Source organism: Photobacterium panuliri (assembly GCF_059920555.1).
In genome coordinates, this window is record NZ_CP197192.1 from 2128065 (window position 1) to 2243407 (window position 115343).

The following is a 115343-nucleotide window of genomic DNA, read 5'->3' on the forward strand; positions in this document are numbered from 1 at the left end:
TGACAGCGTCACACTCGGCATGGCCGTGACTTCGACCTCGCGCCCATCGGACGGCGGCACATAGCGACCATAACCGCAGACAATCATCACGTTGCCCGCCTCGCCCATGTTCTCGACCGTCACCCGGCCGGACAAACGCGGGTCGATGATCTGCGCGCCCTGCTTCAATCGGTATTCGCCGCGCTCGGTGGTGATCTGCACCGACCCGTCGCAAGCTTCGACAAACAAAAATTCCCCGACCGCCTGAAACTGGCAACGCTGTCGCGGCTGCATGTACTGTTGAAAACTCATCGCTTCCCCTTAACAAAAAAGATGCCGACCAGTCCCAACATCACCATGCCGACAATAATGGTCATCTGGCGGCTGGTCGCGACCTGCCCGCCGTCCACTTTCATTTCGGCCAATTCCTTGAGGGCTTTCAGGTTCTTGCTGTTCTGCGAGGCTTGATTGCCAGCCAAGCCTGCAACCATCTGCAAATTTTCATGGTGGGCATCACTGACTGAATCAATCGCGTTGGCGGATACCTTGCTGTTGAGTTCAAGGGCACTTTCCCCAAACGCCATCGCATCGCTGACGGTATCGCGGCCAAAGTCCATCGCCTCGCGAATAGATCGCTCGCCCATGTCGAGCGCGGCCTTTGATACACCCTCGTTACTGTCCAATGCGGCCTTGGCAACATCTTCCATCCCGTCGAGTGCCTTGGTGCTAACTTTGGTATTGCTGGACAATGCCAACTCACCCAACCCGGCGGCCATTTCCATTGCGCCGTGGTCTGTCATGCTGACATTGAATGTCGAATCGGCCACGCCCGACACCATCAATCCGTTGTTGTCACCGCTCGCGGCCGCCGAACCGCTGACATTCTTGGTATTGTTGGTGGTATTGGTAGTCGTGGTGGTTTTGTTTGAACTGCTACTTTTCCCGCCCATACTCTGCCTTAATCATCAAATATCCGTCTTCGTCCCACCCATCCGGGTACACGGGCAAGCCAATCATCTTCAGGAATCGCAGTTGTGCCGGGCGTTGGGTGTGGCAACGGATAAAGCGGCAACCCAATTGCTGCCCGTAGTCAAACAGCACCTTCGCGCCTTGGCGCAAATCACCGACAAAGCCGACCGCCACCAATTCGAGATCACCGTTCGGGTACTGCTCTACCCGCAAGAGCGTGACCGATTCGCCAATAGTAAAAACGGCCTCCCTGCCAGCCAGCACTTCGCGGTGTACCTCGGCGGCATAGTCCCCGAGGATTGGGGACAATACCGCTTTGGCTTCCTGCCACTTACACGGTTCAAGCCTCATTTTTTCAGCACCATGTAAGCAATGGCGATCCCGCCGAGCAGTAACGCCCATGTCGGAATGCCGTTGTTGCTGCCCATGTTGATAGACCCGCCGCGAAAACCGGATTCGTTTTTGGAGTCCGTTTTGTTGTCGTTCTTGCCGTGGGCGGCCGAGGGACCGGCACTGCCGCCCTGCAAACCGCCGCCACCCGTGAGTGAAGTCATTGCGCCAAGCATTACTTGATCACCCCCGTGATTTTCATCAGCCAGAACCCCATGCCGACCGCGATACCAATCCGCACCGTGTTGCCCAGCTTCTCACTGGTAAACACCCCCATGAAGTAGCTAATGGTGCCGATAAGCAACGGCCAAAATAATGCTGCAACTGGCATCACTTACCCCGCATCAATAACACCATTGCCAGCATCAGGACGGCGAACCCGCCGCCCATCAAAAGCAAGGTTTGGTTATCCATCATGCCGCCGTTGTAAATCGGCTGCCCCGTTGGCTGCTGGGCGGGCTCCTGCTGCTGCGGAACGCGGTTTTCTTCTGGGGCGGCCGAGCTGACTTTGTCGGCCTCATGGTCAAACCATGAATCAACCCACTGCTCGCCGCCTTCCAACGTAGAATCCCAAATACCGCCCAGCGTTTCGCCGATGTTGTCGAAGATGGTGCCGAAGTTTTCCATCGCGCCCCCTTATGCCTGCTTGGTAGGCAACGCCGTGACTTGCTCCACTGCTTCGACGATAACCGGCACACTGCCCACGCTTTCCTTGTCCAGCTCGAACGCCAACTGGCTGCGGGCGGCAGTGTTCAACATGCCGTCAGCACCAAAGCCATAGCGGATAAAGTCGAGGCTGAACCAACCGTCATTCTGCTCTTTCTTGGATTGCGCCAAGTCGAAGGCGTTGTCGGTCTTGGTGACGTTCAATTCTTCGTAGTTGTCACGTAGGACACGAACGCGGCCGATGGAATCGTCAAGGAAGTGAATGCGCTTGAGGTTGAGTGCCGGGCTACGCTCGGCAAAGTCAAATGGTGTGCGGCCTGTTGCCGAAGCAAACCAAGTCAGCTCATAAAGGCGCGGCATGTAATAGCGCGTGGCCTGTGACGGCAGCACATGGGCACGGGCGCGAATGGTTGGCATCGCGGTGCCCGCTGGTTTGGATTTCAGGGTGATATACACAAACCAAATTTCACCGCCCAAGGTAACAAGGTCGGTTTGACGTACGCCAATTTTGGTGCGCAGCGTGGCATCACCAAACGAGATCACATAGCGACCCGGCTGGGCGTAGTTCTTGCGGTGGGCTTGCAGTTTGACCAGTGTTTCACCCGACACGTTGAACTTGGCCGAACCGTTTAGCGATACTTCGACGCGCTCAATATCACTTGGATCGGTAATGTCGGTGACCAGCTCGATGCTGTGATAAGTGGGACCCGCAACAAGGCGAAGCGAGGCACGCTGGCCCCAGCCAACACCCTCTACCGGATCAAGTTCTTTCGGACGCGGCGCGAACGGGGTTTGAATCAGTTCCATTTCGCCCCCTTACCCGATTGCGTCTTCAACGGCATCAACGTTGTTCGATGCCCAGACCACAGCACCCGCAACCAGCAAGGCAATGACGCCCGTGATCACATAGCCTTTCGTTTTTGCACTCATAGTGTTTGCTCTCTGTTGGTTTACTAAAAGACCCCAACAGGAAACCAAGGGATTTGGTTACAAGGCAAACGAAAAAAAGCCCGCTAAACCTATAGGCTTGCGGGCTTTTGGAAATGTGATTTGGATTAAATATTATTCCGTAAGTATTTGTCTAATACTCTCAGCTAAATCATTACAATATTCTTCATTATTTCTCATCCACAAAGAAATAAATGCTCCTCGAACAATATCCTCACTAACGAAGCCAATATCAATACCAACTTGGTTAAATAACAAATGAGGGTCCCTGTTTGTTTTGATTACCGTTTCTACCGTCTGTCGAACTTTATCTTGAGACTCAGGTGAACGTTGACAAGATACTGTTAGCAAAGCAATTAAATCATCCAATCGCTCAAGAATATCTTCATAAATTGTCAATTCGGGTTGTTCACCAGGCAATCGATAAATACCATGTTCACGGCTATCATGCTGAGATGAATCACCATCAATAATACAAAGTGATTTGAATGAAATTGATGGATTAGAATTGTGTGATGTATGTGTATTTACAGCATTTCCATCACCGGCAACAGAATAAACTTCGACCTGATTAAATTGTTCCCCTAACTTTTCTCTTAGTATTGCATCAACCCAATGTTTGGCAAATAAATCTTCAACAAATATTGCTAACTCTTTATCAACGCGGCCAGAAACAGCTCGGAGTGCTTCAACACTGAGCCTGCCCTGTTTCAATTTCCCGTTAATACACGCCCAAATAGCTTCATTTGGTAATGGGCTTAGAGCATAATCACTATGTGTGGTGAATATTGCTTGAATGCTTTTTCTTCTAGCAACATCAATTAAATATTCAACCATCCTTCTTGTTGCTACTGGATGCAGACCATTTTCAATTTCTTCAATAAAAATTAATGAATTATTTGGTGCGGATTCAATTTCTTTAATCATTCTGATAATTGATGATTCACCTGCTCCAAAGTGGAATTCAGAATAATTTACGCCAGCACTATTACCAACTAGAAAGTTGTCATTATTTCCAATATCAGCAATACGGAAATCACTTACATTTTTGCCAAGGACATGTTCAACTTGAGTCGAGACATTTGTATCTATTCCTGAGATTGAACCACGATGAGAATATGTTGACCTCATCAGCTTTTTATATTTACTTTTTTCACCTGCTGGAACCGTACGCTCAATTCCAAAGTAAATCGTTGAACGTTCTAAAACATCCGATCTGACCCATTTAGCACTTCTAAAATTACTATTTCGGCGAACTGTTTGACGTGGATTCATTGCCTTATCAATGGCTTCATATTCTGCCCGCCATCCCGCCATACTATCATCACCAATAGCACTTTTTGGGAAGAAAACACTCGGTTTGATAGATTTATAAGCACAAGCAGCAGCACCTAAAATAGATGATTTACCACTACCATTTGGACCGATTAATGCTGTTACAGGGAAATCAAAATTAATAGTCTCGCCTGAAAAACCTCGAATCTTATTTACATCGACTCGAAGTAGATACTTGCCGTAGTCTTGAGTTCTAACTTTTTCCTGCAAGGCAGCTTTTACTGAATCCCTAATTTCACTTCTGTTCATAAATCGACTCAACAATCAGATATGCAATTGATGGATATTAGCATATATGAAATGCTATAAGTAAGTGATTTAAATCAGTAAAAAAATAAAAATCCGTTCTGAAAGCATTGAAGTCAAACTGTATTACCAATGAATTAGTCCTTGTCTATAAATTTTCCCATCCTGCAATATGTATTCAAGCTTCTGCAGTGGGATGATCTCACTGGCGGGTATGCCTGTTTTCCGTTGTAGGTAGTGGGCACTGTCATCGGCCTTTTGCATCATCACGCAAGCGAATTGGCAGTTATCAATGATGGTTTTCGACACCTCCTGCCCACGCTGAAACATGTTGATGCAGTGCAAACCGAACTTGCGCCCTAGCCTCAAGATTTTACCGTGATACCCGGTGGCCTTTCCGGCTGTACTGGTATGCTCGGCCACTTCCTCGCACACCACTTTTAGCGGTTTGGGGTGTTTACCGTTACCGCATCCCCAAACGACCATACAGAATTTATCGAAATCGGCTTCGGTGGTTTCGTGTTGTGGCGCATAGGCAATCTTGAAGCCCTGCTTAGTTTTTCGCCCGGCAATCAAGGCTTGGGCAAAGTCTTTCAGTTTGGCATAGCTGCGAACCTTGCGCCCGGCCAGCTCGCCCTCATAATCCCCAAGCGGATCAAAAATGGCGACTTGGTCGGTCGGTTTGATAAACAGCTTTTTGGCTGCGGAGGTTTTCCCGCAGCCAGACATACCAACCACATAGACATGATGATTACTCAGGGCATTGTTTTGGTTGATAGGTTGGAGTTTCACGCGGCCACCTCGGTATTCTCGCGGTTGGTGGTTTCGCGCTCTTTGGCTTGCTGGGCAATGTCTTCGGCCTTGAGCTGTTTCACCTGCATGAAACTCGATAGCCCCAACATCCCGATGGCGAACACGGCCATGATTTCATCCATATACTTGGCCAACCACGGCGGCGGGTTCGCTCCGTATTTGACGATCAGCGGTGCGACTTTGGTGGCAACGGCTTCGCACTGCTCCGGGTCAAACTTGAAACGCGGGTGCAGCATGGTTTTCATGGTCTGTTCAATAGTCATCAGGCCAACACAAACAATCCCTGCGGCGGCTTCGGTTTCGAGTGCCTGCTCTTTGACTTCGGTTTGGCTTAATTCCGGGTCAAAATCATCATCCAGACTATTGATGAATGCCCGTTCGTCCTGCTCGTTATGGTTTTCGACCATATCTACAGGTGTGGTTTCGGTTTGAATTTCGCCTTGTTGTTCGGTATTCATTCGCTTTCCTTGTCTATAGGTTTAAATTCGGGTGACGACACCGCCAGTCAGTGCCCCAAGTACCAGCCCGCCAAGCACAAACCGCCAGAATCCGACTGGTTTTTCGCCTTCCGGCTCGGTTTGCTGTGGTTTTTGGTTCGCCTTGGACTCTTGTTGTGACACCGTCACAGTAAGGTCGCAGCGAGAAATGCTGCCTCTTGGTTTACATCGATGATGCCACCGGCCGCCTGATGAACCTGCGCTTCAGTGAAACTGAATCGGCTTTCGATTACATGGTCGCAACTCGCGAGTACCTTGAACAACACGGCAAGCCAACTGCCTTCAACAGTGATCGCCATGCCGTTTTTCATGTCAGCAAGCGTGATGCGCAAACCGACCGACTCACCCAATTTGGTCGTGTTCTTCAAGACCTTAATATCGAGCTTATTTGTGCCAACAGTTCACAAGCTAAAGGCCGTGTCGAGCGAGCCAACAAAACCTTACAAGATCGCTTAGTTAAAGAAATGCGATTACAAGGAATCGATACTATCGAGCAAGCGAATGCATGGCTCCCCGACCTCATCGCTGATTTCAACCAGCGCTTTGCCAAACCGGCGCATTATCCCAAGGACATGCACCGGGCAGTACATGAGTCGCCCGGCGAAATCGATGATATCTTTTAATGAAAAGATCTGACTTCCCTACTCTATGGTTATGTTTTGCTATGCTGTTACATCAAATTCATTAGACTTTTTGTATAAACGGTCAATCGCTGTGTGGTTATTTTGAGCTATATGTATGCATATTACCCTAAGCTACAGCGTAATATGGTAAATCGTAACTTGAATATCGTTAGATATGCTAAATCTGACGTTATTTGTTAAAAAATAGGCTTTGTGTTGCCATTATCAAGTTAAATTAAGTACATTAAGTGACGCTGTCACAGTTTTATCTTGTTGTTTTGATGTGGGTGAATAATGGCATGTGGCTATTAAAATACTTGATAACGTAAAGACAAGTATAATTGATAGGATGCTGACTAATAGATCAATCCATGGCGTATTTCTTCCGCATTACTTTTGATATATTCAATATCGCTTAAATAAGCAAGATGGTGACCCTGTTCGATATTATCAGCAAATTGCCTATTTCCTTTCATGGCTTCCTTCTTCATAAAGTTCACCAATGACTGTATCCGTAAAAACATAAACTCTGGAAGTTGACTCTTTTGCTCTGATGTTAGCCCATAACTGTCGCAAAATAATTCTGCACGTTGCGTTTGTTCAGTGAAAGTTCCTAGTCTATCCACATTATCGGTTTTAAATGGTGCCCAGCAATATAAAGCATACGCAATATCCCATAACCTAGGGGCTGGATGTGCGGCATCAAAATCGAACACTCCTACAACATTATTTCCAATTAAAGCAGCATTGTACGGAGCAAAATCACCATGACAGATAACCTCGTAAGGTTCACGAGGCTCAAGCATCCAATTAAGTGATGTTGTATTCTTTTGGTGGAGGAATGAAACAGATGCATCATGAATCCTTCTAAGTAGTTTAGCTGCCGTGATTAATGCTTCTGATGTTGCGATATTTCCAATTAATGGATAATCAAAAGTTAAGCCTTCTACCAGGCTTAATTTTTCTTGATTTCCCTCAATACCTATAAATCTTGGTGATTCAGTTATACCTTCTTGCTCTAGGTGATGCAGAAAACGATGGACGCTTTTGCTCCATGTATTGAGTGGACGATAGACAACACTCCCCTTTTTATGGATATTTGACTTCCTGCTGTCTTCTAATTTAGCCATATACTGATCCCTACAATATCGATACCTACTCTTACTTCAATTGGTAATGTCACGACTCATTTTAAGTTGTCAAAGTATGGCTTGAATTCATCACTTGGTTCGCGTGATGAGTAAATATAAACGGAGTTTCCTATCGGATCTAAAACAGAAAAACCGCGATCACCCCATGGATGATCGTTTAGTGGCATAATGACCTGAAGTCCTGCATTTATTAAACGTGAATGTTCTGAATCTACATCATCGACGAGGAAATTTAGCATTACCCCATTTCCACCAAAAACAGGCATATTTTCTTGTGGTTGAATAAAACAAAGCTCTGTGCCAATACCGTCTATTTTCAAAATAATGTACCAACCGCAATCAAAAACTGTTTTTGCTGATAAATACGTTCGATAAAATTCTCGGCAAGCAGCGACTTCTGATGTGCAAAAGCATGTGGATAGTTTTTTTATTTTCATACGACATCCTCATCCTTATTGTCATTAATTGGATAGTTAACCTAAGAATCGCAAGATCTGCCTATAGTGTCTATGGGTAAAATCCTTGACGCTATAAATAACAAAAATTATTTAAGAAAGATGTGATGCAAAGCTAGCAAAAATTGTACGTTCCGGCACTTTCATAGCTTTATTTATTAGCTAATAAATACCTTATATGAGAGTAAAAACGAGTCTTAACTCAGCCGCAGCGTACAAATAATGACCGAGATGATGGTTTAATGATATAAGAAACGAAATCACAGGTCAGATATCGGGCGAATCGATCGATATGTCAGCGTAAATGCATGATTTGTGACACTGTCACATTGATGTTGTTGGTTTATTCTGCCAATGTTCCCCATCCCCATCCCCATCCATCAAGACAAAAAAAGCCCCAAAGGGGCTTTATTTGATTAACTCTCAATGATTTCAACAGGTCCATGGTCATCACAGTGATCACCATGTTGATGATGCAATCTACCATTAACAATATAATCGATATGATCACCATGTTGGATGGCTTCATGACCACAGTCAGGACCATGAACATGCTCTCCACATAAATGTTCTGCATTACATTCATCTGGATGCTTCTCATTAATAGCAATGACATGTTCATCACAGTGATCACCATGCGGATGATGCAATACACCATCGACAACGTAATCAATATGGCCATTATGGCGAATAGCAGTATGCCCGCAACCAGGGCCGTGAACATGATTAGAATGAGAATGAATTTTTGAACATGACATCCTTGTATCTCCTATTGGTAAATTAACAGTAACCAACTAAATTATAGTTGGCTCTAAAATTAATAGTTATCTTACCGTTCAAAATGTGAGTCTACTCAAATTGAAAAAGCCCACTCGCAGATCGTTTGTGGGCTTTTGAATGGTCAACCTAATCTATCAACTAATTAATATACGTGTATTTCATCCAATCTTGCTTGGTAATTAATACCATCATCGGTATTAAAGTTAATAGGAATTTTCATTTTATGGAAACGCTCATTCTCTTCCCATCTGAAATCCTAATAAATGAACCTAAGATGTTATCGTTATATTGATTCATTTTCCATTCTGCAGTATATACCCACTTCTGCATCATATTGTCATAACGGCCTTCTTTGAAACATTGAGCTATTGCGTCAATACAGTCAACTTTGTGTAATTCAATTGGTGTTTGATATTTATCATACCAATATGACCACCCGCCATGTTTAATATTTACGACTGTAATAGGATATTTATCTGCAATTTTTCCTCGGAAAACTCTATAAGGCGTTTGTATGTTGGAGAGCGAGTGTGTTTGGTTCGATAAATACTGAATACCATCATTACTTAAATATGGTTTAAGCTCTTCATATGAAAGTGTATTTTCAAACTTTCCGATTTCATCAAGTGCCCTCGATGCATGGTTTGAACATCGACCAAACGTTATAGTCAGCTGGTTATCAGACAAATGAAAATTAGTATCTTCGTCAATTTTGTCATAGTTATCTCTGAATCTATTTTGATAACAATCATTATATAAGTAATACTCGCCCATGACATATTCATCAGAATTATCATCCGGTTTATTTATGATATATTTTTTGACCCTATTTAGGTTGTCACTTCTTAATCTTATTTCAAGTGATTTTGTACCTTCTGGTGATAATAGATCTACTAAAGTGATTGGTCGGCCAGAATATTTATCAAAGAGAAATGTATTTTCTCCCCATTCACAATAAGCACCACAAGCATCCCCTGAAATGGTTACTTCTATATAATTTTTCTTTTCTGTCACTATCGGTTCGTAAAAAGAGAAAACTCTTCGATAGCTATCGGTTGTTCTAAATGGGCTCGATGATTTACTAGCAAAATCTTCTTCTTGTAATGTTTTATCGAAGTAATAATATTGAAGGAAAATATTAATACGAGAAGCACTTTCTGGATATTTTTCAGATACAAAAAAAGGAAAATCTGACTCAGAAAAATGAGGATTCTTCACATTTTTCATTGTGAATTCATTTGCAGATGCGAGACTTGGCAACAGGAGAACCAAGCCAGAAAGAAGCGTTATTGGTATAATCGATTTCATATAACTTTAGTGATCTACTCCAAATGTGAAGATTGACCATCCTATACAAAAAGCAAATAAAATCAATAAATTAAGGTTAATAAGTTTTTCTTAAAAGCCCCTTTAGGGGCTTTATGACTTTAAGAAAATACGTTACGTTGTCGCATTTCCTACTATCTAAAGTTGAGGCTTAGCGCCTAAATAACTCTACCCTTAGGTGGCTTTCATCTTCATAAGCGACAACAGATTGAAAGTAATAAGCTTTATCTATAACAGATGAAAATATATCTTTATATTCAGGGCTACCAATGAACAGGATTTGAGTCGATTTGCACATCAATCCATCATCATCAAAGCTAGCTTTTAAATTTTCATCAACAACACAGACTAATACTTGGCCAAATCGAGCTGAAAGATCTATCTTATGCGCACTTGAGTACTGCACTTTTGTTTTCAGTTCAGATTCAATCTCTTCAATCAGAACAACAAAGCGATAGAGATCAGTTGAGCTGTTGTTTAGCAAGCGGTCGTGCTCAATATCTAAAATGTTTTCCAAATTAGCATCAGCTTGCCGCCCCAGTAAGATCCAATGTTTGACAGATTTCCTGATTTTTCTGTAACGCTCAATCTTAGCGATTCGTTTTAAGTATTTCAAAAGCAGGTTGTTGCTTTCAGATTTCGTCAGTGGTTTTTCCAGTTTTTTGAATTCGACAAGCAATAGAGCATTGGTACTAACATCAAGTAGCATCTGAGATTGGGTCATTGGCGTAACAATTTGTAGCGGGTGTTACTGCTATCATACTCTTATTGCTGACAGAAAGTAGTCTATGCTCCATTCTTCTTCATAAAAAAAGGCGCTTGATGGTTTTTTGTCCGCATTTTGGGCCGCAAATCATGAGATCACTAAGAAAAAGTGTGTAGTTAGTTAATTTTAAAGATTTCTTTAACGCTGGGGAGCTATCGCCACTCGGCATTGTGTGACAGTGTCACTATCACGGATCACGAAATCGTCGTACCACAATGTGATATAGACTGGGGAAAAACTGGGCTTGTATTACAACAAGCTGATTTGTGGGCTTTTTCCCTAAAAATTACCTATTCTGCCTGCGCTTCGCTAACTAATAAGTTACGCTTTATCACATCTAGCTCTTAGGTGTTGTTACGGCGGTTTGGAAGGCATTTATCTTTCACCAAACAATGTATTGGCCGCCTTTTCTTTTCATCTTAATGCCACTATGCCAGGTCAACGCCTGCTTTTACTTCATCGAAACTGTACTGGTAACCAACTTCCATTCTTGCCATAGATTGAATGATACGAGTAATCGTTTTTGAATCATTAAAATCTAGTTTTTGTGTCAAGCCATAGCCACTCCACTGTGCGACCATCCTGGCGTAATGCTCACTGTTATTTTCGTGGTTAGGTGCAAACACATGTACAATTCCTGAAATGGTATCGATTCCTCTACGTTGATAGCTTCTTAATACGCGCGCTCCTGCGCGAAAGCCATACTTTTGTTCTGAAAAAATGACAAAACGACCATCACTACCAAGCTGGCCGATCCAATCATTATTCTTATTGAACTCGATATTCAATGGATTGTTGTTTCGAATACCGCGGATGTTACGGTTAGCGGGTGAAGATGCAGCTCTCGGCTTACCCTTTTGAAAGATAGCGTTCTTACCCACCAGCTTAACAAGGAATTTGTACATTTTGTTTGTTATGTGTTTTTTAATATTCATTATCGTCTTCAATCTTTATTGCCCTTATTTTTTATAGCTTATGAAAAGATATGTCCACCAGCGATATTGCCCTCTTCCATTTTGTACTAGCAAGGCTTTGGTTTTTTTATGAGATGTTTATGTATTTAATTACCACGACAAAGTTATAGTGCATTAGGCGTATTCCTGAGAGAATTAAAAGCATCGGGCATGTGAAAACAAGTGCCTAATAAACAATCCTTCGCTGTTGGATTATCTACTCAGTAGATTAAAACCAAACGGCCCACCATACACATGGCATCATACTCTCAAAAGTAACATCTGAATGAATAATACTGCCCTTCACAAGCTTATTACCTTCATTTCAGCATTCTACCCTTTCACGATTTCTATCTACATCTGCAAGCTCTTCATTGGAATCAGGTGCTGCACAATAGCACCAAGTAGATCAGGAAAAACGAGGGTCCCCTCGCCAAATTAATGTTGCGGATCTTGCTTTGGCTAAGCGGGTGCCCCTGTTAGGCTCAACCTTCATAAGGTGCCTGCATCAGGCCAATTAACCCAATGTGTGTTTTCATCTTTAGTCTGTTTATAACTCTTTGCACTACCTACTTCTATAGCTTTGACAACTTGCTTGAAGGTGTTTGATGAACTTGGTAAATCCCCTCTTGAAATATCAGGATGACTCCAAGCATCAAGCTGAAGTAATAGCTTCAATTCCGGAGAAACACTTACTCGCCTCTCATCTTCTGTACATAGAACTAGGTCTCTATACTTATGAGCTAGAAATCGACAGAACTCAAAAGTAAGAGGACTTTCTTCCTCAAGCTCGATGCCGTACTTTTGGTATTCTGGTAATTCAGGAACCAATACCTTATTACCACGAAGTACGCACACCCCCTTCGTTTTTGTATACTCCAAGTCTTTTTCATCTAGCCAATCATCATTTTCAATTGGATAAATTAATCTGGATTCATTATATGGATTGGACTTTAGATAACCGTTATAAGCATCTTCAGTCGCATAATTTGAAGAAAGATTTCGGTTATGTAATTTACTTGAGAACGTGTAAATCTGAACATCAGGATCACCAGATCTTGGGGAAAAACCAAAGACTTCAATAACTATTGCCCAGTCTTCATTAGAGCGATAAACAGACATTCTTGTTGCGGCTAAGTAAACATAACCATTATCTAAAACAGGGAACGTAGACTCTTCCGCACATGTATCCAAAATCTTTAATATTTGTTCTGATGTCCAATTCATATCATTTTTGTCTCTATACATAGCAAATGCCTAACAAGGCCAGTGATCAACGAGCAGGCTATGGGCTTATGGGTCGCTCTAGCGATGATCTCGATTGCAATCATTTTCAAAAAACAGTCGAGATACCGCCGCGAGAGAATGCAATCATTATAATTGACAACAAACTCAATCTAACGATAATGCAATCTAGTCTGATTTTATGGCACTTTTTTATGGCAATTACTATTCGCAATATCGAAGAACACTACTACATGATTGAATCATTAAAAGAGCTCACCAATAGTAGTGTCACAACCAAAGCCTTAATTAAAGGTGGATACCTTGCTGTAGAACTAGGGCAAGCATTGGAAGATGAAAAAGCCAAAAGACAAAAAGCGGAAGATGAACTCAACGCACTTAAAGAAACAATCAAATCTTATATCAATAGTAAAAATGCCCTACAACATGCATTAACAGCTGACTTATCCAAAACGAAATCATCATAGAAAAGTTTATTAAGGCCACCAGCATAATGTGTGGTGGCTTCTTAATCTATCACAATAAGGTTAGATACCCTTCCCTTCGATTATCGACGCTTATCAATCACCAGTTCCGTAAACCCGGTAGCTAAATCAACTTCTCGAGAAAACACCATATTACCATATTCAACAAGACATATTTCAGCCGTATACGACACGATACAACCATCCATTAAATGGCCACCAGTCACCTTACCTTCTGCATCAGCAACAGAAATATGCAGGTGAACATGTTCGGGCGTCAACGTACCTGATAGGGTCAGAATTTCCAAAGGCCCTGACAATGTTATTTCATTCTTCTCATTGGCTAAACGAATCTCAGCTGCCGACAAACATCCTACACCACTGATTAACGAACCGGCCAGGATATGATGACCTTGTATATACGCAAGGACTGCTTGTTTTAAATCGTCACCCTGAGTCAGGCGAAATGCATGGGGAGTTAACATATCAGGTGTTTCCTTATCCTCTTTAGGGACGTAAGTCAGCGTGTTAAAGTCATCGGCAGCAAAAGCCGAATACGCTTACATAAAAAAAGAGCCTCACGAAGAGACTCTTTTATTATCCTTTAGCCGAAATGCTTATCAAGCTCTCAGGCCCGTTTACCGCGTTTTTTGGTATTCCCATTATAGGGGAACACATTATGAATACGTTGCTTGATCTTAGAAGGCACTGACTTGGAAAAGACCAGCTTAGTTGTAAAGCGGTTCTTATAGACTTTCACCTTGCCACTAAATGGCTCTTTATGGGCAATATCTTTACAGCCACGAAGAAAACCAACCGGAATATTCCCGGATTGCTTAACCAGCTTACCGTCTTCAAACACCAGTACCATGACAGGCCGGTCCCAGAACACCAGCAGGCACACCGCTACAGTCAGAAGAATCACGTATTCCATAGTACTATCCTTAGTCGAGATCGAAATCTAACAGTTCATGCAGGTCATTCTTAATATCCAGAACCTGCTTACTTGCTTGCTCGGTCTTATTCGATTCAGACAGCAAGTATTCAATGGTATCGGACAAGGTTGAATCAAGCTCTTTCGACTTCTCTGCCAGTTTTTCCCAAACACGAAAATCCAAATCAATAGACTTTTTGCGTGTATGAACCTGCTCGGCATTAAAATGACGCTTGCGTTTAGCGCGAATAGCTTGCTTGAGCTTATTCTCCAGATCCGGCGACATATGCTTACTGATCCACTTCAGCACCTTGGTTGGCTCATGCTCGATAGCAAGCAGCTCCTGAAGCGCTGCTTCTGCCTCACTGGTGTCAATGTAAGCGGTAATGGCTTCACCTTCTTTCCATTTCTTTACCAGGTAATTCCACTTCCAGCCGGCTTCCAAGTTTTCAAGTTGCTGATATTTCATTGTAGGCAGTGATTCTCGATAAGACTAAACTTAATAGTGACAGTGTAACTGCGTACTTGTAAAAGCTCAATTCTCTTTTGATATTTAAGCGTTTGTTTTTAAGTCGATCCCAACCAAATGGCAATTGATGAAAATTACCTTATCCATTCGCTATTATGCAGCTTTCGATTCCTTTATACTGCTGTCCTTTTCACACTAACAACTTAAATACAACGCTTATGCATGAAGAAACCTGGCGTACGATGACTCCGGACTACTCCGCTTATCAAGCCATCTTAGAACAGTATGGCGATCTCCAGCCTGCAATTACAGGCACCTTGCAAGATCGCCTTACCGATGCCGTACGCCGGTTTACCGCTGTAGAGCTTCAACCCCGAGTCCTCCGTATCACCGCACCTGAAAATAAAGTGTACCGTGACTACGTGATTGAACTATTGAACATACATGGTCAGCGTAACAACGAAGCGCCGGTGATTGTCTTTGGTGAGAATGTCACAGAGCAAAGCCTATTTGGAGCCGTATACCCGCCGGTTGAAGGTAGCATTACCAAGTCTCAGATCAAGCATGGCCTTGTTCACCAAGCCAATAATGGCTACTTGGTTCTTGCCGTAAGCTCTATCTTGGCAAACCCAAGCCTCTGGCCTCGCCTCAAAAGCGTGCTGATGAACGGTGAGTTAGAATGGCAAGCCGCTTGTAACAAGAAGCTCTACCCGCTTCCCCAGTCTGAACAACTTAATATCAAACTGGTTATTATCGGTGACCGGTATCTAATGGGTGAACTCGAAAACGCCGAACCAGATATCTCATCAGGGTTTACCATGTATGGTGAATTCGAGCAGGATTTGATCATCAACGATACAAACTTGCCGAAATATCTCACCTATGTAAAGGCCATTATCAACAAAGCCAAGCTACCCGACCTTGCCGACCGGCAGGCGATCGAAATGGTGCTGAAGACGGGGGCCCGTTATGCCGAAGACCAAACGCGAGTACCGCTGTGTCCTATCTGGCATCAGAGCCTCCTATGCGAAGCGGCCATTGAGTCACAGGGTAACGCCATTAGCGCCCAACATATCCAAGACTCCCTAGATGCGCGTGAGTACCGCGAGTCTTACCTGCCAGAGCGAGCAATTGAAGATATTCATCATGGCCAAGTCATTATCGACTGTCAGGGCGAAGAGATTGGCCAGGTCAACGGCCTTACGGTTGTCGAAGTGCCGGGACACCCTCGTGCCTATGGCGAGCCCGCGCGTATCTCTTGCGTGGTGCATTTTGGCGACGGTGATATTTCCGATGTCGAGCGCAAAGCCGAGCTAGCCGGTAATATCCATGCCAAAGGTATGATGATCATGCAGGCATTCGTGAGTACCGCCCTCGATCTCAACCAGCCATTGCCCTATTCGGCCTCTATCGTTTTCGAACAATCCTATTCGGAAGTTGATGGTGACAGCGCCTCACTTGCCGAGCTGTGCTCGCTAGTATCAGCCCTGTCTATGCAGCCTATCAATCAACAGATTGCCGTTACCGGTGCAGTAGACCAATTTGGCCGTGTACAGGCCGTGGGCGGCATCAACGAAAAGATCGAAGGTTTCTACAAGGTTTGTGCCTATCGCGGCCTGACAGGTAACCAAGGCGTTATCCTGCCCCAGACAAACCTAACCAACCTGTGTCTGTGTGATGAGGTTGTCGAGGCGATAAAAGCGGGTCAGTTCCATATCTGGACGGTTTCAAGCGTTGACGATGCCCTGCCGCGCCTGACCGGCAAGGTATTCCGAAGCGACGATGAAAACGACGATGATACGCTGCTGGCAAAAATTGCCGAACGTATTGATGACGTGCACCACGCGCTGGATGATCACCACGGTGGTTTGCTTTCTCGTCTTCGTCACTGGTTTGTCCAGAACTGATCCGAGTTGTTTAGCGTACATGTGTAAGCTAATTTAGCTCCATACTTTTCAAGGAGCTAAAAAGTCTGATGAAACGCCAGCAATCTTATAACTATGATGAACTTGTTGCCTGTGGTAAAGGTGAGCTTCACGGCCCTGACTTTCCGTCGCTGCCTTCTGACAACATGTTGATGATCGACCGTATTCTGACCATTACTGACGAAGGTGGCGAGCACGGTAAAGGCTTTATCCATGCCGAACTCGACATCAAACCTGATCTGTGGTTTTTCGATTGCCACTTCAAAGGTGACCCTGTCATGCCTGGTTGCCTTGGCCTTGATGCAATGTGGCAGCTTGTCGGCTTCTTCCTTGGTTGGGCCGGCGGTGAAGGTAAAGGTCGCGCTCTAGGCGTTGGCGAAGTGAAATTCACCGGCCAAATCCTACCTGAAGCGAAAAAGGTAACTTATGAAATTCAGTTCAAACGTGTCATCAACCGCAAGCTGATCATGGGTGTCGCCGATGGCCGAGTTCTGGTAGACGGCAAAGAAATCTACACAGCGAAAGACCTGAAAGTGGGTCTGTTCAAGGATACATCTGCTTTCTAACCCATAGATGTTCCTTCCCCCACTAATATCTATTGGTAACACTATAAAGGCCGCACCTGATGCGGCCTTTTCTTTATCGGTCGCCTATAGCCTACTCAGTAGCAGAACCTAGAAATTTGAGGCATAAAAAAGCCCCTGTTCCTAATAGGGGCTCAATAAGGGTGATATGAAGGGAGGTTTAATTATTTAAACAGGCCAGATTGCAGATCTTCTCTTGCTTCTCGCCAGCCACCTAGCCAGTTTGTACGGGCATCCGTAGAATGATACGGACAGTCTTCACTGGAACGACCATTGATACCGGCTTTATAGCCCTGAGATTGTGCGCGCTCCAGACGATCCCGCTTTTGTCTCTTCATAGTTCGATCCTCATCCTTATTTGTTTCATTCATTACTATTGCATAATGATGGAGCTTTTGTGACTCCACTTATAAGAATTAGCCAAATGGACTTGGATATCAACCCTTATAAAAAAACAGGCCCACGATATGTGAGCCTGTTAGTACTTCAAACAATGTTGACAGAAAACTTACTTACGGCGACGGAAACCCAGCAAACCTAGCACGGATAATGCAAGGAAGCCCAGAGAACCACCCTCACGCTCAATGCTTTCTTCTCGCTGTGGACGTGTCTGCACCGATGGAGACTGTCCCGCATCGATTGGGATCAGCTTAACCGCAACAATACGCTCTGAACCCGGCTGACCACCTTTACAGAACGAGTCTTTCGACAAATCGTCATAACCGCCATCACACTTGTAGGCCGTTGCTGAGATCACACCCGCATCGTTAATGTCAGACGCATCAAAGATACGGAATTGGTTAGCCACACCACCCTTGTTGCCATCATTGACCAGATCATCAAGGAAGTAGACATCACCACGCTTCAATGCCGCAGATTCAGGGATTTCGCCCATTGCATAGGTGAAAGCACGCTGACGACGGAAACGACCGTCTACCTGGTTAACAGATTCCGCATCCACACGGCCAACAATCTGGTTATTGTTGTTGATTGCCGCAGGGAAACCATTGGCGCCTTCAAAGAACAACGGGGATACACCGTTATTCAAGAACGTCGGTGACGATGCATTGGCAGCGTTATCATAAACAAACATGCGCTCGGTATAAGAGCGGTTCTCGGAAAGGTTGTTCTTCGCAACACCGATAACCATGTTCTTATCGTTAATATCTGTCGCCATACTGAAAACTAGCTTGCGCTCATCGTCAGACTTAATCGACAGGCCTGGAATGATCTTGCGTGTCCATTTCTCGTTGCCGCTAGCGAAATCAGCTGATGGCTCATACACAGCAGCGCGTACTGCGTAGTAATCACCCTCTACGGTATTACCCACACCATTATTCACTGAGTCAGTCGTAAAACCTGCTACCACAGGCTTACCCTGCACCAAACTTACGGCACGAGCAGACGCTTGGAACGAACGCTTGTTTTCGTCAGGATCCTGCGCCGGGTATTCGCGACCACGCCCGTCAACACGGTCAGCCAAGGCCTTCGCCGTTACAGCACCTGTTGTACCATCGACACTCCAGAACACAGCATCATTGGCAAATACCGATAGCTGACACTCCTTGGTACCGAAAAACTCGGCCAAGTTATCGCCTTTCTTAACACAGCTCTTGAAGGCATCAAAACTAAAGCCAGGATCGGTATCGTTGTTCTTGTCTGGTACCTTGTCTTCATCATCGAACTTACTTGGCGAGAACGAAGCACTACCAACCACCAAGCGACTGCCATCTGACAACGTAACCGAATCCCAAGCCAAGCTCTGACCCGCATTTTGCGTCATCGCATTGCCTTGCACCGGATCCAGGCGCACTTCATTGCCACCGAGGTTTACAAATCCACGCTTATCAAACTGGCGGGCATTACGGTCACCATTAGAGAAATAGGCCCCCGTCGTTACCCCTAGGAAATCAGAACCTGTATCATCAATGATCTGGTTGATAACGGAATCATTAGATTGTGTTGAACTAATAGTACCCAACACACCCGTTACCGCAGGATCATAACCTTCACTCTTGTCGGCAAACGTCTCGATTGGCTGCATGGTATTACCACTTTGCTCAATCATTGCGGTTGTATTGGCAAAATAACCGTTATTCCACGATTCTTGCTCACGCACCATACCGCCGATACCAGTACGATCGGTAGCATCATCGGTATTGTAACCTTTACCGTAATAACGCGTCAGCGCCCAGTCACCACAGGTATTCGGCCCCAAACGGGTTTCACAGTAACGCTGCAGACTTGGCCTATCAACGATATGCTGTAAGTTGTCACTGATATAAGCCACTTCATCACGAATCGGCACACCTTCAGAACCCAAACGGCTCTCACCTGCCAACGGGAAGCTGGTTTCATTACAGCTTTGAGCAAAACAGTTTTGTGCCGAGCTTGGCGCAATCGCTTCACCGTAAAACTCAACATTCTGTCTTAGACGGTCATTTGAGACTTCAGGGTAATACTGCTGATCAGCAACAGAGCTATCACCGGTTACCTCAACAACACGGTAAACTGCAGCATTGGCGCTTGTCGCACCGGCTACCATAAGAGCCAGTGCTGATAGTTTTAACATTTTATGTTGCATTAAGATTCCTTCTGCATTGCTTCTAGTTCTTCCCAACGTTCGAATGCCTGTTCAAACTCCGCCTCTGCCTCACTCAAACGAGACAGCACAGCCTGAGTGTCATTCTTCACATCTTGGAAGAACGCAGGATCATTAATTTTTTCCTGCAACTCAGCAATTTCATTTTCCAGTTTTTCAATAAGTTGCGGCAGCTCTTCCAGCTCTTTCTGTAACTTGTAAGAGAGTTTCTTAACCGTACGCTGGCGAGCTTCTTGGCGCTGTTGCTTGTTCTCTTCTTTCTTCTTTGCCTGTTCAATTTGCTCGGCTTGCGCCTTCGCCCTTTGACTCAGCGAGTTCGCACGCTGCTCCTGCGCGTCATGATAGCCGCCGACGTATTCGTCGATCACGCCATCACCTTCAAAAATCCAGCTTGTCATCACTGTATTATCGACAAATTGACGATCGTGGCTCACAAGCAGCAAAGTACCCTGATAATTGGCAAGAATTTCTTCCAAAAGTTCCAAGGTTTCGATATCCAAATCGTTGGTTGGTTCATCGAGTACCAACAAGTTATTTGGCTTAAGGAACAATTTTGCGAGTAGAAGACGGTTTTTCTCACCACCAGACAACGCTTTTACCGGAGTACGGGCACGGCGAGGATGGAACAAGAAATCTTGCAAATAACCTAGCGCATGGCGAGTACGGCCATTAACGGTTACTTCCTGCTTGCCGTCAGCAAGGTTGTCCATCACCGTTTTCTCAGGGTCTAGCACTTCGCGGTACTGGTCAAAATACGCCACTTCCAGCTTGGTACCACAATGGAAGTAACCCTGTGCCTCCAAGTTGCCCAGCATGATCTTCAACAGCGTACTCTTACCACAGCCGTTAGGACCGATAAGCGCAATACGATCGCCGCGCATCACATTAAAGCTAAAGTCTTTGATGATTGGTTTATCATCGTAGCTATAACTGATGTTCTTCGCTTCGAAGACAATCTTGCCCGACGTGCTGGCTTCTTGCAGCTGCATGTCTGCCTTGCCTACTACATCGCGGCGCTCGCTGCGTTCACGACGAAGCTGCTTAAGGGCTCGAACACGGCCTTCATTACGGGTACGACGGGCTTTGATACCCTGACGGATCCACGCTTCTTCCTGAGCAAGTTTCTTGTCAAACTCAGCATTTTGCTCCGCTTCTACGCGCAGCATCTCTTCCTTGGCATCAAGATACTGTTCGTAATCCCCAGGGAAAGATGCCAGCTGACCACGATCCAAATCGACAATACGTGTCGACATAGACTGAATGAATGCACGGTCGTGAGAAATGAAAACAATCGAGCCCTTGAACTCTTTCAAGAAGCCTTCAAGCCATTCAATGGTTGTTACATCAAGGTGGTTGGTCGGTTCGTCAAGCAGCAGAATATCGGGATCACAAACCAGCGCACGGGCCAAAGCAGCCTTACGCTGCCAACCGCCTGATAGATCCTTGAGCAGTACACTCGGCTCAAGCTGCAAATGCTGCAACACCGAGGTGATTTTGTTATCAAACTGCCAAGCATCCGCATGTTCAATCTGCTCTTGGGCACGAGTCAGCTTAGCGAAATTCGCATCGCTTGGCTCACGAGTGATCAAATCCAGCAGGTGGTGGTACTCTTTAAGCACCTTACCAATCTCGGCAAGGCCCTCAGAGACAAAATCAAATACCGTACCTTCAGCATCACGAGGTGGATCCTGTTCAAGACGCGATACACGCAGTTCCGACTGACGCTGGATGCTGCCGTCATCAAGCAGTACATCGCCCGAAATTACCTTCATCAAGGTTGATTTTCCGGCGCCATTGCGCCCTACCAAACATACTCGTTCGTTAGGTTGAAGGATAAACTCTGCTTTATCTAGCAGTGCATGATCACCGTACGCCAACTGGGCGTTACTGATATGAATTAAAGCCATTGTTTTTTAACCATGATGCCAGCAACTCGGCGTCAAAAGGCCAGCCGAGCTCCGGGCTATGTTGTTCAGAATTGGAAGATTGGAGAGAAAGTACTGGGATTGTAGTGCCGTAACGTGAAAACAACGCATCATCAAAGGCGATATCGACCACCTTGATATTCTCAGCCACACCAGCACGAACGAGCAGGCTATAAGCCTGCTCGCAAAGGTGACATCCTGTTGTGCTATATAGCGTGATTAGCACTTACCCTTCCTTGTGAGTAACAATCCAGCAGTTATGGATATGCTTGTTGCGACCGAAGTCCAATGGCAACGTTTTATCAGAAATGTTCTTCGCTTGTAAGCCAAGTTCTTCAAGTTTCTCGAAATCCATCTTGAATAGACGCTTATTATTCGAGAAAACAATCTGGCCATTCGGACGTAGCATACGCTTGAGGTTTTCCATCAACATGATGTGGTCACGCTGGATATCAAAACTTTGGGTCATACGCTTCGAGTTCGAGAACGTTGGCGGATCAATGAAAATCAGATCAAACGTTTCGTCCACCTGCTGCAACCACTGCAAGCAGTCCGCTTGGATAAACTGGTGCTGGCGGCCGACCTGACCGTTCAGTTCCATGTTCTCCTGTGCCCAACGAAGGTAGGTATTAGACATATCAACCGTTGTCGTTGACTTCGCCCCACCGACTGCGGCATGACAAGTTGCAGAACCGGTATAAGCAAACAAGTTCAGGAAGTCTTTGCCAGCTGACATCTCACCCAACATACGACGAGTGATGCGGTGATCAAGGAACAAGCCTGTATCCAAGTAATCAAACAAGTTCACTTTCAAGTCAACACCGTACTCGTTCACCACCATGTGACGCTCAGCACTTGATAGCTTCTGATACTGGCTCTTGCCTTTCTGGCGTTCGCGCACTTTCAGTACCACTTTGCTGCTATCAACACCGGTTACCTGAATCGTGGCACGCATGATATCCATCAAACGGCGACGCGCCATTTCTTCTGGTACCGTTTTCGGCGCAGCATATTCCTGAATAACGATATAGTCTTGGTACTGGTCAATCGCCGCATTGTAGTTTGGCAAATCGGCATCATACAGGCGGAAGCAATCCAAACCTTCTTTCTTGGCCCATTTACCCAACTTACCAATATTCTTCTTCAGACGGTTGGCAAAATCCGGTGCAACTTCGGTTTCTTCAAGACGACCTTCGGCCTCACCTTCAACATGCTTTACGCCACCAGCAGTGATCAGGTAGGTTTTCAGGACACAATCAAGCGCACCGTTGCGCAATTTGAACTGCTTGTCAGCACGCATGCGCAGACAGCTCAACAATTCATTGGACGACGAGTAAATAGCTGCCGTACAACCTGCAAACGCCAGTTTCAAGCGATTGCCAAACAAAGTGTACAAAGAAATCAACTCTGGTGTCGTACCCAAACGCTCACCGTAAGGAGGGTTACAAAGGATCACCCCCTCACTGAAGCCTTCAGGGCAAACCAACTGCGTTGCATCACCATGCTGGAAATCAATCAGATCTTTCACACCAGCACGACCTGCGTTGTCGCGGGCAATACTCAGTACGCGCTGATCTTTTTCGATACCGAAGAATTTAGTTGTAACAGTCGCAGGACCACGGCGGGCTTTCACCGTCGCCTCGGCATGGATTTCCATCCAGGCTTCTTTATCGAAATCTTTGAATGACTCAAAGCCCCAACGCTTACGCTTAAGCCCCGGTGCGATGCCTGCCGCAATCATTGCTGCTTCAATCAGCAACGTGCCCGAACCACACATAGGATCGAGCAGCGGTTTATCAACCGTCCAGCCTGATTTCAGTACCAGTGCCGCCGCGTGGGTCTCGCGCAATGGCGCTTTACCCGCTTCGCTACGGTAACCGCGCTGATGAAGACCACTACCTGCCATATCCAGGCCCAATACACCCTTTTCACCTGATAGACGCATGTGTACACGCAGATCAGGACGTTCGCGGTCAATATTAGGGCGTGGAAGATCGGCCTTGGTAAAACGGTCAACGATGGCGTCTTTCACTTTCATCGCGCCATATTGGCTATTGCGAATTTCACGGTTAGTACCGTTAAAATCAACAACAAACCGTGTGGTATGGCTAAATTGCTCCATCCAATTTACGGCTGTTGCGCCTAGGTACAGATCCATATCGTCACGAACGTCAAATTCGCTTAGCACCAAAATGATACGGGAAGCCAGACGCGTCCACAGACAGCAGCGATACGCTTCTGCCTTCTCTGCTTTAAAACGTACACCAGCATGAACAACTTTGATGCTCTGGGCACCCAGTTGCTCAAGCTCTTGAGCCAAGAGGTTCTCAAGACCTCGAGATGTAATAGCTAGATATTGATTCATGGGGTTCTTTTCGCGCTTATGTTGCGAAGAATTATAACTGAAAACAGACCAAATACCTTGCACCAGAAAGAACTTAAATGCCTATTTAGCTAAAAAAACAGCAATCGCCTGTTTTACCCCTATTCTCAACTGAGCCCTTCGAAAGTAAACACACTACAGATTGTAGCTATCAGGCAACAATCTAGTGCGCACCTTCGCCAAACAGAGGTAGCAACAATATCCTCCCTTCCTCTTAGGCGGCACACCCAACATAGTTTCCACAGATAAACAATAGATTTTTATTGTTTATTTTCAACTGCTTATCCGATTTATTTTGACTTTATTTGTCGAGAAAAACCTTTAAATAGATGCTCATTAATCACTTCCTATGCCATTGTTATCCTACCAATCACCATTGGTTTCCTTTTGGGAAAGATTGAGGATTGGCACACCAGTGGATAAAAAATCCATAATGAAAATAAATTACAGATAACAACTAAATGAGGAAATAAGGTAATTGGTGTTGTCTTTTTGTGGGTAAAATATGGGTGTTTTTTTGTCCTGATCTCTAAAATTAAGACAAAAAAATTATTCAACAATAATAAAAAAATACGAGCAAGATCACTTTAGGCACGGTTATTTTGTGTAAGGAAAGAGGTTAAATATCCTAATAGTGGCTAAGATATAGGCACCAAATTGCCAAATAATTGACATCTAACGATGACCAGCCCCTCCTCGCATAAGAGAGAACGACCCGCAGACTATGTCTTCATAAAGCACATAGATCTACATATCGTAAGGTTGTCCAGAAGAAGGTATTAGCATGGTCTTGTTGTGACAGCGTCACGAATATATCCGGCAAGCAGAGAGAATGGTATATAAGGTATCAGTCAAGATAGCGAAATACGGACGTGTCTGCATAACTGTATGGCGTCATTAACGGCATGACTATCATGATGGAAACAGGCCGCATAGATACAATTGACTAACGACAAAGAAGATATGAGATAGGAAGAGAAAGAAGATGGCCGAGAGGAAAGATTAAGAAAACAAAAAAAAGAAGCCTAGCTTCTCAATGTATAAGATGGAAATGGATAGCGACTCTTTACTCCAACGGGGAAATCACTACCCCACCAGCGCAAAGCTAACCACAGGCTGTTCGATATAAACTTCGTATTCAGACATACGGTCATTCATCACCTTAATCAGCTCACAAAACGCCATTTCCTTGCTTGTTGTAAGGGTCAAGCCCTCAACCGAGGCCAGCATACACAAACTAGCACAACCGCTATTCTCAATAATCAAGAAATTACCCTTCCCATCTTTGGTTGTTAGGGTCACAACATCCCCGGTTTGAGGGACACAATTTGCGTTGCTCGACTCAAAGAACCAGCTCTTAGGCATCATTGGTTTATGGAAACGGCTTGCGGCAACAGCAGTCAGGGCCAATTCGGCCTTTCTCGGAGGAGAAAGATCTAACTGGTTGATGCCTTCAAGGTAGGTTTGATAAGTAGTTGCATCATCAACCGTGAATACGCTTTTCGCGAACGCACACGGGATAAGATGCTTGGTCGGAATTGAAACACGGAAAACCATTTCATCGCCAAGATCTAGCATCAAAGCGTCAACTTTCTGGTCGTAATACCACATCCATGAATTGTTAGGTTTCAACATGTTATCGCTCCAAACCTTCTCCGTAACATCAAATTGTCCAACACTTGAAACAACTCTAGGAGAATTTTACTTTGCTCAACTCAAATAAAAAGAGGAAAAATATTCGTGAAAACGAATGCAACTTTATGAAAGTTTGACAATTTACACTAAAAATCTCTTTTGTCATAAGCATTTAATAAAAAAAAGTGCTTGTGATTAAATCACAAGCACATCTTTATTCTACCAATTTAAGTGACAAGGTCACGTGAATCTGAGTATTTACTCTAAGCCCATCACAATATCTTTCACCAATTTAGGCCCGTGGTAGATAAAACCGGAGTAAACCTGAACGAGGCTAGCCCCTGCCTGGATCTTCTCACGAGCGGCAATGGCCGAATCAATGCCACCTACCCCGATAATTGGCAACGCACCATCCAGAGCTTCAGCAAGCAAGCGAATGACCTCTGTACTGCGATTTTGTAGCGGACGGCCACTCAAGCCCCCCATCTCATCACAATGCGGCATTCCCTGAACCAAAGTACGATCCAGTGTCGTATTGGTTGCAATCACCCCATCAATCTTATTCTTGATCAATGACTCTGCAATCTGACGAATTTCATGATCCTCAAGATCTGGCGCGATCTTAAGCGCCAACGGGACATATTTACCATGCTTTTCCGCTAGTTCGCTTTGCTTTTCTTTTAGCTGGGCCAGTAACTCATCCAGCATCTCGCCATATTGCAGTGTACGCAACCCAGGCGTATTCGGTGACGAGATGTTTACCGCAATATACCCCGCGTGCTCATACACCTTCTCCATGCAGATCAGGTAATCTTCCGCGCCTTTTTCCAATGGTGTATCTTTGTTTTTACCGATATTAATCCCAATAACGCCGTCATATTTGGCTTTCTTGACATTTTCAATCAGATTATCAACACCTAGGTTATTAAAGCCGAAACGGTTAATAATCCCTTCCGCAGGAATAACGCGGAACAAACGAGGCTTATCATTACCCGCCTGTGGACGAGGCGTTACCGTCCCCACTTCCACAAAACCAAAGCCCATAGCACCAAATGCTTCAATACATTCGCCGTTTTTATCAAGGCCTGCAGCCAAACCAACTGGATTTTTGAAGGTAATGCCCATTACTTCAACTGGGCGATCAGGAACGTGTTGACGATAGAAGAGATCGAGAGGAGTGCCGGTGAAGCGAGAAAAATTCTGAATAGCAAGATCATGTGCTTTTTCAGCGTCCAGCTTAAAAATTGCAGATCGTGCGAGGCGGTAAATCATTGTACCTCCTATAAAAGCCCCGTATAAACGGGAGGACATTATTCCTACTTTACCCTCTTAGTTCAACGTTTATTTTCTGCATTCAACGCGAATTTTCGTTATATAGTTATCAAATATCAAAATTACTGTCTTGTTTCACATTAAAAAAGCAAACGTTTAACCTAACTCCCCCATTTGAACAAAAGGCCACATGACATTGCCATGTGGCCTTCTCCTATAATCGGCTACATCCAGACTACGGGGTTAAGTTTAGCCTGCGGGTCGGCAATTCAAATTAAGCAACATCAGCTCACGCAACGCCACCGAGAACTTAGCAAACTCATGCGTCGTTCCTACTTTGAATTCTGCCAATACGGTATTCCAACGCTGTATAGCCGGACGATGGACTTCCAGCCAGTTTTCAATCAAAGCTTCAACATTATCCCCATTCACACCACTCGTGATCACCGCCAATGTTAGCTGCCGCTGCTGCCAATCAAGATCCTCCCGGAACGAAGCTCTGGCCAACGCTTGCCAGTGGTTCTCAACCGGCTGGTTATGAACCTGCTTCAAGAACCAATGCAATGACAAGTCAGCCCCAATCACAAAATAAACATGCGCAATAAAGTCGATGTCCTTATCTAGCTGACTGGCAATCTGTGCTATGTCCATTGCCGAGTACAAACTGCTCAGACGCGCAATGTTATGCGCCAATTGGTCGGGGATGCCCTGATCAAGCATCAACTGTGCCTGCTCGTTATGCTCTTGCACCTCTTCAGTGACAAGGTAACGCTCTAAATTCTCCCTTAACCGATTGATGACCGGTTGATAGAAAGCGATCTGCTGCTCGATTCCCAACGAACGGTCACGATTACGCAATATCCATCGAGTCGCCCGGCGCAACATTCTACGGCAGCGATACAACACCTCGTATTGCACGTTTGCCGGGATAATGTTGTCTAGCGCTCTTACTTGTTCAAAATACAACTCAAAGTTAAACAACGCACGCCCGACAGAATAAGCAGAAGATATCTCTGCCACTGTTGCCCCTGTCTCTTCCTGAAGCCGCGTTACGAAGTTGCAGCCCATTTCATTAGACATTTGATTGGCCAGCGAGGTTGCAATTAACTCCCTACGCAGTGGATGCTGCTCCATTTGCAGCTGATACTTCTGCCTGAGCTCTTTAGGGAAATAGGCCGGTAACAAACGGGCATGATACGGATCACTTGCTACCTCGTCGGTAACCAGTTGCTCCTTCAAAACCATTTTTCCATAGGCCACCAGCACAGCTAGCTCTGGTCTGGTCAGGCCCATTCCCGATTTTTCTCGCTCCGCGAGGGTATCGTCATCAGGCAAGTATTCTAATACCCGATCCAACTTACCTTCTTTTTCCAGATGGTGGATAAAGCGGATCTGCTCTTTGAGCAGCAAGACCTGCTGCTGCTGAGTCACCGATATGGATTCGCTCTGGAAGTAGGCATCATCTAAGACAATCTCACCGACCTCATCTTCCATGCGCTCCAGCAACTCATTACGCTGCTTGTAGGTAAGATCCCCAGCGACAACAAGGCTGTTTAGCAAAATTTTGATATTAACCTCGTTATCCGAGCAATCAACGCCCCCCACGTTATCAATAAAATCGGTATTAACCCGGCCGCCATGCTTGGCATATTCAACCCGACCTAGCTGGGTCAGACCCAGATTCCCCCCTTCACCAACAATTTTTGCCCTAAGTTCGCTGCCATTGATCCGCAAAGCATCATTAGCCCGATCACCAACCTCGCTATGGCTTTCTGCCGATGCCTTGACATAGGTGCCAATCCCGCCGTTCCACAATAAATCAACATCCATTTGTAATATCAGCCGGATCAGCTCATTGGGCGGCATAACCTGTTTACGTGTCCCCAATAACTTCTGAACCTGTGGCGATAGCTTTATCGATTTGCTACGACGAGAGAACACGCCACCACCTTCCGAGATTAATGCCGAATCATAATCTTCCCAGCTTGAACGAGGCTGGTTAAACAAGCGTTCCCGCTCTTGCCAACTCGATGCGGCATCAGGATTGGGATCGAGGAAGATATGCATGTGGTTAAACGCCGCCACCAACTGTATATGCTTAGACAGAAGCATTCCGTTACCAAACACATCACCGGCCATGTCACCAATACCCGCACAGGTAAAATCCGTATTCTGGCAATCAATACCCAGTTCGCGGAAATGCCGCTTTACAGATTCCCAGCCACCTTTGGCAGTGATCCCCATCTTTTTGTGGTCGTAGCCATTAGAGCCGCCTGATGCGAATGCATCCCCCAGCCAGAACCGATAATCCTCAGAGACAGAGTTAGCCAGATCCGAGAATGTTGCCGTACCCTTGTCGGCGGCCACAACCAAATATGGATCATCCTCATCGTGGCGCACTACATTGGCTGGTGGCACAAGCTCGCCATCAATAATATTGTCCGTCACATCCAACAGAGCTCGGATAAAGCGTTTGTAACAACGCTGCCCTTCCGCCCAAATCTCCTCCCGGGTGATCAACTGTGGCTGCTTCTTGCAGACAAACCCGCCTTTGGCGCCAACGGGGACAATCACGGTGTTCTTAACCTGCTGGGCCTTAACCAAACCAAGGATCTCAGTACGGAAGTCCTCCTGCCGATCCGACCAGCGCAATCCGCCCCGGGCTACCTTACCGCCACGAAGGTGAACCCCCTCGATATCCGGCGCATAAACAAAAATCTCAAAGAACGGTACAGGTGCTGGGATCTCCGGGATGTCCGAAGGACGGAGCTTCAATGACAGCCAAGGCTTACAGTGTCCCTGCTCGTCGACCTGATAATAATTGGTACGCTGAGTGGCCAAGATCATATCCATATAACGGCGAATGATCCTGTCATCATCCAGACTCTCTACATGATCCAGCTTGCCATTGATCTTGGCGATATGATCATTAGCCGCCTTGTCACTATATTTACCCTTTGGCCTGAACCGCAACGCAAACAAACGGACGAGATCTCGGGCCAAGTCATGATGACCCGAAAGCGTTTCTTCAATATAGTGCTGGCTAAATGGAAAGCCCACTTGGCGCATGTAACGTGCGTAACTACGTAAGATCGTAATCTCTCTGCCCGTTAGCCCCGCACACAGTACCAGCCGATTGAAACCATCATTTTCCAGCTCCCCGTGCCAAATCGCCGAGAAGGCCTCTTGGAAGCGATCCCTCGCCTCTGACAAATCGATACCGGTACAAGCATTGTGGAGCATGGCGAAATCCAGTATCCAATACACCGTCCCCTTGGCGGTAACGACTTGGTACGGTGATTCACCAATCACCCTCAGCCCCAAGTTTTCCAGCATAGGCATCACATCAGACAAGTGGATGGGCTCTTCACGATGGAACAATTTGAGTTTCACAAAACGCGAGTCTGTAGCCTCTTCCTGCGGGCGATAAAACAGCATTCCGAGCTTGTTGGTTTCACTGAGGTTCTCCAGTCGCTCGATATCCGCAACCGCCGAACCGGGCAGCATTGCCTCCTTATAGGAACGAGGAAATGCCCGGGCATAATTTTTGGCCAGTAAGGTTCCGTTGCTCTCGCCAAAATTAGCGATTAAAGAACTACTCAACCGATCTTCCCATGAAGATGCCGCTTCAACGAGATTGTGCTCTATTGCTTTAACATCGACATCGAAATTATTGTTTTCAACCCGGACAATATAATGCGTACGCGCCAATGGGCTTTCAGAGAAAAAGGTCGTGAACTCAACATCTTGGGTTGAGCCAAAATAATCGCGCAACACTTCCTGCGTCTTACGCCTTAGCTCGGTGTTATAACGCTCTTTCGTCACATAAACCATGCACGAAAAAAATCGGCCGAATGGATCTCGGCGGATAAAAAGCCTCAGTAAGTCTCGGTCCTGCATCCGCACGACCCCCCAACCCACGTCGAGCATCTCTTTTTCTGTCGCTTGGATCAGCTCGTCACGCGGGTATGTCTCCAGCAAGTTGTTCAATGCCTTCCAAGAGTGCGAACCCGCTGGATAGCGGCTTTCCTCGAGGATCCGTGCGACCTTGTTGCTAATCAGGGGAATATTAGTTGTAGACTGATGGTAGGCTGTTGATGCGTAGAGGCCGGTGAAGCGATGCTCGCCGATGACATTGCCATCCTCATCAAAACGCTTGATCCCGATATAGTCGGTATAGGCGGGCCGATGAATCTTCGACTTGGCATTGCTTTTGGTCAAGATGAGCAATTCAGGCTTGCGGGCCTCGAAGCGAGCGGATTCCGGCAAAGACGAAAGCCGCAGCGATCGCACTTTATTGGGCTTACTTAACAGCCCCAATCCGGTGTTATGGCAGGGTCTTAATTCATAATCCCCTTCAATCGCCACCAGATCATAATTGTGATACCCCATAAAGGTAAAATTATGGTGTGTTACCCAATCCAGGTAAGCGATAGCCTCATCACGTTTATCAGTAGTAACGGGCAAAGAGGATGACTTGAGTTGCTCGACAATGCTTTTCATTTTGTCTTGCATCGACTGCCAATCATTCACGACAATATTAACATCAAGCAAAACCTGCTCGAGCTCCTGCTTTAGGGTCTTCAGCTCCTGCTTGTCATTGAGACGATCGACTTCAATATGGAAAAGGGTCTGGAGATCGCCGTCTTTACCACACGCTTCTTGAATATTGCCTTCGCTATCACGGCGGAAATAATAAGGCCCATTTAGCATCAAATGACTGGTTATTCCCAAACGAATCAATGTCATCCGTACTGAATCAACCAAAAATGGCCTATCCGGTGTAATAATTTCAACCACTGTATGAGTCGATTGCCAGCCATAGCGGCTAAGGGTGGGATTGTAGACCCGAACCGAAATATCCTTCGGATCATTTTGTACCAAATGATGCCATAAGCTCAGAACGGCACCGTACAAGTCAGATTCATTCCGCTGAAGCAGATCGTCTTCGGCAAGTTGCCCCAACAATCGCTGAGCAAACACTTCGACTAAAGGCTGCTGAGGGCTTTCAATCTTATCCTGAATCAAGCCATACACTTTCTCAAGCAACACCGGCACTATAGGGTCAGGTGCGGTCATAGCAATGCTCCATCTTTATAATTAATAATCAGTATAGAGTTTGGAACGCACTACCCGCACACATTGCCTGATGCTCAAATGATCTTGGGTAGGCGCGACATCGCCATTGTATGCATTTTGTTTAGTTTTAGTTACTGGAGACTGTTATTTTGAAAGGGAAATACTCTGTTATGTGACTAAGGTGGGAATTTTACATCTGCCAATATACCAATAGCAGCAAAAAATACCGGATCAAAAAATCTAATCTATAAACATATAAACCATTATTTTTAATGACAAAGCATAAAAAACATCGGCTTTTACGATCTAAGACCCAGTACAAATAAATACCTTTTACAAATTAAACCCTAACATTCATCGATAGTCATACGAAATAACATGTTAAACAAAAGATAAAATAAAGGTAGAAAGAGAATAGATTTGTTTGTCGATCACGATCCAGAATTTCGATCGATCCTGATCGAATGGAAACAGAATGATCAAGCCGACCTTGGCGCTACGCTAATTTCTCCAATTGCTGGAACTTGTTGTCAGCATTAACCGTCAGGCGGAAACGTCCTTTAATACCCAGCTGGGTCAAATACGGACGAAGCCGTGATGCCGGCAGCTGTAGCTTAAGGCCGTTATCAGTAACAACCAATACCGTACTCGCCGCACCGGAGTAATAATTCAGGTAGTCATTGTAGGTAACGTGAATTGAAAATGTATAGGCATTCATCTCTTGTATCCCAAAACATCCATATAGAGATCGCCCGATAGTATTTTTCGTTGCAACCCCCTTAGCCAATAAAGAAAAAGGCGCAGTTTCACACTGCGCCCCTAGTCTACCTAAAGCTCTAGCCTATAGACAACTTACAGATCCAGTGCCTTCTGTACTTTTTCATACAGATCTTTCGCCAGATTATCCAACTGCGACAAGCTCTCAAGTTCAGTTCGCATCAATGCCTGACGCTGCTCATCATATTGACGATATTTGAGGAATGGCTCAATCAAACGCGATGCCACCTGCGGATTGCTGGTATTCAGTGCCTTCAGGATTTCCGTCAGGAACTGGTAGCCAGAACCATCTTTGGCATGGAAACGAACTGGGTTGTTTGCACAGAAGCTTGCCACCAAACTACGGGTTCGGTTCGGGTTCTTCAAATCAAATGCCGTATGCTTCATGGTTTCACGTACATTGGCAAGTGCATTTTCGCCTGGGTTCTTACCTTGCAGAACAAACCACTTGTCCATAACCAAGCCATCATGCGTCCACTTTTCACTGAAGTCAGCCATCTGAACTGCACGACATGGTAATTGGGCATCGTTGGCTGCAGCCATTGCCGCAATAGTATCTGTCATGTTGTCAGACTCAGCATACTGCTTAGCTACCAGTGCATCACCCTGTTCGGTATAAGCTAAGTACGCCAAGCAAGTATTGCGTAAAGCGCGCTTGGCCATTGCCTCATGATCAATACTGTACTCGCCCTGATTCAGCGAATGGTACATTGCCGAAAACTCATCGGTCATCGCATTCGACAACGAGGTTGTCACATTGGACAATACCTTGTTGATCGCATCCACATCAACGATATCATACCAACCAGCAACTTCGTTTTCGCTTGGCAGAGTGAGCATTTCAGCAATAAAGGCTGGATCCAATGTCTCATCAAGCAATACGCCGCGGAACGCATCGATTACAGATTCAGGCAATTCGAATTGCTCACCCTGCTGGCTACGTGCAACATTCGCCTTAATGTATTTAGCCAGCAAAATCTGGCCGGCATCCCAACGGGCAAACTCATTGCGGGCATGCACCATCAAGAAGATCAGCTCTTCATCGGTATAGTCGTACTTCAGTACAACAGGCGCCGAAAACTCACGAAGCATAGAGATAACGGGTGCTTCGCCGACATTTTCAAACTCAAACACTTGCTCGGCTTCAGTCACATCCAATACGCTATGTACTGGCTTACCGTCCATTTCCAGTGCAATCACCCCACCTTTCGAATCGTAAAGCTCGATATCGAATGGAATATGAAGTGGTTGTTTCTCAGCCTGATCAGGCGTTGCCGGTGTATGCTGCTTAACAGTGACACGGTAACGTTTCTGTTCTGCGAGGTATTGCGTCGCGACTTCCACAACCGGCGTGCCTGATTGGCTATACCAGCGACGGAATGTCTCAAGGCTAATACCCGAGGCATCTTCCATTGCCGCGACAAAGTCATCACAGGTCGCTGCGGTGCCATCATGACGCTCAAAGTACAATTTCATACCGGCCTGGAAGTTTTTCTCACCCAGCAAGGTATGCATCATACGGATCACTTCGCTACCCTTCTCATACACAGTCAGTGTATAGAAGTTATTCATCTCAATTACTTTTTCTGGACGAATAGGATGCGCCATCGGACCACGGTCCTCAGCAAACTGAGGGCCGCGCATAATGCGAACATTGTTGATTCGGTTTACCGGGCGAGAGCCAAGATCTGACGAAAATTCCTGATCACGGAATACCGTCAAACCCTCTTTCAGGCTTAGCTGGAACCAATCTCGACAAGTAACACGGTTACCGGTCCAGTTATGGAAGTATTCGTGGCCAATTACCGCTTCGATTCCCTGGTAGTCAGTGTCTGTCGCTGTCTTTGAGTTTGCCAATACGAACTTAGAGTTAAAGACATTCAGTCCTTTGTTCTCCATTGCGCCCATATTGAAAAAATCAACCGCGACAATCATGTAGATATCAAGATCATATTCAAGGCCGAAACGCTCTTCGTCCCACTTCATAGAATTGATCAGAGATGTCATCGCGTACTCGGCACGATCCAAGTTGCCCTTATCGACAAAAATCTCCAAAGCTACATCACGGCCACTTACCGTCTTGTAGCTGTCACGCAATACATCAAAATCACCCGCAACCAGCGCAAATAGGTAGCTTGGTTTCGGGAATGGGTCTTGCCATTGCACCCAGTGGCGGCCACCTTCCAACTCACCGCCATCAATACGGTTACCATTACTTAGCAGGAATGGGTATTGAGCTTTATCAGCAATAACCTTGGTCGTAAAACGTGCCAATACGTCTGGACGATCCTGATAATAGGTAATACGACGGAAACCTTCAGCTTCACACTGGGTACAGAATGCCCCACCCGATTTGTAAAGCCCTTCCAGTGCGGTGTTTGCCTCTGGGTTGATTTCAGTTTCAATCAACAGGTCAAACTGTGCAGGCAGGTTGTTAATTAGCAATTTTCCGTCTTGCTCAAGATAGTCCTGCCAGTCATTGCCGTTGATTTGCAAGCGAACCAAGGTGAGCGAATCGCCATCAAGTTCCAGAGAGGTTGCCGCTTCATTCAAGCGAATCACCTTACTATTCGCAACAACACGCGTTGCGGTATCGTAAAGGTCAAACACTAAATCTAGATCGGTAATGGTAAAATCCGGAGACTGGTAATCAGAGCGGTATTTCGCTGTTGGCTGGATAAAAGCTTGGTCGGCCATAATAATTCCTTCTATGTTCCGCGATGCCATCATAATGGCTGAAAAATTCAAGATGCGGTTATATGTCCATTATTCTGCGTTTGACGCCATCAAACAAGCTGATTCCCCATCATTGGCGATATGTTTCTCATTCACACTTACGAATGCTGAAAGTTTGCACGCTTATGCAGTTCTTTTCGCCAACTCCAAGTCCACTTATGGCGCATTCTATTGTCTATACTTATATGACGAACAGTAATGTTTACCTAAATCAAACCTAACAGCAAGATCGATTTAAAAACATCCCATTAACACAAAGTATTATATAACTACAAAAAACACCCGTTAGGCTTGTTGTTAGTGCCATTTCGGCGTATCGTACTGTCCCTAAAAAATGCAACTATCTGAAACATTTTGAGGCAACTCAAGCTCAAAATAAGGTAAAATCTCCGGATTGGAAAATACAACCACATACGTTATGAATCATTTTGGACACATTGGGATTATCGATTCCCTGCTTGATACTGATGCATATAAATTGCATATGCAGCAAGCAATTTTTCACCAATATCCGACTGTTGAAGCAGTGGCCGAGTTCCATTGCAGAAGCAAGGAAGACCTACGTCCATACAGCCAAGAGATTCAAGAGCAAATTGATCGTCTATCCGGTTTGTCTTTCACTGAAGACGAGATCGCCTATCTCTCGACCTTATCTTTCTTCAAAGCGGATTACCTTGAGTTTCTTAAAACTTTCAAACTAGACAGTAAACAAGTTCACATTGACCGCGACGGTGAACAACTAGCCATCACGATTCGTGGCACTTGGTTAGATATCATTTTATGGGAAGTACCGTTACTTGCCATCATCTGTGAAGTTCGCTGCAAGCACTTCTACCCTGAATTGACTGCTGATGACGCCATCGAGCAGTTAAAATCAAAATTAGCAGACTTCTACCAAAAAGCTGATGCAGAAGGCATTAACCTTGATGCTTTCTCGCTGGTGGATTTCGGTACACGCCGTCGATTCTCCAAGGCCGTGCACCATCGTGTTGTCGAATACCTTCATAATCATGTTCCTGAATTCAAAGGCACATCGAACTACCATCTGGCGCGCACCCGTAACCTGACCCCTGTGGGAACGCAAGCTCATGAATGGTTCCAAGCGCACCAACAGCTTTCTGGTGAACTTGCTGATTCACAACAGCTGGCTCTTAACCGCTGGCTTCAAGAATATCCAGACAGCCTAGGTATTGCCCTAACCGACTGCATCAACATGGATGCATTCCTGCGTGACTTCGACCTTCGCCTGTCAGAGCGATTTGTCGGCCTACGCCATGACAGCGGTGATCCTATTGCCTGGGGCGAAAAAGCCATAGCACATTATGAAGAACTGGAGATTGATCCTAAGACAAAGTCACTGGTCTTTTCTGATAGCCTGACCCTTAATAAGGCGTTGGCCATCTATAAACATTTTGCTCATCGTATTAATACCAGCTTTGGTATCGGTACACAGCTAACCTGTGATCTTCCAGGGGTCAAAACCCTGAATGTCGTTCTCAAACTTACTGAGTGCGAAGGACGACCAGTTGCCAAAATTTCAGATGAACCGGGCAAGAGTATTTGTCGTGACGAAGGCTACCTAAGCCAATTACGACAGGCATTCCAAATTGTTAGCTAAACATCATCTGTTAACGGATCAATAAAAAACCTCCCAATGGGAGGTTTTTTATTGATAAGAGGCCCGCATTTAACCCTGCTACTCTCTTCGCATAACAGCTTCCATACCAAATTGCTTGTTGGTTAATGTTAGGGTGTCACTCCCAAGGCTAAACTGACTATCTTGCTGACCGTCTTCATAAATCAAAACAATGCGATCATCCTCGATGTAGTAAATCCCTCTGTGCTCTTTTTTCTTGCCATCTTTACCTGAAACTTCAGCTGAGAATAAAAAGTCTGGCCGTAAAGAGATAGAAAGCTCAGAGACCGCATCACCGACATCTTGCCCTGAAATCTGCGCCGAACGCCAATTACCTGGTAAATTCTCTGGAGCCAACTTAGTAAAACGTGCGCCATCAAGTAAGAACTGATTGTAGCTTAGCATATAGCTATGCTGTTGCTCCGGCTGGCCACGAGATCGAAAGGTTACCGTTGTTTCATCAATATCATAGATGCCACTCCACTCATCAACGCTACCATCCACCTGCAGCAAGCGAATAACAAAACGGTAATCAGATTTGAATTTCACATTCATCGCACGATAACTTGCCCCTTCACTCTCAACGCCTTCATCTGTATTGCTAAACCAATACCAGTCACCAAGCAGCAAGGGATAATCGAACTCTGTTAGATCAGAGGCTTTAGCGTTAAATGTTGCAAATATCAGTAAAATGGCAACCAGTAACGACTTATTCATAAGCACTCCCTCTTCCAGACAGATTCATTACCTATCTTTAACCCTAGCCTTCATTTTCAAGGAGTGATGAGAAATTCGATGAATATCACAGATATGATCACATTCGTCTCGCAAATGAGACATGAGCTATCAAAACCAACAAGCCCTTATTCTAATTAAAAAAAACGGCACCCGAAGGTACCGTTTTTAATAAGGTTGCTAGATGGAATTAACCTTGTGCTTTAGCTAAATCAGCCGAAATAACTAATGCTTCATCAAGATAAGCATCAGGGGCTTCATAGTCTTTCGGCACATCATCCAACGTCGCAAATGTCTTCTTGCCTTGTTGCTTCTGACGTTCATTCAGACGAGCCAATCGAGCCGCATCTTCTTTGTCACGCTCGGCAATTCGCACTTTCTCGCTAAGCGAAATCGTGTTGATGTCTTTTTCAACTTTATACTTGGCAATATCCTGATTGATAAAACCAAATTCCATATCTTTACCTACTCGGGCATCATGTTTCTGCTCAAGTGATGGCAAGACAGTCGAAAAATTATAAAGCTTCTGGTAATCGGCAGCTTTAATGCTATCCCACGGCAGTGCATTATCTTCAACACTCTCGCCTGTTTCCGATGGATCAACGGCTGTAGGGAAAGCGATGTCAGGCACGACACCCAAATTCTGGGTACTACCACCGTTGATGCGGTAGAATTTCTGAATCGTGTACTGAACATGACCCAGCGGCTTATCGAACAAATCATAAATATGATTTAAAGAACGATGCTGCTGTACCGTACCCTTACCAAATGACTGCTCGCCCAGAATAACAGCTCGGCCATAATCCTGCATCGCTGCCGCGAAGATTTCAGATGCCGATGCACTATAACGGTTTATCAATACCGTCAGCGGACCATCAAAGTAAACACGATCATCTGAATCGCCATTCACTTTCACTCGACCGTAACTGTCACGCACCTGTACCACCGGACCGCTGTTAATAAACAGCCCCGTTAATGCTGTCGCTTCAGTAAGTGCACCACCACCATTGTTACGTAAATCAATAACAACAGCGTCGACCTGACTATTGTTTAATTTAGCCAGTTCTTTTTTCACATCTTCAGATAGACCAACATAGAAACTTGGAATTTCAATAACCCCAATTTTCTTGCCGTCAGCGGTCTCAACCTCTGACTTGGCTGCACGATCTTCTAGACGAATTTTGTCACGAACAATCGTGACATCGTAACTTTTTGCGTTATTACCCTCTGGCAGGATTTCCAGCTTCACCTTACTCCCTTTCGGGCCTTTGATTAACTGAACAACATCATCCAAGCGCCAGCCGATAACATCAACCATCTGCTTGCCATCTTGAGCTACGCCAATAATGCGATCGCCTGCGGTAAGTTTCTTCGTTGATGATGCCGGTCCACCAGCAACAAGTGAACGAATAACGGTATAGTCATCGACAACTTGTAACACAGCACCGATCCCTTCTAGAGACAGATTCATCTCAGACTGGAATTGTTCTGCATTACGCGGGGAAAGATAACTTGTGTGAGGGTCAACTTCACGCGCAAAAGCGTTCATGTAAAGTTGGAACACATCTTCGCTGTGGGTCTGGGTCAAACGCTTAAGCGCATTATTATAACGCTTGCTTAAGGTCTCTTTTATTTCATCCCAGTTTTTACCCGCAAGCTTTAAATTCAACGCATCGTATTTCACACGCTTGCGCCAAATTTCATTGAGCTCATTGCGATCCTTGGCCCAAGGCAACTCAGAACGATCCAGCACCATCTCTTCGTCAATGTCGAAGTTGATTTCACGATCTAACAAGGTAAGCGCATATTGATAGCGGTCATAACGACGCTTCAAGGCGGTATTGTAAATATCAAACGCCGCTGATGTATCCCCGCGTTTAAGCTGGTCATCAAGCTGGTTTTGCCATTTATCAAACTGCTGAATATCAGATGCCGTTAAAAAGCTTTTGTTGTAATCCAGCATTTCAATGTAACGATCGAACATACTGGCTGAGAATTGATCATTAAGAGAAAACTGCTTGTAGTGAGAACGCGTAAAGCGAGAAGCAACACGTTTACTTGCAGTGGCATGCTGCTTTTCGGGGGCAAGCTGCGGGATATCACTTAATGTATATTTGGCCTCTAGGGCCTGTGCCGATGCTGCCAGCATCATGCCGGCAGCGATCAGTGAGAAACGGAATCGACATTTCATGCGTCGAGCATTCTCCATCTACGAACGTAGGTGCTCCGCTTTAACTACCATGGTCAAACCATTCGCTAAACGAACACGCACATCGTCCTTATTGATTTCAACGATAGTCGCCGGCATGTTTCCAGAGCCCATGTTCACACTAACGTCTTTGCCAACAACAACTTCATCAGCTGTTAGTGCACGGGTGGTTTCTGCAGGCTTTTTATTTAGCTTAGTCGTTTTTTGTTTAGTGTTCTTTGGTTTAGCCGATTTTGCACGAATTTTTTTCGCTGTCGCCTCACCCTGTTTGTCGGCAGATACCTTTGCGTCGGCCTGCTCTTTACGGCGTGCACGCACTTTGGCTTTGCTTTCCTCTAGCGCTTGCTTCGCATGCTCAACGTGTTCTTGCTCCAGTACACCACACTCGTTGCCATCTAGATCAACGCGGTTTGCACCAGCTTTCACGCCGTGAAGGTAACGCCAGGAAGAAGTGTACTGACGTAGTGCTGTACGTAGCTGAGTCTTACTTACTTTCGGGTCATCGCCAAGGCGTTCTGCCAAATCTTGGAAGATACCGATTTTAAGTGGCTTCGCTTCACCTTCAACTGTAAAACATTTTGGGAAACGCTCAGCAATATAAGCAATCACTTCTTTACTGTTCGTTAGCTTTTCAGAGTTTTCCATGGACTTTCCTGACAAAGGCGAGCATCCCCGCCGTTGGTACTTAAATCAAAAAGAAATTTGTTCCGCTATTATAGTTACCTAACGCTGAAAAACCACCGAAAGCATACAATTAGAGCCTTTTTTGTATTTCTTCTAACAAAGTTGCCAACCCATCCTCGTCAGATTGGTTAAATCTTGATAGTTTTGGGCTGTCAATATCCAATACGCCGATCAGTTCGCCCTTAACAAACAGTGGCAGTACGATCTCTGAATTACTCTCTGCATCACAGGCAATATGTCCGGCGAACTGATGAACATCTTCAACGCGTTGAATACGCTGTTCGGAGACAGCCGTTCCGCACACACCCCGCCCTACGGGAATACGTACACAAGCCGGCTTCCCCTGGAACGGGCCGAGCACCAACTCCCCATCTTTGAGAAGATAAAAGCCAACCCAATTAATCTCTTCTAACTCCATCGCCAGCAACGCACTAATATTACTCATATTGGCGATAAGATCTGACTCCCCTTCAATCAGGGCTACGGCTTGCTTAGTGAGTGTTTTATAAAAATCAGACAGATTTGTCATGGCTTACTCCACAGATTGCCGATAGAATGGCGCCAACACACGTAATAGGAATCATTATCATTGTGAAAGGCGATACAAACCAAATGATTAACTGGTCTTGGCTAATAACGCAAGCAAAACATCATAAGCCTCGGCTCATCTCTGCAAATCTTATTGCCATCGTTGCAACACTCATCAGCGTGCCCATTCCTCTTCTTATGCCGTTAATGGTTGATGAGATCCTACTTAACAAACCCGGCGACGGCATCGCCTTTATGAACCAGATCTTACCTCAGGCATGGCACCAGCATACGGCCTATATCCTACTGGTGCTGCTGATGGTCGTGATCATGCGTATCGCAAGCCAAGCACTCAACATTCTGCAAAGTCGCCAATTTACGCTTGTTGCCAAAGACATTACCTTCAAGATGCGCCAGCACTTGATAGACAAGCTCGGCCGGATTAGCATGCGTCAATACGAAGAGCGCGGCAGCGGCGGAATTACTTCCCACCTTATTACCGACGTTGAGACCATCGACAAGTTTGTCGGCGATACCCTCAGCCGTTTTCTGATCGGCCTGCTTACCGTGGTTGGCACCGCCATTATCCTGCTATGGCTTAACTGGCAGCTTGGCCTCTTTATCTTGTTGGTGAACCCGTTGGTTGTCTATGCATCCAAACTGATGGGCAACCGGGTCAAAACCCTGAAGAAGCTTGAAAACCAGTCATTCGAACGCTTTCAGCAACGGCTGGTCGAAACTTTAGACGGGATCTACCAGCTGCGTGCAGCCAACCGCGAGCGCGACTTTCTCGATCAACTCAAAGGCAGCGCGAACGATATCCGCCACGACGCAGACAAGTATGCATGGCAGTCTGAGGCGGCTGGACGTATTTCCTTCCTTTTATTCCTCGTCGGGTTCGAGCTATTCCGAGCCATGGCTATGATCATGGTGCTATTTACCGATCTGAGCGTCGGCCAAATGTTTGCCGTATTTGGTTACCTGTGGTTTATGCTTGGCCCGGTACAAGAGCTCCTCGGTATTCAATTTGCCTGGTACAGTGCATCCGCTGCGATGCAGCGCCTCAACACGCTGCTCTCCCTCGATGAAGAAGTACGCCCGGTACAGACCGTCAACCCATTCCGCGACGGCGAGACTATCGACATCCAAATTAACAACCTGCAATTTGCCTATGATGAAGACAAAGATGTCCTCCGTGGACTCCACCTTCATATACCTGCAGGCAAGCGGGTCGCTCTGGTCGGCTCTTCTGGGGGCGGTAAATCTACCCTCATCCAATTATTGCTTGGTATCTACCAAAAAGATGCAGGCGATATATTGATCAACGGCGAAAGAATAGAAGACGTTAGCTACGAGGCGCTGCGCAACAAGATGGCGGTGGTCTTACAACATCCAGTATTATTTAATGATACACTCCGCCACAACCTGAGCTTGGGTAACGACTTTAGTGATGAGCAGTTATGGCAGGCACTCGATATTGCCCAGATGGCCGATGTCACCCAGCGTCTGACCGATGGGCTGGACACCGAAATCGGCAGGCAAGGGATTAAACTATCAGGGGGCCAACGACAACGCCTTGCTATTGCCCGTATGGTGCTTGCCAACCCTGAGTTTGTCATTCTTGACGAAGCTACATCGGCGCTAGATACCGCCACTGAAGCCGCTCTGCACCGTGCCCTCAATGAGTTTCTGGCAGGCAGAACCACCTTGATTGTGGCCCATCGTTTATCTGCGGTTAAACAAGCAGATGTAATCTATGTACTCGAGGATGGCCAAGTAAGCCAAAGTGGCACTCACCATGAACTGGTGAATATGACAGGACTGTACCAGACCCTTTACGGCAACGTACAATCTGCTGAGTCAGCAAATGCGGAAACAGGCCAGCAAGTTTCTGTAGCCAGACTCAATATAAAATAATAATATTCTGTTCATTTAGATAACATGCTGATCTTCTTGGTTGTCATCCATGCCCAGATGATTCAAGTGTGACCAAGCCGAGCGCAGCAATGCGCTTGGTTTCGTTTAGGGGATAAGATTCATGAGCACCACATCCACAGCCAGACTCTGCCCGGGTTGTGATCTGCCAGTGTTGCCAAAGGTAGCCCAACACGGCCAGAGCGCATATTGCCCGCGTTGCAAAACTCGGTTGTACCGTGGTGGATCGCGGCTGTTCTCGGCAGAATTGGCCATTGCCCTTGCCTGCCTTATCCTGTTTATTCCTGCCCACATCTTCCCGATGATCACTATCCGCCTGTTCGGCGTGATGATCCCCGCTACCATCGTATCGGGTACATTCACATTAGCGCCTGAATTCCCGCTGGTTGCAGGACTGATCCTATTCTGTAGTTCCATCGCTCCCCTGCTGGTATGCCTGTCAGTACTCGGAGCCCAATATGGGTTACAGCGCCGACAGTTTAGGCTGTTCAAATCATCACTATGGATCATTGAGCACTTCAAATACTGGGCAATGTTCGATGTATTTCTCGTCAGTCTTGCGATTTCCTGTTTCAAAGTTCAGGACTACGCCGATATATTCGTTGGCCCGGGGCTCTATTCGCTGGTAATCCTGCAAATTCTGCTCTCTTTGCTACTGACACGTATCAGTATCAATCACTATTGGGAAGCATGGCAGCCAGAAACCGATCATAAGCGCGAAAGCATTACTCACCACTGCCATACTTGCCATATGTCTCAAAGCAAGCATGACCATTGCGTACGGTGCCATACTCCGCTGCACAAGCGTATGCCACATTCTATCCAGAAAACATGGGCGTACCTGATTGCCGCAAGTATCTTTATCTTTCCGGCCAACCTATATCCGATTTCAATCTTTCTCAACAACGGCAAACGCGCAGAAGACACCATTTTTTCCGGGGTCGCCTCGCTTATCAAACAAGATATGCATGGCATCGCGATCATTATTTTCGTTGCCAGTATTGTTGTTCCGTTAGCCAAAATTCTTGGTTTGGCCTTAATCCTGCTAATGATTCAATTCAAGCGTAAGGTCAATCATTTATTACGAATGCGGGTATACCGCTTCATTCAATGGATCGGTAAATGGTCAATGATGGACTTGTTTGTTATCTCCATCATGGTTGCATTGATCGACCGCGAGCAATTACTGGATTTCACCCCCGGCCCAGGCGCCATCGCCTTCGGTGTTGTGGTGGTTCTCACCATGCTAGCTGCAGAGAGTCTAGATTCACGTCTGATATGGGACAACTATGAGCACAGGACAAAATAACCCACTGCCAGAATCGGTAGATATAAAGCGAGACCGTGGGCTTTCGCCATTATGGATACTGCCTTTACTTTCATTGATACTGGCCGGTTGGCTGGTATTCAATGCCGTAAACGAGGCCGGGGAACGGATTAAAATACACTTCAATGATGCAGCTGGCTTGGTGGCCGGGCGTACGACTATCCGCTATCAAGGGCTTGAAGTGGGCATCGTTCGTGACGTTAACCTGTCCACCGATCTCAAAAGTATCTATGTCACCGCCGATATCTACCCAGAAGCGGTGAAAACCCTGCGTGAAGATACCCGCTTCTGGCTGGTAAAACCCAAAGCATCAATCACCGGTATTTCTGGTCTAGATGCTTTGGTGTCAGGCAACTATATCGCCTTGCAACCGGGCACCGGCGCAGCCGCCAAAGAATTCACCGCCCTAGATAGCCAGCCAGCTGATACCCCGGTAGGTGATGGTTTGAAGATTCAACTTCAAGCCCCAAACCTAGGCTCGATCAATATCGGCTCTCAGGTGCTGTACAAGAAGATCCCCGTTGGCGAGGTATTTAATTACACCTTGAGCCACAGCAAGCGCCGGGTGCTGATCGACGTACTGATCAAACCGCAGTACGCGAATCTTGTTACCAATAAAAGCCGCTTCTGGAATGTCAGTGGCATGAGTGCCAATATCGGCTTCAACGGTGTCGATGTACAATTCGAAAGCCTGTCAGCGATGATCAGCGGAGCCATCGCCTTTGATTCTCCAGACGAAGGCCGCCCGCTGACCGAGCCGAGCCATCTTTTCCGCCTGTACCCTGATCTCAATACCGCTGGCCGTGGTATAGCCATTACCATTGAGCTGCCTGAAGGCAACAATGTCAACGCAAGCGGAGCTCCCATCGTCTACCGTGGATTGCCAATTGGTCAAATCACCGATTTGAAACTCAGCGATGACCGCCAGAAGATCATTGCCCATGCAGCCATCGAACCAAGCATGAGTGACTTGCTGACCACTGGTTCAAAAATGCTGCTCGAAGAAGCCGAGCTATCACTCAACGGCGTTAAAAATATCGGCAACCTGATTCGCGGTAATTTTCTAACCGTTGTGCCAGGACCCGGCGAGTCGACCCGTACTTTTGTTGCTATCGACCAAGACCAGCTCCAAGAGCAACAACACGGCATTGCAACCTTCGACCTTTATGCCAATGAAAGTTATGGCATCAAGCGCGGCACCAAAATCAAGCATCGCGGCATTGTGGTTGGCCGAGTCACCCACGTTAAGCTTGAAAACAGTAAAGTGCATTTCAAGGTATTTATCTTACCGGAATACACCCAGCTGGTTCGCTCTGCCAGCCGCTTCTATATTGATGGGGGTATTCAGGCCAATGTCAGCAGCCAAGGACTGGATGTTACGATCCCCCCTGCCGAGCAGCTCATTAGCCAAAGCATCAGCTTTACCAGTAACGGCAGCAAGCAAGTTATGAAGCAGTACCCGCTCTATAAGAGCCGTCAGCTTGCAACACTCGCCGAAGAAAAAGCCCACGGTTATACCACCCTGACCCTATTTGCCGACGAATTGCCGCCGGTATCGGAAGGTAGCCCGCTGCTTTATCGCAATATGCCCGTTGGTGAAGTCCGCAGTTACGCACTAACAAGTGACGGTGTCACAATCAAATTGCAACTTGAGAACCAGTACCGTCATCTGCTAACACCAAACTCCGTCTTCTGGAACCGTTCAGGGGTTGAAGTTGAAGCCGGCTTATCGGGCGTCAAGGTGAAAGCGGCCCCTGTCGCGACCCTGCTCAAGGGAGGCATTGCCTTTGACGATATCGAAGGCGTCACCAACCGAGTCGGTAAACAATATAAGCTCTATTCAGATCTGCAAGAAGCGAAGAACTTCGGTACACTGGTTACCTTTACTGCCGCAGACGCCAAAGGGCTAAGCATTAATACGGACATTCGCTATCAAGGCGTCAATGTAGGTAAAGTCGTTGATATATCGCCAGATTTCCAGCACAACAGCGTACTAATCCAAGCTCGCCTGTTCCCTAAATATGCTAAAACCCTAGCTAAAGCCGAGAGCTATTTCTGGGTGGTAACACCGCAGATAAGCCTCACCGGAGCCAAGGATCTTGATACCCTGCTCGGGAGCTATATTGCCGTCGAGCCGGGTGAAGGCCACTACAACCAGACATTCAAACTTGGTACCAGCGAACTCTTCAGCAAAGGGCTGACAATTATCCTCGAGAGTGAAAATCGCCAATCGATCTCTCAAGGCACCCCTCTGCTGTACCGTGATATTCAGGTCGGCCAAGTCGTCGACGTCAGCCTGGGCGAGTTGGCCGACAGGGTTATCATCAAAGCGCAGGTAGAACAAGAATACAGCCACCTTGTGCGCAAGAACACGGTGTTCTGGAACGTATCTGGCATTGATGTCACGATTGGCCTTACCGGCGCCTCGCTGCAAAGCGGCACGGTAGATAGCCTTATCCGCGGGGGAATTGCCTTTGCAACGCCTGAAACCCAGCCACTGCAAATAAAGGCCAAACCAGATGCCCACTATTTGCTTCATCAAGCCCCGGAGCCTGATTGGAAACAATGGCGTACGGCTATTCCAACCCACTAGGTGCACTGTATGCCGCGATTCGCCTCTAATCATCAACGAATCAACGGCATCCAGATGACGATAAGTTAGACAAAGGAGTGCCTTGCACTCCTTTCTTTTTTCTGCTTGCTTTTTCCAAGCCGTGACAGGTGGTAAACTTCCGCCCTACAGCTTGAGTAACGAGACATTCCCTTGCATCCAAACATCCATATCCCTGACGCTTTTATCGAGCAGATCCGCCAAATCATTCCCGCTCATCTTGATCTTGATGAATTTGTTGCGATCTGCAAAACCCCTCTTCGCCGCAGCATTCGCGTGAACACCCTGAAAATCAGTGTTGACGATTTTCTTGACCGCGTTGCCGACAAAGGCTGGACCCTGACACCTGTACCATGGTGTGAAACCGGCTTTTGGATCGAGCGTAAAGATGAAGAAAGTGTCTCGCTAGGGAATACTGCCGAGCATATGGCTGGCCTTTTCTACATTCAAGAAGCCAGCTCGATGATGCCCGTCACGGCACTTCTTAATGACAATGACCGCCTCGACTGCGTATTGGACATGGCCTCTGCTCCGGGATCGAAAACAACCCAGATTGCGGCCGCAATGCAGAACAAAGGCGCACTGGTTGCCAATGAACTCGCGGCAAGCCGAATTAAGGTTCTCCACTCCAACCTTCAGCGTTGTGGTGTCTACAATGCCGCCCTAACCCATTTCGATGGTTGTGTCTTCGGCGGTTGGGCACCGGAATCGTTTGACTCCATCCTGCTCGACGCTCCTTGTTCTGGCGAGGGTGCTATCCGTAAGGATGAAGATGCGATGGCAAACTGGAGCCTTGCCTCGGTTGAAGATATTGCAGCCGTCCAACGCGATCTGATCATCAGTGGTTTCCAAGCACTCAAGCCTGGTGGGGTCATGGTCTATTCAACCTGCACCCTTAACCTGAGCGAAAACCAGCAGGTTTGTCATTACCTGAAAGAGACATTCGGCGACGCCGTGGAATTCGAACCTCTTGGTGATTTGTTCGACGGTGCTGAAAAAGCCCTGACCGAAGAAGGCTTCCTTCACGTTTACCCGCAAATTTACGACAGCGAAGGCTTCTTTGTGGCCCGTATTCGTAAACTGGCTTCCGTAGAATCACCAGCAGTGAAAAAGCGCAAAGGCAAATTCCCATTCACTCAGGCAAGTGCGAAAGAACAACAGGATATTGCACAGAGCTTCAATAAAGATCTTGGGCTATCCATTCCTGCTGGTGGTGATATTTGGCTCCGCGACAAAGAAGTTTGGCTATTCCCAAGCCAACTCCGTAGCCTTATCGACGAGATCCGCTTCCAGCGCATCGGTATTAAATTGGCAGAGCAACATAAGAAAGGTTACCGCTGGCAGCATGAATCCGTAATGACATTGGCAACGGGCAAAGAAAGTACCGCTATTAATCTTGGCTCGGCGGATGCAAAAGAATGGTTTATGGGACGAGATATTCGTCCTGAAGGTCTTACCGGTCAAGGCGAAGTCATCGTCACTTACCGAGATTACCCGATCGGAATTGGTAAGTGGGTCGGAAACCGCATCAAGAACGGGCTGCCTCGTGAATTAGTTCGCGATACCAACCTTTTTGATATCTAGCAACAAGGTCATGAGCCTTGCGAAAAGTGGGACAAGATACATCACGGTGATAAGCGGTATTTGCCTGTACAAATTCCTACAACAGCTTTAACCACAATACAGGATATTTTTGTTAAGTGTCAGAGTTGAAAGATAATCTCGACGCCAATACTGGCAAAATGTTCTGCGTGAACTAACATTGATAGTGTAATTGATCTCCATTTACTAACCAGTTAGCGCAAGGCTCTCACGAGCCATTCCCCTAAGCCCGAAACAGGAGTCGTCTCGGGCTATTTTTTTGCCTTTAACCTCACAACGACTCCCCCAACTCGACGCTGAACGTTAACCAACACAGCCACATCAACATATTCAACAAAACAATCACCATTTAACCATAACGTCTTCACCAGAAAACCACGTCAATATAAATTAATAAATAAAAACAAAAGCTTAAGTAAAAAATAATCTCGTTCGAATTTTTTGAACAAGATACTCAGGTTTTCCCGCTTTTATTAGACCGACTCGATGAGTATATTTCTGTTCAAGCCTTAGCGCATACTCATCATTTAGGAGCTTACTATGACAAACGTACTGGTTTTAAAATCAAGCATTCTTGGCAACTACTCTCAATCCAATGGCCTTATTGATCATCTTGTAGGTGCTCTGGCTGACAATACGATTGTAGAGCGAAATCTTGCTGACAATCCATTGCCGGTACTTGATGGCGAAATCGCGATGGGTTTGCGTGGTGGTGACAACCTTAGCGAAAAACAGCAAAACGCACTGGAACTGTCAAATACCCTTATTGAAGAGGTAAAAAACAGCGACACCATCGTAATTGGTGCACCTATGTATAACTTTGCTATTCCTACCCAGCTAAAGAACTGGTTTGATCTTATTGCCCGTGCTGGCGTGACATTCTCTTACACCGAGAACGGCCCAGTTGGACTGCTCACCGGCAAAAAGGTCATTATCGTCACGACTCGTGGCGGTATGCACAAAGACAGCGCAACCGATACCATGATCCCTTATCTGAAAACGGTTCTGGGATTTGTCGGCCTTACAGACGTCAACGTAGTTTACAGCGAAGCACTGAACATGGGTGACGATATGGCAACCAAGGGAATTGAAACGGCCAAAGCAGATATTGCTCAACTTACGGCCTAACTCTTCTTATTTGAGAGCCAATAAACTCCGTGCTACCAAACCATGCCATGCCATGCCATGCCAACTATGATTTGGTAGCACTAAGCCTCTCGGCGAAATCTAAAACTAGAGATCAAACTGTATGTACACCGTATTATAATTGCTCCCGCCCTTGATCCGGCCAAATTGAGAAGCACTTTCAAAGATCGCCGAACGATGGTGCAAGCTGTAGCCAGCCCATACCCCATCGAGCTTACGGTTGTTGAACATATCTCCCAGGTTTACATCAAAAGAAAAATCGAGATAATTGAGCAACTTGCTTGGCTCGTAACCTTTGCGGTCCATTTCACTCTGTTCGATATAGGTAATACGGTTTGCATACGAAAGCCCTTCAGCCAAGCCAAAACGCCATTTGACTGGCCAGTCAAACGTATAGTATGCCTTAATCGCCATCAGGTACTCTTGGCTACTCGGCTGAACATCCGAGCTCCAATGCCAAACAACTCCCGGGGTAAGAAAGATATCCAAAGGCAAGCCAAAGAGCTCATCCGTCAACGGATACCCATAAAATACGGAACTTAACTGGTTATTGAACGGATCTTTTTCTCGGTTGAAAGCAAAAATATCGCCAATGTTGGAAGGCGTTGCCCAACCGTGGGCAATACGCAGATACGGCTGATTCCCGATCTCTTTTTTCCTTGGCTGAGACTGATCATTAAAGAAACCAAAGCCAAGGTAAAATTCACTCTGCCAGTCATCTTCAACCACATCAGATGCCCGGACTTGGCTATCAAAATAACGGGCATGCGCCCCTGCAAACAGATATAAGTTAGAAGTGACATGGTACGCCGCACTGCCACCAACTTTAACATCCACCCCCGCACCGATCTCTTCTTGTTGAAGCCCGTAATAATAGCTGTTGTAATCACGATCTTTCCAGATAGCGCTCAGTTCAGGCTTCAGGCGCCAATCCCCTAAAAGGTAATCCCCCTGAAACACCGCCTGCGTACTCATTCTACCGCTAGGATCAGAAAGTAATTCCAGTTCGGCACTGTAGGTTTCACCCCAAAGGTACCGGTACTGTAACCCGTAATCCGCAGTATCACCGCCAATCTGATTTTGAAACGACGAGGGGATATCAATAAAATGCATCCGCAACAGCGCATTCAGCTCCCAACTGTCCTGTCGATACAGATTAAGGCCACCTTCCATACCACGCAAAAACACACGATCGCCCTCGTAGAACATCAATGGAAGAAAAGAACTCACACTGGTATCTTCAACGACATCTTTAGTGGCATAGGGAATACTGGCTGTCCTGATGGTTGCGGCAATTCCCCATTGCTGCTCTCCATCACGTTGTGCTCTCAGATCATGCACCGATATCATGCCTTGAGGCTTGCTCTGAAGATGAGGAGCCTCCTCTGATTCGGCCAAGGCCATTAACGGAAACAGACCTATCGCCCCACCAACCCATCTAATGGTATTTCTCCATCCATGAAATAACGTCTGCAAAACGCTCCCCTTGCCGCTTATTATTTTCCTGAATTGATTTTAGAAAAATAAACATAAAAAAACCCGGCACAAGGCCGGGTTTGATAATTCTTTTCGCACTTAGTGATGCGCAGCAATTTCAGCTTTTTTCAGGTCTTTCATGCTCTTGCTGACTTCACGACGCTCTTTTGATAGTTCAGCACTGATGATGATGTGATCATCAACGCGATCTTCGTAATCGCCTTTCATGTTCTCAACGATTTCAACAATCTGATCGTGGGTCATGTCTGCTTTGATGTAATCCAGTAGGTTTTCCAGCAGCTCTACACGCTTACGGTTGTCGCGAATCTTACGATCGTTATCTAGAATTTCGCGTTTTAGCTTGTTCTTACGGCGAGTTTGACGAACTAGCTCTAGGATAGTGTTCATAGTATGTCCTTACATGAATCTAAAAAACCTAACTGCTGACCGTTATAGCAGAAACACCGGATGCTACACAAGTCACATTTTAACCGATCGAACACCAATAACGAATACTTTGATTCAAGGCACGAAATATATCTGCCACAGATTACCACTTTTAAGAAACCTTAAACTTAACATTTTGATGAGCTTCATGTTTTCAAGCTAGTAAACTCCGACCGCTGTGAATGGCAACACAGTTTTCTGATAATTATATTTGCAAATGGTATTAGCCTGCCTACTCTTAACTGAGACCAGTAGTGTTTGGCAATGTTTCAACAATATTTACGAATCGCTTCATCTAGCAAGACTTTCTCAAGTGAAACTGGAGCAAAGGGATTCAATTGTTACCAGTGTTGAATAGTATTGGTACTTGTAAGGATGTAAGCAATTCAGGAGACACCATGTCAAAAGCAACAGGTACCGTTAAGTGGTTTAACGAAGAAAAAGGTTTCGGCTTTATCACTCAGGACAACGGCGGTGCCGATGTGTTCGTTCATTTCCGCTCTATCACCGGAGACGGCTTCAAAACTCTATCCGAAGGGCAAAAAGTGAATTTTGAGATTGAGCAAGGTCCAAAAGGCCTGCAAGCTGCCAATGTCGAAAGAATCTAATCACTCGCTATCTAAATAAAGGGCGGCAACGCCCTTTTTACGTACAGCCTTAATACCAACATCTACTCGCTGATTTCGCAATCCTAAAACATCCCCTTGCAACGCAACGCTGCGTCCAACACGGCCTCCTCGCCATATCGCACACCTATCACACACGATGCTCCCGTTACCTCACATTGGTTGGGTATATTCTGAGGCAAAATAGCCAATCTGACCCCAGGGAATCCTGAGTATTTTTTACGATAAACCACTGTAAAAGCGAAGAATTGTTACCTCACAGCCGCACTTATGTCTCACTTTTTAAAGAAAATAAAAAAAATATCATTATTTGCTTGCCACTCAGGATTCACTATGGCCTAATGTTGATGCGCCGATAATGCAACAACATATTTATGCTACAAATTGATAAGAAACCTTCGATACACCGGTTCACCGCGTCGTCCTGAAGAGCTCAACCATCTTTTGTCCATAAGTAATTCATTATTGATGGCATAAGTGCGCATTAAGCGATTAACACATAAATTCAGGAGACTAACATGTCTAAAGCAACTGGTATCGTTAAGTGGTTCAACGATGAGAAAGGTTTCGGTTTCATCACTCAAGACAACGGCGGTGCAGACGTATTCGTACACTTCCGCGCAATCGCTGGTGACGGCTTCAAATCTCTAGCTGAAGGCCAGAAAGTAGCATTCGATATCGAGCAAGGCCAGAAAGGTCCTCAAGCTGCTAACGTTGAAAAAATCTAATTAGATTTTAAACGTAAAAATTCAAAAAGGGTGCATTCAATGCGCCCTTTTTTCATTTCCAATCCTTGCTCCCTTCCCCCTTCCTTCGCACCTCTTGAATCTTTCAGATAAAGTCCAATCATATTCATAACAGACCATGCTGGCACTCGCTAACGGCGTTAACATACTTGGTTGTTAATTTGCCACCAATCAAACAAACGCATTTAAAACAACCTTTAGCCATAGTGGTCAAAATTTGTTAAAAACGGGATATAAAAACCCATAATTGGCATCAAAAATGGTGACAAGCATTGCAACTATTGACTATGCACTCAGTTTTAATCTTTTAAATTGCCTTAGATCAATATTATTCACTAGGTTGCAGGCATTATTTCGTCGCCTTTTTTGGAGACAATGTAGTATATGGAATATTTATTTACCCTACTTATCGTGGGCCTCGTCGCCTACTCAATGCTTAAGAAATACAATCCGCAAGCCACGCTTATCACAGCAGGTCTGGCCCTGCTTGCCTTCGCACAAGTGGCGGATATCACACCCGTTCTCGCTGACGGCAAAACCCAAGGTGCGTTGTTTTTCGACCTTTGGCAGCGCTTTACAGAAATCACCAACAGCCGATTAGGTAAAGTCGGCCTAACATTGGTGTCGATTGCGGGTGTGTCAACTTACCTAAACCATATCGGTGCATCACAGGCTTTGGTTAAATCTACCTCACGCCCTGTTATGGCCGTGAAAAGCCCGTATGTTCTGCTGGCGCTAGTACTAATTTTTGTATCCATCATGTATGTGTTTATTACTGGTGCAACATCGCTGTCGCTGCTACTGATGGGTACTCTCTATCCAGTACTGCGTAATGCCGGGGTTAGTGCAAAAACAGCCGTCGCGACAATCGTTATCCCTACCGCATGGGAATATGGCCCGGGGCAAATCAATGCCGTAATCGGTGCCAATGCCATCAATGTCGATGTGATGGACTTTGTAATCAACCATCAGACTATTTTCCAGCTGCTACTGCTGGTGAGCATTCCGTTGGTTAACATTTCATGGCAACGCCACTGCGACAAAAAAGAAGGTTATGATCCTTCCCAAGATCGCGGCAAGTTCCTAAAAACCCTAGAAGAACAGCATGACAGCAACGACAAGGTACCTGGCTACTACGCCCTGCTGCCTGTATTGCCATTTGTGTTCCTGTTTGGCTTCTCAAGCATGGTGTTTGAGTCCATCACCATGACGATCCCAATCGCCATGATGTCGACCATTACTATCTGTGTGGTTATCGAAGCATTGCGCTTCCGCTCTTTGCAACGTGCATTCGACAACTTCGAGGCTTGGCTGAAAGGTACAGGGATGATCTTCGCCAGCGTTCTAACCTTGATGATCGCGGCAGAATTCTTCTCAGCCGGTTTGAAGAACATCGGTGCGATCACCGCACTCATCGACACCGCGAAGTCGTTCGACTTGGGGCCAGCAGGTATCGTTATCGTATTCTCCGGTTTTATCTTGCTAACCGCTTTCATTACCGGTTCAGGCAACGCACCGGTGATGGCATTTATCCCTATCGTGCCGCAAATTGCCGCTAACTTTAACGTCAACCCACTGCTACCACTCGTGCCAATTCTATTTGCAGCAGGTATCGGCCGTACTATCTCGCCTGTGGCCGGGGTTATCATTACCGTTTCAGGTATGGCCAACCTCACGCCAATTGATGTTATCCGCCGTACCTCTGTCCCTATGCTGACCAGCATGGTCGTGGTACTAATCATGGCGGTAATCAAATACAGCTAATGGCTTACAGCGAATAAAATAATCAAGGGCTGCGTAAAGCAGCCCTTTTACTAAGGTGACGAGTTAGATACAGCAATATGTGTATCCCGGGGATCTTCAAGAAAATGATCTTCTATATCCGGGAAGTAATCATTGCCGGTAATGGTCTGCAGCCAGTCACGCACACCATACAGCGGAACAAAGATGGCTGGCTGAAAATAAGACCTATTCTTCCAACTTACATCCCCCAAAGAAAAGCCATGGGTTACCCCTACCAGCTCCCCTTTATCGTTATAAATACCCCCGCCGGACATTCCCGACATCACATGTGCCGTCGTCGCCGACATCAGGCATTTCTTCCAACCGGACACATACACATCCCCAAGGTATTCACCTTTACTGGAAGACAGCGGCAACCCGATAGGATACCCCACGTGTGTCACATCCTGATGAGGATACACCACCCCAGCATGCTGAGTACTGTTACCATCACTTCTCACTAATGCGATATCGCAGTAAGGATGGTAATACACATCTCTCCCTTCTAAAGCCAGTATCAGTCGATTATGTTTCGACGTTACCAGCCAATGATTATCCAACCGAGCTGCCGTACCTTCCAAGCTAAAGAGAACTGGAATGCCGACAAATATTTTTTCATTGCTATCTTGTATATCCTTTTGAATAACTCCGTTTATATCTGGCAATCCATTAGCACATCCACTTAGCAGCAATGCCAGTGCTAAAACCCAGTACATGACTTCTTCTTGATAAACCTATTAATGAATATTGTAACGGCCCATGAACCGCAGAAGTCTGCATACTAGGAGTGTGCCTAACGCACAGCAAAACAAAAGATATATATCGTGACGATAAAATAAATTTATCAAGGAGGGATATTCTGATTCAGAATAAATGCAATCGATTTTATAACAAGAAGCAGGTATTAACTTTGCTATTATTTAGAATAAAATCATTATTTAAGCGTAAAAGAATGAAGAAATATTTTATTTTGTAAACATTGTTATCAATAAATACTAGTTATAGACAACTTGAACAATCGCAATCATAACTCCATGATAAATTAACTTTTTAATGTTAATACCACTTAACAAGTAGTTATTCTCATTATTGATAACATAGATATTATATTTAGCGTCCGTTTACAAGAAATCTTTAATTCTCATTCCTCTTTTTTCAATATTCATTTTATGCCCTTCGCTTCTTCTACCTCAGTCTTAGAACTGAGACACAAACAGTTACACTGTCACGCGTTTGTGTCACGTAAATGTAACGCCATATCCAACCCATAAATCGCAACCAAATCGCGATATAACTCAGGTGAGTCGTTTAGAATCGCTGACGGATTGGTGAAAAACAACTCAGACAAGACAGCAAAATACTCCTCGGGCGGATGAAAAGAGGCATCATCATAACCATATAAGGTGTCCCCTCGCTCTCCGGGTGGTGTAGCACAATCAGCAATGGCATCATCCTGCTGCTTTTCAATATTATCCAGATAGTTCTCGTATCCTGCGCAAAGCGCCGGAGTGCTTCCCGAAAGGCCAAACAGGTGATCAAGAACATGGGCAAATTCATGAACAACCAGATTATGACCTTCAAGGATCTCAAACGATTCCTCTAAACATGGCCAAGCACACAACCTTACTGTTGAAGACTCATAAGCATCACCATCGACGGGCAAGTCATCAGCACAGATATGGAGCCATTTAACAGAGGAGAAAAAATTCGTCTGCTGTGCCGCACCAACCAATGCGGCATTGGCGGCAATCACAACCAATAGAGTTTCATGATCCTCTACTTCTATCTCGGGGCTAACCAACACTGTTTTACCGTCGTAAAAGCCATTCACGAACTGGCAGATCACCTGTTGCTGCTGATCTGAAAAGTATGGGTACAATGCCATCGAACGGCACAAAATAGCATGTACATTCTCAAATCGAGGGGCTGCCCTGCCTTTCTCTTTACGTTTGCCAAAACCGAAAAACATATTGTGGTGTCCTATCGCGTTGGGAACTTAATAATAATAAAAAAGCCGCCGTGTACAAACGGCGGCTTAATCAAAAGCAAACTCTAATTACACTTTGGCCAAAGCCCCCTAAGGGTCACTACTCTCTGGATAACTACCTTGTGTCTACCATTTTACTTCATAAGTTACGCCTTCAAGGACAACCTGACACCACCGATATATTGTGCAAGCATTCCAGATCTGGCTCTGTGGCCTGACGTATCAGAACTTGACACAAGATCAGCAGAAGTTATTGATGTATAAACATCATTTAGAGAGCCATTGCCTAATTCTAACCTTTAGACCCATTTTTCCCGTCTCGTTGGATTATGAAAAAATTTCTATAACGGACTTGTTGCTTTGGTGATTTGCTTACGCACTTCTTTAATACATTCGATAAGAAGTAATGTTATTACTCTATTCCATCATTCAAAAAATCAGCTTCGTAGCCCAGACAACCCACAATATGCACAAAAGACTCCGGACTAATAATGTCATCATGGATGTGGCCAAACTGGTCAGCTACCCCCTGATAACAAACTGGACCACCTTTTATGTAATTTGGTTCGCTTGGCTCAGCAATATCCATTACATCAAATGTAACAAGTACCTCTTGAGGCTCTACGCCATCTGGAACGAGAAATTCCTTTAATTTAACTGTGATCATTTTTCCGATTTACCTTAGTTACATGTGGGACAAACACACCATCGTCAATAGTGATTTAGCTAGTTTGTAGCTACATTCTGCTTCTTTATTCGGTCTAAGTCTGTTCTATCTATAATGAATTTGCTTTTACAGAAGTTAAGGCAGGAACGAACGTTGGCAAATATGGAATTGGCGGTTTTGGGCTTGTTTTCTGCAATGCCGTCTAGCCACTGCATCCATTCCCTTGCGGGTATAGTTTCTACGTTTCGATCAGGAAACGCCCCTAAGTAGTAGTTCTTGGCAAAGGAGCCGTAGAGCTCTTGCGTCCCTTTTTTCAGTTTGGGCACATAATGCCGCAACCAGTAATTCACGCAGTCGTCGAATGTGACGAAATCTTGTTCACCAGTCATGGCAATTTCTGGATTTCGGCCCGATTCCCTCAATTCCATCATGATTTTATGTTTCCGCCTTGCCTCTTTCAATGAAGTTGCGGGATACTTACCTATCTTGATTCTTAGGTTTTTACCGTTGAATCGGCAGCGATACTGGAAGGTGATCACAGCTGAAGATGAGATGCGAGCAACAAGCCCTTCACCATCGTTGAGCTCTGTTGGACCCTCATACGTTTCTTGCTTTGAAATCAACTTCAATTGCCGATCGAGTATGCTCATACTAAAACCTTGTTTTCGTTCCTTGAATGGACACTGTTTTGGACGCAGGGCGCAGTACTTTTGGACGCAGATTTGGACGCAAATGCCAATCCCAAACGTTATTGCGCAGGAATTAACTACTGTATATATGAACAGTATAGCATTTGAAAGCCATTGTTAGAACAAACACTTAATACTGATTCAATGGTTTCTGGAAATTACGATGAAAGACACAAATGAACCAACATTGTTTTGGCTAGACTACGAAACCTTCGGTGCCAACCCGGCACTTGACCGTCCTTGCCAGTTTGCCGGTGTTCGCACCGATATGGATATGAACATCATTGGCGAGCCTTTGGTGATTTACTGCAAACCGCCGGTAGACTATCTACCCTCGCCGGAAGCATGCCTGATTACGGGGATCACCCCGCAGGAAGCCCATGAAAAAGGCTTGCCCGAACACGAATTCATGGCCCTTATTCATGCAGAGTTATCTAAGCCCAATACCTGTGTGATTGGTTATAACAACGTGCGCTTCGATGATGAAGTCACCCGCTATTCGCTGTACCGTAATTTCATCGACCCTTACGCGTGGAGCTGGCAAAACGGCAACTCGCGCTGGGATCTGCTCGATATCATGCGTACCTGCTATGCGCTGCGCCCAGAAGGGCTTGAGTGGCCCCTCAACGAAGACGGCAAACCAAGCTTTAAGCTGGAAAAGCTCTCGGTAGCCAACGGCATTGAACACGCCAACGCCCACGATGCAATGGCCGATGTGTATGCCACTATCGAATTGGCGAAACAAATCAAACAAAACCAGCCAAAACTGTTCGACTACTTCTTCACCCTGCGCAACAAGCGCAAGCTGCAAGAGCTTATCGACGTGGTCAACCTGACCCCGCTAATGCACGTATCGGGCATGTTCGGTGTTGATTGCGGCAACACCAGCTGGATTGTGCCGATGGAATGGCATCCAGAAAACAAGAATGCGGTTATTGCGGTTAACCTTGCGATGGATCCTACCCCGCTTATCGAGCTGTCGGCTGATGAGCTGCGCGAGCGCCTGTATACCAAACGTATTGACCTTGGCCCTGATGAGTTACCTGTTCCGCTCAAGCTAATCCACCTTAACAAGTGCCCGGTACTGGCCCCGGCGAAAACCCTGCGCGCAGAAGATGCGGCCCGTCTGGGTATCGACCGTGAAGCTTGCCTGAAAAACCTCGCTGTATTGAAAGCACACCCAGAAGTGCGCGAAAAACTACAGGCGATATACAGCCAAGAGCGCGAGTTCAACAACGACAACAATGTTGATGCGATGCTTTACAGCGGGTTCTTCTCGTATGCTGATCGTGCCACCATGAACATTATCTTGCAGACACCGCCTGAAGAACTGGGCAAGCTGGAACTGAATGTAAGCGATGAGCGCATCAAACCGCTACTGTTCCGCTACCGTGCCCGCAACTTCCCTATGACGCTCGATTACAAAGAGCAACAGCAATGGAAGCATTACTGCCAGGATTATTTCGAGGAGAAACTGCCGCGCTACATGCAGAACCTTGAAGCCATAGCGATGGACAACCAAAGCGATGAGCGCAAGATGAAAATCCTAAAAGCGGTATACGACTACGTGGCCACACTGGTGTAAGTTGCAGAAAAATATCAACTGAACCGTTTATAAATCAGTTAAACCGTCATTATGATATGAGCCCCGAAGCCGACCAAGCGCTTTGGGGCTTTTTTCTGAGACACATTCACCATAGCGCAAGTTGCAAAAACAGACGCCCCCTTTCACACTTTATCTAATCAAGTTATTTATCAACAATGCCAATCACAAGCAGTCATTGGTCATGGATAGCGTGGGATAAATACTTGTAGCCTATTGAACCGAAGCACTTTTACAACGTGTCGGCATGGAAGCTCTTTGGCTGGTTCGCATCTCTTACTGCACAACTACATAGTTGTTTTGAGTGGAAACCATGACGACAAAAACACTGACCCGCTGTTTTCGCTTTACCCATGTCGACTTTGTACCCGACATGCGCTTGTTGATATGGAACGACAAAACCGAAACTTCGCTTACTGTGCATGAGTCACGTCTGTTGGAAACCTTATGCTTAAGTGCTGGCGAGGTGATTAATGCCGAGCCGCTGTATCACAAAACCTTCACTCAAATCGATCCTTACGAGGATGACCACAATAACCAGTATGATCTCAATACGCTGTGCCATTCTCTGCAACAAAAGCTAACACGCGGCAACAAGGTGGTTATTCCTATCGATGTGATCCGCCACTATGGTTTTCGGGTTCCGCTGCCGGTGAAAACCTGCCGAATTATCCATGAGAGCAAGACCGTTAACGCACTTCCCGCAAAACCCGTCTCACCCACCTCGCCCTCAAACTCGACCTCTCCCAAAAAGTCTCCAGCAGAAAACATCGTTAACCATAGCATCATGCATAAAATATCTGTGGTGATCCTCACTATTGCCGGTGCTGCCGTTATCTACGCCTCATTCAACTGAATACCTACCCGCAGCCTCACCATAACGCCGCAACCAAGGATTTAAACGCCATTTTTTCGCGAATTTAACCGCCAATAAAGTGTGGTTTTGATCACATTTATTTTGTATGATAAATCAATCCTACGCTAATCATGAAGGGTTTATGGCTTACCTACGTTCTTTCCTCATCATCTTTGCATGCCTCATGGCAGGGAAAGGCATTCAGTTCCTCACTGGTCTTGCGATCCCCGGCAGTATCATCGGCATGCTGATCTTGTTCACTATCCTCTCTATGGGATTGCTCCCTGCAAATTGGGCAATGCCCGGCTGTCACTTATTGATCCGCCATATGGCGTTGCTGTTCGTACCTGTCGGAGTCGGACTGATGAACTATCTCGATTTGCTTCAGGCCAATACCCTGATCATCCTCTTAAGCACCCTTGGCAGCAGCTTGGTGGTATTTGCCGCATTGGGTATCGCAACCCACTATAAGGAAAAGCAATGATCTGGCTCGTTACAACGCTGGTTGTCTTCTATACAGCCCGCTACATTGCACAGCGGTTACAGAACCCTATCGTCAACCCTTTGTTGATTAGCCTTTTGGTAATCATTCCCCTGTTGATATGGTTAAAAGTACCTTACGAAACCTATTTTGAACAAAACAAATGGATCAATGCCCTGCTCGAACCAGCAGTGGTTGCCTTGGCATTCCCGCTTTACGAACAACTCAGCCAAATTCGACAAAAGTGGAAGGTCATTTTTTCGGTTTGCCTGATCGGCAGCATCTTGTCGATGGTCACTGGGGCCGGTATTGCCGTAATGATGAGGGCAGACAGCCAGCTTACCGCCTCTATTTTGCCAAAATCGGTCACTACACCGATTGCAATGGCCGTTGCGGAGCAAGTGGGCGGCGTTCCTTCTGTGGCAGCTATCATGGTGATTATTGCCGGGTTATTCGGCGCGGTATTAGGCTATCCTCTATTTAGGCTATTACGTATTGAGGCACCCATTGCCAAAGGATTAACCATGGGAACGGTCTCTCACGCACTCGGTACAGCCAAGGCAGCCGAAGAAGATTTCCAAGAAGGTGCATTTAGTTCTCTGGCTCTGGTTATCTGTGGGGTTATCACTTCTATTCTGGCCCCTTTACTATTGCCCGTGATCATGTATCTGTTTGGCTAACCCTTGGTCTATGAATGTTGCCAAATGTGCAGGTAATCGAATACAAACCTAATGTACTGATTTTATTAAGCTAGGTTTTTATTTGTTGTGTGACCCGACTCCCATAAGTGTAATGACTGCAACAACAAGGATATTTGTGTGATGTAGATCACACAAGATTCTTAGCAAGCAGCCTACAATGTTTCTCCATACACAAGACGGAGTATTCACTCATGCACACTAAAGTAATGGATGCTTTAGGCGCTTTACCTGTAGATTTGGCAGCAGCACTTAAACCCGTTGTGACAGCCGATAATTTTGATGCAACCCTAAGTTCTGACGTGTTCGAGCAACTAATGGCCAAAACACAAATGACAGACAGTGAACTTCGTGTTGCCCTACTTCCTCTTGCCGCAGCCTATTCTGTTGCACCTATTTCAAACTTCTTTGTTGGTGCAATTGCTCGCGGCCATTCTGGTACATTGTATTTCGGTGCTAACATGGAATTTGTTGGTACCTGCCTCTCTCATTCCGTCCATGCCGAGCAATCTGCTATCAGCCACGCTTGGGTAAAAGGTGAAACAGGCATCCGTGATATCACCATCAACTACAGCCCATGCGGTCACTGCCGTCAGTTCATGAACGAATTGACAACAGCGAAAGAGCTAATTGTGCAGTTGCCTGAACGTGCGGCAAAAACACTACAAGAATACCTACCTGAATCTTTTGGCCCTGCGGATCTAAACATTAGCGATGCACTGATGACTCAGGTTAATCACGGTATGACCACCGAAGCGACCGAATCGTTGGTACAGGAAGCCTGCAGTGCAGCTAACCGTGCCCATGCTCCATATACCAAGAACTTCAGCGGCGTGGCCGTTAAAGCGAAAGACGGCCGTATCTTCGCTGGTATGTATGCCGAGAACGCGGCATTCAACCCTAGCCTGCCTCCACTACAAGTTGCATTGATCAACATGAACATGGCTGGCTATGCCCTGTCAGAACTTGAAGAAGCAGCACTGGTTGAAAAAGCAGATAGCACAATCAGCCACCTGTCCAACACTCAGGCCACCCTTGAAGCGCTAAACCCAGATATTCCGCTAACCTATGTGGCGGCTTAAGCCATCAATGGATTTACGCTGACAATTTCGCTAAAAAAACCGCCAATAGGCGGTTTTTTTATACCTGCCAAGTCACGCTGTCACGAAAGCTGTTTGTGATAGTACAAAGCAGGAGTATGATTTTTCGAGTTTTACTATAAAGAATGCTTTTCATGTCACATCAACACAACCCGCTCCACGGAGCGAGCTGGATGCTCACTGCCGGGCTGGCCTTTGCCATCGTCAATAGTCTCGCCCAATATGTCAGTATCAATCTCGGTTTACCATCCACCACTGTTGCACTGATCCAGTATTTCATTGCACTTATTGCTATTTTCCCTTGGCTACGCACTCTGGGGCTTCGCAATGCGCTACGTACCAACCATTTCGGGATGCACTGTTTTCGGGTTTTCCTGTCGGTAATTGGTATTCAGCTCTGGCTCTGGGCACTGGCCTATCCGGTACCCATCTGGCAAGGCATCGCCCTGCTGATGACATCACCACTGTTTGCCACCATTGGTTCAGGCCTACTTCTTAAAGAGAAAGTCGGTACAGCCCGCTGGATCGCGACCTTGACCGGTTTTATCGGGGCGATGATCATTCTTGAACCTTGGTCAGATGGCTTTACTTGGGCCACCCTGCTACCTGTCGGTGCTGCTTTCTTCTGGGCCGGTTACTCGCTGATGGTTAAGAAGATGTCAGCACATGATTCACCAACAACCATTGTGGTGTACCTGCTTATTCTGATCACCCCGTTCAACATTTTCTTGGCACTGCCTGATTTTGTTCTACCACAAGGCGAGTTGGGCTGGGGGCTACTCATTGCAGCGGGCTTGCTCACGGCCTTGGCACAGTGGGCAATTGCCAAAGCCTATGCCGTGGCTGACGCCTCATTTGTTCAGCCATTTGACCATGCCAAGCTGCCCCTTAATGTGCTGGCGGGCTGGCTGGTATTCGGCTGGGTTCCACCAGGTCGCTTGTGGCTTGGTGCAGCGATTATCATTTTGTCTGTTGCCTTCATCACCCAGTGGGAAAGCAAAAAGCCCAAGATCAGCTAAGCTATTATTTTTATTCCACGCTCCCCACCCAACGGGGGGCGTCTTATCCTCACGACAACATCCCCTCGACCAAACAGCTACACTCTCAACTTTGACACCTTACTGCGAGGTTACTATGTGGCTTCTCCGCACGTTTGCTGCTGCTTTGCTTTTTGCCTCCGTCGGAATACTCTCACAGCCTGCTTGGTCTCAATCATTCATGACCATCGGCACTGGCGGTGTCACCGGGGTCTATTACCCCACAGGCGGAGCCATTTGCCGATTAGTCAACAACGGCCGGAAAGCTCATGGTATACGCTGCTCAGTGGAGTCGACCGGTGGCTCGATCTACAACATCAATAACATTCGGGCCAATGAACTTGATATGGGGATCGCGCAATCCGACTGGCAATACCACGCCTACAACGGTACAAGCCTGTTTGCCGACAAAGGTCCATTCAAGTCGCTGCGCGCCGTATTCTCTCTTCACCCCGAACCCTTTACCGTCGTAGCGCGCGCAGATAGCGGGATCAAAACCTTTTCTGATTTGAAAGGCAAGCGGGTGAATATCGGCAACCCCGGCTCTGGGCAACGGGGAACAATGGAAGTGCTGATGAAAACGATGGGATGGACAGAAAAAGATTTCTCTCAAGTCAGTGAGCTCAAGGCATCAGAGCAATCACGCGCCCTGTGCGATAACAAAATCGATGCCATCGTTTATACCGTTGGTCACCCCAGCGGGGCTATCAAAGAAGCCACCAGCGCCTGCAACAGCGTGATTGTGGATGTTTCAGGGCCAGAGGTGGACAAACTTATTGCTGAAAATAGCTTTTATCGCAAAGCGACTATACCCGGCGGCATGTACCGCGGTAACGATAAGCCGGTAAACACCTTCGGTGTGGGGGCTACCTTCGTCTCATCCACCGCCGTGGACAAGGCGCTCATCTACCAAGTTGTCAAAGCGGTATTTGATAATTTCGATACCTTTAAGAAGCTGCATCCTGCATTTAACCATCTGAAAAAAGAACAAATGGTAACTGATGGACTCACGGCTCCACTCCATGACGGAGCCAAACAGTACTTTATCGAGGCTAATTTACTCTCGCCTTAATTCCCCTCTCCCTTTACCCACCTGCTACCTATACACGCCTCCCCCTTTCTATGGGGGAGTCAAAGAGCCAACCCCCAGTGTGTTAGAGCTTCAGAATCTGACGCGAAAGCCCAATTGCCCTTCAAGATCCAAATCGACATCTTCAACAACATACAGAGTCGGGCCGACTTCCCCGTAAAACTCAACGTTATTGATCGGTATTTCGAAACCAATACCACCACGCACACCCAACTTATCGTGCTTGTTGTCGACATACTGCGCCCCAACAAACGTATAGAGGTTGTTCATACCCGAATCTTGAGTCAAAGAACCAAGGTTAAATGTCTTGTCCACGGCCAACCCAAAGTCATCAATCCCTAGCGAAAAACGCAAATCATGGTGCTTATACTGAATACCTGACATTGGAGAGCCAAAGAACACGCCAACGGCTTGGGCAGCTTGTACCGATGACCATGGCAGCATGCACAGCATACCCAATCCAACCAACTGCTTTTTCATCTTTCTAATCCTTATTTCATCAATATCCGAAACATGCCCTGTAAGAACGGCCGCCAATTTAACGATTGAGAGATGAAATTTCGAGGCTTGCAGGCCAGCAATGACACAACTTTGACAATCAATGCTAAATATTACTCACATGCAAATAGCCTCAAATCACCCGCTATAGATAAGTCGTTATTGCTCTGTCCTATGCGATGTAAAATCCTGCAAACATCTAAAGCAAACACCCAAGGCAAACGTTTGCGTCAATGCTTTTTTGCTGTATGATCTCAATCAGATTTCACAAACATCCAGTAAGGAATTTCGATGTTAGGCTCAGCAACCCGATCTCACGCTACCCGTGTTTTACTTCTTGGCTCAGGCGAACTTGGCAAGGAAGTGGCCATTGAGTGCCAACGCCTTGGGCTAGAGGTTATCGCCGTCGACCGCTATAACAACGCACCGGCTATGCAAGTTGCCCACCGCAGCCATGTTATCGACATGCTAGACGGTAATGCTCTTCAGGCCGTTATCGACCATGAGCAACCCCACTACGTTGTGCCAGAGATCGAAGCCATCGCCACCGACAAACTCGTCGAGTTGGAAAGACAGGGGCTAAATGTTGTTCCTACAGCAAACGCCACCAAACTCACCATGAACCGCGAAGGGATCCGCCGCTTGGCAGCAGAAGAGCTCGGGCTTGCCACATCGCCTTATGAGTTCTCAGACAACTATGATGATTTTGTCGCCTCCATTAAACGCATTGGCACGCCATGCGTGGTGAAACCAATCATGAGCTCATCAGGCAAGGGCCAAAGTGTCATCAAAACACCGGCGGATATTGAATCTGCGTGGCAATATGCCCAAGAAGGTGGCCGAGCAGGCGCTGGACGCGTCATTGTGGAAGGCTTTGTCGATTTTGACTACGAAATCACGTTACTTACGGTACGCGCGGTAGATGGTGTCCATTTCTGTTCGCCAATTGGTCACCGCCAGGAAGACGGCGATTACCGTGAATCTTGGCAGCCGCAGCAAATGTCTGAACAAGCCCTACAAGCCGCACAAGCAGCCGCAGAGAAAGTCGTTAACGCACTGGGTGGCTATGGCCTGTTTGGTGTTGAACTCTTTATCAAAGGAGACAAGGTGCTCTTTAGTGAAGTCTCACCGCGACCGCATGACACAGGTATGGTCACCCTTATCTCTCAGGAACAATCTGAGTTTGCTCTTCATGTCCGCGCGTTCTTGGGCTTGCCAATTCATTCGATTACCCAATATGGCCCATCGGCTTCAGCCGTTATTTTGGCGGAAGGTGTTTCCCAAGACATTCGTTTCGATAACCTAGCTACTGCATTGGCTCGCCCTAATACCCAAGTGCGTCTATTCGCCAAACCTGAAATAAACGGACGCCGCCGTCTTGGTGTTGCCCTAACGCGCCGTAACAGCGTTGAAACCGCGATTGAGGATGCCGTTGCCACTGCAGGTGATGTGAAAGTGATCGTCGAATAAAGGCCTTACCCTAGCCCTCCTGCTCCTGATAAGGGGGGATGCCCTTCAAAAACACTTTCTAACTCCCCCTTTGATAAGGGGGAGCTGGGGGAGAAATTAAACCGTTATCAACCATGCCTCTTCGGCAAAACGGCTCAGACCACGCTGACGGCGCGGATGTGTCTCATCGGCCTCATCGCGCTCCAATAACGTCAACTCACAACCTGGGAACAGTGATTGCAGCTCATCGGCAGTCACAGAAAACGGAGGGCCGTCCATCTCTGGTTGCGGGTAATCCAATGTAATAAGCAAAATACGGCCACCGGGTTTCACCAGCGATAACAGCTTATCGGCATACGCCTGGCGCATCTCAGCCGGCATCGCAACCAACGCAGCACGATCATACACAGCATCAACCGGATCGATACGAGTCTGGAAAAAGTCACCGGTGTAAATCGACAATTCATCAAACTCATACAACGATTGGCCGTTACCCAAGGGCATCACCAACGGCGTATAAAAGTGCTCCGAAAAGTAAGCACGTACCGCAATCTCACTCAATTCGATTCCAACAACTTTATCGTGCTTGGTCGCCAACCACGTCAAATCTACCGACTTACCGCACATAGGCACCAATATGACATCATCTCGGCCTGCGTTAAGCTGCGGCCAGTGCTTGATTAGCTTTGGGTTAGTATCATCAAGGTGAAAACCTATGCGGTTTTCGGCCCAGCGGCTATGCCAAAATTCCGTATCCATTTATGTACTTCTCTTTCTTATATTAAGACTGACTGCGGCAGTTATACCAAACTTCACAGAGCATTGCTAACCACGGGCTACATTGAATTGCAGACACAAAAAAAGGTGCCGAAGCACCTTTTTTCGCTAGCAATACATTGCAGGCAATTTATCGCTAAAAATACATTCTTCAATTTTCTTTTATGAGAGCAATTGAATAAAATGTCGCTATTGTATTAAGAAATACGGAATAGCTTAATTGAATCTCGACGAACTGTAACACCACGGAAGGTTACAGGCTCTAGCAGAGTCATAAGCTGCTTAGAAACGAAAAACTTACCACCGTAAGTACGATCGCCACCACGATTCACCCATTCTGCAAATTGATCTGCCAAGCTGAACATAGAGTTACCAACAAGCAGAACTAAGACTTTAGCGACTTCACTGTCATTCTGTTTATTAAACTCCGAGTCGCGGACTTTCTTACGATATTCCTCGACAATTCTTTCCAGGCATTCAAATCTGCTCATATTCACCACCATAAAAAAAGAGGAGCGGATACTACTGCTCATAACCAATGAAATCAAGCCATTCAAAGCATATTCATCGAATAAATCCGCTATTTTTTCCATCCATTAACATCATCAGGGCGAATATAGGTAAATTTTAAGATTTATGTCATGTTTTCTCGACAAACATAAAGATACATTATGAATGCAAGTTATAGAAAACATGCTACTATCTATAGACGCTCGATTTTGAGAGCGCCTATAAAACACCCAGTGCGGTTAGGCTGTCAACAGCTATTATTCAACTGCTGCAATTTTTATCACTCGAGGCCGAATATGAATCAAGAGCTGCCGGTTTTATTTGGCTCTCTCGCCACTGAATTCGAGACTATTGATGCAATGGTCACCATATACTGCCGCCATCACCACCAACAACAACGTCACCAGCGCTTATGCCACGACTGCCAAACATTTCTGGCTTACGCCCACGAACGACTTGATCGCTGCCCTTATGGCCAGGACAAACCCACATGCAAACAGTGCCCTATTCACTGCTACAAACCCGACGAAAAAGCGCTTTCCAAAACCATCATGCGCTTTTCTGGGCCACGGATGCTTTTGCACCACCCGATCCTGGCATTGCGCCACATCATGGCTGAACGGCGGGCTATTCCCACCAAACCCGCAGCGCAGGCTTCAAATCGTCATCAGCGCAAAGCCCTAGAAAAAATCACCACACAAAATAAAACCGGCGGTCATTAAGACCGCCGGTATATCTTTGCGAAAGCATTTATCTACTAGTTAATAGCTTGGCGACTAGTTTCGATAGTAATCAACAACCTGAACGGTAATCGGCTTATCATTCGCTTCTAGCCCCAATTCAAAACTATTGCCATCGAGCATTTTCGCCGATGACCCCGCTTTACCGGTAACACTCACCCCTTCGATTTTCTCAAATGAACGCGTTGAGTCGTAGTGCATATTCACCGTTAAAGCCGTGTCCTTGTTTACCGCCAAATCAAACTGGCAAATTCCTGTTGGGCAATACACATCAAGCTGGGCTTCGTTGTACTGAATGTTATCAACATTTTTAATTGGCGTAGCTGTAATCTTCAATTCCTCGCCACAACCCGCCATCAAAACCACGGCCAATGCTGTTGCTATCCATCCCATGTATTTTTTCATATCTTATTTTTCTCCAACTACCCAAGGCAAATCATTATATACCCATTAGCAAAACTGCAACACTGTCTCACATTTAACCCCGCTACACTGACTCTGACCAGCTTATTAGACAAGAAAACGGAAAGTCTCATGAAAGCAAACTGTTATAATCCACATACTCCTTATGGGTTATGCCTTGTATCACTAACATACCTGCGACTGGTACTCTGCCTGCTACTACTGTGTTCCTTACCCGTCATGGCACAATCGTCAAACGGCATCAACAAGTGGCAGTTCCCCCACAAACCCGATGTACAAGCATCCCAACCATCGAACCTCCCGTTCTACCCATCTCGAGCTCAAACGGGCAATCGCCCACTGACTCCCGACATGTTTGAAGACCCGGCGATTTGCCAAGGTTGCCATCCTGTTATCTATCAACAATGGAAAGGATCAAACATGGCCAATTCATGGGATGACCCTATCTATAAAAGCCTCTTCAAACGCGCCAGCAAAGCCACAAACGGAGAGATTGATAATTTTTGCATGGCTTGCCATAGCCCGATTGGCATGACCAGCATGAAGATCACCGGGGCTGATATCGATAGCGAACGTCATATTCCCGGTGTTACTTGTGATGTGTGTCATAACATTAGCGCTATTACGGGCCATGACAATGCCGCTTACGTACTAACACCTGATAAAAACAAACCGACTAAACTTGGCCCCCATGCGGATGCTGCATCCCCCTACCACCAAACCGCTTATTCTGATCTGCACACTCGCTCAGAGATCTGCGCAACCTGCCATAATGTCACCCACCCGTTTAACAGCACACCGATAGAACGTACCTATGATGAATGGCAGGAAAGTGTCTACAACGAACAAGGTATTCAATGCCAAGATTGCCACATGACCCCAGGGCCTGGCACAAGCAACAATCCGGGCAAATCAGCTGTAATGGGTAAAGAGCGCAAGCACGTCTATTCCCATGACTTTTCAGGTGGAAACTCCACCCTGCATGAATATTTCGGCGCCAAGGAAAGTGCTGAGCTTGCCCGGGCTATGCTCCGTTCTGCGGCGAAGATGGAATTTATCGACCTACCCACAACCGTCACAAAAGGTGACGCCGTCACGATAAAAGTCAAAGTCACCAATATCGGGGCCGGCCACAAGCTACCGACAGGATTCCCGGAAGGACGAGAAGTCTGGGTTGACTTCAAAGCCACCAGCTCCAATATGCAAGTCTATCGCTCAGGAGAGGTCATTGACGGGCATACCGAGAAAAATACCCGTAATTTCAAAGTATGGCTCGGCGATGCCAACGGCAATGTGGTTGACTTGAATGTATGGGAAGTTGACCGTGTACTCGCCGACACACGTATTCCACCGAAGGGTTTTGCCATTGTCGACTACACATTCGTCGTACCCGACAATGCAGGCGAGCATCTCAGTCTCAATGCAGCATTAAACTACTGGCCTTTTTCGCAACACCTTATTGATGAGCTTCTTGGAAAAGGCAAGCTAAAAGTCGATATCGTGGAGATGACCACAGCCAGCGCCTTGATAACAATAGCGCCTGCATCCCAACAACATACTCTGATCACTACCACCCATTAAAATAAAAAAGCCGCCAGTTCTGAACATGGCGGCTTTTCAAATCACATCTCGAGTGTAGGGATCAAACCCTCTACCACTCTTTTTGCATTCACTTGCTGGTTAGGGCTTCTTCGTTATGCGACTCCAAACGCTCAAGCTCTTCGCCTTTGCTAACCAACTTGGCTATCACCTTGGACAACGCCAGCGTAATCACCGCCATCACAACGGCAAGAATAGCCAGGTTAAAGAAGTAGCTAGCATAAACACCTTCGATAATTTCCGGTGTCAGCACCTGATCTTTTGGTAATGCAATACGAGTAGAAATTACCGCGGCCAAAATACCACTGAGCGACAGAGCAACGGAACGCAGACCGATTGCGAACGCCGACAAGTAACGAGGTACCATTTCAAAAATGAAACCAACACCCAATGCCCCAACGATCAATTCCGCAATTGACTGGAAGAAGTGCACCCATAAGATCCAGTCAGCTGAAATTTTACCGCCTTCGCCAACAAAGCTGGTTGATAGCCCAAGTAGCGAGAAGGAGATCGCGCTGAAGATAAACGCTGCGGCAAATTTCGTCGGAATTGATGGCGAGAAACCTTTTCGTTCTAGCCAGCCATAGACAAAGATCACCGGCCCACCAAGGATGAAACACCATAACGGGTTGAAGGCAGCATTTGATTCAGGTCGGATTGGGATCAGGCCAAACAGCTGATCACCCATCAGGTTAATGGCATAGATGTTCATTGATGTCAGCATCTGGCCATAATAGAAGTAGAACACAATCATAATGAAGATCATGATCAAGACGCTGCACATCTTATAGCGGAATGCTGCGGTTGCTCGGGTAATTTCAAAAATGAAGTAACCGATCGCACACACGCCCAATCCATACAACAGGTATTTACCAGCATCTAGGTTTGAGAAGACCCAGAATACCAAACCCAGCATCAACGCCGAACCTACGGTAAACAAGCCCCATACCTTAGTTGATACCGGACGGCGGTCAATATCGTTGCCCACCGCGATAAAGCGTTCACGGAATACGACAAACAACACCAAGGTCAGTGAAATCAGCGCCGACGCAATATAGAAGTTTCCCTGATACGCCAAGAAGGCCACCATGAATGGGAAGAGATATTTGGAAGAAAACGAACCGAGGTTATTGATTGAGTAATTAACCGTGAGGCCTTGCTGGAAAGCATCCCGGTTTGTCTCAGAATAAGAGTTGCCCAGCAATACCGTCGGACTGGTTGCCGAAAGCCCTCGGGCATAGCCAATTAAGGCGATGGCAAAAATACTGAGCGGTACATTGAGCGTACTGGCACCATAACCCAAAATGAAAAAGCCGATAGTGTATGTGGTATAGCCAATATATACCGCCCGGAATGAACCAATAAACCGGTCAGCAACAAAACCGCCCACGGCAGAGAATACCGGCCCTACGGCTCCGAATGCCCCCATCATCATGATGGTTTCTGCTTCACTGTATTCCAATTCTTCCAAGAAGAAACGAGTAAGCAGTACATACGTACCATAGAATGCTGCGCCCCATAGGAACTGCCGGAGAATCAATAATCTGGCTGTAAAAGGAAGCCTAGAATTTGCGTCTTGCATTTTATACTCCTTTAAAACAATGCACCGCGAAATCTAGCATCAGGTAACTCAATGTTTCATGATCAAATGCAATTAATCACATAAAAAACCGTTCATCCTGAGTATTTTTTTGCCCTTATGTGAACTTGTCACCAAAATATTATGCTGATCTTACTTCCCGTATTCGCACCCAATACAGCCATATCCCCCGCTCAGACAGACAAGTCTTCCCATAATATGATTTCAATTCATCTCTTATTTTCATTCGCATTATTAAAAACAAAATGATCAATTGCATATTTACTGAGACTCACCTTTCATGAATTGACAAGAAAAACAGGCAATTTCCACTCTCGCCACATGGCACAGCGTTTGATTAATGTAAAAAGGATTGCTGAATTCAGTTCCTTTCTCAGTGCGATTTACCATCACGCCATTGCAGCCTCGTTATCTTATAAAGGCAATGGCGTTTTTTTTCTTCCGGTAAGTCGAGCAAACTAGGATGATCAAAATCCTGCAGGGTATTTATCATACCCAATTTTTCCATCACTCCTCGTGATGGGAGGTTATCAAGCAGGGTAAAGGCAAAAACATGCTCAAGCGCCAAGGTATCGAATGCAAAATCCATCGTGGCGATTGCAGCCTCGTAAGCGTAGCCTTTCCGCCAATGATTTTTGTCTAACCGCCAACCAATTTCCACGAAGGGAGTCTGAGGTATAACAACTTCAGCAGACTGCACATGCAAACCAACAAACCCGATAAACGATTGTGTCTCTTTTAACTCCAACGCCCAGAACCCCCACCCCCGCTCGCCGAGCAAACTTTGAATCCGGCTGGCAAGGGCATCACTTTCAGCTTTGTCTAATGTCTTGGGAAAATAATGCATGACCTCTGGATCTGCGGTCATTCGAGCAAACGCGGGCAAATCATCCGCTCGCCATTGACGTAAATACAACCTCGGCGTTTCCAGCTGATATACCATTTACTGCTTTTCCCTATCTAGACGATGCAAACCATAAATAGCATGGTCCAGAATACGGTCTCCCACCAGCTCCTCGTTCGTTATTACCCCTTCGAGCGTCATCCCCAGCCTTTCACAGACTGCTCGGCTGGCACTGTTTTCTTTCGCGGCGGCAATCTGCACCTTCTCCATATTCAGTTGATCAAACGCATAATCGATTAAATGTCGACAACAGCGGGTGACAATGCCCCGCCCCATCATCGGCTCCGCCAACCAATAGCCTAACTCAACTTTTTTCTTATGATGATCAATGGTGTTATAGCTAATATTGCCCACCACTTCCCTTTGATACACCATTGAAAAATTCATACCCTTACCACTGGCGTACTTCTCTAGCGAATGAATACCAAACTGGCTAAACTCATCTTCCGTTGCACAATAACGGGGCCATTCCAGCCAACGGGAAAGATAAGCCCTATTTTGCTCAACCAACTCAACATAGCTCGGCGCCAATTCCGGCGTCACTAACGCCAGCTCCAGTTCATCGTCTACTTTCCATGTAAACATCATCATTGCCTTCACCTTGTACCAACCATTAATCTGTATAGGCAATCTATCACTTAGCCAGCGTCCAATTCAAATCGCTGGACATAGCGATGCTCGCTCGATTCCGTATTTAACTGGCTGTGATGTAACATCAATATCGACTTGATGATTTTTAACCCCATACCCAAATCTCCACCAGGGGCTTGTGACGCTATCGGATTTGCAATTTCAAACTCAATTCTATGTGTTATGGGATTGCTATGTGCACGCAGAACGATTTCCTGCCCCGGAGGGCTATGGCGCAGTGCATTTTCTAACAAGTTATCAAACAACCGCTCCAGCAATTTCGCATCACCCATTATCGGTAATGGTGACAATACCTCGGTTCTCAAGCGGATATTCTTTTGTTCCAACAAGGTACGAACGGATGTTTGACACTCTTTCAATATGACGGCCAAATCAACCGACTCACAGCAATACTCTTGAACCACATTGCGGCTTTTGGCCATATCCAGCAAGGATTGCAACTGCTCAGAAAGTTTAATGCTATTTCGGTAAGCCACATCTATTAGCGGATCACCTTGCCGAGATTGAAGCCGCCATGTTTCCAAATACCCCATAACGCTAGACAGCGGGGTTTTTAAATCATGACTGAGCTGAAGCAATATATTATGCTGGGATTCCCCTTGGTGCTGTAATTGCAAAAACTGTTGCTGGATACGCTTGGCCATTAAATGGTGCTGGTGGGCAATAGGGGCTAATTCAGGAACCTGATTGGTATAATCGGCGACCAAATGGAAGTCATGTTCGGCCTGCTGCTGCAATCGACGGGTAATATTTTCGATTGGCAGCAATAAATTACACCTCACAAGCCAATATACCAAGAAGCCAAATCCAACAATCGCAATTAAAATCAGAGCCGCCAATAACCAGTAAGGGCGATCAAGCTGAGCATTGGCAATTTCAGAATGGCGACTGCTACCTATAACCACATAGAGATAACCAACGGTCGCCCCCAGCTCCTTAATGGCTGCGACAGAGAAGACTTTTTTCTTATCGGGCTGACGGGGATCATCCCCCAAGATGGGAAACGGCTCATCGTGAAGAAAACGCCGAATGGGGGCCAAATTGACACTCTCTGCCATAACTGTACCCTCTGGGGCCGCATGGCTTGTAATATGACCTTGGCTATCAAGAAAATAGATTTCAAAATCCGGCCCGATCAGCATCAGCGTATGAAAAATCGCCTTGAGAGCAACAGGATTATAATCCGTACCTATCATCAACGGATTGTCATCTCGCATATGTTCGGCCAACTGCTTATGCAAACTCTGCTTGGTCCGCATTTCAATCGTTGTTTTTTGCCAATCATAGCTGGCAACAATCACCATGGATGCCAAGACGAACCAGACACATGTCAGCAGCAATAACCGGGATTTAAAGCTCATTACAGCCTCTCTTTGCAAACTCTCTCGCAAACGCCTCACCGTTGTAACACCTAATCCTGAGGCTGAAACTTATACCCGACACCCCAGACAGTGCGAATGAAATCATGAGATAGGCTTGCGGTCTGTAACTTCGTTCTCAAACGATTAATCGTGCTACACACCGTATGATGATACCCACTATGCTGGGTATGCCAGACATGTTCGAGCAAGTCGTCTTTGCTAAAGACCCGACCGGGTCGACTGGCAAGAAAATGCAGCAACGAAAATTCAGTGGCAGTTAGGGTAATATCATTATCAGCAAGTTGAACCCTGTGTGATGAGGGCAATATGGTTAGCGCACCCAACTGTAATACGTCTGTTTCTCGCGGCTCTGGTGGCGCTTCCCGACAAAACGGCTCATCAATAACAACATGATGCTGCGCCTGACGACGCAATGTATTGCGAACGCGAGCCTGAAACTCAAGAACACTAAATGGCTTGGTGATATAGTCGTCGACACCGGCTTCTAACCCATCCACCTTATCCATTTCGCCATCGCGTGCTGTCAGAACCAATATGGGTACCCAGTCCCCTTTTGCCCGAAGATGCCGACAGAGATCAAGGCCATCACCATCCGGCAACCCCCGATCCAAAATTAACATATCAATATGATGCTCGGATTGATAACGGGCTTCGGCCGTCTCTTTATGTTCAACCCGAATGACTTGATGGCCTTGAAATTTCAGGTGTATCTGCATCAACTCAGCCAAATCATCATCATCTTCCACCAGTAAAATGGTTGCGCTTTGCAATATGCTGTTATCTGCTGTACTGGACTGTGGTCGCATAGCGGCTCCTTAACATCGGTCTGCTTGCAATATCACTATCAAGCAGACCGACCCGAGCACACAATCTTTCACTCAGTACGAATTATAGTCAGCAGCGCTGCTGGACTTGCAAAACGATGAGTCGCATCAAGTGCAGACCCAGACAGCCCATCATCTGCGGTAATGACCCCAGCATGAAAAGACACCCGGTCAACATCATCACGGGTTGGATTAAACCCCTCGCCACCAGCTGCTGGCCCGGGTATCGAAGCGGCTGACTCGTCGTCAGCCTCTGTTCCGGCATCCCATACATTCATGGCCATTTCAAAACGCTCACCGACGGCAAGTGAGCCCAAATCCAATCCAGTTTCGCCAACAAAAGCATCATTGGTATTCACCAACATGGAGGCTAGAGAAAGATAACCCAACTCGTCAGAGCTAAGGGTAAAACTGATAGCATCAGAAGCGCCAGGTAAGATCAGCCCATTACCGGATACCGCAAAGGAAATATCATCACCGCTGTTTTGCAGTGACAATAGATCACTATTGCTGCCCGATTCAGCAAGATTTTCTAACGCAACCGACGCCGGTTCGCCCACCCTGAACAATGCAAAACTCTCATCATGCACCATCAGAGCTAAAGGAGACATCGGTTGGTTAGCCGTCACATTCTCCACCGTGACAGTGTAACTATAATCATTATTATCATCAGGGCAACCAGCCAGAAAACCGACCATACTGGCTATCATCAACATTCTATATTTCATCACCGCCCCCTTACTTCACCACCACAACCATGGTTGCAACAGGGTTAAGCCAACGATGACTGGTACTGTCCAGATCACTCACGCCCCCTGCCGAATCCGTATCACCCAAATTCCCGGGATGCACATGCACTTTATCGTTAGTTACCGTAGCCTCAACCCCACTCCCTCCCTCTCCAAAGGTAATAAATGGTGGGTTAGGCATACTTCCCTTTAGTTCATCATTCGCTTCAGTACCGGCATCATAACCTCGCAATGTCACTCGATATGTCCCCGATGCCGGTATCTCCCAACTGTCCAATCCGACAAACCCATCATTGGTCGGCAATAACATTGCCGATACCGACAAGTAACCCAACTCACCAGTATCGATGGTAAACGTGGTGCTAACACCGGGGTTCAAAATCCCCGCGGCAGGATTTTCAACAACCTTCCCGCCGGCATTTCCAATCAGCGTAGACATACCACTGATATTCCCTTCCTCAGCGATAGCTTCTAGTTCTGCGATAGCTGGCTGTCCAGTTTGAAACATTCTGAGACTGTCATCATGAGCCGCGATAAGCAAAGGTGTAAAATAGATCCCTTTGGTGGCATTGGTTAGGGTTATCTCCAATTCAGCCGACTGGACTGAAACACTGCCAAGAGCAGCAACAGAAGCCATTAACAGGCCTAGCGGAGTGCGTATTTTCATTGTCTGTTCATCCTTATGGTTTCCAACCTGCTGTTTGGGTTGGTTGCTTATGCTTTCCTAAGCATGTACAGCAAACTTCCTAACCTCCTCACACAATCCTCATAAATTTCTCACAATCCGCTATCACCCTCTGTATTTTCACCTTGAGACTGTCAACACCCGATATTGGTAATTCAAAAACCATTTCTAGCAAAAGTGCCAATGCTTTATGAAAAAGACACTTAAATACGATGACTTATGTAATGTTTATACTCATTAACGGCATCCCGGCAGTGATGAATAGATTGTGATGAAGCTCAAGTATCTATATCATCGAGCACTCGCATTCCCCCAGCAGGATTTATTCGATGAAAGGTATTCTCTCTATTCAGTCTCACGTTGTTTACGGCCATGCTGGCAACAGCTCGGCAGTATTCCCCCTACAGCGTATGGGATTTGAAGTTTGGCCTATTCATACCGTCCAGTTCTCCAACCATACCCAGTACAAAGAAGGCTGGACTGGCCGAGCATTCAATGCCCAGGATATTTCTGACCTTGTCGATGGCATCAACAACATTGGTCAACTAACAAACTGCGAAGCCATTCTAAGTGGCTACCAAGGCAGTGCCGAACAGTGCCTTGCCATCAAAGCATCCGTAGAAAAAGTAAAAGCCGCCAACCCTAACGCACTTTATGTCTGCGATCCCGTAATGGGAGCGCCTGACAAGGGCTGCATCGTTGCTCCGGGTATTGCCGAGCACCTCATCAACACCTTGATGCCAATGGCCGACATTATCGTGCCGAACCAATTTGAACTAAGCCAATTTGCCGATATGGCCATTGAGTCTTTGGAAGATGCCATCAAGGCATGTCAGGTTGCATTGAGCAAAGGGCCGAAGATGGTACTGGTCAAACACCTGCACAGTGTGTCTGATGAAAAATTCTCGATGATGCTGGCAACCGCAGAAGGATGTTGGCTGGCACAGCGCCCCCACCTACCATTCGACAAGCAACCCGTCGGTGTGGGTGATCTGATTTCAGCGCTATTCACAGGCCAGTTCCTTGCTATTGGTAATGCTGTTGAAGCCTTTGCCCACTGTAATGACGCGTGCTACGCCGTGCTGAAAGCCACTGCAGATCGCGGTGAATGGGAACTACAGACAATTGCCGCACAGAACGAAATCGTAACCCCAACCGAGCGCTTTGAGCTTCAAGCTCTATAATTTTCACCTAGATCGGTAAATCACATTGAATGGGTAGCAATCGCTGCCCATTTTTTTTACCTGTTCCCCCTGTTCATTCATGTCTCTTTGTCCTTATTTATTCTCTCTACGAGTACGCGCCACCCTCTCCACACTTCTCTACCTCCCCCTTCATACTCTTCTATTTATGGATAAATAATCAGAACTATGCACTGGCTCTTTGCTTACACCTAAATGATTTCACTGGTCATACGATGTGCAACATATAGCATCTTCCAAACAAATGTGACTTGCCTCTCACGTAACATTTTGAAACAATCGACAAAGTCACTTTATTTGGATCGATTTGCAGCTTTAATCACTGCACTCAATCAACTTTATAAGAATCACAACCATAATGAATAATAAAATTAGTATTTTTGACCAACCCAAACCGTTCAAGATGATATTTTTTATCGAGCTCTGGGAGCGATTTGGCTATTACGGGCTTCAAGGCATCCTTGCTGTATTCTTTGTGCAACAACTCGGTTTCAGCCAGCAAGAATCCTTTGTTACCTTCGGTGCGTTCGCCGCCCTGGTATATGGTCTGGTTTCTGTCGGCGGCTATGTGGGTGACCATATCCTAGGTACCAAACGCACCATGGTATTCGGTGCTGTTGTCTTGGCACTCGGTTACTTCCTGATGGGCTTTTCCATTATTCATCCAAACTTCATTTTCTTCGCCTTGGGTGCCATTGCTGTAGGTAACGGCCTGTTCAAAGCCAATCCATCAAGTCTGCTGGCTAAGTGCTATGAAGAAGGCGATAACCGCCTCGACGGTGCATTCACCCTTTACTACATGTCTATCAACATCGGCTCACTAACATCTCTGTCATTGAGCCCTGTTATCGCGGCAAAATTCGGCTATACCGCTGCATTCGTAATTTGTGGCTTGGGCCTTCTTGCAAGTCTTGGCAGCTACTTTATGCTACGCAATACCGTGCAAGGGATCGGCTCACACCCAGACACACAGCCGGTTAATATCAAGCACCTAGGTCTTGTGATCGGCGGCACTATCGTTTCAACCCTGATCTGTGCCTGGTTGCTACAAAACATCATGATGGCCAACATCGTTCTTGGCTTGATTGGTGTGGCAGTTGTTGGCCTGTTCCTCAAAGAGACACTTAGCGAAACGGGTGCATCGCGCAAGAAGATGATTGTCGCGTTTGTACTGATGCTACAAGCTATCGTGTTCTATGTACTCTATGCACAGATGCCTACATCACTGAACTTCTTTGCCATCAATAACGTTCGTACAGAGTTCCTTGGCTTTACCATTAACCCTGTGAGCCTTCAGGCTTTGAACCCATTCTGGGTTGTTTTGTGCAGCCCTATCCTAGCGTACCTATACACTTATTACGGTAGCCGGGACCGTGACTTGTCTATGCCGGGCAAATTTACTGTTGGCATGTTCATGTGTGCATTCGCCTTCTTGACGGTTGCTGCTGCAGGTATTCTATTTGCCGATAGCACCGGGATGGTATCAATGGGCTGGATGGTACTGGTTTACTTGTTCCAGAGCCTTGGTGAGTTGTTGATCAGCGGACTAGGCTTGGCGATGGTTGCTAGCTTGGTACCTCAACGTCTGATGGGCTTTACAATGGGGGCATGGTTCCTTACCCAAGCGGCATCATTCATTATCGGTGGTTACGTGGCAACGTTCAGTGCCGTGCCGGAAAATGTTACCGACCCACTTGAAACACTGCCCCTATACACTGAAGTATTCCAGAATATCGGTATTGTAACCCTTGCCGTTGCTGTACTGATGGCGGTTACAAGCCCACTTCTTAACCGCATGATGAAGGCCGGTGACGAAACAAAAGAAGTGTCACACGCATTATCATAATTGACTTACAGGCCGCCTTGCTAAACACCAAGCCTCAACAGCATTCTTAGCTTGCGGCCTAACCACCAAAATAAACGCCCCGTTATACGGGGCGTTTATTTTGTAGCATTCAATCCGCTCTACATACTGATTTAGCCGAATAACGAGCTATTATTAATGGCCACAGTACTTAGCAAACGCTTCTTCGGTATTTTCTATCCCTTCTTTTGCTGACAGTTCCCACGGACGCTCACACTGCTCAGTTTTGGCACACCACTGATAGCCAGCCGAACCTTTACAACCATGAGCATCTTCGTCAGCACCAACCGGGGCTTCGCTCTGACTTGTTGTATCCAGAGCTTGATCACCTTGCCCTTGAGAATCAGGCTGATGGGTATCTTGTACCTGTTGATCGGGCTGGGCGGGTGTATTTTCTTTTGGCGGTTCTTTACATGCCACCAAAACCATAGAGGCGAGCAATGTAACAATATACAAAGGCATGCGCTTCATCTGCTTTCTCCCAATTTCGTTATTTTTACTGCTATCGAGTACCGCAAGCCGCGAAATGCGGCTCCGCTACCCACTTGTTAGGATAAGCACATAATAACGGTTTGTCGTCGCCAAAAAACCAAGATGAGCAAAGAACGACCGAGAAGCATGGTTTTCACCGTTAATATCTGCCAATATAAGTTTTAACCCCTGTTTCTGAGCAAATGACAACAATGCTCCCATCACTTCCGTCATCACCCCTTGTCGCCAATAGCTCGCATGCAAGATACAACCTACTTCAGCCGAAGTACGGGATTCATTAAACGAATGGAGCCCACAAGTACCAATCACTTTACCCGTTAGCTTATCTTCTATACACCACTCAAAAGACTCCCCTTTTTCTAATAAGGCAGTGACGCTATCTAAAAGCTGATGAACCATATTGGGGGCAGTAAATGGGGGCACGGCGGTATACTGCATGGTTTCTCTATCACTATAAATGACAAACAAATCATCCAGATCATCAATAGTCATGGCTCGAATGATAAAACGTTGGGTCGTCATTTCGGGTAAATGGCAACTTGGTGCGAACATGTATCCCTCCTCATAACCATGACATCCAGTGATATTGATTCATAAAATCGCACCAATCGATCACGAATTATACAAGTAAAACATTAAATTAGACAAAAGCGTGACAGGAATCACAATTCAAATCACAAGCGATTGCGATGAACAACGCACAAGCCTATTATCACTCACGTAATCAGTCACTTAGATACCAAAGCGGATATCGTATAATGGTATTACCTTAGCTTCCCAAGCTAATGACACGGGTTCGATTCCCGTTATCCGCTCCAAGTGATTTATTGCACTATTAGGTATTGCGGTGGTGGCGGAATTGGTAGACGCGCTAGCTTCAGGTGCTAGTGTCCGCAAGGACGTGAGGGTTCAAGTCCCTCCCTCCGCACCAAACCTAAACAAAAGAAGGCCCTTCGAGGGCTTTTTTTATGTCTAAATTTTACCACTTCCGTGCTATCCACACTCTGACATGACCTTCAACTAACTCTATAAACCTCATCCTAATTAGTTATAGCAAAAAATAACGTTAGTCCTCAGACAAAAAAGCCACTACCCCAACGTAATAAATACGCCTCGGTAATGGCCTGATTTTGCAAGATATCTTTTATGCAGATTAACGCTGCTTAGAGACAGCCTTTACATGTTTTTTTACTTTCTTTAGCGCCATCTGCTGCTTAAGCGGCGACAGGTAATCAATAAACAGATTACCCTGCAGGTGATCAATCTCATGCTGCATAGCAATAGCCAGAAAATCATTACTTTCAATGGTCATCTCTTCGCCATTGCGATCCTGAGCTTTAACCACAACAGAAGTGTAACGCTCAACATCAGCGTAATACTCAGGAACCGACAGACAACCTTCTTGACCCATTTCTTTATCACTACCGCTTACCACTTCTGGGTTAACCAGAATCAACGGATCGTTACGTTCTTCTGAAAGGTCAATAACCACAATCGCCTCACGGCGACCAACCTGAGTTGCCGCCAAACCGATACCGTTACTGGTTTCGTACATGGTATCCAACAGGTCATCAATCAACTGCTGTGCGGCTTGGAAGTCGGTCACTTTCTCTGCCTTCAGCTTCAAACGTGGATCCGGCGCGGTTAGAATGTCTAGTACAGCCATATTTCTTTACTTACTTTCTCAAAAATAGAAAGTAGGTAAGATCCCATGTAACGCCTTTAGAAACAAGCCCTAGTTCTGTATTTCATATCGTTGTTCGACCAATAATATGATTTCCGAAAGGCTCTCCAACCACAGAACTTGCTCCATTATTTCATCACAACCCTTTGGTCTGCCTCCAAAGCACACAGGCCATTGCTCGATGGTATCGGCATTCAAGGTTATAGGCAGACGGAAAAAATAAAATCGGGAACCCTTCATAGGTTCCCGACTTACATATGCTCAAAACTGACAATCAGTCATGCATGAAGCATAACTTGTGGCTAGCCACATGCCGTCAATGTCTAGCAAACGCCCTGTGCGAGCATTGCATCAGCGACCTTCACAAAGCCAGCAATATTCGCACCCTGCTCATAATTCACTTTTCCAGTTTCATCTCGGCCATATTCAACACAGGTATGGTGGATTCGACACATAATATCCTGCAGACGTTGATCAACTTCTTCTCGGCTCCAACCAAGTCGCAACGCATTTTGGCTCATTTCCAAACCAGAAGTCGCAACACCACCGGCATTTGACGCTTTGCCTGGCGCATAAAGGATACCGACATTATTAAATATAGCGACAGCATCGGCGGTACTTGGCATATTCGCGCCCTCAGCCACCAGCATCACACCGTTTCCTGCCAGCATTTCGGCATCATTACCATCCAGTTCGTTTTGGGTTGCACAAGGTAGAGCAACATCCATTTCATACTGCCAAGGCTTGCCATCTTCACTATAGGTAAGGCCCATCTGATGAGCATAATCAGCAACACGCCCACGCTTGACGTTTTTGATTTCCATCAGGCAAGCCAATTTCTCTGGTGTAAAACCCTCTGGATCATACACAGTACCGCTAGAGTCAGACGCCGTAATCACCCTACCGCCCATATGCATTGCTTTTTCAATCGCATATTGAGCCACGTTGCCAGAGCCAGACACCCCTACCCGTTTACCAGCCAGCGTTTGCCCTTGCTCCTTAAGCATGGCCTCTACAAAATAAAGCAATCCATAACCTGTCGCTTCAGGACGGATCAAGCTGCCGCCAAATGACAAGCCTTTACCGGTAAACACACATTCGGCACTATTGGACAACTTTTTCATCATCCCCGTCATAAAGCCAACCTCACGGGCCCCAACACCAATATCACCAGCAGGTACATCGGTATCAGCTCCCAAATGACGGTGTAGCTCAAACATCAGCGCCTGACAGAAACGCATAACCTCATTGTCGCTTTTGCCTTTAGGATCAAAATCACTACCACCTTTACCGCCGCCCATAGGGAGCGTAGTCAGAGCATTTTTGAACGTCTGCTCAAAAGCCAAAAACTTAAGTACTGATGGGGTTACCGATGGATGGAAACGCATTCCGCCTTTATAAGGCCCGATTGCTGAATTATGCTGAACACGGTATGCACGGTTAACATTCACCTTCCCCTGATCGTCAACCCAGCTAACACGAAACTGGATTAAACGCTCCGGCTCAACCAAGCGTTCCAGAATACCACTTTCAATATACTTGGGATTTTTTTCGATAAATGGCCAGATAGAGGCAACCACCTCCGTGACTGCCTGAAGGTATTCCGGCTGGTTAGGGTTGTTACTTGCAACACGGGCTAAAAAAGCGTCTTTCATCACGAACTCCTGTAAACGTAAATAAAAACTGCCTTGTGGATGATGATGTGTTTGGATTGGTATAATTATTCCAGCCGCTTTTATATCAGGGTCACGATCCACGCCCAAAAGGATATGGATAGGTTTTTATTGCACTTCCAAAATAGGAAATAAAATATTTTGTTTTGTTTATTCTTATATTGAAGTAATGTAGTGACGTAGAGTCACATATCAATAAAAATGACAAATAAAATTCAACTTATACCCAAGCACCTCAAGGTACTCGATCATCGCATAGAATCGTTCACTATATCGTGCTTTATAATGAGTAGCATAACCATCGATGACCCAGATCTAACCTGACAGCACCATATCAAAAGCAGGTAACTGTCAGATCAGGTCTGGATTTGTCCAATTAATGCTTAGTATGAAGTATCACTATTTCATTTTGATCTAAGTTAAAAGTACCCATCCCATTTGCAACAACCACCTCATCACTACCCAGGACACTATTATAAGTCCCATTTGACAACCCTAGGTTTATAGCATTAACTGATGTTTGTGGACCAAGGTTCATCGCAACAACAACGACATCATCGCCAGCATTACGTTCATAAACTAATACATCGTTATTTACCCAACGCTCAATATAATCACCTTGCTGAATTGCATAACTTTCTTTTCTGAGTTTGCTCAATTTTTTTATGATTTGATAGGCTGGTGTCGTTGTATCAAAACTCGGCATCATTTCACGGTTGAATGGATCATTCCCCTCCTGACCAAAACCATTGACACTAAAGTTTGCTGCATAATGCTCAGTACCATAATAAATGCAAGGAATACCACGAGATGTCATGATTAAAGCTAGCCCCAGATCAACACGAGCTTGAGAAAACGGAACACTTTGACGTCCCCCCCACTTATCTTGACCTGGACCAAAATTGGTCGCATTTGAACGAAGCACTGTCGATAAGCGTGGTGCATCATGGTTATCTAAAAATACCACTTGCCAATCACTTGAATTAAATTTTACATCTCTGATTTTCATATAATTATTGATTGCGTACATACCTGCACCGTTTGCACGTAATAACGCATCTTCGATGGTATTTCGCAAACCAAAGTCGAGCAACGCAGAACCGGATGTATTAGCAAAATCAATCGATAGCGCGTTTAAACCCGTTGCTGTTGCCCCGGCATCCATCCATTCACCGAAGAAGTACAACCCCGGCTTACCCTTTGATTTTGCATAACTGTTTAGCTCACTTGTCCAACGCTGAATAAACGATTTATCCATATGTTTGATTGCGTCAATACGAATGGCATCAACACCCAGATCAATCCAGAACTTCGCCCCCTGTACCAGATACTGATACGTATTTTCATTACTCTGGTCAAAATCAGACAGATTAAATAAATTGTGGTTACGTACCTGATAGTAATCATCCCAGTTGGTTACACCACCATTGTGGTGATACCAATTCTGAGTATCCCCACTATAACTCGTTTGAAATACCCCATTTCGGTACAATGCACCGTACTCGTTTTCATCATTTGGATTTGAATGGTTAGGTGCATAATCGAGCACCAGCTTCATACCATACTCATCCATTTTTTGACTCAACGCTCGATAATCATCTATTGTTCCTAAATGCTCATCGATTTGGAAAAAATCACGCCCCCAGTAACCATGATAACCAGCTGAACCATCCTTATTTAATTTATCAACATTATTTACTGGTGGTGTAATCCAAATAGATGTTATTCCCATCTCTTTTAGATAATCTAATTTTGCCAACAAACCTTTAATATCACCGCCAAAATATTTTTTATAATCTGACTTATCAGCTGAGTATGTTTGACTATTGTTACCCGTATTATTTGATGGATCGCCGTCATAAAATCGGTCTAAGAATACGAAATACATGGTTTCATCACGCATATCAAAAGGAAGCTTTTCATGCACAATGACACTATTGGTATCATCATAAAAATTAATTTCGTAGGTTTTATTACTATCTACCACATAATTCGCTAACGGGTAACTCTCAGACCAGTCACCAAATCGATCGATTTTGAAACTCGGTGGGTTATTTGCATCCCCGACATGGAATTGTTTAACAATTCGCCAATGGTTAGGTTTCACCTTAACCATGGCTTCATTCTGCCAATTATTAGTAGTGCCTCGGAAATATGCTTGATTCCAATCTGCAAAGGCAGGCAAAGATGCAAGCAGTGCTGTAAATAGTACTAACTTATTTTTCATCATTATTCCTTGTTTCAATAGTGATAATCCAGATATATGATTTTTATTTCAGTTACAACTAGCTAGCAGAGGTATTAATACCTCTGCTAGTAGAGACTACTTAGTTGCCATATTTATATTAAAGAGTTATATTTTTTTCTGTATCGGCATCAAATACATGACAAACTGTGGAATCAAAATTAAACCTTATTCGTTTACCAATGTCTGATGTGGTAATGTTTTGATCACTTACGCGAGAAACTATTTCATTTTCACCAATTTTAAAATATAGATATCGCTCATTACCTAAATTTTCAACAACCGTTAGTTCACCATCATGTACATTTATCATTTCATCATCAGTAGCTAAACTAATATTTTCAGGGCGGATACCAAGCCATACCGCTTTGTCGATATGATTAATGAGTTTTTCTTTCTTATCTTTAGGAATAATAATTCTCGCTCCAGGAGCAAGCTCAACGTAAATATCATCACCAAGTTTACGTAATATAGTATGCACCAAATTCATCGCGGGAGAGCCTATAAATCCTGCTACAAACTTATTACTAGGGTAATTATACAAATTAGATGGCGTATCAACTTGCATAATATTACCTTGATTAAGTACACAAATACGATCACCCAATGTCAACGCTTCAGTCTGATCATGGGTAACATAAATCATTGTCGCAGGGTTACCCTCCTCTTTCAGTGATTGGTGTAATTGAGCTATTTTCACGCGCATCGAAACTCGTAGCTTTGCATCTAGATTCGATAGGGGTTCATCAAACAAAAAAACATCGGGCTTACGCACAATCGCACGCCCCACGGCGACACGTTGCCGTTGCCCGCCAGACATTTCTTTCGGTTTTCGGTACAACAAATCTGTAATTTCTAACTTCTCAGCGGCTTCTTCAACACGTTGTTTGATCTCTTCTTTTGGTCTTTTTTGCATTTTTAAACCAAATGCCATGTTATCAAACACCGTTTTATGCGGGTACAAAGCATAGTTCTGGAATACCATAGCTATTCCTCGATCTTTCGGAGGAAGATCGTTTACAACACGGCTTCCAATATGTATTTCCCCTCCCGATATACTTTCCAAGCCCGCAATCATGCGAAGCGTCGTCGACTTTGCGCAACCTGATGGCCCGACGAAAACCATAAATTCACCGTCATTAATATCTAAATTGATCCCGTGTACGGCTCTAAATCCATTATCATATTCTTTTTCTACTTTACGCAAGCTAACTGTTGCCATTTTATACTCCGTATACGGTTAATACTTTTGGTATTTTATTAATTACGGGTAACTTGAATATTCTATCCGTACTAACTGACTGCTTACTTTATTATTTTTGTATCATTATGATAAGTAACATCCCTTTAGTGCAAAGGATCGATTTATATACCCAAGTTACCTCTTACTCGAAATATCTATCGAGGTAGCTTGGGTATATCATAATGTTTTTCTATTTACAGGCTTTCACGAGTGCCCGTACTGGTTTTTTATCTTTACTAATTTCAATACTCCAAAGATATTTACCATCAACTGGAATATTAACCGTCGTATTCTTCGCAAAACCACCACGCTTTAATTCTTTTTCATAGCCAACAGTCATCGTCATTCCTGCTGTCGTAAACTGAGGATTCCAACCCATAGTGGCAAATTGTAAACTAACATTGCCCGCTTTCTCTTCGCTTACAACTTGGTAAATACCATTTCCTTTGTACGACATCTCACGCTTGTCCATATGCATCCACTGACCATCAGGGAACGTCCCCACAACGTATAATGAAGGACGAATAGGACCGCGTTCTTCAACCGATGATAAATGGCAATCAGCAAATGGCCCTGTCGCCAGAACTTTATTTGCGGATGGAGTATCTGACGTACTTGCACACCCTATTAATGCTGAAGAAAATAAAACCGATAGAAGAAGTATACGTTTCATTATAAATTCCCTTAATCTTAGAAGATATTAATCATTACTTTATGGTAATAATTAATTGTTGAATAATATTATCAATACCCGCGGATCTATAGGCCAAATAGCCGAGCAATGAATCCTTTTCGGATCGCTAATTTTTTCTCAGGTTTATTTTTTGTCAATTTGTTCAACATCACCAAATTCTTATAGTAATCACGTGCATCTTTTGCAGGATAACCAAAAAGATCACTATTGGCTGGAAATGAGCGGCTCACTCCCGATTTCGCTTTTATGACTGAGTTCTTACCGATGGTTAGATGGCCTGCAGTACCGGCTTGACCATGTACTATGACATTGTCTTCTAATGTCGTATGCCCTGCAAAACCAGTTTGTGAAACTAATAAACAATGTTTGCCGATTTTACAGTCATGACCTATTTGTACAAGATTATCAATTTTTGTACCAACACCAATGACCGTATCTCCAAGTGTTCCACGGTCTATTGTATTATTACAGCCAATCTCAACATCATCATGGATAATCACTCGACCTATACTTTCTACACGCTCATAACGAGTGCGTGTTCCTGTCATATATTCAAAACTGTAATTACCAATTGAGTTATTAGAATCAATCGTAACGTTATTACCAATAATTGTACCTTCTTTTATCACCGTATTTGCATGAATAGCGACATTATTGCCAATAACTACACCATTGAGAATTTTAACTCCTGGCATAAAATGACACCCCTCCCCAATACTACAATACTTACCAATATATACATCCGCAATTTCCGATGTATTACCCTGATCGAACAATTGATACTTCTTGACTTTATAGAAGCGCATAAACTTGTTAAGTTTATTTACGTCTAATTTTTCAATCACTATTTTTGTTTTCGCCTTAGTATTAAGTATCGCTTTGGGACCAATAATAACATCAGCCAAAGTTTCAGAAAGTCCTTTAAGATCAGCCTTAGCAAAAACAATGGCCAGTCCACCAACCTCATCGCTAATGATTGGACGAATTTTTGATATTTCCATCGTCGCATCACCAATAATTTCTCCACCGACGATTTTGGCTATTTCTAAAACTTTGATCATCATGACTACTCTTCAATTTATGCTGATTAACAATCGCTAAAAGCGATATAACGCCTGGACAAACAAAGTATTCTGTTCAACAACTTTTTCTTCGCCTTCTAGTTGAGTAAAGGTTTCTGTATCTTTTGCCCACTCATACTCAGCTTTAACGAGCCAGTCATCCCCAACAGCCTGTTCATAACCAAGTGTTGCCTTACGGATATCTTTAAAGAACTCTTCGTCTTTTGCCCATCCGTCGGTAAATTTCGTTTCGTTCTCTCCCAAACGAGCCCGCAGATACATAGTACCAGCATCATCAAAGGTATATTGAACAATAGGTTCGATATACTTTTCTGTGAAGTCGCTCTTTTCATTGATATTACCATCACCATCTTTGGCTGTGTTATCTTTTATTTGATAGAAAAACTCAACACCCACCGACCAGTTACCGATATTCATATAAGGCTTGAACAGCGCGCTATAACCTTCTTCTTGACGTGTCCCCCAGGTATTCTTATCTTCATCGTTATATAGATATTCAAGATTTGAATAAAATCCCGCCCCATACTCGTTATTCCAATATGTTAAGTAAGGTCGTAGACTATGTTCAGCACTCGTTGTTCTTAAACCGTTTACACCCCCACTCGTAACAATTTTACCTCGGCTATACTCGATATCATAAATTAACCCGGTACCCCAGCCATCACCCAGCTGAAATCCTTTATTCAACGATAGGAAATGTTTATACCCATCTTCAGTCTCGGTATAGGGGCCATCTTTCTTTTCACGATTTTCGAGTTTCAGTGCGTATAATGCTAGCGCGTTCCAAGTTGGATTATTGTAGAAGATACTTAGCACTTCATGCGTCAATGTCCGTTCCGTCGACTCACCTCCCCCCCATTTTGCATAATTAGTTATGGTTTTGTCTTCATACTCAACAGAAGTGCCAATATGCCCACCAAATTCCAAAGCATCATCAAAAAAAGTGTCTTCTGGTTTAAATCCTCGGTCATCTGCGGCAAAAGCCGCACTATTAATTAGAACTGCGTTAGCTATTAGCACAGACAATAATGTTCTTTTCACAGTATTTCCTTATTAATCCATATGGCGTTACTTTTGAACGTCAATTTAGTAGTCCACGATGAACGCCTAATTATTGTTCTGCATCTATTTTATTTTTTCTTCTCCTATAATTGATAAATGAGACAATGGTCACCTTTGGCTACGAAAATTGTTGATCACCATCACAATTTCTTTGGTTTTCACCAAATTAGGTAGCGTCTCCTGCCTATTTATTACGACACATCATGACTCTGCCAAGTGTGATCACACATAACCAGAAATCACTTCTACCATCTAGCTTTAGTGACAAAGTTCACAAACATGCAGGTCGTTCACTTAAATCAGATTGACTTATTTTTGTCACACCCTAACCTAGTCGTACCTAACGGACTACTAATTAAATTACAGGGTGCGGGTATGAGAATGAACATCTTATTAACAGCCGTTATGGCCACAGCTCTATTAACAGGCGTGGCTAATGCCGCAGAAGAAATAAAACCGGAAAGCGGCGCAGAACTCCTTATTTGGACAGATGCTACCAGTGTCAATTACATGAAATACGCTGCTGAGTCATTCAATAAACACTTTGGTTACGATGTTGACTTTACATTCCGCGGTCTCTCACCAATGGATGCAGCTTCTCGTCTCATTCAAGATGGAGGGTCAGCACGTGTTGCCGATGTAGCCGAAATTGAACACGACCTTTTGGGCCGCTTAGTCGTCGCTGGGGGGGCTATGGAAAATCTAGTATCCAAAGACCGAATCAATAGCACGTTTATGAAAAACGCAGTGAATGCTTCAATATCTGAAGGTAGTAGCTACGGCTTCCCCGTCAGCTTCGCCACTACTGCCCTTTTCTACAATAAAGATTTATTACCTAAAGCACCGGACAGTTTTGAAGAGCTGATTGAATTCTCGCGAACGTTTAATAACACCAAAGAACACAAATATGCACTATTGTGGGACATTCAAAATTACTATGAATCACGCATGTTTGTTACCTTATATGGTGCCTACGAGTTTGGAAACAACGGGACAAATGCCAAAGATATTGGCATCAATTCAGAGAGTGCTCAAAAAGGCTTAGAAGCGATGAAAGCACTACGCATTGCCAATAATTCCAATCCTATTGATATGCGCAACCCGCAAGTTCGTCGCGGTTTATTTAATGAAGGAAAAGTCGCTGCGATTATTGATGGTCCATGGGCGATTCAAGGATTCAAAGACTCCGGCATCAACTTTGGTGTCGTTCCTATGCCAAAACTTAACGGCCAACAACCCCGGACATTCTCTACCGTTCGTCTGGCCGTTGTCTCTTCTTATACACAATACCCCAAAGCAGCCCAGCTCTTTGCTGACTACTTAACAACAGAAGCAATGCTCACCAAACGTTACCAAATGACCAAATCGATCCCTCCAATTCAATCTGTAATGGACGACATTGCTGCCGATGCTGACGAAGCAACCTACGCAATCATCAATCAAGGTGTCTATTCAGATGCGATGCCTTCCATCCCCGAGATGGGCTTTATTTGGTCTCCGATGGCCAGTGCCATTACTGCGTTCTGGGTCAATGATCAGCCTGCCAAGTCGGTACTAGACCGGGCTCGCACCATCATTGAAGAACAAATTGAACTACAAGAGTAAAGAGGACTTATGTTACTAACAGAAACTAAGCCGGCACCACGAGTGCCCGCTTCCCTCCTCATCATGGGAAGTACTCAGCTCTTAAATGGTCACCAACTTAAAGGCTGTGTCTTTTTAGCGATACAGTTACTAACACTGATAGTATTTCCAGATTTACTGGCCTCATTGAAAGGGTTGGTATCGCTGGGTGAAGTCGCTCAGGTGCGTAAGGGCTTCACGATTATCCAGGGTGATAATTCCGTATTTATGTTGGTAGAAGGGGTTATTGCTCTACTCTACAGCTTTCTATTTATCTGCTTATATCTGGCTAATGTTAAAGAGGCTTTTCACTGTACAAAAGTGAAGTTAACGCTACGTGAGCAATTGAACGATATTTATGATAAAAAATTCGCCTTTATCATGCTATCGCCTGCGTTTATTGCCAGTATCGCATTCATTATCTTACCGATTGTGATTACGGTATTGGTGTCATTCACCAACTATTCTGCCCCCCATCATATTCCACCTCGGAACTTGGTCGATTGGGTCGGATTTAAAAACTTCTTCTCGCTATTTGAGTTGAAAATTTGGTCTAGCACATTCTTTGGCGTTGCATCTTGGACGGTTGCATGGGCTTTTTTAGCTACTGTCTGCACCTGCGGATTTGGCTTTATATTGGCGTTGGCACTGCAAAATAAAAATATTAAGGCAAAGAAAGCATGGCGTTTTGTCTTCATTCTTCCCTATGCAATACCAGCGTTTGTCACCTTGCTAATGTTCCGATTGCTACTCAATGGAATTGGGCCCATCAATGCCACGCTTAATTCCTGGGGCTTTGATTCCATCGCTTTCCTCTCGGATCCCTTTACCGTCAAGATCACGGTGATTGCCGTCAGTGTCTGGGTTGGAGCACCGTATTTTATGTTACTAATCGCTGGGGCATTAACGAACATCCCCGCAGATATTTATGAAGCAAGCGAAGTTGACGGCGCAAATAAGTTTCAACAATTTTGGGAAATCACACTTCCTATGGTTCTCCATCAAGTAGCGCCATCACTGGTCATGACCTTTGCGCATAATTTTAATAACTTTGGTGCCATTTTCTTATTAACAGAAGGAGGCCCAATCAACCCTGAATACCGATTTGCTGGCCACACAGACATATTAATCACATGGATCTATAAACTGACTCTGGATTTCCAGCAATATCAAATAGCTTCGGTAATCTCAATTATCATCTTTTTGTTCTTGTCTGGCATTGCTATCTGGCAATTCCGACGCATGAAATCATTTAAAGATGATGTAGGTATGTAATTATGGAAAAATTCATTGGAAAAATAGGTACAGCCATCGTTTACCTATTCCTAACGGCAAACGCATTATTAGTACTTGGCCCTGTGATTTGGACCGTGCTTGCCTCGTTCAAAACAGGTAATAACCTGTTCAGCTCATCATTTACAGGGATTGAGTTCACGCTTGATCACTATCGCGCACTGTTTAGCGATACGCCGTATTTAAGGTGGTATAAAAATACATTCATTCTATCGACGGCAAACATGATTATTTCATTGGTTATCGTCACAATTTCCGCGTTTGTTTTTTCACGCTACCGCTTTAAAGCTAAACGCAACATCATGATGAGTATTTTAGTATTACAGATGTTCCCAGCATTCCTTTCGATGACGGCTATCTACATCTTGCTCTCAAAAATGAACCTGATTGATACCTATACGGGTTTGCTACTTGTGTACGTTACTGGATCACTCCCCTTCATGATTTGGTTAGTGAAAGGCTATTTTGATGCCATACCAACATCATTGGATGAAGCGGCCAAAATTGATGGTGCAGGACACCTGACCATTTTCTTTGAGATCATTTTACCGCTAGCCAAACCGATTCTGGTTTTTGTTGGTCTTGTTTCTTTCACCGCACCGTGGATGGACTTCATTCTTCCCACGCTCATCTTACGCAGTGAAGAAAAAATGACCCTTGCGATTGGTATTTTCAGCTGGATTTCATCGAATTCGGCAGGGAATTTCACGCTGTTTGCTGCGGGCTCATTATTGGTTGCAGTGCCTATTACCCTGCTCTTTGTTGCCACACAAAAACACATTACCACCGGGCTCGTAAGCGGCGCCGTTAAAGAATAAACACAGGATTGCAATATGATCACAAAAAGCGCGCTAACACACTCAGCTAAGAGTGCTGATAGCTATGCCTACAATAATGAGACACTGCATATTCGATTACGTAGTGCGAAAGGCGAAATTGAACGAGTCTCGTTATGGATCGGTGATCCATACCACTGGGCCGAAGGCGGTTTAGATGGCGGGAATTTAGGTGGCAGCGATGCTCATGGCTGGATTGGCGGTAACGAAGTGACAATGACGCTCGAAGGCGAAACCGAGTACCATGATCACTGGTTTGCTTCATTCCAACCGCCTAAACGACGTAGCCGTTATGGTTTCATTTTATACGGTAAAGATGGTGAAAAAATCCTCTTTGGTGAAAAGCGTATTGTTGACATTTCCGATCCTAAATGCTCTGAAATAGAATTAAGTAACCTCAGTAACTTTTTCTGTTTCCCATACATCAACCCTCGTGATGTACTGCATACACCAGACTGGATACAAGACACTATCTGGTACCAAATTTTTCCAGAGCGCTTTGCTAATGGTCGCGCTGATATCTCGCCACACAACGTTCAGCCTTGGGGTACACCACCGGAATCAAATAACTTTATGGGTGGTGATTTGTGGGGCGTAATTGATAAATTGGATTACTTACAAGACCTTGGTGTGAATGGATTGTACTTATGCCCAATATTCACGGCAAACGCCAACCACAAATACGATACCGTTGATTATTACAACGTCGATCCTCACTTCGGCGGAAACGAAGCATTCAAGGCTCTGGTCAAAGAAGCGCATCGCCGTGGTATGAAAGTCATGCTCGATGCTGTGTTTAATCATATTGGCTCACAGTCACCACTATGGTTAGACGTCGTCGAAAATGGCGCTTACTCTCAATACGCAAATTGGTTTTGGATTAATCAATTCCCAGTCTATCCCAACACGCCGAAGGAAGAATGGGACTTCTGGAACTTAAACTATGAGACATTCGGTAATGTCGTTGAAATGCCTAAGCTCAACACTGAAAACAATCAATGTCGAGCCTATCTACTAGACGTCGCCCGCTACTGGGTGGAAGAGTTTGACATCGATGGCTGGCGTTTAGATGTCGCCAATGAGGTAGACCATGCATTCTGGCGAGATTTTCGGACGGTAGTAAAAAGCGTGAAGCCTGATTGCTACATTTTAGGAGAAATATGGCACGAAGGTATGCCATGGCTACGGGGCGACCAGTATGACTCCTTAATGAACTACCCTCTGACACAGGCCATTACTGATTACTTTGCATTGTCGACTTTCAGCAAGCAAAACTTCATGAATGCGGTAAGCGCGTCATACATGGCATATCCAAGAAATGTCAATGAAGCGATGTTTAATTTACTGGAAAGTCATGACACCACGCGCATCATATCGTTATGTCAGGGCGACAAACGTAAAGCAAAGTTAGCTTATTTGTTTATGTTTACCCAAGTCGGCGCGCCATGTATCTATTACGGTGGAGAAATCGGCATGGATGGTAGACGCGCTATGGGCAGTGAGGACAACCGCAAATGTATGATCTGGGATCAGAGAGAACAAGATCTGGAGTTCAAAGCCTTCATCCAATCGCTGATCACTCTTCGCAAAGCGAACCCTGATTTCAATCAGCCATACATTGACTGGATCAGCGTAGATGATAACGACTGTATCGCTTACCGTCGTGGAAATTACCTATTCATTCTCAATAACAGCGATCAAGAGAAAATGATCACCCTGGGCGATCAAATTCAATTGATACCGGCCTATGGTTACATTATCGAGCAACGCTAAAAATCCTGAATATTGCACCTATGAAAAAAACTGAATAACTCTGTTATTTCATGTCATACCTAGCACCTCTTATGATAAAGAGGTGCTTCGCACAAAACAGATAATCCGCACTTAATCGCAACAAAAAATTACAACAATCATTGACGCTCGGAGTCGCGGGAATGGTACCCTTAAGGAGGGAAATGTTGAACAGTTTCAGAGGACAACCCGTGTCAGAGCTAGTGACTAAATTGATGGATTTTGGATTTACCAAAACCGATGCGCTTGTATATATTAACTTGCTGAAAAATGGCCGAGCCAGCGGCTATAAAATAGCCAAAGACATTGCGATCTCACGCTCTTCCGTCTATTCATCAATAAATAACTTATACACCAATGGCTATATCTTTATGTCCGATGGTGACACAAAAGAGTACGAAGCCAAATCACCTGACTTGATTTTTAGTCAAATCAAAAAGAAGACAGTAGAGAATATCGATATTCTCAAAACAGAACTGTCAAAGATGATGCTGCAAGAAGAGAAAGAATTCGTCTATAACGTCACGGGCTTTGATAACCTGCTACAAAAAGCTAAGGAAATCATTAACCAAGCAAACCTAGAGATCTACCTAAATACCGATTTTAACCTTGAGCTGTTTGCCAAAGAATTGTGTGATGCCATTGAACGAGGCGTGCGTATTATTGGCTTTTCATTTAACAAAATGGCAAGTCCACACGAGAAAATCGAACTTTATTCACGATCAGAGAACGCTGAAACCGAATACCCATCGCACCGTTTCATGTGTGTTGCCGACATGAAACTTGCATTGATGTTTTCACACCGTGATGAAACGTTAGGGATTTATTCGAACAACCGCCTCATCGTGAAGATGATCGCAGAACACATCCACAGTGATATTTATCTCACTGAGTATGAACGTATCGCCCCCCAACAGCGTGTGCGCGTAAACACTATTCACGAGCAACATAATTCAATGGTACAAGATGACTTGAAGCACACGGATCATTAACAACGACACACCCCCTTCGCAGAATTCATCAATCATATTTTCATCGCGTTAAGTGAGCACATCACTAACGCGGTGTACTTATACTACTAATCGCCGCAGCAATCCTGTACTTACACAATCCCTGTACTTACACAACCATTGATAACGGGTATAGAAACGCAAGGCACCGCTGAGTCAAACGATAGGCCGCAGGCAAGTTACGACCTATCTTCGTTTTCCGCTTGGATGATATTTATCTCTCTCGCGGAAATTCTAGCTGTTCAAACCAACGTCGGTTAGGATCAACATTCTCAGCCCACTCGGGGTCAACGTCTCGCTGCTCTAAATATACCTGCATCGCGGTAAAATAGGTGTACGCCACTAATTCAGAATCTTTGCCAAAATGGTCAAAACAGTCGTCTTCACATTCCGCAAGCTGCGCCAAATTGGTTATCCCCCGCTCCAATATCCACTGGATTGCATGAACCGGTATTTGTGTCCGGTGCAGAATAAGCGGTTCAAGCTCATCAAGCGAAGCCTGAATCCCCTTTGCTGGTACCGCAACTTGTATTGCTAGCGCCTGCTCTTCCGCAACCAAGGCTTTGAGGCTAGCAATACTCGCTTCCCGCTCATCAGCCGAATAGCCATAGGTTGTTTTGGCAAAACGAATGGCATAAGCCAACCGTTGACGCCCTACAACCTCGATGACCGCTTCAAGGTAAGGCTGTGGGATCGCATAAGCTTTAGCCAATTGCTCAACGGCCCGTTGAAGCGAGGTATAGATAATGCCATCGAACTCGACATGAAATGCCTGGCTCAGTGCTGAAACAGGCTGGCCGTCAATCGTCAGCGGCCAACCGGCATAATTTACCCGTCCCTTGGCAATTTCGAACATAGCCCAAGCGCTCTCCCGGAAACCTTCCAGAGCTTTGCCTTCGAACTCACAATCTTCAAGCTCTTCCTTTGCCCAATTCACGCCAATCTGCAAATGTTTTTGGTATTTCTTATGGAGAGCGTCTTTGACCTTGTCACGCAACAAATCGATTCCGCTCACCCGTGTTTGCCGGCAAAAACCAAAACACTCTTCGCAACTAGGTATCAACAGGGGCTGTTCCTGCCCATCATAATTTGGCGACGGCATAAAGGCATATGAATCGTAATACGGCTCGCCGCAAAACCAGCAGGTATGCCGGTATTCAAACGGCACATCAATCGCATGGTAACTCTCTTTATTGCTCATAAATTACGCACTGTTTTCTGATAACAACAACATTATACTCAAGTTACCTCAAGATGCGGGATTCTGATCATCCATCCCACCACACAAGGTACAGCAAACATCACACTCAACACGCAATGGAATTGTATGAATCATGCCAACACGTTAAAATGTGCCCCCTTTTTCAAACATGGTGTGTTCGAATGTCTGAACAAAAGCGAAAAGCGCTGAAAAAAATAGCTAAATGTCTAGAGCTCGGTAACTCGGCAAACGTCAACGAAGCCGCTCAAGCCATTAAGATGGCGCATCGTTTAATGCTCAAGTACGGTCTTGACAAAGACGACATCGAATTCATCCAGATGGGCAAAACCAAAGCTACAACCTTGTTACCTGCGGATATCAGTCAGCAAATCCTGAAGATCATTCGTGGTATCAACCGCCGTTTTGGTGTTGAGTGTGTCCTGACCAACCACAAGGGCCTCAAGCAAGCCGAATTTATCGGCGTAGCCGAACGCGCTATTTTTGCCGCATTTGCATTTGACGTTGTATATCGTGAGATGAATCAGCAAACTGGTCAGTTCCGCAATAGTTTCCAAGGCACGGGAACCAGCAACAGTGAAGTGAATCGACGGGTAAACTCTTTCCTTGCCGGATGGCTTGAAGGGGCGCTGGAAAAACTACCAGAGCTATCCACCGACGATGACCATCACAAACGCATGACGAACTATATCGATAAAGAATTCGAAAACCTCGACCGCGAAACCTTCAAGCAGCAGCTCCAAGAAGCCATGAAGGCAATGACCGATGACTATGAAAAAGGCATGAAGAAAGGCCGCTCAATTTCCGTTAATCGCCCAGTCGGTGGAAGCAAGGCATTCGAACCCAAGTTGCTATCTTCCTAAAACTCAGGTAGATTACGCCCTCACTTGCCAAAAACAGCCACTTCAGTGGCTGTTTTTTGTTTGTGTCTAGGCAGTTATAAAAATGTGAGTTCCTTTCGTCCATCTCTTTGGGCAAAAAGAAACCAAATGACCATTACACTTCATCAATTCGTCATGAAGTGTGATGTGATTATCATTTTTATGATAGAATGAAACAAAATTTTCTTAAATCGATAGCCTCACAGATGAAATTCCCTGGTCAGCGTAAATCAAAGCATTACTTCCCTGTCGATGCCCGCGATCCATTAGTAGCTCAAATCCAGCAAGAAAATCCGCTATCTCGCACTCACCTTGTCGGTGTTGGCCAAACTATTGTTGATATCGAAGCGCGCGTAGACGATGCATTCCTTGCTCGCCACAACCTCAGCAAAGGCCACTCACTGGTTCTTGAAGAAGACAAGGCTGAAGAGCTCTACCAAGAGCTGAAAGAGCGCAACCTCATTAGCCACGAATACCCAGGTGATACCATTGGTAACACCCTGCACAACTATTCTGTACTTGCTGATGATGCCTCTATCCTGCTTGGTGTTATGAGCCAGGATCTAAAAATTGGATCATACGCTTACCGCTACCTTTGCAATACATCAAGCCGTATGGATCTTGACTACTTGCAGCCTGTTAGCGGGCCTATTGGTCGCTGCTATACCCTGATCACCGAAGATGGCGAACGCACTTTCGCAATCAATGAAGGTGACATGAACCAGCTTCGTCCGGAATTCGTTCCAGAAGCCGCTTTCGAAAATGCCTCTGCGCTAGTACTCTCGTCTTATCTGGTTCGCGGCAAGCCAACCGACCCAATGAAAGACTCTGCGCTTAAAGCTATCGAATACGCCAAAAAGCATAACGTTCCGGTTGTCCTAACCCTAGGCACTAAATACGTTATCGAAGGCAAACAAGAATGGTGGATTGAGTTTCTCAAAGAGCACGTTACCTGCGTAGCGATGAACGAAGAAGAAGCCGAAGCCCTAACAGGCGAAAAAGATCCTCTACTTGCAGCCGACAAAGCACTGGAATGGGTAGATCTCGTCCTATGTACTGCAGGCCCTATCGGCCTATACATGGCGGGTTACACCGAAGACGAACTTAAGCGTGAATCGACCCTTCCCCTTCTACCTGGCCGTATTGCCGAATTCAACAAATATGAATTCAGCCGTCCAATGACCAAAGCAAGCTGTGAGAATCCAATTCGAGTATACTCACACATTGCCCCATACTTGGGCGGTCCGGTGGAAATCAAAAACACCAATGGTGCGGGTGATGCAGCCCTATCTGCACTGCTGCATGACATGTCTGCCAACGTATACCACAAAGCAAATGTGCCTAATTCGGCAAAACACGTTGCGAAATGCCTGACATACTCATCTTTCTCTCAAATTTGTCAGTATTCAAACCGTGTAAGCTACCAAGTTCTTACCCAGCATGCTCCGCGTCTTTCTCGCGGCCTGCCTGAACGAGAAGACTGTTTAGAAGAGGCGTACTGGGAACGATAATCCCAGTTACTCGCCCAAAACAATGTAACAAGAAGCAACCAAAAAGCGATGCCCACGGGTATCGCTTTTCTATACCCTGCTCTATCACCGCACTCTCATCGTATTCAAACAAACATCGAGAGGTTACGGTGGCAGAACGTGCTAAAATAGTTCACCAAACCCAATGCATGGCTTCGGCCATTGCTGTGTTCATACCTATTAACTGAGATTCTCAATGCCATTTTCAAAGCTTGGATTATGCGATCCGATTGTTAAGGCGCTTGCTGAACTGAACTACGCTTCACCAACGCCGATTCAAGAAAAAGCCATTCCTGTTGTCCTATCCGGTGAAAACCTGATTGCTGCCGCACAAACCGGTACCGGTAAAACCGCAAGCTTTGTGTTACCAATTTTGGAAATGCTCAGAAAAGGTGAAACACAACGTAAAAAACGCATCCGAGCCCTTGTTCTGGTTCCTACCCGCGAACTGGCAATTCAGGTAAGTAAAAACGTTGAGCAATACGCCAAGCACCTTTCTCTCACAACACTGGCTATGTTCGGTGGCGTTGATGAAAAACCTCAAAAACAAAAGCTGATTGAAGGCGTTGATATTCTCGTCGCGACCCCTGGTCGTCTACTGGATATGCATAGCCAAAAAGCGGTCTACTTTGAAGAGCTGGAAATTCTGGTGATGGATGAAGCTGACCGCATGCTCGACATGGGCTTTATCGAGAGCATCAACAAGATTGTTGAACGCCTGCCTGAAGATCGCCAGAACCTGCTATTTTCTGCAACGCTATCAAACAAAGTTCGGGATCTGGCAAAAACCGCCGTACATAACCCGGTTGAAATTGCTATCGCTGCGCGTGATGCGTCTAAACCCAATATTGAGCAATGGCTAATCACCGTAGACAAAGATATGAAGTCCAGCCTACTTAGTCACCTTATTCAAGAAAATGACTGGGATCAGGCGCTTATCTTCATTGAAACCAAACACGGTGCAGCCAAGCTTGTTTCCCAGCTAGAAAAGCGTGGCATTACAGCAGAAGCCTTCCACAGTGGTCGCAGCCAAGATGTCCGGGCCAAAGTGCTGGCTGATTTTGTTGCCGGCGATGTGAAATATCTAGTCGCAACAGGCGTTGCCGCACGCGGTATCGACATCGACGAACTGCCACGCGTGATCAACTACGATCTGCCCTTCCCTGCTGATGAATATATCCACCGTATCGGCCGAACGGGTCGCGCTGGCGCACCTGGCGAAGCTATCTCATTTGTCTCTAAAGATAACTTCAAAAATCTGTGTATGATCGAAAGCCGCTTGGGACACTTAATTGAACGACGTGAAGTTGAAGGATTTGCCCCGCGCAAGCCCGTGCCGATTTCTATCCTCAACTATGTGCCGAAACACAAACGCGAACCACAAGACGAGGAAGGCAGCCGTCCTAAACAGGACAAACCAAACTCACCACGTCGTAAACCGGCGCCGCGTCATCGCCGCAAGCCTACAAATCATACCGATGGCCAAAAACCAAGTCGCGATTAATTGCTACTACTAATAAAAAAGCCCGTCAGGGCTTTTTTATTCACTGCCAATAAGCATAAAACTAGGCTTGAAGGTAGAACCACTATGTTTATCGCCATTTTGGTTGCTTTGACGAATATTGGCCCGATAACGATGGTGGAAATAATTAAGGGACACACCCTAATGATACGTCGGCAATGTTATTCCCTGTTTTTCATACAATGCCATTCTTTCTTTATCATCTATAGTCACAGTCCAAATAGTGAAATAATCGGGGTCAACAATCACCTCTCCCGTTGAGTGAAGATAGTATTCTCCCGACTGGGCTTTGTGGACTGATGCCAAATCAGCAGGGATCGTATATATATCATTTTTTGCTCCGCCCAATATAGCTATGACATTTTTATCAATAGCCATCACAGTACCAGCAACTTGCCCCGTCTCAATAACTTGCTGATTTTTATTTACAGCAGTAATACCAACTAATAGTACTTTTCCGACCAGCTCATTTGCGGTTAACATCCTTGTTTACCTCCGTTTTTAAATGGTAATCGTCTTTTCTACATGACTTGGCAATCTACCTTTTATATCCTGAGGAACTAGCAGTAGGTAAATATTCAATATTGTAATGGCACTTCCCATCAGGTAATAGTCGGCAATGAGCACACCAACCAATGCTAATAAGTAAGTCCAACCACTATTACCACAGTTTTTCCAACGTGATATCGCAATAGCAATTAACACCCAGAAATTGATGAAAAATAATAATAAAAATAGAAGAATCGCACCAAACCCTATATCATCACTACCGTAATGACTATATTGTGCATAATCATAAATTCTTTTAATTGCTACCGTACAAAATATGAACATGAAAATAGTAGCAATTATGCTATAGCCTAAATAGGCTAATCTCTGCATTTTATTTGTTCTAAATAATAATACATTCGTTATCGTAAGTGGATTGTCACTGTACATTTTAGGAAATGAAGAATAAAAATCCGAAATAGCAGATTGACTCGATGATGCATTAATTTCATTGTCTATAGGAATAAACCCTTGTTCCTGTAGACTCTTTATCTCCTCAATACAGAACTCATCATCCATATTGACTGTCAGTACCACATCATCCTTATACAAAATTTTAAATCTAGCCATTACTACTATATCCCAATACAACTATAATTATTCATTTATATAGAATATTTATATAATTATGACATAGATCACAATAGCCGATACTTTGGAATCTCATCTGCTTCCAAATAATTTACGCCTGTTGCACATATTACATATGCCCAAGCTAGCGAAAGCATGAAAACACGCATAAAAAAACCGAGCCATTCGACCCGGTTTTTCATATTCACTCACTAATAAAAGTTAGCATTCATTAATCGCATTACGAACTCGCTTATCCGATACAGGATAAGGTGTTCCCAATTGCTGGGCAAAGAAGCTAACGCGAAGTTCTTCGATCATCCAACGAATTTCCTTGACGTTATTTGGAATTGGCTGGCCTTTAGGGATCTTATTCAGCAACTCTTTATAGTCTGACACGACTGACTCGATCTTCAGAATATGCATGCGATCTTTATTAGGATCAATCGGCAGCTTTTCCATGCGGCGCTCTATCGCTCGCATGTAACGCAAGATATCAGGCAGGCGACGCCAACCGCACTCTGTCGCAAAGCCTTTGAAGATCAACCCTTCAATTTGTGCCTTGATATCAGAAAGCGCAAACGCCATGCTCAAATCAATACGCCCCTTCAGACGTTTGTTGATATTAAACGCCGTGGTTAAGATCTCTTCGACCTGCTTGGCTATATCAACAACCGTATCACCAAGCTCTGCACGGACATGCTCTTTAAGCCCTTCAAAATGCTCAGGCTCCCATACCAAGCCGCCTTTTTCTTCTATTAGTTTATCCACACCACAGGCAATACAGTCATCAATCAAATCCAAAACACGACCGTAAGGGTTAAAGTAGAGGCCCAGTTTCGATTTGTTCGGCAAATTAGCATGCAGGTATTTGATTGGCGAAGGTACATTCAACAGAATCAAACGACGTTGACCTTGCTGCATTGCCGTTCGCTGCTGCTCTTCGGTTTCAAACAACTTGATTCCCACTGAATCTTTATTATCGACAATCGCCGGGTAGGCTTTTACTTCAAAGCCCCCTCGCTTTTGCTGATAACGTTCCGGCAATGCACCGAAACTCCAGGTCTTCAACCCTTCCTGCTCAATATCATCATCGGCAACTTGAGACAGTGTCTGTTGAACCTTCTCTTTCAAACCGTCTTTAAGACTATAAATATCTTTGCTTTCGCGGATCTTTCGGTTGCGATGGTCAACAACGCGATAGGTGATCTTGAGGTGATCAGGTACCTGCTCCAGATTCCAGTCCTCGCGCATAACTGTCACACCCGTCATGCGCTTGAGCTCTTTCTCGAGTGAATCCAAAAGCGGCATCGCCATTGATTCAGCACGGGCCAAGAAAGCATCGGCATAGTTTGGTGCAGGAACGAAATTACGACGTACGGGCTTAGGCAGCGATTTAATCAACGCAACCACCAACTCATGACGCAATCCCGGGATCTGCCAGTCGAAACCATCGATATCAACCTGGTTAAGAATTGGCAATGGCAAATGCACCGTTACACCGTCACTATCCTCACCTGGCTCAAATTGGTAACTCAGCTTGAGCTTCAGGCTACCTTGATGCCAGAAGTTCGGATAATCCAAGTCTGTCACATGGCTGGCATCACCTTTGAATAGCATATCGCGTTCGAAGTTGAGCAGCTCTGGCTCAGTCTTGCTGGCTTTCTTCCACCATGTATCAAAATGACGTCCAGATACCACCGATAGGTCGATACGTTGGTCGTAAAACTCAAACAGCGCATCATCGTCAATCAGAATGTCGCGACGACGAGATTTATGCTCTAGCTCTTCAACTTCTTTTAGCAACTTACGGTTTTGTTGGAAGAACTTATGCTTCGTTTCCCAATCGCCTTCCACCAGCGCCGAACGAATAAATAGCTCTCGGGACAGCACAGGATCGATCTTGCCGTAGTTGACCCTGCGTTTGGCGACAACAGGGATCCCGTACAGGGTCACTTTTTCAAAAGCTGATACTGACGCCGGTTTCTTTTCCCAGTGCGGTTCACTATAACTGCGTTTTAGCAGGTGCTCGGCCAGCGGCTCTACCCACTCCGGCTGAATCTTCGCGGCAATACGCCCCCATAAACGAGACGTTTCAACCAACTCGGCAACCATCACCCATTTCGGCTGTTTCTTGAAAATCCCCGAACCAGGAAAAATATTAAAACGGGCATTGCGTGCGCCCTGATATTCATTTTTCTCCTGATCCTTAAGACCAATATGCGACAACATGCCAGCCAGCAAGGCGGTATGAATACCATCATAACTTGCTTCCTGCTGGTTCACCCGCAGTTCCAACTCTTTGACTACTTGGTTAACTTGGAAATAGATATCCTGCCATTCACGCACACGCAGGTAGTTCAGATAATCCTTCTTGCACTGACGACGGAATTGATTACCCGACAACGCTTTTTGCTGTTCCTGAACATAATCCCACAGATTCACAAACGTCACGAAGTCTGAGTCTTTGTCGTAAAAACGGCGGTGTTTTTCATCTGATGCTTGCTGCTTGTCCATCGGACGCTCGCGCGGATCCTGAATAGACAGCGCCGAAGCAATAATCATCACTTCACGCAAGGCGCCGTGCTTAGGTGCTTCAAGCACCATGCGAGCCAAACGCGGGTCAATAGGCAGACGAGCTAGCTGGCGGCCAATTGCCGTTAGTCGCTTACGAGGGTCCTGAGCTTTTGCATTGATTGCACCCAATTCTTCAAGCAGGCGAACACCATCTTGAATATTACGGTTATCCGGCGCTTCAACAAACGGGAAGGCCTGAATATCGCCCAGACCAATTGCCGTCATCTGAAGAATAACCGATGCCAAGTTGGTACGTAGAATCTCAGGATCGGTAAACTCAGGACGGGACAAGAAATCCTCTTCCGAGTACAGACGAATACAGATACCTTCGGCAACACGGCCACAACGGCCCTTACGCTGATTGGCGCTCGCCTGAGAAACACGTTCAATAGGCAGGCGCTGTACCTTGGTTCGGTAGCTGTAACGACTGATCCGGGCGGTACCCGGGTCGATCACATAGCGGATACCCGGTACGGTCAATGATGTTTCGGCAACGTTGGTAGACAAGACAATGCGACGACCCGCATGTGTCTGGAAGACCCGATTTTGCTCACTGGCAGACAAACGAGCATACAGCGGCAGTATTTCGGTATCACGCAACTTACGCTTTTCCAACGCTTCGGCAGTATCTCGAATTTCACGCTCACCGTTCATGAAAATCAGGATATCACCCAAGCCCTCTTCGCAAAGCTCGTCTACCGCATCGAAAATGGCCTGAAGCTGATCGCGATCACTGTCATCGCTATCTTCGTTTATCGGACGATAGCGCACCTCTACCGGGTAAGTTCGGCCGGAAACTTCAATAATCGGGGCATTGTTAAAGTGCTTAGAAAAGCGTTCAGGATCGATTGTCGCCGATGTAATGATAACTTTCAGATCCGGGCGCTTCGGCAATAACTCCCGTAGGTAGCCCATAATGAAGTCAATATTCAGACTACGTTCGTGGGCTTCATCGATAATGATGGTGTCGTACTGATTCAAAAAACGGTCATTTTGGATCTCAGCCAGCAAAATACCGTCAGTCATCAACTTAACTTGGCTGCGATCAGAAACCTGATCATTAAATCGTACTTTATAGCCGACGTAAGAGCCCAATTCGCACTCAAGCTCTTCGGCAATTCGGGTAGCCACGGATCGGGCAGCAAGGCGACGAGGCTGAGTGTGGCCAATCATGCCCTTGGTACCCAAGCCTAATTCAAGGCAGATTTTTGGCAACTGGGTGGTTTTACCCGAACCCGTTTCACCAGCAACAATCACCACCTGATTATTTTTAATGGCCTCGGCGATATCGTCTTTTTTCTGGCTAACAGGAAGCTGCTCGGGGTAATTAATCGCCGGACGCTGTTGAGCACGCATCTCTGCAGTACTGATCGACTTGGCAATATCTAGCGCAATCTCGTCAAAAACAGCGTGTTTGGCCTGCTCTTTCTTGATTCGGGATGCACCCTGAATACGCTTACGCAGACGGAACTGGTCGCGCAGCATACACTCATCGAGTGCGGCATAAAGTGTTTTTTCGTTATTTAACACGTCATTTTGAGAGGGGGTTGACTGAGTCAAGGCTATTCCTGATGTTTCAATATCAAAATCTTTGCAAATTCTACCACATTCTTCCGGCTTCACGCAGTTTGCGTCCTAACTCAGTGAAAAATCGGTTCTTCTACTAGAGGTATTCCCCTACCCCTACATAATTTAATAATCAGTTTGCATAATCAATAACCCTTTCTCCATTGTCGATCCCCAATTGCAGCAGTACCCTTAAAGAATAAATAAACCCAGAGGGAATAATGAATGAAAAAAGCCCTACTAGGCACCATCCTCGCCAGTAGCATCGCCTTCCCAGCCTTTGCCGCTCAACCTGTACAGCTTTCTGTGCCAGGCAACAACCTACCGGCAGGTGATGTTCACGGTTTTCGCGCCTCGCTATTCTACGGTCAAACACCGTCAGTAGCCGGTTTCCAGCTGCCAATTCTCGGCCTTGCTGAATCTAGCCAATTCAAAGGGCTTAGCGTCGGGGTTCTATTTGGTGCCAACCGCGTGACCAATGATTCTGTTGGTGCAAAATTCGGCCTTGCAAACTGGAACGACAATCGAGCAACAGGGGCTGATATTGGCTTCTTGAACTATACGGGCAACCAATTCACTGGCTTGCAATTTGGTACGGTAAACTATGCAGGCAGCCTCAATGGGGTGCAGTTCGGGTTCATCAATGCAACCGACCATATCAATAAAGGTGTGCAAATAGGCCTGATCAACTACGACAAATCGGGAACATTTGTCAGCAAAAACCTCCCTGTATTCCCTATCATCAATGCGCGCTTTTAATTAGCTATTCGCCCCTTTATCTGCTTCCTAAATTCAAAAGGAGCCAGTACCGGACAGACCCCCTGTCCGGTACTTTTATTTACTTACACCCATTGCTATGCTCCATTTCGCACAAACCACCGTATATTGATGTAATACCCAACTAACCATATACAACATAAAATACGTGCCATTAGTCCCGTATTCGGAACTCTTGTTTCAACACAATGTCGAATTTTATAACTAAGTAAATCGAGGCAAAGCATGTTCAATAAATTGCGTTCAATATTCCGTCAGGTCATGCTCGAAGGAAGCGATGGCGGGGCTGTCGATACGCCTTCACTTCATTTGGCAATGGCTTGCCTGCTTTGTGAAGTGGCCAATGCCGACCATGATGAAGATCCAAGAGAAACAAAGGCTAAACAACATCAGTTAGTCCATTTATTGGGTGTTGACGATGCTCAGGCGAGCCAGTTACTCGCTATGGCTCAACGCCAAAGCAAGCAATCCGTCTCATTGTATGAATTTACCACCAAGCTGCGCTCGCTCATGCCCAATCAGCGCTATGCACTGATTGAAGCCATGTGGCAAATTGCCTACGCCGATGGCGCGCTAGATCCAATGGAAGAAGCCGTGATCCGCCAGGTTGCAGAGTTGATCTACGTTGATCATACCGAATTTATTCGTGCTAAGTTAGCGGCTCAACCCGCCCCTAACGTTTTACCTAAAGAATAACTCGTCGGGCAGCCAATTGGCTGCCCAACTCCCATATTAGCGCACATCAATCGTACGGCTTGCTTTGCGGTACTGAACCTTCCATCCCTGCCAGCGTGGTAATTCCCAACGCTTGGGATCCGCCTTTCGCCCACCGCCTTGATACACGGCAACCACCAGCTTACGGCCAATATGGTATTCGACAGCCATCGTCAGATCATTGAGTTTTACTTGATACGGAAACTCACAATCAAAGTCTTCCCGCTCCCATTGCGGGATCCCCTCAAACACAAATTCATCAGCACTAAATAAAGCCAGATCGTCCTCTGACTCAACACCTAACGCCTCAATCTGTTCAGTAAGCCATTGCTTGGCGTCAACAACCGTCGCGGGACGGGTACAGGCTTCCGGTTGATAGCGCCCCAGAGCCAAATAGAGGTTCCATTGGTGAATATCAGCCCTTACCCGTTCAGCCAACCCTTCCAGCAACAAGCCATCCCACACCATTTCAAGCAATGCACGAGCGGCGCTCTCCCCTTCCGGAGACTGCCAAGAGGAAGCAATCACCCGACCGGCATAGACCCGCCGATGCTCGACCCTGATACCCTCATCCGTAGCGATGGAATCACCAAGCACAGTTTGAGCCATATCAAGTTCGCAAATATAGCCCAACGGCACAGGAGCCATACATGTAGCCAAGACCAGATTTTGTTTCAGCCCTTTTTTCCCGGCCAAAGCAAACTGATCAAAAATAATGGCCGCCTCTGCGTCATCGGCAAAGCGGCTATCTCGCCCAATACTCACTTCCGCATAGCCATTACCCAATGCTTGGCGACGCTTTTCCCGCCTGACGTACACTAATTCAGGAGCCGCTTGCATGACCGCTTTTAGCCAAGGTTCTCGCCGCACTGTCGTGGCCACATCCAAGTCTGGCAATTGCAGTGCTTCTCGCATTTGTGTCGATAGCATCTGCGCTTCGGCCAAGGTGGCCTTGTCGACATCCAGCCATTCAGGAAGGTTATCATGATCCGTCATTCTGACCATTTTGATCAAAGCCATTGCATCACAATGATACGGTTCCCATTTCGCTAATTTCTCGCAAGTTTCCTCATTGCCGGGCGGGGTCCATATTTTTTGGTAAACACTGAGCGATGCCGCCAAATCAACCATCGCCTCTCGGCTGGCCTTGTCCGGCATGGCTGTAATCAAGTGGGCAAACAAGGTATCAATCGGCAATGGATAGAGAATACGACCATGCTCTGTCACCTCGCCTTGTGGATCAATGGCCATTATCTGCTGCAACTTTTCGCTTGCTGCTGTCAGCGATTTATCGGGCACGGAATCGACAAAAGGCAATGCATCCAACCGGTATCCGCTACAGGCAGCCGCCAGCATGGGTTCAACCAGCTCCTCGCGCTGCAATTCAGGCGGGGTGATCAGTTCAAGCGGTGCCGCCTTACCATAGAGCCTCAAACACAAACCATCAGCAACACGACCTGCACGTCCCTTGCGCTGCTCTGCACTGGCGCGTGAAATAGCATGCAACCCTAACACGGTACGGCCATTTCGTTGATGGGTACGCCGCTCAAGACCAGTATCAATAATCAAGGTAACACCGGGAATCGTCAGCGAGGTTTCCGCAACGTTGGTCGCCAAAATAATCCGCTGCTTATCGCTAGGAGTCAGCGCACGTAGCCTTTCTTGATCCGATACCGAAGAGTGAAGCGCAATAACATCCACAAGGCCCATCTCAATTTGATCACGAAGTGCCTGCCCAAGCATGGCGGAACACTAACTGATCTCCTTACGACCGGGCAAGAACACCAAGATATCCCGATGCAACTGATAATGTTCAAGCAGTACCTCTTTGACACGGCTCTCGATATGTCGGGCCTCAGGCATATTGCGGCTATCCGATGCCAAATGGCGAACATCAACATGGAACTGACGTCCTTCAGCACTCAGACAGCATCCTCCTAAGTATCGAGTCAGGCGTTCGCTGTCCAACGTTGCGGATGTCACCACCAGCCGGTGGCTATCTAATGTCTTGAGCATCGCCAGCAACAGGTCTGTATCCCAACGACGTTCATGGAACTCATCGACAATAACCGTTTTGAAATCCGCCAGTCTGTTTTCCGTCATCCAGCGCAGAGCAACGCCAGGGGTAACAAATACCACTTGGGTTTGCTCACTAAAGTAATTCTCAAAACGAATCGCATAGCCCACACTGTCCCCGACCGCCTCGTGGCGTTCTGCAGCCACAAACTCAGCCAAAGAACGGCAGGCAACTCGACGGGGTTCAACCACCAGCACCCGGCCATGTTCCGCAGCCCATACAGGCAATCGTGTTGACTTACCCGAACCGGTCTCTGCGGTAACAACAAGATGGTGTTGTGATAAATGGGTCAGAAATGCTGTTCTTAACGAATCAATAGGCAGGGTCAAAGACATAGATGAATGAGCTTTATCAATAATAATGGCGACATTGTGACAAGAATTGCCTCAAATCGCCATTACATCATCGCTACACGCAGTATTCACTACTACGTTCCGGCTGGTATACCACATCTAGAATCTCAATGGTGCGCTCATTTCCATCGGGCATTGGCCATGACAATTGCTGCCCGACAGAAAGTCCAAGCAAAGCGCTACCGATTGGGGCAAATATAGAAATCTCATCATTGGTTTTTACCTCATGAGGATAAACCAATTTTTTCTGTATCTGTTTTTCATTACCAATAAATTTAAAGATAACTGTCGAATTCATTGTGACAACATTATCTGGAATACATTCTGGTTCTACAATATTTGCACGGTCAAGTTCATCCTCTAGCCTGATAAGGGCTTCAGGAAGCGACTTCATGTTCTCTAGCAACGCATAAATACGTTCTAAATCAATAGTTGAAACAAAAATAGAGCTATTGTCAGACATAAATTATCCCCAAAATAGAAAACCGCCTGAAAGCAGGCGGCAGGTCCTTATAAAATTCTGATAAAATAATAGCTAACCGTTGCAGCTCTTATTTATTACTGTCGAAAAGCAGCTTGGAATATCACTGTAATCGAATATTCACTGATAATATGCCAACAACATCACAGAATTAATTTTTATTTATTTTTCTGAAATTAACAATGGGAATAACATTAGTCTATATTCAAGATAATTACAAAATTTAAATATCTAAAATGAATGACGTAACATTTTTATTGGCATTATACAAAAATAAGCTCAAATTATGACAATTCCATTGTTCCTATGGTTTTAACCGTTGTCTCAATAACAGCCGTGGGTTAGTCCACTAAGTCGTTCAGAGCGAATCCATAACGACCCTCGCTATCAATGAACTCTCTCATCCTCTCAGCAACAACCCAACCTTAGCAGCGGCTCCAAAGTAACAACACCGCAGGCCAATATGTCAGAGCTCTCCTTTGGGCGAGATACATACCGATATTAATTCCCCAATAAATGACGGATTATTGAACCATACCGAGTAAAATCCCACCCTTTTTGTCATAATCTTTCATAAAACGTTGACATTTACCGGCAACTCCCTAGCCTTACACCATCATTCCATCGAGGCAATCGTCATCATGAGCCACAAACACATTTTCAATCCTGAATTGTGGGATGAAGTCCCTGGTTTTGACTTTGAAGATATCACTTACCACCGGGCCAAAGCACACGGCACCGTGCGTATCGCTATTAACCGTCCTGACTGTCTGAACGCCTTCCGCCCTAAGACAGTAGATGAACTGTATACGGCACTTGACCACGCACGCCAATGGTCTGACGTAGGTTGTGTCCTACTTACAGGTAATGGCCCATCTGAAAAAGGCCAATGGTCATTTTCATCCGGCGGCGACCAACGTATTCGTGGTAAAGACGGCTACAAGTACGAAGGTGAAGAAGCTGGTACTGCCGATGTGGCTCGTATGGGTCGACTACATATCCTTGAAGTACAACGTCTTATCCGCTTTATGCCTAAAGTTGTCATTGCCGTTGTACCAGGCTGGGCGGTCGGTGGCGGCCATAGCCTGCACGTTGTTTGTGATCTGACCTTGGCGTCAAAAGAGCACGCCATCTTCAAGCAGACAGATCCGGACGTTGCATCATTCGACTCTGGTTATGGCTCGGCATACCTAGCTAAAATGATCGGTCAGAAACGCGCCCGTGAAATCTTCTTCTGTGGCTTCAACTATAGCGCACAGGAAGCCTACGAAATGGGGATGGTCAATAAGGTCGTCGATCATTTTGATCTAGAAGAAGAAGCCCTTCGCTGGGCGAAAGAAATCAACAGCAAATCACCAACAGCCATGCGCATGCTTAAATACGGTTTTAACCTGCCTGATGATGGCTTAGTTGGTCAGCAACTTTTTGCAGGCGAAGCCACTCGTCTTGCATATGGTACTGACGAAGCGCAAGAAGGCCGCGATGCCTTTTTGGAAAAACGTGACCAAGATTTCAGTAAGTTCCCTTGGCACTACTGATTACTGGCAACACTGCAGTTTATTCAACGCCCGCTTATGCGGGCGTTTTTGTATCTATGCATAACAGATCAGCAGCCCCAGGAAAAACAACAATTAAACAAATCCATTCAAATTAAATTACATAAAACCCATGTTTAAAAACAAATCTCACAACTTGCATTCATCGAATCTCCACCGATCATCACAATAGTCAGACAGCCGATAAACACCCCAACCAAAGAAACCAACCACAAACAAGACCGATACAAAAATCCAAAGCAAAACCACCAAAAGCAACAAATGCAAAACAAAACAACAGTTACCGTGTTAACGACCGTAAAAATTGACATGAAAATATGATCCAATTCGCGAAATTTCTGCTGATTACCTTTGAATATTCAGCACGGTAGATCTACGATTACCGCCTGTATGGAATGCTTCCATTTGTCCCCTAAAAAACGAAACAGAGCCTATTGCATGAACAACAATAAACGCCCTCTTTATATCCCTTACGCAGGCCCTGCGTTACTTGAGACCCCCCTGCTAAATAAAGGAAGTGCATTCTCTGTCGAGGAACGTATGTTCTTCAACCTCGAAGGCCTGCTCCCAGAAGCCATCGAAAGTATCGAAGAACAGGCTGAACGTGCTTATCAGCAGTACATGAAATTCGAAAATGACATGGACAAGCACATCTACCTACGCAACATCCAAGATACCAACGAAACCCTATTTTACCGATTGGTCGAAAACCATATCACCGAAATGATGCCAATCATCTACACCCCGACAGTTGGTGCTGCT

The 115343-nt window shown here is 45.6% G+C and carries 104 protein-coding genes, 2 tRNA genes and 1 pseudogene (2 of these 107 cut by a window edge); 39 read left to right on the forward strand and 68 right to left on the reverse strand.

Annotated features, from left to right (window positions below; all coding sequences use genetic code 11):
- The 11 genes from ACSF8X_RS09860 to ACSF8X_RS09910 all read right to left on the reverse strand — a co-directional run.
- Positions 1-291, reverse strand: the start of a protein-coding gene (locus tag ACSF8X_RS09860) for a hypothetical protein (RefSeq protein ID WP_500849808.1). 435 nt of this gene lie to the left of the window's left edge; only the first 291 of its 726 coding nucleotides appear in the window; it begins with the start codon at positions 289-291; its stop codon lies off the left edge, out of view.
- On the reverse strand, positions 288-929 hold the full coding sequence (locus ACSF8X_RS09865) for a hypothetical protein (protein WP_047881211.1): 642 nt from the start codon (positions 927-929) through the stop codon (positions 288-290). Before ACSF8X_RS09865 ends, ACSF8X_RS09860 begins: the two co-directional genes overlap by 4 nt.
- The gene (locus ACSF8X_RS09870) at positions 913-1299 is read right to left on the reverse strand and encodes a hypothetical protein (protein ID WP_500849809.1); all 387 of its coding nucleotides are present in this window, start codon (positions 1297-1299) and stop codon (positions 913-915) included. The genes ACSF8X_RS09865 and ACSF8X_RS09870 overlap by 17 nt, the downstream gene beginning before the upstream one ends.
- Entirely contained in the window at positions 1296-1514 is a 219-nt protein-coding gene (locus ACSF8X_RS09875) for a hypothetical protein (protein WP_047881213.1), read from the reverse strand. Before ACSF8X_RS09875 ends, ACSF8X_RS09870 begins: the two co-directional genes overlap by 4 nt.
- Positions 1514-1669: a hypothetical protein gene (locus ACSF8X_RS09880; RefSeq protein WP_157037954.1), complete on the reverse strand. Its 156-nt coding sequence runs from the start codon at positions 1667-1669 to the stop codon at positions 1514-1516. The genes ACSF8X_RS09875 and ACSF8X_RS09880 overlap by 1 nt, the downstream gene beginning before the upstream one ends.
- Positions 1669-1965, reverse strand: a complete 297-nt coding sequence (locus ACSF8X_RS09885) for a hypothetical protein (RefSeq protein ID WP_500849810.1) — start codon at positions 1963-1965, stop codon at positions 1669-1671. The genes ACSF8X_RS09880 and ACSF8X_RS09885 overlap by 1 nt, the downstream gene beginning before the upstream one ends.
- Before the next feature lie 9 nt (positions 1966-1974).
- A complete protein-coding gene (locus tag ACSF8X_RS09890; protein ID WP_500849811.1) occupies positions 1975-2811 on the reverse strand; it encodes a major capsid protein P2 in 837 nt (278 codons plus the stop codon).
- 255 nt (positions 2812-3066) lie between these two features.
- The gene (locus ACSF8X_RS09895) at positions 3067-4536 is read right to left on the reverse strand and encodes an ATP-dependent nuclease (protein ID WP_500849812.1); all 1470 of its coding nucleotides are present in this window, start codon (positions 4534-4536) and stop codon (positions 3067-3069) included.
- A gap of 123 nt (positions 4537-4659) precedes the next feature.
- Positions 4660-5262, reverse strand: a complete 603-nt coding sequence (locus ACSF8X_RS09900) for an ATP-binding protein (RefSeq protein ID WP_500851173.1) — start codon at positions 5260-5262, stop codon at positions 4660-4662.
- A 59-nt stretch (positions 5263-5321) separates the two neighbouring features.
- Positions 5322-5804, reverse strand: a complete 483-nt coding sequence (locus ACSF8X_RS09905; RefSeq protein WP_500849813.1) for a hypothetical protein — start codon at positions 5802-5804, stop codon at positions 5322-5324.
- Positions 5805-5825: 21 nt separating this feature from the next.
- Positions 5826-5972, reverse strand: coding sequence for a hypothetical protein (locus tag ACSF8X_RS09910; protein ID WP_500849814.1), 147 nt, complete (start codon positions 5970-5972; stop codon positions 5826-5828).
- 5 nt (positions 5973-5977) lie between these two features.
- Here ACSF8X_RS09910 and ACSF8X_RS09915 point away from each other — a divergent pair.
- Positions 5978-6463, forward strand: a pseudogene (locus tag ACSF8X_RS09915) (transposase family protein); the annotation flags it as partial.
- Positions 6464-6822: 359 nt separating this feature from the next.
- On the opposite strand, the gene ACSF8X_RS09920 reads toward ACSF8X_RS09915, so the two are convergent.
- The 7 genes from ACSF8X_RS09920 to ACSF8X_RS09950 form a co-directional block, all read right to left on the reverse strand.
- The gene (locus ACSF8X_RS09920; protein ID WP_500849815.1) at positions 6823-7596 is read right to left on the reverse strand and encodes a phosphotransferase enzyme family protein; all 774 of its coding nucleotides are present in this window, start codon (positions 7594-7596) and stop codon (positions 6823-6825) included.
- Between the two features lie 56 nt (positions 7597-7652).
- Positions 7653-8054, reverse strand: a complete 402-nt coding sequence (locus ACSF8X_RS09925; protein ID WP_500849816.1) for a VOC family protein — start codon at positions 8052-8054, stop codon at positions 7653-7655.
- Between the two features lie 434 nt (positions 8055-8488).
- Positions 8489-8830, reverse strand: a complete 342-nt coding sequence (locus ACSF8X_RS09930; protein ID WP_084722374.1) for a hypothetical protein — start codon at positions 8828-8830, stop codon at positions 8489-8491.
- Between the two features lie 238 nt (positions 8831-9068).
- Positions 9069-10079, reverse strand: a complete 1011-nt coding sequence (locus ACSF8X_RS09935) for a hypothetical protein (protein ID WP_500849817.1) — start codon at positions 10077-10079, stop codon at positions 9069-9071.
- Between the two features lie 250 nt (positions 10080-10329).
- Positions 10330-10902 carry a DUF2913 family protein gene (locus ACSF8X_RS09940; protein WP_500849818.1) on the reverse strand — a complete coding sequence of 191 codons (573 nt, stop codon included), beginning with the start codon at positions 10900-10902 and terminating at the stop codon, positions 10330-10332.
- 470 nt (positions 10903-11372) lie between these two features.
- Positions 11373-11879 carry a virion protein gene (locus tag ACSF8X_RS09945; protein WP_500849819.1) on the reverse strand — a complete coding sequence of 169 codons (507 nt, stop codon included), beginning with the start codon at positions 11877-11879 and terminating at the stop codon, positions 11373-11375.
- A gap of 510 nt (positions 11880-12389) precedes the next feature.
- A complete protein-coding gene (locus tag ACSF8X_RS09950; protein ID WP_500849820.1) occupies positions 12390-13145 on the reverse strand; it encodes a DUF7003 family protein in 756 nt (251 codons plus the stop codon).
- Positions 13146-13150: 5 nt separating this feature from the next.
- Here ACSF8X_RS09950 and ACSF8X_RS09955 point away from each other — a divergent pair, with 5 nt between their 5' ends.
- Positions 13151-13609 (forward strand): hypothetical protein, encoded by a 459-nt coding sequence (locus tag ACSF8X_RS09955; RefSeq protein WP_500849821.1) that lies wholly within the window; start codon positions 13151-13153, stop codon positions 13607-13609.
- 80 nt (positions 13610-13689) lie between these two features.
- On the opposite strand, the gene ACSF8X_RS09960 is transcribed toward ACSF8X_RS09955, so the two are convergent.
- From ACSF8X_RS09960 to matP, 3 genes are all read right to left on the reverse strand, one after another.
- Positions 13690-14091, reverse strand: coding sequence for a PPC domain-containing DNA-binding protein (locus ACSF8X_RS09960; RefSeq protein WP_047880191.1), 402 nt, complete (start codon positions 14089-14091; stop codon positions 13690-13692).
- A 143-nt stretch (positions 14092-14234) separates the two neighbouring features.
- A complete protein-coding gene (locus ACSF8X_RS09965; RefSeq protein WP_047880192.1) occupies positions 14235-14540 on the reverse strand; it encodes a DUF3634 family protein in 306 nt (101 codons plus the stop codon).
- Positions 14541-14550: 10 nt separating this feature from the next.
- On the reverse strand, positions 14551-15009 hold the full coding sequence (gene matP / locus ACSF8X_RS09970) for a macrodomain Ter protein MatP (protein WP_047880193.1): 459 nt from the start codon (positions 15007-15009) through the stop codon (positions 14551-14553).
- Positions 15010-15227: 218 nt separating this feature from the next.
- Here matP and ACSF8X_RS09975 point away from each other — a divergent pair, with 218 nt between their 5' ends.
- Together ACSF8X_RS09975 and fabA are read left to right on the forward strand one after the other, a co-directional pair.
- On the forward strand, positions 15228-16916 hold the full coding sequence (locus ACSF8X_RS09975) for an AAA family ATPase (protein WP_500849822.1): 1689 nt from the start codon (positions 15228-15230) through the stop codon (positions 16914-16916).
- Between the two features lie 68 nt (positions 16917-16984).
- Positions 16985-17500, forward strand: coding sequence for a bifunctional 3-hydroxydecanoyl-ACP dehydratase/trans-2-decenoyl-ACP isomerase (gene fabA, locus ACSF8X_RS09980; RefSeq protein ID WP_047880195.1), 516 nt, complete (start codon positions 16985-16987; stop codon positions 17498-17500).
- Positions 17501-17682: 182 nt separating this feature from the next.
- Here the strand turns inward: fabA and rmf are convergent, their stop codons facing one another.
- The 10 genes from rmf to pepN all read right to left on the reverse strand — a co-directional run bounded on the left by rmf (position 17683) and on the right by pepN (position 35888).
- Positions 17683-17856: a ribosome modulation factor gene (rmf, locus tag ACSF8X_RS09985; protein ID WP_047880258.1), complete on the reverse strand. Its 174-nt coding sequence runs from the start codon at positions 17854-17856 to the stop codon at positions 17683-17685.
- A gap of 170 nt (positions 17857-18026) precedes the next feature.
- Positions 18027-20102, reverse strand: coding sequence for a DUF3466 family protein (locus tag ACSF8X_RS09990; protein WP_500849823.1), 2076 nt, complete (start codon positions 20100-20102; stop codon positions 18027-18029).
- Entirely contained in the window at positions 20102-22027 is a 1926-nt protein-coding gene (uup, locus tag ACSF8X_RS09995) for an ATP-binding cassette ATPase Uup (RefSeq protein ID WP_047880197.1), read from the reverse strand. The genes ACSF8X_RS09990 and uup overlap by 1 nt, the downstream gene beginning before the upstream one ends.
- A complete protein-coding gene (locus ACSF8X_RS10000) occupies positions 22005-22271 on the reverse strand; it encodes a glutaredoxin family protein (RefSeq protein WP_500849824.1) in 267 nt (88 codons plus the stop codon). The genes uup and ACSF8X_RS10000 overlap by 23 nt, the downstream gene beginning before the upstream one ends.
- The gene (gene rlmKL, locus ACSF8X_RS10005; protein ID WP_500849825.1) at positions 22272-24410 is read right to left on the reverse strand and encodes a bifunctional 23S rRNA (guanine(2069)-N(7))-methyltransferase RlmK/23S rRNA (guanine(2445)-N(2))-methyltransferase RlmL; all 2139 of its coding nucleotides are present in this window, start codon (positions 24408-24410) and stop codon (positions 22272-22274) included.
- A gap of 1104 nt (positions 24411-25514) precedes the next feature.
- A complete protein-coding gene (locus ACSF8X_RS10010) occupies positions 25515-26063 on the reverse strand; it encodes a cell division protein ZapC (RefSeq protein WP_047880200.1) in 549 nt (182 codons plus the stop codon).
- A gap of 258 nt (positions 26064-26321) precedes the next feature.
- A complete protein-coding gene (pyrD, locus tag ACSF8X_RS10015) occupies positions 26322-27335 on the reverse strand; it encodes a quinone-dependent dihydroorotate dehydrogenase (protein ID WP_500849826.1) in 1014 nt (337 codons plus the stop codon).
- Positions 27336-27584: 249 nt separating this feature from the next.
- Complete coding sequence (locus ACSF8X_RS10020; protein WP_500849827.1) at positions 27585-32414, reverse strand: NAD-glutamate dehydrogenase; 4830 nt, start codon at positions 32412-32414, stop codon at positions 27585-27587.
- A gap of 496 nt (positions 32415-32910) precedes the next feature.
- Positions 32911-33132 (reverse strand): DUF2835 domain-containing protein, encoded by a 222-nt coding sequence (locus tag ACSF8X_RS10025; RefSeq protein WP_047880203.1) that lies wholly within the window; start codon positions 33130-33132, stop codon positions 32911-32913.
- Positions 33133-33266: 134 nt separating this feature from the next.
- On the reverse strand, positions 33267-35888 hold the full coding sequence (gene pepN / locus ACSF8X_RS10030; protein WP_500849828.1) for an aminopeptidase N: 2622 nt from the start codon (positions 35886-35888) through the stop codon (positions 33267-33269).
- A gap of 457 nt (positions 35889-36345) precedes the next feature.
- Here pepN and pncB point away from each other — a divergent pair, with 457 nt between their 5' ends.
- The gene (pncB, locus tag ACSF8X_RS10035; protein ID WP_500849829.1) at positions 36346-37545 is read left to right on the forward strand and encodes a nicotinate phosphoribosyltransferase; all 1200 of its coding nucleotides are present in this window, start codon (positions 36346-36348) and stop codon (positions 37543-37545) included.
- Between the two features lie 78 nt (positions 37546-37623).
- On the opposite strand, the gene ACSF8X_RS10040 is transcribed toward pncB, so the two are convergent.
- From ACSF8X_RS10040 to ACSF8X_RS10055, 4 genes are all read right to left on the reverse strand, one after another.
- Positions 37624-38280: a lipocalin family protein gene (locus ACSF8X_RS10040; protein ID WP_047880207.1), complete on the reverse strand. Its 657-nt coding sequence runs from the start codon at positions 38278-38280 to the stop codon at positions 37624-37626.
- A 208-nt stretch (positions 38281-38488) separates the two neighbouring features.
- Positions 38489-40489, reverse strand: a complete 2001-nt coding sequence (prc, locus tag ACSF8X_RS10045; protein ID WP_047880208.1) for a carboxy terminal-processing peptidase — start codon at positions 40487-40489, stop codon at positions 38489-38491.
- 18 nt (positions 40490-40507) lie between these two features.
- Positions 40508-41152, reverse strand: coding sequence for an RNA chaperone ProQ (gene proQ, locus ACSF8X_RS10050; protein WP_047880209.1), 645 nt, complete (start codon positions 41150-41152; stop codon positions 40508-40510).
- A gap of 109 nt (positions 41153-41261) precedes the next feature.
- Positions 41262-41720, reverse strand: a complete 459-nt coding sequence (locus ACSF8X_RS10055; protein ID WP_500849830.1) for a GAF domain-containing protein — start codon at positions 41718-41720, stop codon at positions 41262-41264.
- An 83-nt stretch (positions 41721-41803) separates the two neighbouring features.
- On the opposite strand from ACSF8X_RS10055, the gene ACSF8X_RS10060 reads away from it, so the two are divergent.
- The 5 genes from ACSF8X_RS10060 (at position 41804) to ACSF8X_RS10080 (ending at position 50322) form a co-directional block, all read left to right on the forward strand.
- On the forward strand, positions 41804-43636 hold the full coding sequence (locus ACSF8X_RS10060; RefSeq protein ID WP_500849831.1) for an ABC transporter ATP-binding protein: 1833 nt from the start codon (positions 41804-41806) through the stop codon (positions 43634-43636).
- 121 nt (positions 43637-43757) lie between these two features.
- Positions 43758-44963 (forward strand): paraquat-inducible protein A, encoded by a 1206-nt coding sequence (locus tag ACSF8X_RS10065; protein ID WP_047880211.1) that lies wholly within the window; start codon positions 43758-43760, stop codon positions 44961-44963.
- Complete coding sequence (locus tag ACSF8X_RS10070) at positions 44944-47574, forward strand: MlaD family protein (RefSeq protein ID WP_500849832.1); 2631 nt, start codon at positions 44944-44946, stop codon at positions 47572-47574. Before ACSF8X_RS10065 ends, ACSF8X_RS10070 begins: the two co-directional genes overlap by 20 nt.
- A 171-nt stretch (positions 47575-47745) precedes the next feature.
- Positions 47746-49176 (forward strand): 16S rRNA (cytosine(1407)-C(5))-methyltransferase RsmF, encoded by a 1431-nt coding sequence (gene rsmF, locus ACSF8X_RS10075; RefSeq protein WP_500849833.1) that lies wholly within the window; start codon positions 47746-47748, stop codon positions 49174-49176.
- A 558-nt stretch (positions 49177-49734) separates the two neighbouring features.
- Complete coding sequence (locus ACSF8X_RS10080) at positions 49735-50322, forward strand: FMN-dependent NADH-azoreductase (protein WP_500849834.1); 588 nt, start codon at positions 49735-49737, stop codon at positions 50320-50322.
- Positions 50323-50427: 105 nt separating this feature from the next.
- Here ACSF8X_RS10080 and ACSF8X_RS10085 read toward each other — a convergent pair whose 3' ends face one another.
- Both ACSF8X_RS10085 and ACSF8X_RS10090 read right to left on the reverse strand, forming a co-directional pair.
- Entirely contained in the window at positions 50428-51744 is a 1317-nt protein-coding gene (locus ACSF8X_RS10085; RefSeq protein ID WP_500851174.1) for a MipA/OmpV family protein, read from the reverse strand.
- A 171-nt stretch (positions 51745-51915) separates the two neighbouring features.
- Entirely contained in the window at positions 51916-52224 is a 309-nt protein-coding gene (locus ACSF8X_RS10090; RefSeq protein WP_047880216.1) for a DUF496 family protein, read from the reverse strand.
- Positions 52225-52661: 437 nt separating this feature from the next.
- On the opposite strand from ACSF8X_RS10090, the gene cspE (ACSF8X_RS10095) reads away from it, so the two are divergent.
- The 3 genes from cspE (ACSF8X_RS10095) (at position 52662) to dcuC (ending at position 55399) form a co-directional block, all read left to right on the forward strand.
- Positions 52662-52871: a transcription antiterminator/RNA stability regulator CspE gene (gene cspE / locus ACSF8X_RS10095; RefSeq protein WP_047880217.1), complete on the forward strand. Its 210-nt coding sequence runs from the start codon at positions 52662-52664 to the stop codon at positions 52869-52871.
- Positions 52872-53407: 536 nt separating this feature from the next.
- Positions 53408-53617, forward strand: coding sequence for a transcription antiterminator/RNA stability regulator CspE (cspE, locus tag ACSF8X_RS10100; RefSeq protein WP_047880218.1), 210 nt, complete (start codon positions 53408-53410; stop codon positions 53615-53617).
- Between the two features lie 402 nt (positions 53618-54019).
- Positions 54020-55399 carry a C4-dicarboxylate transporter DcuC gene (gene dcuC / locus ACSF8X_RS10105; protein WP_500849835.1) on the forward strand — a complete coding sequence of 460 codons (1380 nt, stop codon included), beginning with the start codon at positions 54020-54022 and terminating at the stop codon, positions 55397-55399.
- A 50-nt stretch (positions 55400-55449) separates the two neighbouring features.
- Here dcuC and ACSF8X_RS10110 read toward each other — a convergent pair whose 3' ends face one another.
- From ACSF8X_RS10110 to ACSF8X_RS10125, 4 genes are all read right to left on the reverse strand, one after another.
- Positions 55450-56133, reverse strand: coding sequence for a trypsin-like peptidase domain-containing protein (locus tag ACSF8X_RS10110; protein ID WP_500849836.1), 684 nt, complete (start codon positions 56131-56133; stop codon positions 55450-55452).
- Between the two features lie 509 nt (positions 56134-56642).
- Entirely contained in the window at positions 56643-57386 is a 744-nt protein-coding gene (locus ACSF8X_RS10115) for a zinc-dependent peptidase (protein ID WP_500849837.1), read from the reverse strand.
- A gap of 430 nt (positions 57387-57816) precedes the next feature.
- Positions 57817-58071 (reverse strand): hypothetical protein, encoded by a 255-nt coding sequence (locus ACSF8X_RS10120; RefSeq protein ID WP_500849838.1) that lies wholly within the window; start codon positions 58069-58071, stop codon positions 57817-57819.
- Between the two features lie 59 nt (positions 58072-58130).
- Complete coding sequence (locus tag ACSF8X_RS10125) at positions 58131-58721, reverse strand: Arm DNA-binding domain-containing protein (RefSeq protein ID WP_500849839.1); 591 nt, start codon at positions 58719-58721, stop codon at positions 58131-58133.
- A gap of 202 nt (positions 58722-58923) precedes the next feature.
- Here ACSF8X_RS10125 and sbcB point away from each other — a divergent pair, with 202 nt between their 5' ends.
- From sbcB to ACSF8X_RS10160, 7 genes are all read left to right on the forward strand, one after another.
- The gene (gene sbcB, locus ACSF8X_RS10130; RefSeq protein WP_500849840.1) at positions 58924-60345 is read left to right on the forward strand and encodes an exodeoxyribonuclease I; all 1422 of its coding nucleotides are present in this window, start codon (positions 58924-58926) and stop codon (positions 60343-60345) included.
- A gap of 331 nt (positions 60346-60676) precedes the next feature.
- Entirely contained in the window at positions 60677-61219 is a 543-nt protein-coding gene (locus ACSF8X_RS10135) for a winged helix-turn-helix domain-containing protein (RefSeq protein ID WP_500849841.1), read from the forward strand.
- A 142-nt stretch (positions 61220-61361) separates the two neighbouring features.
- Positions 61362-61703 carry a CidA/LrgA family protein gene (locus tag ACSF8X_RS10140; protein WP_047880230.1) on the forward strand — a complete coding sequence of 114 codons (342 nt, stop codon included), beginning with the start codon at positions 61362-61364 and terminating at the stop codon, positions 61701-61703.
- Entirely contained in the window at positions 61703-62380 is a 678-nt protein-coding gene (locus ACSF8X_RS10145; protein WP_500851175.1) for a CidB/LrgB family autolysis modulator, read from the forward strand. The genes ACSF8X_RS10140 and ACSF8X_RS10145 overlap by 1 nt, the downstream gene beginning before the upstream one ends.
- A 212-nt stretch (positions 62381-62592) precedes the next feature.
- Positions 62593-63480: a cytidine deaminase gene (gene cdd / locus ACSF8X_RS10150; RefSeq protein ID WP_047880232.1), complete on the forward strand. Its 888-nt coding sequence runs from the start codon at positions 62593-62595 to the stop codon at positions 63478-63480.
- A gap of 152 nt (positions 63481-63632) precedes the next feature.
- Positions 63633-64517 carry a DMT family transporter gene (locus tag ACSF8X_RS10155; protein ID WP_500849842.1) on the forward strand — a complete coding sequence of 295 codons (885 nt, stop codon included), beginning with the start codon at positions 63633-63635 and terminating at the stop codon, positions 64515-64517.
- 115 nt (positions 64518-64632) lie between these two features.
- Complete coding sequence (locus ACSF8X_RS10160) at positions 64633-65607, forward strand: TAXI family TRAP transporter solute-binding subunit (protein WP_047880234.1); 975 nt, start codon at positions 64633-64635, stop codon at positions 65605-65607.
- A gap of 90 nt (positions 65608-65697) precedes the next feature.
- On the opposite strand, the gene ACSF8X_RS10165 is transcribed toward ACSF8X_RS10160, so the two are convergent.
- Entirely contained in the window at positions 65698-66105 is a 408-nt protein-coding gene (locus ACSF8X_RS10165; RefSeq protein WP_047880235.1) for a hypothetical protein, read from the reverse strand.
- 309 nt (positions 66106-66414) lie between these two features.
- Between ACSF8X_RS10165 and purT the strand changes: the two genes are divergently transcribed.
- Entirely contained in the window at positions 66415-67593 is a 1179-nt protein-coding gene (purT, locus tag ACSF8X_RS10170) for a formate-dependent phosphoribosylglycinamide formyltransferase (RefSeq protein WP_500849843.1), read from the forward strand.
- A 96-nt stretch (positions 67594-67689) separates the two neighbouring features.
- Here the strand turns inward: purT and ACSF8X_RS10175 are convergent, their stop codons facing one another.
- Together ACSF8X_RS10175 and ACSF8X_RS10180 are read right to left on the reverse strand one after the other, a co-directional pair.
- On the reverse strand, positions 67690-68331 hold the full coding sequence (locus ACSF8X_RS10175) for a thiopurine S-methyltransferase (RefSeq protein WP_047880237.1): 642 nt from the start codon (positions 68329-68331) through the stop codon (positions 67690-67692).
- A 215-nt stretch (positions 68332-68546) separates the two neighbouring features.
- A complete protein-coding gene (locus ACSF8X_RS10180; protein ID WP_240478349.1) occupies positions 68547-68942 on the reverse strand; it encodes a hypothetical protein in 396 nt (131 codons plus the stop codon).
- 213 nt (positions 68943-69155) lie between these two features.
- On the opposite strand from ACSF8X_RS10180, the gene ACSF8X_RS10185 reads away from it, so the two are divergent.
- A complete protein-coding gene (locus ACSF8X_RS10185) occupies positions 69156-69581 on the forward strand; it encodes a nitrous oxide-stimulated promoter family protein (protein WP_500849844.1) in 426 nt (141 codons plus the stop codon).
- 54 nt (positions 69582-69635) lie between these two features.
- Here ACSF8X_RS10185 and ACSF8X_RS10190 read toward each other — a convergent pair whose 3' ends face one another.
- On the reverse strand, positions 69636-70004 hold the full coding sequence (locus tag ACSF8X_RS10190; RefSeq protein ID WP_500849845.1) for a spore gernimation protein: 369 nt from the start codon (positions 70002-70004) through the stop codon (positions 69636-69638).
- 129 nt (positions 70005-70133) lie between these two features.
- Between ACSF8X_RS10190 and ACSF8X_RS10195 the strand changes: the two genes are divergently transcribed.
- Positions 70134-71603 (forward strand): multiheme c-type cytochrome, encoded by a 1470-nt coding sequence (locus ACSF8X_RS10195; protein ID WP_500849846.1) that lies wholly within the window; start codon positions 70134-70136, stop codon positions 71601-71603.
- 88 nt (positions 71604-71691) lie between these two features.
- On the opposite strand, the gene ACSF8X_RS10200 is transcribed toward ACSF8X_RS10195, so the two are convergent.
- From ACSF8X_RS10200 to ACSF8X_RS10230, 7 genes are all read right to left on the reverse strand, one after another.
- Positions 71692-73203 (reverse strand): peptide MFS transporter, encoded by a 1512-nt coding sequence (locus tag ACSF8X_RS10200; RefSeq protein WP_047880241.1) that lies wholly within the window; start codon positions 73201-73203, stop codon positions 71692-71694.
- Between the two features lie 391 nt (positions 73204-73594).
- Positions 73595-74164 (reverse strand): GNAT family N-acetyltransferase, encoded by a 570-nt coding sequence (locus ACSF8X_RS10205; RefSeq protein ID WP_047880242.1) that lies wholly within the window; start codon positions 74162-74164, stop codon positions 73595-73597.
- A complete protein-coding gene (locus ACSF8X_RS10210; RefSeq protein WP_500851176.1) occupies positions 74165-74710 on the reverse strand; it encodes a GNAT family N-acetyltransferase in 546 nt (181 codons plus the stop codon). It lies immediately after the preceding gene.
- 53 nt (positions 74711-74763) lie between these two features.
- Complete coding sequence (locus tag ACSF8X_RS10215; protein WP_500849847.1) at positions 74764-76137, reverse strand: sensor histidine kinase; 1374 nt, start codon at positions 76135-76137, stop codon at positions 74764-74766.
- 50 nt (positions 76138-76187) lie between these two features.
- Complete coding sequence (locus ACSF8X_RS10220) at positions 76188-76964, reverse strand: response regulator transcription factor (protein ID WP_500849848.1); 777 nt, start codon at positions 76962-76964, stop codon at positions 76188-76190.
- A gap of 68 nt (positions 76965-77032) precedes the next feature.
- Positions 77033-77710, reverse strand: coding sequence for a spondin domain-containing protein (locus ACSF8X_RS10225; protein ID WP_500849849.1), 678 nt, complete (start codon positions 77708-77710; stop codon positions 77033-77035).
- 10 nt (positions 77711-77720) lie between these two features.
- A complete protein-coding gene (locus ACSF8X_RS10230; RefSeq protein ID WP_500849850.1) occupies positions 77721-78398 on the reverse strand; it encodes a spondin domain-containing protein in 678 nt (225 codons plus the stop codon).
- A 347-nt stretch (positions 78399-78745) separates the two neighbouring features.
- On the opposite strand from ACSF8X_RS10230, the gene pdxY reads away from it, so the two are divergent.
- Positions 78746-79600, forward strand: a complete 855-nt coding sequence (gene pdxY / locus ACSF8X_RS10235; protein WP_047880243.1) for a pyridoxal kinase PdxY — start codon at positions 78746-78748, stop codon at positions 79598-79600.
- Between the two features lie 376 nt (positions 79601-79976).
- Positions 79977-81464, forward strand: coding sequence for an oligopeptide:H+ symporter (locus ACSF8X_RS10240; RefSeq protein ID WP_500849851.1), 1488 nt, complete (start codon positions 79977-79979; stop codon positions 81462-81464).
- A gap of 153 nt (positions 81465-81617) precedes the next feature.
- Here ACSF8X_RS10240 and ACSF8X_RS10245 read toward each other — a convergent pair whose 3' ends face one another.
- A complete protein-coding gene (locus tag ACSF8X_RS10245; protein WP_500849852.1) occupies positions 81618-81953 on the reverse strand; it encodes a hypothetical protein in 336 nt (111 codons plus the stop codon).
- Positions 81954-82019: 66 nt separating this feature from the next.
- Complete coding sequence (locus ACSF8X_RS10250) at positions 82020-82526, reverse strand: GNAT family N-acetyltransferase (RefSeq protein ID WP_500849853.1); 507 nt, start codon at positions 82524-82526, stop codon at positions 82020-82022.
- A gap of 192 nt (positions 82527-82718) precedes the next feature.
- Here ACSF8X_RS10250 and ACSF8X_RS10255 point away from each other — a divergent pair.
- Both ACSF8X_RS10255 and ACSF8X_RS10260 read left to right on the forward strand, forming a co-directional pair.
- Positions 82719-82792, forward strand: a tRNA-Gly gene (locus ACSF8X_RS10255).
- A 26-nt stretch (positions 82793-82818) separates the two neighbouring features.
- Positions 82819-82905: transfer RNA gene (locus ACSF8X_RS10260), tRNA-Leu, on the forward strand.
- Between the two features lie 222 nt (positions 82906-83127).
- Here the strand turns inward: ACSF8X_RS10260 and def are convergent.
- The 7 genes from def to ACSF8X_RS10295 all read right to left on the reverse strand — a co-directional run bounded on the left by def (position 83128) and on the right by ACSF8X_RS10295 (position 91636).
- The gene (def, locus tag ACSF8X_RS10265) at positions 83128-83640 is read right to left on the reverse strand and encodes a peptide deformylase (protein WP_047880247.1); all 513 of its coding nucleotides are present in this window, start codon (positions 83638-83640) and stop codon (positions 83128-83130) included.
- A 341-nt stretch (positions 83641-83981) separates the two neighbouring features.
- Complete coding sequence (gene gdhA, locus ACSF8X_RS10270) at positions 83982-85313, reverse strand: NADP-specific glutamate dehydrogenase (protein ID WP_500849855.1); 1332 nt, start codon at positions 85311-85313, stop codon at positions 83982-83984.
- A gap of 394 nt (positions 85314-85707) precedes the next feature.
- Positions 85708-87558, reverse strand: coding sequence for an alpha-amylase family glycosyl hydrolase (locus ACSF8X_RS10275; RefSeq protein ID WP_500851177.1), 1851 nt, complete (start codon positions 87556-87558; stop codon positions 85708-85710).
- A 118-nt stretch (positions 87559-87676) separates the two neighbouring features.
- Entirely contained in the window at positions 87677-88798 is a 1122-nt protein-coding gene (locus ACSF8X_RS10280) for an ABC transporter ATP-binding protein (protein WP_500849856.1), read from the reverse strand.
- 211 nt (positions 88799-89009) lie between these two features.
- Positions 89010-89492 (reverse strand): early set domain-containing protein, encoded by a 483-nt coding sequence (locus ACSF8X_RS10285; protein WP_500849857.1) that lies wholly within the window; start codon positions 89490-89492, stop codon positions 89010-89012.
- 86 nt (positions 89493-89578) lie between these two features.
- Positions 89579-90574 carry a UDP-3-O-(3-hydroxymyristoyl)glucosamine N-acyltransferase gene (locus ACSF8X_RS10290; protein WP_500851178.1) on the reverse strand — a complete coding sequence of 332 codons (996 nt, stop codon included), beginning with the start codon at positions 90572-90574 and terminating at the stop codon, positions 89579-89581.
- Positions 90575-90610: 36 nt separating this feature from the next.
- Complete coding sequence (locus ACSF8X_RS10295) at positions 90611-91636, reverse strand: porin (RefSeq protein ID WP_500849858.1); 1026 nt, start codon at positions 91634-91636, stop codon at positions 90611-90613.
- Positions 91637-92062: 426 nt separating this feature from the next.
- Between ACSF8X_RS10295 and ACSF8X_RS10300 the strand changes: the two genes are divergently transcribed.
- The 5 genes from ACSF8X_RS10300 (at position 92063) to ACSF8X_RS10320 (ending at position 98192) form a co-directional block, all read left to right on the forward strand.
- Entirely contained in the window at positions 92063-93262 is a 1200-nt protein-coding gene (locus ACSF8X_RS10300) for a sugar ABC transporter substrate-binding protein (RefSeq protein WP_500851179.1), read from the forward strand.
- A gap of 9 nt (positions 93263-93271) precedes the next feature.
- The gene (locus tag ACSF8X_RS10305; protein WP_500849859.1) at positions 93272-94555 is read left to right on the forward strand and encodes a carbohydrate ABC transporter permease; all 1284 of its coding nucleotides are present in this window, start codon (positions 93272-93274) and stop codon (positions 94553-94555) included.
- A 2-nt stretch (positions 94556-94557) separates the two neighbouring features.
- On the forward strand, positions 94558-95391 hold the full coding sequence (locus tag ACSF8X_RS10310) for a sugar ABC transporter permease (RefSeq protein WP_500849860.1): 834 nt from the start codon (positions 94558-94560) through the stop codon (positions 95389-95391).
- A 15-nt stretch (positions 95392-95406) separates the two neighbouring features.
- The gene (locus tag ACSF8X_RS10315) at positions 95407-97182 is read left to right on the forward strand and encodes a glycoside hydrolase family 13 protein (RefSeq protein ID WP_500849861.1); all 1776 of its coding nucleotides are present in this window, start codon (positions 95407-95409) and stop codon (positions 97180-97182) included.
- A gap of 209 nt (positions 97183-97391) precedes the next feature.
- Entirely contained in the window at positions 97392-98192 is an 801-nt protein-coding gene (locus tag ACSF8X_RS10320) for a TrmB family transcriptional regulator (RefSeq protein ID WP_500851180.1), read from the forward strand.
- A gap of 232 nt (positions 98193-98424) precedes the next feature.
- On the opposite strand, the gene ACSF8X_RS10325 is transcribed toward ACSF8X_RS10320, so the two are convergent.
- Complete coding sequence (locus ACSF8X_RS10325; RefSeq protein WP_500849862.1) at positions 98425-99411, reverse strand: hypothetical protein; 987 nt, start codon at positions 99409-99411, stop codon at positions 98425-98427.
- A gap of 182 nt (positions 99412-99593) precedes the next feature.
- Here ACSF8X_RS10325 and ACSF8X_RS10330 point away from each other — a divergent pair, with 182 nt between their 5' ends.
- From ACSF8X_RS10330 to ACSF8X_RS10340, 3 genes are all read left to right on the forward strand, one after another.
- The gene (locus tag ACSF8X_RS10330) at positions 99594-100292 is read left to right on the forward strand and encodes a DUF2786 domain-containing protein (RefSeq protein WP_047880253.1); all 699 of its coding nucleotides are present in this window, start codon (positions 99594-99596) and stop codon (positions 100290-100292) included.
- Between the two features lie 224 nt (positions 100293-100516).
- Complete coding sequence (locus ACSF8X_RS10335; protein WP_047880254.1) at positions 100517-101821, forward strand: inosine/guanosine kinase; 1305 nt, start codon at positions 100517-100519, stop codon at positions 101819-101821.
- A 214-nt stretch (positions 101822-102035) separates the two neighbouring features.
- Positions 102036-103343, forward strand: a complete 1308-nt coding sequence (locus ACSF8X_RS10340) for a DEAD/DEAH box helicase (RefSeq protein WP_500849863.1) — start codon at positions 102036-102038, stop codon at positions 103341-103343.
- 159 nt (positions 103344-103502) lie between these two features.
- Here ACSF8X_RS10340 and ACSF8X_RS10345 read toward each other — a convergent pair whose 3' ends face one another.
- The 3 genes from ACSF8X_RS10345 to hrpA all read right to left on the reverse strand — a co-directional run bounded on the left by ACSF8X_RS10345 (position 103503) and on the right by hrpA (position 108587).
- Entirely contained in the window at positions 103503-103844 is a 342-nt protein-coding gene (locus tag ACSF8X_RS10345) for a hypothetical protein (protein WP_047880974.1), read from the reverse strand.
- Positions 103845-103862: 18 nt separating this feature from the next.
- Complete coding sequence (locus ACSF8X_RS10350) at positions 103863-104480, reverse strand: DUF805 domain-containing protein (protein ID WP_500849864.1); 618 nt, start codon at positions 104478-104480, stop codon at positions 103863-103865.
- 222 nt (positions 104481-104702) lie between these two features.
- The gene (gene hrpA / locus ACSF8X_RS10355) at positions 104703-108587 is read right to left on the reverse strand and encodes an ATP-dependent RNA helicase HrpA (RefSeq protein ID WP_276203193.1); all 3885 of its coding nucleotides are present in this window, start codon (positions 108585-108587) and stop codon (positions 104703-104705) included.
- 261 nt (positions 108588-108848) lie between these two features.
- Here hrpA and ACSF8X_RS10360 point away from each other — a divergent pair, with 261 nt between their 5' ends.
- Both ACSF8X_RS10360 and ACSF8X_RS10365 read left to right on the forward strand, forming a co-directional pair.
- The gene (locus ACSF8X_RS10360) at positions 108849-109382 is read left to right on the forward strand and encodes a hypothetical protein (RefSeq protein ID WP_500849865.1); all 534 of its coding nucleotides are present in this window, start codon (positions 108849-108851) and stop codon (positions 109380-109382) included.
- A 243-nt stretch (positions 109383-109625) separates the two neighbouring features.
- Positions 109626-110096, forward strand: a complete 471-nt coding sequence (locus tag ACSF8X_RS10365; protein WP_500849866.1) for a tellurite resistance TerB family protein — start codon at positions 109626-109628, stop codon at positions 110094-110096.
- Positions 110097-110132: 36 nt separating this feature from the next.
- Here the strand turns inward: ACSF8X_RS10365 and ACSF8X_RS10370 are convergent, their stop codons facing one another.
- The 3 genes from ACSF8X_RS10370 to rnk form a co-directional block, all read right to left on the reverse strand.
- Positions 110133-111857: a helicase-related protein gene (locus ACSF8X_RS10370; protein WP_500849867.1), complete on the reverse strand. Its 1725-nt coding sequence runs from the start codon at positions 111855-111857 to the stop codon at positions 110133-110135.
- 9 nt (positions 111858-111866) lie between these two features.
- Complete coding sequence (locus ACSF8X_RS10375) at positions 111867-112526, reverse strand: DEAD/DEAH box helicase (protein ID WP_500849868.1); 660 nt, start codon at positions 112524-112526, stop codon at positions 111867-111869.
- A gap of 73 nt (positions 112527-112599) precedes the next feature.
- Positions 112600-113007, reverse strand: a complete 408-nt coding sequence (gene rnk, locus ACSF8X_RS10380; protein WP_500849869.1) for a nucleoside diphosphate kinase regulator — start codon at positions 113005-113007, stop codon at positions 112600-112602.
- Positions 113008-113666: 659 nt separating this feature from the next.
- Here rnk and ACSF8X_RS10385 point away from each other — a divergent pair.
- Both ACSF8X_RS10385 and ACSF8X_RS10390 read left to right on the forward strand, forming a co-directional pair.
- A complete protein-coding gene (locus ACSF8X_RS10385) occupies positions 113667-114563 on the forward strand; it encodes a 1,4-dihydroxy-2-naphthoyl-CoA synthase (protein ID WP_047880980.1) in 897 nt (298 codons plus the stop codon).
- Positions 114564-115019: 456 nt separating this feature from the next.
- Positions 115020-115343, forward strand: partial view of an NAD-dependent malic enzyme gene (locus ACSF8X_RS10390; protein WP_047880981.1) — the 5' end (the start) only. 1365 nt of this gene lie beyond the right edge of the window; 324 of the gene's 1689 nt are visible here — the first part of the coding sequence; it begins with the start codon at positions 115020-115022; its stop codon lies beyond the right edge, outside the window.

What these genes read in the sequence shown, in the direction of transcription:
- gdhA (WP_500849855.1), bottom strand. Translation starts at nt 85,313, where the DNA reads ATGAAAGACGCTTTTTTAGCCCGTGTTGCAAGTAACAACCCTAACCAG.
- ACSF8X_RS10205 (WP_047880242.1), bottom strand. Translation starts at nt 74,164, where the DNA reads ATGGTATATCAGCTGGAAACGCCGAGGTTGTATTTACGTCAATGGCGA.
- ACSF8X_RS10225 (WP_500849849.1), bottom strand. Translation starts at nt 77,710, where the DNA reads ATGAAATATAGAATGTTGATGATAGCCAGTATGGTCGGTTTTCTGGCT.
- ACSF8X_RS10220 (WP_500849848.1), bottom strand. Translation starts at nt 76,964, where the DNA reads ATGCGACCACAGTCCAGTACAGCAGATAACAGCATATTGCAAAGCGCA.
- pncB (WP_500849829.1), top strand. Translation starts at nt 36,346, where the DNA reads ATGAATCATTTTGGACACATTGGGATTATCGATTCCCTGCTTGATACT.
- ACSF8X_RS10155 (WP_500849842.1), top strand. Translation starts at nt 63,633, where the DNA reads ATGTCACATCAACACAACCCGCTCCACGGAGCGAGCTGGATGCTCACT.
- ACSF8X_RS10165 (WP_047880235.1), bottom strand. Translation starts at nt 66,105, where the DNA reads ATGAAAAAGCAGTTGGTTGGATTGGGTATGCTGTGCATGCTGCCATGG.
- ACSF8X_RS10335 (WP_047880254.1), top strand. Translation starts at nt 100,517, where the DNA reads ATGAAATTCCCTGGTCAGCGTAAATCAAAGCATTACTTCCCTGTCGAT.
- ACSF8X_RS10325 (WP_500849862.1), bottom strand. Translation starts at nt 99,411, where the DNA reads ATGAGCAATAAAGAGAGTTACCATGCGATTGATGTGCCGTTTGAATAC.
- ACSF8X_RS10110 (WP_500849836.1), bottom strand. Translation starts at nt 56,133, where the DNA reads ATGTACTGGGTTTTAGCACTGGCATTGCTGCTAAGTGGATGTGCTAAT.
- ACSF8X_RS10185 (WP_500849844.1), top strand. Translation starts at nt 69,156, where the DNA reads ATGAATCAAGAGCTGCCGGTTTTATTTGGCTCTCTCGCCACTGAATTC.
- ACSF8X_RS10190 (WP_500849845.1), bottom strand. Translation starts at nt 70,004, where the DNA reads ATGAAAAAATACATGGGATGGATAGCAACAGCATTGGCCGTGGTTTTG.
- rlmKL (WP_500849825.1), bottom strand. Translation starts at nt 24,410, where the DNA reads ATGAATCAATATCTAGCTATTACATCTCGAGGTCTTGAGAACCTCTTG.
- ACSF8X_RS10250 (WP_500849853.1), bottom strand. Translation starts at nt 82,526, where the DNA reads ATGTTCGCACCAAGTTGCCATTTACCCGAAATGACGACCCAACGTTTT.
- ACSF8X_RS10180 (WP_240478349.1), bottom strand. Translation starts at nt 68,942, where the DNA reads ATGGAAAAAATAGCGGATTTATTCGATGAATATGCTTTGAATGGCTTG.
- ACSF8X_RS10085 (WP_500851174.1), bottom strand. Translation starts at nt 51,744, where the DNA reads ATGGCCTTGGCCGAATCAGAGGAGGCTCCTCATCTTCAGAGCAAGCCT.
- matP (WP_047880193.1), bottom strand. Translation starts at nt 15,009, where the DNA reads ATGAAATATCAGCAACTTGAAAACTTGGAAGCCGGCTGGAAGTGGAAT.
- ACSF8X_RS10230 (WP_500849850.1), bottom strand. Translation starts at nt 78,398, where the DNA reads ATGAAAATACGCACTCCGCTAGGCCTGTTAATGGCTTCTGTTGCTGCT.
- ACSF8X_RS10315 (WP_500849861.1), top strand. Translation starts at nt 95,407, where the DNA reads ATGATCACAAAAAGCGCGCTAACACACTCAGCTAAGAGTGCTGATAGC.
- ACSF8X_RS10290 (WP_500851178.1), bottom strand. Translation starts at nt 90,574, where the DNA reads ATGATCAAAGTTTTAGAAATAGCCAAAATCGTCGGTGGAGAAATTATT.
- ACSF8X_RS10210 (WP_500851176.1), bottom strand. Translation starts at nt 74,710, where the DNA reads ATGTTTACATGGAAAGTAGACGATGAACTGGAGCTGGCGTTAGTGACG.
- ACSF8X_RS10175 (WP_047880237.1), bottom strand. Translation starts at nt 68,331, where the DNA reads ATGGATACGGAATTTTGGCATAGCCGCTGGGCCGAAAACCGCATAGGT.
- ACSF8X_RS10275 (WP_500851177.1), bottom strand. Translation starts at nt 87,558, where the DNA reads ATGAAAAATAAGTTAGTACTATTTACAGCACTGCTTGCATCTTTGCCT.
- ACSF8X_RS10195 (WP_500849846.1), top strand. Translation starts at nt 70,134, where the DNA reads ATGAAAGCAAACTGTTATAATCCACATACTCCTTATGGGTTATGCCTT.
- cdd (WP_047880232.1), top strand. Translation starts at nt 62,593, where the DNA reads ATGCACACTAAAGTAATGGATGCTTTAGGCGCTTTACCTGTAGATTTG.
- ACSF8X_RS10310 (WP_500849860.1), top strand. Translation starts at nt 94,558, where the DNA reads ATGGAAAAATTCATTGGAAAAATAGGTACAGCCATCGTTTACCTATTC.
- proQ (WP_047880209.1), bottom strand. Translation starts at nt 41,152, where the DNA reads ATGGAAAACTCTGAAAAGCTAACGAACAGTAAAGAAGTGATTGCTTAT.
- ACSF8X_RS10010 (WP_047880200.1), bottom strand. Translation starts at nt 26,063, where the DNA reads ATGTTGAAACCTAACAATTCATGGATGTGGTATTACGACCAGAAAGTT.
- ACSF8X_RS10280 (WP_500849856.1), bottom strand. Translation starts at nt 88,798, where the DNA reads ATGGCAACAGTTAGCTTGCGTAAAGTAGAAAAAGAATATGATAATGGA.
- ACSF8X_RS09935 (WP_500849817.1), bottom strand. Translation starts at nt 10,079, where the DNA reads ATGAAAAATGTGAAGAATCCTCATTTTTCTGAGTCAGATTTTCCTTTT.
- ACSF8X_RS09945 (WP_500849819.1), bottom strand. Translation starts at nt 11,879, where the DNA reads ATGAATATTAAAAAACACATAACAAACAAAATGTACAAATTCCTTGTT.
- ACSF8X_RS10340 (WP_500849863.1), top strand. Translation starts at nt 102,036, where the DNA reads ATGCCATTTTCAAAGCTTGGATTATGCGATCCGATTGTTAAGGCGCTT.
- ACSF8X_RS10140 (WP_047880230.1), top strand. Translation starts at nt 61,362, where the DNA reads ATGGCTTACCTACGTTCTTTCCTCATCATCTTTGCATGCCTCATGGCA.
- ACSF8X_RS09950 (WP_500849820.1), bottom strand. Translation starts at nt 13,145, where the DNA reads ATGTATAGAGACAAAAATGATATGAATTGGACATCAGAACAAATATTA.
- ACSF8X_RS10125 (WP_500849839.1), bottom strand. Translation starts at nt 58,721, where the DNA reads ATGAGCATACTCGATCGGCAATTGAAGTTGATTTCAAAGCAAGAAACG.
- ACSF8X_RS09990 (WP_500849823.1), bottom strand. Translation starts at nt 20,102, where the DNA reads ATGCAACATAAAATGTTAAAACTATCAGCACTGGCTCTTATGGTAGCC.
- uup (WP_047880197.1), bottom strand. Translation starts at nt 22,027, where the DNA reads ATGGCTTTAATTCATATCAGTAACGCCCAGTTGGCGTACGGTGATCAT.
- ACSF8X_RS09905 (WP_500849813.1), bottom strand. Translation starts at nt 5,804, where the DNA reads ATGAATACCGAACAACAAGGCGAAATTCAAACCGAAACCACACCTGTA.
- pyrD (WP_500849826.1), bottom strand. Translation starts at nt 27,335, where the DNA reads ATGATTTACCGCCTCGCACGATCTGCAATTTTTAAGCTGGACGCTGAA.
- ACSF8X_RS10065 (WP_047880211.1), top strand. Translation starts at nt 43,758, where the DNA reads ATGAGCACCACATCCACAGCCAGACTCTGCCCGGGTTGTGATCTGCCA.
- ACSF8X_RS10385 (WP_047880980.1), top strand. Translation starts at nt 113,667, where the DNA reads ATGAGCCACAAACACATTTTCAATCCTGAATTGTGGGATGAAGTCCCT.
- ACSF8X_RS10350 (WP_500849864.1), bottom strand. Translation starts at nt 104,480, where the DNA reads ATGGCTAGATTTAAAATTTTGTATAAGGATGATGTGGTACTGACAGTC.
- ACSF8X_RS09880 (WP_157037954.1), bottom strand. Translation starts at nt 1,669, where the DNA reads ATGCCAGTTGCAGCATTATTTTGGCCGTTGCTTATCGGCACCATTAGC.
- ACSF8X_RS10240 (WP_500849851.1), top strand. Translation starts at nt 79,977, where the DNA reads ATGAATAATAAAATTAGTATTTTTGACCAACCCAAACCGTTCAAGATG.
- ACSF8X_RS09960 (WP_047880191.1), bottom strand. Translation starts at nt 14,091, where the DNA reads ATGTTAACTCCCCATGCATTTCGCCTGACTCAGGGTGACGATTTAAAA.
- ACSF8X_RS09940 (WP_500849818.1), bottom strand. Translation starts at nt 10,902, where the DNA reads ATGACCCAATCTCAGATGCTACTTGATGTTAGTACCAATGCTCTATTG.
- ACSF8X_RS10365 (WP_500849866.1), top strand. Translation starts at nt 109,626, where the DNA reads ATGTTCAATAAATTGCGTTCAATATTCCGTCAGGTCATGCTCGAAGGA.
- ACSF8X_RS09885 (WP_500849810.1), bottom strand. Translation starts at nt 1,965, where the DNA reads ATGGAAAACTTCGGCACCATCTTCGACAACATCGGCGAAACGCTGGGC.
- ACSF8X_RS10370 (WP_500849867.1), bottom strand. Translation starts at nt 111,857, where the DNA reads ATGCTTGGGCAGGCACTTCGTGATCAAATTGAGATGGGCCTTGTGGAT.
- ACSF8X_RS09870 (WP_500849809.1), bottom strand. Translation starts at nt 1,299, where the DNA reads ATGAGGCTTGAACCGTGTAAGTGGCAGGAAGCCAAAGCGGTATTGTCC.
- ACSF8X_RS10200 (WP_047880241.1), bottom strand. Translation starts at nt 73,203, where the DNA reads ATGCAAGACGCAAATTCTAGGCTTCCTTTTACAGCCAGATTATTGATT.
- ACSF8X_RS09930 (WP_084722374.1), bottom strand. Translation starts at nt 8,830, where the DNA reads ATGTCATGTTCAAAAATTCATTCTCATTCTAATCATGTTCACGGCCCT.
- def (WP_047880247.1), bottom strand. Translation starts at nt 83,640, where the DNA reads ATGGCTGTACTAGACATTCTAACCGCGCCGGATCCACGTTTGAAGCTG.
- ACSF8X_RS10090 (WP_047880216.1), bottom strand. Translation starts at nt 52,224, where the DNA reads ATGAACACTATCCTAGAGCTAGTTCGTCAAACTCGCCGTAAGAACAAG.
- fabA (WP_047880195.1), top strand. Translation starts at nt 16,985, where the DNA reads ATGAAACGCCAGCAATCTTATAACTATGATGAACTTGTTGCCTGTGGT.
- ACSF8X_RS09920 (WP_500849815.1), bottom strand. Translation starts at nt 7,596, where the DNA reads ATGGCTAAATTAGAAGACAGCAGGAAGTCAAATATCCATAAAAAGGGG.
- ACSF8X_RS09975 (WP_500849822.1), top strand. Translation starts at nt 15,228, where the DNA reads ATGCATGAAGAAACCTGGCGTACGATGACTCCGGACTACTCCGCTTAT.
- dcuC (WP_500849835.1), top strand. Translation starts at nt 54,020, where the DNA reads ATGGAATATTTATTTACCCTACTTATCGTGGGCCTCGTCGCCTACTCA.
- ACSF8X_RS09900 (WP_500851173.1), bottom strand. Translation starts at nt 5,262, where the DNA reads ATGTCTGGCTGCGGGAAAACCTCCGCAGCCAAAAAGCTGTTTATCAAA.
- ACSF8X_RS10285 (WP_500849857.1), bottom strand. Translation starts at nt 89,492, where the DNA reads ATGAAACGTATACTTCTTCTATCGGTTTTATTTTCTTCAGCATTAATA.
- rmf (WP_047880258.1), bottom strand. Translation starts at nt 17,856, where the DNA reads ATGAAGAGACAAAAGCGGGATCGTCTGGAGCGCGCACAATCTCAGGGC.
- ACSF8X_RS10330 (WP_047880253.1), top strand. Translation starts at nt 99,594, where the DNA reads ATGTCTGAACAAAAGCGAAAAGCGCTGAAAAAAATAGCTAAATGTCTA.
- ACSF8X_RS10020 (WP_500849827.1), bottom strand. Translation starts at nt 32,414, where the DNA reads ATGACCGCACCTGACCCTATAGTGCCGGTGTTGCTTGAGAAAGTGTAT.
- ACSF8X_RS10345 (WP_047880974.1), bottom strand. Translation starts at nt 103,844, where the DNA reads ATGTTAACCGCAAATGAGCTGGTCGGAAAAGTACTATTAGTTGGTATT.
- ACSF8X_RS09865 (WP_047881211.1), bottom strand. Translation starts at nt 929, where the DNA reads ATGGGCGGGAAAAGTAGCAGTTCAAACAAAACCACCACGACTACCAAT.
- ACSF8X_RS10070 (WP_500849832.1), top strand. Translation starts at nt 44,944, where the DNA reads ATGAGCACAGGACAAAATAACCCACTGCCAGAATCGGTAGATATAAAG.
- pdxY (WP_047880243.1), top strand. Translation starts at nt 78,746, where the DNA reads ATGAAAGGTATTCTCTCTATTCAGTCTCACGTTGTTTACGGCCATGCT.
- ACSF8X_RS09925 (WP_500849816.1), bottom strand. Translation starts at nt 8,054, where the DNA reads ATGAAAATAAAAAAACTATCCACATGCTTTTGCACATCAGAAGTCGCT.
- ACSF8X_RS09895 (WP_500849812.1), bottom strand. Translation starts at nt 4,536, where the DNA reads ATGAACAGAAGTGAAATTAGGGATTCAGTAAAAGCTGCCTTGCAGGAA.
- ACSF8X_RS10135 (WP_500849841.1), top strand. Translation starts at nt 60,677, where the DNA reads ATGACGACAAAAACACTGACCCGCTGTTTTCGCTTTACCCATGTCGAC.
- ACSF8X_RS10120 (WP_500849838.1), bottom strand. Translation starts at nt 58,071, where the DNA reads ATGATCACAGTTAAATTAAAGGAATTTCTCGTTCCAGATGGCGTAGAG.
- ACSF8X_RS10360 (WP_500849865.1), top strand. Translation starts at nt 108,849, where the DNA reads ATGAAAAAAGCCCTACTAGGCACCATCCTCGCCAGTAGCATCGCCTTC.
- cspE (WP_047880217.1), top strand. Translation starts at nt 52,662, where the DNA reads ATGTCAAAAGCAACAGGTACCGTTAAGTGGTTTAACGAAGAAAAAGGT.
- ACSF8X_RS10025 (WP_047880203.1), bottom strand. Translation starts at nt 33,132, where the DNA reads ATGAATGCCTATACATTTTCAATTCACGTTACCTACAATGACTACCTG.
- ACSF8X_RS10305 (WP_500849859.1), top strand. Translation starts at nt 93,272, where the DNA reads ATGTTACTAACAGAAACTAAGCCGGCACCACGAGTGCCCGCTTCCCTC.
- ACSF8X_RS09875 (WP_047881213.1), bottom strand. Translation starts at nt 1,514, where the DNA reads ATGCTTGGCGCAATGACTTCACTCACGGGTGGCGGCGGTTTGCAGGGC.
- ACSF8X_RS10055 (WP_500849830.1), bottom strand. Translation starts at nt 41,720, where the DNA reads ATGACAAATCTGTCTGATTTTTATAAAACACTCACTAAGCAAGCCGTA.
- ACSF8X_RS10160 (WP_047880234.1), top strand. Translation starts at nt 64,633, where the DNA reads ATGTGGCTTCTCCGCACGTTTGCTGCTGCTTTGCTTTTTGCCTCCGTC.
- ACSF8X_RS10215 (WP_500849847.1), bottom strand. Translation starts at nt 76,137, where the DNA reads ATGAGCTTTAAATCCCGGTTATTGCTGCTGACATGTGTCTGGTTCGTC.
- ACSF8X_RS10080 (WP_500849834.1), top strand. Translation starts at nt 49,735, where the DNA reads ATGACAAACGTACTGGTTTTAAAATCAAGCATTCTTGGCAACTACTCT.
- ACSF8X_RS09890 (WP_500849811.1), bottom strand. Translation starts at nt 2,811, where the DNA reads ATGGAACTGATTCAAACCCCGTTCGCGCCGCGTCCGAAAGAACTTGAT.
- ACSF8X_RS10300 (WP_500851179.1), top strand. Translation starts at nt 92,063, where the DNA reads ATGGCCACAGCTCTATTAACAGGCGTGGCTAATGCCGCAGAAGAAATA.
- prc (WP_047880208.1), bottom strand. Translation starts at nt 40,489, where the DNA reads ATGAAATGTCGATTCCGTTTCTCACTGATCGCTGCCGGCATGATGCTG.
- purT (WP_500849843.1), top strand. Translation starts at nt 66,415, where the DNA reads ATGTTAGGCTCAGCAACCCGATCTCACGCTACCCGTGTTTTACTTCTT.
- ACSF8X_RS09955 (WP_500849821.1), top strand. Translation starts at nt 13,151, where the DNA reads ATGCCTAACAAGGCCAGTGATCAACGAGCAGGCTATGGGCTTATGGGT.
- ACSF8X_RS10375 (WP_500849868.1), bottom strand. Translation starts at nt 112,526, where the DNA reads ATGTCTTTGACCCTGCCTATTGATTCGTTAAGAACAGCATTTCTGACC.
- ACSF8X_RS09965 (WP_047880192.1), bottom strand. Translation starts at nt 14,540, where the DNA reads ATGGAATACGTGATTCTTCTGACTGTAGCGGTGTGCCTGCTGGTGTTC.
- ACSF8X_RS10115 (WP_500849837.1), bottom strand. Translation starts at nt 57,386, where the DNA reads ATGTTTTTCGGTTTTGGCAAACGTAAAGAGAAAGGCAGGGCAGCCCCT.
- sbcB (WP_500849840.1), top strand. Translation starts at nt 58,924, where the DNA reads ATGAAAGACACAAATGAACCAACATTGTTTTGGCTAGACTACGAAACC.
- cspE (WP_047880218.1), top strand. Translation starts at nt 53,408, where the DNA reads ATGTCTAAAGCAACTGGTATCGTTAAGTGGTTCAACGATGAGAAAGGT.
- rnk (WP_500849869.1), bottom strand. Translation starts at nt 113,007, where the DNA reads ATGTCTGACAATAGCTCTATTTTTGTTTCAACTATTGATTTAGAACGT.
- ACSF8X_RS10060 (WP_500849831.1), top strand. Translation starts at nt 41,804, where the DNA reads ATGATTAACTGGTCTTGGCTAATAACGCAAGCAAAACATCATAAGCCT.
- ACSF8X_RS10245 (WP_500849852.1), bottom strand. Translation starts at nt 81,953, where the DNA reads ATGAAGCGCATGCCTTTGTATATTGTTACATTGCTCGCCTCTATGGTT.
- ACSF8X_RS10040 (WP_047880207.1), bottom strand. Translation starts at nt 38,280, where the DNA reads ATGAATAAGTCGTTACTGGTTGCCATTTTACTGATATTTGCAACATTT.
- pepN (WP_500849828.1), bottom strand. Translation starts at nt 35,888, where the DNA reads ATGGCCGACCAAGCTTTTATCCAGCCAACAGCGAAATACCGCTCTGAT.